This is a genomic window from Shewanella waksmanii (genome assembly GCF_043643685.1).
GTDB classification, from domain to species: Bacteria; Pseudomonadota; Gammaproteobacteria; order Enterobacterales; family Shewanellaceae; genus Shewanella; species Shewanella waksmanii_A.
Genome location: NZ_JBHZSN010000003.1, coordinates 279843 through 395185, shown reverse-complemented (window position 1 = coordinate 395185; position 115343 = coordinate 279843). Strand labels below are relative to the sequence as shown.

At 43.4% G+C, this 115343-nt stretch carries 102 protein-coding genes and 2 pseudogenes (1 of these 104 only partly in view); 71 read left to right on the top strand and 33 right to left on the bottom strand.

Going from position 1 to position 115343, the window contains the following annotated elements:
* Positions 1-887, top strand: partial view of an amino acid adenylation domain-containing protein gene (locus ACHUFW_RS06755; protein WP_394201658.1) — the 3' end only. The gene continues 8398 nt to the left of window position 1, outside the view; 887 of the gene's 9285 nt are visible here — the last part of the coding sequence; the start codon falls outside the window, past its left edge; the stop codon is at positions 885-887.
* A gap of 307 nt (positions 888-1194) precedes the next feature.
* The gene (locus ACHUFW_RS06750) at positions 1195-1485 is read left to right on the top strand and encodes a DUF3861 domain-containing protein (RefSeq protein WP_394201656.1); all 291 of its coding nucleotides are present in this window, start codon (positions 1195-1197) and stop codon (positions 1483-1485) included.
* A 12-nt stretch (positions 1486-1497) separates the two neighbouring features.
* Here ACHUFW_RS06750 and ACHUFW_RS06745 read toward each other — a convergent pair whose 3' ends face one another.
* The 4 genes from ACHUFW_RS06745 to ACHUFW_RS06730 form a co-directional block, all read right to left on the bottom strand.
* Positions 1498-4623 carry an efflux RND transporter permease subunit gene (locus ACHUFW_RS06745; RefSeq protein ID WP_394201654.1) on the bottom strand — a complete coding sequence of 1042 codons (3126 nt, stop codon included), beginning with the start codon at positions 4621-4623 and terminating at the stop codon, positions 1498-1500.
* Positions 4616-5776: an efflux RND transporter periplasmic adaptor subunit gene (locus ACHUFW_RS06740; RefSeq protein ID WP_394201652.1), complete on the bottom strand. Its 1161-nt coding sequence runs from the start codon at positions 5774-5776 to the stop codon at positions 4616-4618. Before ACHUFW_RS06740 ends, ACHUFW_RS06745 begins: the two co-directional genes overlap by 8 nt.
* 232 nt (positions 5777-6008) lie before the next feature.
* Positions 6009-7178, bottom strand: a complete 1170-nt coding sequence (locus ACHUFW_RS06735; protein WP_394201651.1) for an alkane 1-monooxygenase — start codon at positions 7176-7178, stop codon at positions 6009-6011.
* 498 nt (positions 7179-7676) lie between these two features.
* Positions 7677-8999 (bottom strand): ATP-binding protein, encoded by a 1323-nt coding sequence (locus tag ACHUFW_RS06730; protein ID WP_394201649.1) that lies wholly within the window; start codon positions 8997-8999, stop codon positions 7677-7679.
* Positions 9000-9603: 604 nt separating this feature from the next.
* Between ACHUFW_RS06730 and ACHUFW_RS06725 the strand changes: the two genes are divergently transcribed.
* The 4 genes from ACHUFW_RS06725 (at position 9604) to ACHUFW_RS06710 (ending at position 16048) form a co-directional block, all read left to right on the top strand.
* Entirely contained in the window at positions 9604-11208 is a 1605-nt protein-coding gene (locus tag ACHUFW_RS06725) for a type I restriction-modification system subunit M (protein ID WP_394201648.1), read from the top strand.
* A gap of 12 nt (positions 11209-11220) precedes the next feature.
* Positions 11221-12432: a restriction endonuclease subunit S gene (locus ACHUFW_RS06720; protein ID WP_394201646.1), complete on the top strand. Its 1212-nt coding sequence runs from the start codon at positions 11221-11223 to the stop codon at positions 12430-12432.
* Between the two features lie 168 nt (positions 12433-12600).
* The gene (locus ACHUFW_RS06715) at positions 12601-15582 is read left to right on the top strand and encodes a type I restriction endonuclease subunit R (protein WP_394201645.1); all 2982 of its coding nucleotides are present in this window, start codon (positions 12601-12603) and stop codon (positions 15580-15582) included.
* Between the two features lie 61 nt (positions 15583-15643).
* Complete coding sequence (locus ACHUFW_RS06710) at positions 15644-16048, top strand: hypothetical protein (protein WP_394201643.1); 405 nt, start codon at positions 15644-15646, stop codon at positions 16046-16048.
* A 451-nt stretch (positions 16049-16499) separates the two neighbouring features.
* Here the strand turns inward: ACHUFW_RS06710 and fis are convergent, their stop codons facing one another.
* The 3 genes from fis to prmA all read right to left on the bottom strand — a co-directional run bounded on the left by fis (position 16500) and on the right by prmA (position 18824).
* The gene (gene fis, locus ACHUFW_RS06705; protein ID WP_028774417.1) at positions 16500-16805 is read right to left on the bottom strand and encodes a DNA-binding transcriptional regulator Fis; all 306 of its coding nucleotides are present in this window, start codon (positions 16803-16805) and stop codon (positions 16500-16502) included.
* Positions 16806-16822: 17 nt separating this feature from the next.
* The gene (dusB, locus tag ACHUFW_RS06700; RefSeq protein WP_394201641.1) at positions 16823-17791 is read right to left on the bottom strand and encodes a tRNA dihydrouridine synthase DusB; all 969 of its coding nucleotides are present in this window, start codon (positions 17789-17791) and stop codon (positions 16823-16825) included.
* Between the two features lie 151 nt (positions 17792-17942).
* Complete coding sequence (gene prmA / locus ACHUFW_RS06695) at positions 17943-18824, bottom strand: 50S ribosomal protein L11 methyltransferase (RefSeq protein ID WP_394201640.1); 882 nt, start codon at positions 18822-18824, stop codon at positions 17943-17945.
* 502 nt (positions 18825-19326) lie between these two features.
* Here prmA and ACHUFW_RS06690 point away from each other — a divergent pair.
* The 4 genes from ACHUFW_RS06690 to ACHUFW_RS06675 all read left to right on the top strand — a co-directional run bounded on the left by ACHUFW_RS06690 (position 19327) and on the right by ACHUFW_RS06675 (position 23648).
* Positions 19327-20049, top strand: coding sequence for a fumarate reductase cytochrome b subunit (locus tag ACHUFW_RS06690; protein WP_394201638.1), 723 nt, complete (start codon positions 19327-19329; stop codon positions 20047-20049).
* A 151-nt stretch (positions 20050-20200) separates the two neighbouring features.
* Positions 20201-20872, top strand: coding sequence for a fumarate reductase cytochrome b subunit (locus tag ACHUFW_RS06685; RefSeq protein WP_394201637.1), 672 nt, complete (start codon positions 20201-20203; stop codon positions 20870-20872).
* A gap of 41 nt (positions 20873-20913) precedes the next feature.
* Entirely contained in the window at positions 20914-22920 is a 2007-nt protein-coding gene (locus tag ACHUFW_RS06680) for a fumarate reductase flavoprotein subunit (protein WP_394201635.1), read from the top strand.
* Positions 22917-23648, top strand: coding sequence for a fumarate reductase iron-sulfur subunit (locus ACHUFW_RS06675; protein ID WP_394201633.1), 732 nt, complete (start codon positions 22917-22919; stop codon positions 23646-23648). Before ACHUFW_RS06680 ends, ACHUFW_RS06675 begins: the two co-directional genes overlap by 4 nt.
* Before the next feature lie 105 nt (positions 23649-23753).
* Here ACHUFW_RS06675 and rho read toward each other — a convergent pair whose 3' ends face one another.
* Both rho and trxA read right to left on the bottom strand, forming a co-directional pair.
* Positions 23754-25019, bottom strand: coding sequence for a transcription termination factor Rho (gene rho, locus ACHUFW_RS06670; RefSeq protein ID WP_394201631.1), 1266 nt, complete (start codon positions 25017-25019; stop codon positions 23754-23756).
* 220 nt (positions 25020-25239) lie between these two features.
* On the bottom strand, positions 25240-25566 hold the full coding sequence (trxA, locus tag ACHUFW_RS06665) for a thioredoxin TrxA (RefSeq protein WP_394201629.1): 327 nt from the start codon (positions 25564-25566) through the stop codon (positions 25240-25242).
* A gap of 178 nt (positions 25567-25744) precedes the next feature.
* Between trxA and rhlB the strand changes: the two genes are divergently transcribed.
* The 4 genes from rhlB (at position 25745) to ACHUFW_RS06645 (ending at position 34352) form a co-directional block, all read left to right on the top strand.
* Positions 25745-27052 carry an ATP-dependent RNA helicase RhlB gene (gene rhlB, locus ACHUFW_RS06660; protein WP_394201627.1) on the top strand — a complete coding sequence of 436 codons (1308 nt, stop codon included), beginning with the start codon at positions 25745-25747 and terminating at the stop codon, positions 27050-27052.
* Positions 27053-27985, top strand: a complete 933-nt coding sequence (locus ACHUFW_RS06655) for a Ppx/GppA phosphatase family protein (protein WP_394201626.1) — start codon at positions 27053-27055, stop codon at positions 27983-27985.
* Positions 27986-28325: 340 nt separating this feature from the next.
* Positions 28326-31298: a TonB-dependent receptor gene (locus ACHUFW_RS06650; RefSeq protein WP_394201625.1), complete on the top strand. Its 2973-nt coding sequence runs from the start codon at positions 28326-28328 to the stop codon at positions 31296-31298.
* A gap of 366 nt (positions 31299-31664) precedes the next feature.
* Entirely contained in the window at positions 31665-34352 is a 2688-nt protein-coding gene (locus tag ACHUFW_RS06645) for a TonB-dependent receptor domain-containing protein (RefSeq protein ID WP_394201623.1), read from the top strand.
* Positions 34353-34419: 67 nt separating this feature from the next.
* On the opposite strand, the gene ACHUFW_RS06640 is transcribed toward ACHUFW_RS06645, so the two are convergent.
* From ACHUFW_RS06640 to ACHUFW_RS06585, 12 genes are all read right to left on the bottom strand, one after another.
* Complete coding sequence (locus ACHUFW_RS06640; protein WP_394201621.1) at positions 34420-34956, bottom strand: thioredoxin family protein; 537 nt, start codon at positions 34954-34956, stop codon at positions 34420-34422.
* Between the two features lie 239 nt (positions 34957-35195).
* Positions 35196-36212 (bottom strand): porphobilinogen synthase, encoded by a 1017-nt coding sequence (hemB, locus tag ACHUFW_RS06635; RefSeq protein WP_394201620.1) that lies wholly within the window; start codon positions 36210-36212, stop codon positions 35196-35198.
* A gap of 66 nt (positions 36213-36278) precedes the next feature.
* Positions 36279-38156 (bottom strand): sensor domain-containing diguanylate cyclase, encoded by a 1878-nt coding sequence (locus tag ACHUFW_RS06630; RefSeq protein ID WP_394201619.1) that lies wholly within the window; start codon positions 38154-38156, stop codon positions 36279-36281.
* Positions 38153-38947, bottom strand: coding sequence for a TatD family hydrolase (locus ACHUFW_RS06625; protein ID WP_394201618.1), 795 nt, complete (start codon positions 38945-38947; stop codon positions 38153-38155). The genes ACHUFW_RS06630 and ACHUFW_RS06625 overlap by 4 nt, the downstream gene beginning before the upstream one ends.
* Positions 38947-39462, bottom strand: coding sequence for a hypothetical protein (locus tag ACHUFW_RS06620; protein WP_394201616.1), 516 nt, complete (start codon positions 39460-39462; stop codon positions 38947-38949). The genes ACHUFW_RS06625 and ACHUFW_RS06620 overlap by 1 nt, the downstream gene beginning before the upstream one ends.
* 57 nt (positions 39463-39519) lie before the next feature.
* Complete coding sequence (tatC, locus tag ACHUFW_RS06615) at positions 39520-40272, bottom strand: twin-arginine translocase subunit TatC (protein WP_394201615.1); 753 nt, start codon at positions 40270-40272, stop codon at positions 39520-39522.
* A gap of 2 nt (positions 40273-40274) precedes the next feature.
* The gene (gene tatB, locus ACHUFW_RS06610; RefSeq protein ID WP_394201613.1) at positions 40275-40673 is read right to left on the bottom strand and encodes a Sec-independent protein translocase protein TatB; all 399 of its coding nucleotides are present in this window, start codon (positions 40671-40673) and stop codon (positions 40275-40277) included.
* Positions 40674-40679: 6 nt separating this feature from the next.
* Complete coding sequence (gene tatA, locus ACHUFW_RS06605; protein WP_394201612.1) at positions 40680-40910, bottom strand: Sec-independent protein translocase subunit TatA; 231 nt, start codon at positions 40908-40910, stop codon at positions 40680-40682.
* A gap of 61 nt (positions 40911-40971) precedes the next feature.
* A complete protein-coding gene (gene ubiB / locus ACHUFW_RS06600) occupies positions 40972-42621 on the bottom strand; it encodes a ubiquinone biosynthesis regulatory protein kinase UbiB (RefSeq protein WP_394201611.1) in 1650 nt (549 codons plus the stop codon).
* Between the two features lie 8 nt (positions 42622-42629).
* The gene (locus tag ACHUFW_RS06595; RefSeq protein ID WP_394201610.1) at positions 42630-43241 is read right to left on the bottom strand and encodes a ubiquinone biosynthesis accessory factor UbiJ; all 612 of its coding nucleotides are present in this window, start codon (positions 43239-43241) and stop codon (positions 42630-42632) included.
* Between the two features lie 25 nt (positions 43242-43266).
* The gene (gene ubiE, locus ACHUFW_RS06590) at positions 43267-44022 is read right to left on the bottom strand and encodes a bifunctional demethylmenaquinone methyltransferase/2-methoxy-6-polyprenyl-1,4-benzoquinol methylase UbiE (RefSeq protein ID WP_394201609.1); all 756 of its coding nucleotides are present in this window, start codon (positions 44020-44022) and stop codon (positions 43267-43269) included.
* Between the two features lie 211 nt (positions 44023-44233).
* Entirely contained in the window at positions 44234-45289 is a 1056-nt protein-coding gene (locus ACHUFW_RS06585; RefSeq protein WP_394201608.1) for a formimidoylglutamase, read from the bottom strand.
* A gap of 190 nt (positions 45290-45479) precedes the next feature.
* On the opposite strand from ACHUFW_RS06585, the gene ACHUFW_RS06580 reads away from it, so the two are divergent.
* Entirely contained in the window at positions 45480-47378 is a 1899-nt protein-coding gene (locus tag ACHUFW_RS06580) for a S9 family peptidase (protein WP_394201606.1), read from the top strand.
* Positions 47379-47516: 138 nt separating this feature from the next.
* Here ACHUFW_RS06580 and rraA read toward each other — a convergent pair whose 3' ends face one another.
* Positions 47517-48002: a ribonuclease E activity regulator RraA gene (gene rraA, locus ACHUFW_RS06575; RefSeq protein ID WP_394201604.1), complete on the bottom strand. Its 486-nt coding sequence runs from the start codon at positions 48000-48002 to the stop codon at positions 47517-47519.
* Between the two features lie 330 nt (positions 48003-48332).
* On the opposite strand from rraA, the gene ACHUFW_RS06570 reads away from it, so the two are divergent.
* From ACHUFW_RS06570 to ACHUFW_RS06550, 5 genes are all read left to right on the top strand, one after another.
* Positions 48333-48581 (top strand): uroporphyrinogen decarboxylase, encoded by a 249-nt coding sequence (locus ACHUFW_RS06570; protein ID WP_394201602.1) that lies wholly within the window; start codon positions 48333-48335, stop codon positions 48579-48581.
* Between the two features lie 93 nt (positions 48582-48674).
* The gene (locus ACHUFW_RS06565; RefSeq protein ID WP_394201600.1) at positions 48675-49202 is read left to right on the top strand and encodes a phosphatase PAP2 family protein; all 528 of its coding nucleotides are present in this window, start codon (positions 48675-48677) and stop codon (positions 49200-49202) included.
* A 13-nt stretch (positions 49203-49215) separates the two neighbouring features.
* Positions 49216-50268 carry an MJ1255/VC2487 family glycosyltransferase gene (locus tag ACHUFW_RS06560; RefSeq protein WP_394201599.1) on the top strand — a complete coding sequence of 351 codons (1053 nt, stop codon included), beginning with the start codon at positions 49216-49218 and terminating at the stop codon, positions 50266-50268.
* Between the two features lie 134 nt (positions 50269-50402).
* On the top strand, positions 50403-53582 hold the full coding sequence (locus ACHUFW_RS06555) for an HD domain-containing phosphohydrolase (RefSeq protein WP_394201597.1): 3180 nt from the start codon (positions 50403-50405) through the stop codon (positions 53580-53582).
* A 668-nt stretch (positions 53583-54250) separates the two neighbouring features.
* The gene (locus ACHUFW_RS06550) at positions 54251-54490 is read left to right on the top strand and encodes a hypothetical protein (protein ID WP_394201595.1); all 240 of its coding nucleotides are present in this window, start codon (positions 54251-54253) and stop codon (positions 54488-54490) included.
* A gap of 165 nt (positions 54491-54655) precedes the next feature.
* Here the strand turns inward: ACHUFW_RS06550 and ACHUFW_RS06545 are convergent, their stop codons facing one another.
* Positions 54656-56227 carry an amidase family protein gene (locus ACHUFW_RS06545; protein ID WP_394201594.1) on the bottom strand — a complete coding sequence of 524 codons (1572 nt, stop codon included), beginning with the start codon at positions 56225-56227 and terminating at the stop codon, positions 54656-54658.
* 1418 nt (positions 56228-57645) lie between these two features.
* Between ACHUFW_RS06545 and ACHUFW_RS06540 the strand changes: the two genes are divergently transcribed.
* The gene (locus tag ACHUFW_RS06540) at positions 57646-58596 is read left to right on the top strand and encodes a hypothetical protein (RefSeq protein WP_394201592.1); all 951 of its coding nucleotides are present in this window, start codon (positions 57646-57648) and stop codon (positions 58594-58596) included.
* Positions 58597-58907: 311 nt separating this feature from the next.
* Here the strand turns inward: ACHUFW_RS06540 and ACHUFW_RS06535 are convergent, their stop codons facing one another.
* Both ACHUFW_RS06535 and ACHUFW_RS06530 read right to left on the bottom strand, forming a co-directional pair.
* On the bottom strand, positions 58908-59273 hold the full coding sequence (locus ACHUFW_RS06535) for a hypothetical protein (RefSeq protein WP_394201590.1): 366 nt from the start codon (positions 59271-59273) through the stop codon (positions 58908-58910).
* An 8-nt stretch (positions 59274-59281) separates the two neighbouring features.
* On the bottom strand, positions 59282-59818 hold the full coding sequence (locus ACHUFW_RS06530) for a hypothetical protein (protein WP_394201588.1): 537 nt from the start codon (positions 59816-59818) through the stop codon (positions 59282-59284).
* Positions 59819-60280: 462 nt separating this feature from the next.
* Between ACHUFW_RS06530 and ACHUFW_RS06525 the strand changes: the two genes are divergently transcribed.
* The 5 genes from ACHUFW_RS06525 (at position 60281) to ACHUFW_RS06505 (ending at position 64196) form a co-directional block, all read left to right on the top strand.
* Positions 60281-61096, top strand: a complete 816-nt coding sequence (locus ACHUFW_RS06525; protein ID WP_394201586.1) for a PhzF family phenazine biosynthesis protein — start codon at positions 60281-60283, stop codon at positions 61094-61096.
* 30 nt (positions 61097-61126) lie between these two features.
* A complete protein-coding gene (locus ACHUFW_RS06520; RefSeq protein ID WP_394201584.1) occupies positions 61127-61342 on the top strand; it encodes a hypothetical protein in 216 nt (71 codons plus the stop codon).
* Positions 61343-61872: 530 nt separating this feature from the next.
* Complete coding sequence (locus ACHUFW_RS06515; RefSeq protein WP_394201582.1) at positions 61873-63270, top strand: ATP-binding protein; 1398 nt, start codon at positions 61873-61875, stop codon at positions 63268-63270.
* Complete coding sequence (locus ACHUFW_RS06510) at positions 63263-63913, top strand: HNH endonuclease (RefSeq protein ID WP_394201581.1); 651 nt, start codon at positions 63263-63265, stop codon at positions 63911-63913. The genes ACHUFW_RS06515 and ACHUFW_RS06510 overlap by 8 nt, the downstream gene beginning before the upstream one ends.
* Before the next feature lie 136 nt (positions 63914-64049).
* Positions 64050-64196, top strand: a complete 147-nt coding sequence (locus ACHUFW_RS06505; protein WP_394201579.1) for a hypothetical protein — start codon at positions 64050-64052, stop codon at positions 64194-64196.
* Positions 64197-64321: 125 nt separating this feature from the next.
* Here the strand turns inward: ACHUFW_RS06505 and ACHUFW_RS06500 are convergent, their stop codons facing one another.
* From ACHUFW_RS06500 to arfB, 5 genes are all read right to left on the bottom strand, one after another.
* Positions 64322-66286: a tetratricopeptide repeat protein gene (locus ACHUFW_RS06500; protein ID WP_394201577.1), complete on the bottom strand. Its 1965-nt coding sequence runs from the start codon at positions 66284-66286 to the stop codon at positions 64322-64324.
* Between the two features lie 63 nt (positions 66287-66349).
* Positions 66350-67720, bottom strand: a complete 1371-nt coding sequence (gene accC / locus ACHUFW_RS06495) for an acetyl-CoA carboxylase biotin carboxylase subunit (protein ID WP_394201575.1) — start codon at positions 67718-67720, stop codon at positions 66350-66352.
* Positions 67721-67731: 11 nt separating this feature from the next.
* Positions 67732-68208: an acetyl-CoA carboxylase biotin carboxyl carrier protein gene (gene accB, locus ACHUFW_RS06490; RefSeq protein WP_394201573.1), complete on the bottom strand. Its 477-nt coding sequence runs from the start codon at positions 68206-68208 to the stop codon at positions 67732-67734.
* 4 nt (positions 68209-68212) lie between these two features.
* Positions 68213-68677, bottom strand: a complete 465-nt coding sequence (gene aroQ, locus ACHUFW_RS06485; protein WP_394201571.1) for a type II 3-dehydroquinate dehydratase — start codon at positions 68675-68677, stop codon at positions 68213-68215.
* A 151-nt stretch (positions 68678-68828) separates the two neighbouring features.
* Positions 68829-69245 carry an alternative ribosome rescue aminoacyl-tRNA hydrolase ArfB gene (arfB, locus tag ACHUFW_RS06480; protein ID WP_394201570.1) on the bottom strand — a complete coding sequence of 139 codons (417 nt, stop codon included), beginning with the start codon at positions 69243-69245 and terminating at the stop codon, positions 68829-68831.
* Positions 69246-69334: 89 nt separating this feature from the next.
* Here arfB and ACHUFW_RS06475 point away from each other — a divergent pair, with 89 nt between their 5' ends.
* From ACHUFW_RS06475 to ACHUFW_RS06450, 6 genes are all read left to right on the top strand, one after another.
* Positions 69335-69691, top strand: coding sequence for a SpoIIAA family protein (locus ACHUFW_RS06475; protein WP_394201569.1), 357 nt, complete (start codon positions 69335-69337; stop codon positions 69689-69691).
* Between the two features lie 198 nt (positions 69692-69889).
* Positions 69890-70018: a DUF3012 domain-containing protein gene (locus ACHUFW_RS06470; protein ID WP_394201723.1), complete on the top strand. Its 129-nt coding sequence runs from the start codon at positions 69890-69892 to the stop codon at positions 70016-70018.
* Positions 70019-70347: 329 nt separating this feature from the next.
* Positions 70348-70782, top strand: coding sequence for a hypothetical protein (locus ACHUFW_RS06465; protein WP_394201567.1), 435 nt, complete (start codon positions 70348-70350; stop codon positions 70780-70782).
* A 323-nt stretch (positions 70783-71105) separates the two neighbouring features.
* On the top strand, positions 71106-72422 hold the full coding sequence (locus ACHUFW_RS06460; RefSeq protein ID WP_394201565.1) for a TolC family protein: 1317 nt from the start codon (positions 71106-71108) through the stop codon (positions 72420-72422).
* Positions 72423-72426: 4 nt separating this feature from the next.
* Entirely contained in the window at positions 72427-73635 is a 1209-nt protein-coding gene (locus ACHUFW_RS06455; protein ID WP_394201564.1) for an efflux RND transporter periplasmic adaptor subunit, read from the top strand.
* Positions 73636-73644: 9 nt separating this feature from the next.
* Entirely contained in the window at positions 73645-76830 is a 3186-nt protein-coding gene (locus ACHUFW_RS06450; protein ID WP_394201562.1) for an efflux RND transporter permease subunit, read from the top strand.
* A gap of 222 nt (positions 76831-77052) precedes the next feature.
* Here ACHUFW_RS06450 and ACHUFW_RS06445 read toward each other — a convergent pair whose 3' ends face one another.
* A complete protein-coding gene (locus tag ACHUFW_RS06445) occupies positions 77053-77547 on the bottom strand; it encodes a hypothetical protein (protein WP_394201560.1) in 495 nt (164 codons plus the stop codon).
* 18 nt (positions 77548-77565) lie between these two features.
* A complete protein-coding gene (locus ACHUFW_RS06440; protein ID WP_394201559.1) occupies positions 77566-78372 on the bottom strand; it encodes a cytochrome c3 family protein in 807 nt (268 codons plus the stop codon).
* Positions 78373-78952: 580 nt separating this feature from the next.
* On the opposite strand from ACHUFW_RS06440, the gene ACHUFW_RS06435 reads away from it, so the two are divergent.
* The 7 genes from ACHUFW_RS06435 to ACHUFW_RS06405 all read left to right on the top strand — a co-directional run bounded on the left by ACHUFW_RS06435 (position 78953) and on the right by ACHUFW_RS06405 (position 85069).
* Positions 78953-79702 carry a winged helix-turn-helix domain-containing protein gene (locus ACHUFW_RS06435; protein WP_394201557.1) on the top strand — a complete coding sequence of 250 codons (750 nt, stop codon included), beginning with the start codon at positions 78953-78955 and terminating at the stop codon, positions 79700-79702.
* Positions 79695-80219 (top strand): hypothetical protein, encoded by a 525-nt coding sequence (locus tag ACHUFW_RS06430; protein ID WP_394201555.1) that lies wholly within the window; start codon positions 79695-79697, stop codon positions 80217-80219. Before ACHUFW_RS06435 ends, ACHUFW_RS06430 begins: the two co-directional genes overlap by 8 nt.
* Before the next feature lie 244 nt (positions 80220-80463).
* A complete protein-coding gene (locus ACHUFW_RS06425) occupies positions 80464-81075 on the top strand; it encodes a protein-disulfide isomerase (RefSeq protein ID WP_394201553.1) in 612 nt (203 codons plus the stop codon).
* A gap of 669 nt (positions 81076-81744) precedes the next feature.
* Complete coding sequence (locus tag ACHUFW_RS06420; protein ID WP_394201552.1) at positions 81745-82926, top strand: hypothetical protein; 1182 nt, start codon at positions 81745-81747, stop codon at positions 82924-82926.
* Between the two features lie 753 nt (positions 82927-83679).
* A complete protein-coding gene (locus ACHUFW_RS06415) occupies positions 83680-83862 on the top strand; it encodes a hypothetical protein (protein WP_394201550.1) in 183 nt (60 codons plus the stop codon).
* A gap of 469 nt (positions 83863-84331) precedes the next feature.
* Positions 84332-84607 (top strand): transposase family protein, encoded by a 276-nt coding sequence (locus ACHUFW_RS06410; protein ID WP_394201721.1) that lies wholly within the window; start codon positions 84332-84334, stop codon positions 84605-84607.
* A gap of 111 nt (positions 84608-84718) precedes the next feature.
* On the top strand, positions 84719-85069 hold the full coding sequence (locus ACHUFW_RS06405) for an ISAs1 family transposase (RefSeq protein WP_394201720.1): 351 nt from the start codon (positions 84719-84721) through the stop codon (positions 85067-85069).
* Positions 85070-86039: 970 nt separating this feature from the next.
* On the opposite strand, the gene ACHUFW_RS06400 is transcribed toward ACHUFW_RS06405, so the two are convergent.
* Positions 86040-86774 (bottom strand): winged helix-turn-helix domain-containing protein, encoded by a 735-nt coding sequence (locus tag ACHUFW_RS06400; RefSeq protein WP_394201549.1) that lies wholly within the window; start codon positions 86772-86774, stop codon positions 86040-86042.
* A 615-nt stretch (positions 86775-87389) separates the two neighbouring features.
* Here ACHUFW_RS06400 and ACHUFW_RS06395 point away from each other — a divergent pair.
* The 32 genes and pseudogenes from ACHUFW_RS06395 to ACHUFW_RS06240 all read left to right on the top strand — a co-directional run.
* Positions 87390-87614, top strand: a pseudogene (locus tag ACHUFW_RS06395) (IS3 family transposase); the annotation flags it as partial.
* Between the two features lie 533 nt (positions 87615-88147).
* Positions 88148-88282 carry a hypothetical protein gene (locus ACHUFW_RS06390; protein ID WP_394201548.1) on the top strand — a complete coding sequence of 45 codons (135 nt, stop codon included), beginning with the start codon at positions 88148-88150 and terminating at the stop codon, positions 88280-88282.
* An 827-nt stretch (positions 88283-89109) separates the two neighbouring features.
* Positions 89110-89361, top strand: a complete 252-nt coding sequence (locus tag ACHUFW_RS06385; protein ID WP_394201546.1) for an EscI/YscI/HrpB family type III secretion system inner rod protein — start codon at positions 89110-89112, stop codon at positions 89359-89361.
* Positions 89358-89921, top strand: a complete 564-nt coding sequence (locus ACHUFW_RS06380; RefSeq protein WP_394201544.1) for a type III secretion protein — start codon at positions 89358-89360, stop codon at positions 89919-89921. Before ACHUFW_RS06385 ends, ACHUFW_RS06380 begins: the two co-directional genes overlap by 4 nt.
* A 543-nt stretch (positions 89922-90464) precedes the next feature.
* Positions 90465-90947 carry a CDC27 family protein gene (locus ACHUFW_RS06375; RefSeq protein ID WP_394201543.1) on the top strand — a complete coding sequence of 161 codons (483 nt, stop codon included), beginning with the start codon at positions 90465-90467 and terminating at the stop codon, positions 90945-90947.
* A gap of 135 nt (positions 90948-91082) precedes the next feature.
* Positions 91083-92129, top strand: a complete 1047-nt coding sequence (locus ACHUFW_RS06370; RefSeq protein WP_394201541.1) for a VspD — start codon at positions 91083-91085, stop codon at positions 92127-92129.
* A gap of 10 nt (positions 92130-92139) precedes the next feature.
* Entirely contained in the window at positions 92140-92937 is a 798-nt protein-coding gene (locus tag ACHUFW_RS06365) for a type III secretion system protein (protein WP_394201539.1), read from the top strand.
* 38 nt (positions 92938-92975) lie between these two features.
* Positions 92976-93491, top strand: coding sequence for a hypothetical protein (locus tag ACHUFW_RS06360; RefSeq protein WP_394201537.1), 516 nt, complete (start codon positions 92976-92978; stop codon positions 93489-93491).
* The gene (locus ACHUFW_RS06355) at positions 93491-93910 is read left to right on the top strand and encodes a hypothetical protein (RefSeq protein ID WP_394201535.1); all 420 of its coding nucleotides are present in this window, start codon (positions 93491-93493) and stop codon (positions 93908-93910) included. Before ACHUFW_RS06360 ends, ACHUFW_RS06355 begins: the two co-directional genes overlap by 1 nt.
* 4 nt (positions 93911-93914) lie before the next feature.
* Positions 93915-94484, top strand: coding sequence for a hypothetical protein (locus tag ACHUFW_RS06350; protein WP_394201533.1), 570 nt, complete (start codon positions 93915-93917; stop codon positions 94482-94484).
* Positions 94485-94787, top strand: coding sequence for a hypothetical protein (locus tag ACHUFW_RS06345; RefSeq protein ID WP_394201531.1), 303 nt, complete (start codon positions 94485-94487; stop codon positions 94785-94787). It begins immediately after the preceding gene.
* A 3-nt stretch (positions 94788-94790) separates the two neighbouring features.
* Positions 94791-97925, top strand: coding sequence for a hypothetical protein (locus tag ACHUFW_RS06340; protein ID WP_394201530.1), 3135 nt, complete (start codon positions 94791-94793; stop codon positions 97923-97925).
* Between the two features lie 269 nt (positions 97926-98194).
* Positions 98195-98434 (top strand): annotated as a pseudogene (locus ACHUFW_RS06335) (IS256 family transposase); the annotation flags it as partial.
* A gap of 260 nt (positions 98435-98694) precedes the next feature.
* Positions 98695-99306, top strand: coding sequence for a hypothetical protein (locus ACHUFW_RS06330; RefSeq protein ID WP_394201528.1), 612 nt, complete (start codon positions 98695-98697; stop codon positions 99304-99306).
* Complete coding sequence (locus tag ACHUFW_RS06325; RefSeq protein ID WP_394201526.1) at positions 99293-101197, top strand: FHIPEP family type III secretion protein; 1905 nt, start codon at positions 99293-99295, stop codon at positions 101195-101197. The genes ACHUFW_RS06330 and ACHUFW_RS06325 overlap by 14 nt, the downstream gene beginning before the upstream one ends.
* Positions 101198-101202: 5 nt before the next feature.
* Positions 101203-102237 (top strand): EscU/YscU/HrcU family type III secretion system export apparatus switch protein, encoded by a 1035-nt coding sequence (locus ACHUFW_RS06320; protein ID WP_394201525.1) that lies wholly within the window; start codon positions 101203-101205, stop codon positions 102235-102237.
* Between the two features lie 13 nt (positions 102238-102250).
* On the top strand, positions 102251-103054 hold the full coding sequence (locus ACHUFW_RS06315; RefSeq protein ID WP_394201523.1) for an OmpA family protein: 804 nt from the start codon (positions 102251-102253) through the stop codon (positions 103052-103054).
* Positions 103047-103439: a hypothetical protein gene (locus ACHUFW_RS06310; protein ID WP_394201521.1), complete on the top strand. Its 393-nt coding sequence runs from the start codon at positions 103047-103049 to the stop codon at positions 103437-103439. The genes ACHUFW_RS06315 and ACHUFW_RS06310 overlap by 8 nt, the downstream gene beginning before the upstream one ends.
* Positions 103426-104433 carry a hypothetical protein gene (locus tag ACHUFW_RS06305; protein ID WP_394201520.1) on the top strand — a complete coding sequence of 336 codons (1008 nt, stop codon included), beginning with the start codon at positions 103426-103428 and terminating at the stop codon, positions 104431-104433. The genes ACHUFW_RS06310 and ACHUFW_RS06305 overlap by 14 nt, the downstream gene beginning before the upstream one ends.
* 10 nt (positions 104434-104443) lie before the next feature.
* Positions 104444-105079, top strand: a complete 636-nt coding sequence (locus tag ACHUFW_RS06300) for a hypothetical protein (protein WP_394201518.1) — start codon at positions 104444-104446, stop codon at positions 105077-105079.
* A gap of 3 nt (positions 105080-105082) precedes the next feature.
* Entirely contained in the window at positions 105083-105295 is a 213-nt protein-coding gene (locus ACHUFW_RS06295; RefSeq protein ID WP_394201516.1) for a FliM/FliN family flagellar motor switch protein, read from the top strand.
* 240 nt (positions 105296-105535) lie between these two features.
* Positions 105536-106096 (top strand): winged helix-turn-helix domain-containing protein, encoded by a 561-nt coding sequence (locus ACHUFW_RS06290; protein WP_394201514.1) that lies wholly within the window; start codon positions 105536-105538, stop codon positions 106094-106096.
* A gap of 882 nt (positions 106097-106978) precedes the next feature.
* On the top strand, positions 106979-107707 hold the full coding sequence (locus ACHUFW_RS06285; RefSeq protein ID WP_394201512.1) for a hypothetical protein: 729 nt from the start codon (positions 106979-106981) through the stop codon (positions 107705-107707).
* Between the two features lie 77 nt (positions 107708-107784).
* Positions 107785-108909: a hypothetical protein gene (locus ACHUFW_RS06280; RefSeq protein WP_394201510.1), complete on the top strand. Its 1125-nt coding sequence runs from the start codon at positions 107785-107787 to the stop codon at positions 108907-108909.
* 750 nt (positions 108910-109659) lie between these two features.
* Complete coding sequence (locus ACHUFW_RS06275) at positions 109660-109938, top strand: hypothetical protein (protein ID WP_394201509.1); 279 nt, start codon at positions 109660-109662, stop codon at positions 109936-109938.
* Between the two features lie 73 nt (positions 109939-110011).
* Positions 110012-110710, top strand: coding sequence for an EscR/YscR/HrcR family type III secretion system export apparatus protein (locus tag ACHUFW_RS06270; protein WP_394201508.1), 699 nt, complete (start codon positions 110012-110014; stop codon positions 110708-110710).
* Between the two features lie 13 nt (positions 110711-110723).
* Positions 110724-111383 (top strand): type III secretion system apparatus protein VscT2, encoded by a 660-nt coding sequence (locus tag ACHUFW_RS06265; protein WP_394201506.1) that lies wholly within the window; start codon positions 110724-110726, stop codon positions 111381-111383.
* A gap of 10 nt (positions 111384-111393) precedes the next feature.
* Positions 111394-111648 carry a hypothetical protein gene (locus ACHUFW_RS06260; RefSeq protein ID WP_394201505.1) on the top strand — a complete coding sequence of 85 codons (255 nt, stop codon included), beginning with the start codon at positions 111394-111396 and terminating at the stop codon, positions 111646-111648.
* On the top strand, positions 111638-113122 hold the full coding sequence (locus tag ACHUFW_RS06255) for a secretin (RefSeq protein ID WP_394201503.1): 1485 nt from the start codon (positions 111638-111640) through the stop codon (positions 113120-113122). The genes ACHUFW_RS06260 and ACHUFW_RS06255 overlap by 11 nt, the downstream gene beginning before the upstream one ends.
* Positions 113122-114384, top strand: coding sequence for a type III secretion system ATPase VscN2 (vscN2, locus tag ACHUFW_RS06250; RefSeq protein ID WP_394201501.1), 1263 nt, complete (start codon positions 113122-113124; stop codon positions 114382-114384). Before ACHUFW_RS06255 ends, vscN2 begins: the two co-directional genes overlap by 1 nt.
* On the top strand, positions 114338-114730 hold the full coding sequence (locus ACHUFW_RS06245; protein WP_394201500.1) for a coiled-coil domain-containing protein: 393 nt from the start codon (positions 114338-114340) through the stop codon (positions 114728-114730). The genes vscN2 and ACHUFW_RS06245 overlap by 47 nt, the downstream gene beginning before the upstream one ends.
* Positions 114723-115343 (top strand): hypothetical protein (locus ACHUFW_RS06240; RefSeq protein ID WP_394201498.1); only part of this gene is annotated, 621 nt, incomplete at its 3' end. The genes ACHUFW_RS06245 and ACHUFW_RS06240, both read left to right, overlap by 8 nt.

The following is a 115343-nucleotide window of genomic DNA, read 5'->3' as shown; positions in this document are numbered from 1 at the left end:
TTTATTTCAATCGATATTTTAGTGTTGACCGTGTGATCCCACTATTAAACAACCTTATTGGTCTTAGTCGGTTGGAGGGGGTGACTAATACCCTGCAACAGATGCACATTGAAAACCCTAAAAATGTATCGGTTAGACGGCTTCAGGGGCGACAAGCACTCATGATGGGGAACGAAAGTTTAGCAGAGGAAATTTGGCGTGATGTTTTTTTATTGCACCCGTTTGAGCCAAATACATTAGTTATGTGGTCTAGGCTCTTAAATGCTCAAGGTAGAGCTGAAGAAGCTTTACGGGTTTGTGATAGTGCGATAAATACGCAACCTGAACAGGCACAATATTACTTAGCAAAAGGGTTGTTGTTAAGGGGATTAAAACAAACTGAGGAAGCCTTATTAGCCTACAAAAACTTAGTGAGATTACAGCCGGATAATGTGGCAGGATATGTTGCTATCGCTGATTTATTTTGTGAGATGAAAAAGCCTGAACAAGGTTTGAAGAGCATCAATGTTGCTGTACAAAGTGGCGTAGTCAATCCCCAAGTTTTTCGCGCTAAAGGGAGTTGTTTAATCGCTTTATTGAGGATTGAAGAGGCAAAAGAAGAGTTTGGCAATGGGTTGGATATTTCTCGAAATATGGTTGGTTGTTGGTTGGGATTAGTCGATGCATGCATAATGGAGGGTGCCCATACTGAAGCTTTGAGGTATTTGCATAAAGGGCTAGAGTATAATCCTAAGCATCCTCAATTATTGTTTAGATTAGGTGAACAACTTCTCCGTAGAGAGAATAAGTTCGAAGAAGCAATAAACTGTTTTAATTTAGTTTTAGAGGCGAACCCATATCACAAGGTTGCTAAACAGCGAATGAATGAAGCTAAGAGTAAGCTTTAATGTTCTAGGGATTATATTTTTCTAGGGGAAGTATGTAGGTTTTGAGTTGATTTTTAAATTGCCTACTACTTCCTTTTGCTAGCTCTAGCGACAGCCTAAGACGTAAATATACTTAATCGAGAGTGTTTGGAGTGATAAGGTTTTCCTCAAACCTTAATTAATTAGGAAGTTTTACCATTTTCTTGATGGTGAAGCTCAAGTCCTGTCTTGTTGCGCCTAACCACAAAAGATCACCTAGTGAGTCATTGAAGTGGTTTCAGCAATCGGTTGCAGAAACCAAATTTACAAAGTCATACTCGGAGTTGCCATGTCTATTAAACATTATCGTATTACCATTGAAACAGTTGATAGTGAAACTCAGCGTCAAATGCAGTTTGACTTCCAAGACAGAGAAGATGTGTTTAAGGTCGTTGAAAACCTGCAACAAGGCAGTGGATTAGCATCACTGCACGCCATGCGGGTTGGTTTAGCATTGCGCTTACTTGGTCCGGTAATGATGGAGCAGCGTAAACATCCGCTTTTCGCAGAATTCATGCCGCACTTTAAAACGTTCATGCAGCAGTTAAAAACCACTGTCAAACAGGCGATAAAGTCTTAACCGCAACACTTACTAAGTCACTGCTTGCTTCAATACCTTTGCAGGTTGACTGCGCGTCGTCTTATCTGCAGCGCGCAAATATTGCTCGACTACTAAGAATAAGGCTGGCGCCAGCAGTAAAATTGTTGCCATTGAAAACACGGTGCCGAAGGTGAGGCTAATCGCCATCGGGATTAAATATTGCGCTTGTGTTGAAGTTTCAAATAGCATTGGCGCCAAGCCAATAGCCGTGGTTAATGCGGTGATCAATACCGGCCTAAAGCGGCGGATGCTACTGGCTATTATTGCGGCTTTTAAATCCATTGTTGAAGTCAATTGCTGCACATCTTTCAACAGTACAAAGGTGCCGTTAATCACTAAGCCTGATAGGGCAATCATGCCAAACAGGCTCATGACACTTAATGGCTTATTGAGCAATATATGGCCCAATAGCGCCGCGGCAATGCAGGCTGGAATAACGCTCAATACAGCGATAGCACGGCCGACACTGCGAAAATAGATGGCTAAAAAGCTAAAGACCAAGAACAGGGCGGTGGCGATACCGACGACTAGCTGACCATTGACTTGGCGCTCTGCTCTGGCTTCGCCGCCAAGCTCTGCGCTGACTTGGGGAAACTGCTGGCTAAGTTGCGGTAATATGCGTCCGCTAATGGCATCAATAATCAAACTGATATTGGCTTGATCACGCAATAGACTGGCACTGACTTCTACCTGCTCTATGCCATCTTGGCGGTGGATTTGCGTCGCGCTTTTACTTGGCACTAACTCAGCGATTTGCCCTAACAATACTTTACCAGCTTGCGGTGTTTCGACTAACAGCTTGGATATATCACTGGCTTGATGGCGCAGCTGTGGGTCCCCAAGCACACGAATCTTCAGCTCTTGCCCCTGCTGGATTTGTCGCTGTACTTCGTGGCCATAAAAATAATTGCGCAGCAAAAGGCCTAAGCTATCGCTATCAAAACCCAAGGCAACCCCACGTTGATTAAGGGTCACATTGTATTGCCAAAGGGCATCGATTAAGTCGCTATCGATATCGGTCACGCCCGTTAAGCGAGTCAGTTGCTGCATTAAATAATCATTGGCTTGTCGTAATGCGTTGCTGTCACGGCTACTGAGCTCGATGGATAATGCCTTACCGCCACCAGGGCCGACTTCATAGTCAAAAAATAGTGACTTGATGCCTGCCAGTTGGCCGATTTCTGCTCGCCAAGCGGCGACAAACTGCTTCGCGGTGTAGTTTCTTTCAGTGTCAGCGACAATCTGAAAGGTACTGGACGCTGAACTACCACTGACTTCGGTTAGCGTGTGCTTATAGCTGTTTGGGCTGTTAAGTTGTACCAAAGCGCGATGGCCCGCGGCCGTGACTTTTTGCATAACCTGTTGTTGGTGATGGTAAGGGGTGCCCGCAGGAAACTCTATTTCAGCATCGATGCGCGTGGACTCAATTTTTGGCACAAAGCCGCTGTCTAGTCGGCCTGAGCTGACATAGCTGAAGATCACCATCGACATAGCAAAGAATAAGGCGATGACTATTGCGGGCTGTTTCAGACTGACCGTGAGAAACGGCTTGAAATAGTTATCTCTGATGTGGGCGAAGCCATTAAAGCTGCGCTGTTGTAGGCCCGCTAAATAGTGACTGCTGGTGGGACGATCCAGATGACGCAGATGATAGGGTAATATCAGCAGTGCTTCGATGAGTGACACAGCAAAAATAGCAAATATTAGCAGCGTCATCGGCTGATACATGACTCCTAGTTCACCTGGGACAAACATTAACGGTAAAAAAGCAATGATGTTGGTGGCTACTGAAAAGCACACTGGCAGTACCATCTCGCCAGCGCCTTGAGTGAGTGCGTCGCGGGCAGGTAAGCCATCTTGGATTTTTTGGTAAATATTGTCGGCGACAATGACCGCATCATCGACCAAAATACCTAAGGTAATAATGAAGGCGAACAGCGTCACCATATTTAGCGGGATACTGAGTATCGGCATCACTGCCATTGCCCCAACTATCGCAATGGGTATCCCCATGCAGACCCAAAATGCCAAGCGCATATCTAACAGCAGTGACAGTACCAAAATCACCAATAGCATACCGATAACGCCATTGTTGAGCAGCAAGCTGATACGGGTCACGAAAGATTGTGATTGATCTTCCAAGCTAATCAGCTCAACACCAGCGGGTAGGGGCTGATATTGAGCCATAAATTGCTCGACTTGTTGGCTGAGAGCGATTGGCTTGCTACGGCGATGCTGATAAATCACCAACATAATACCGGGGGCGTCATTTATCATTAGAGGCTGCTTGGGCTGTGTGTAGCCAAAACGCACTTTGGCCACATCGGCTAACACCACTTGGTTTCCGCTTGCCTGGCTTAACAGCACCAGTTGTTCAAATTGTGCGATTTGCTGTTTGCGGCCGCGAGTGGAAATCACAATATTTCCGGCGTGAGTGCTAACCTCTCCGGCAGAGACATCTGATACCGATTGCGCCACAATGCGGGTGATGTCGGTCATTGAGATCGGGTACTGGTTTAGCTTTGATTGGCTTATTTCGATTAGTAACTCCGGCTCGGGTAGCGCTTCAATGGCGACCTTAGCGACATCCACTTCAGCTAACAAGGCTTGTTTTATTTGTTGTGCTGTTTGGCGCAAGACTAATGGCGAGACCTCACCGCTTAAGCCATATTCAATCAGCGGTTCTAGCTCCTCTACAACAGCCACCTGCAGCGGCTCCATCATGGCCGGAAAACTGTTAATCGTGGCCAACTGATTATTGACTTCGGTCAGCACACTATAGGCATTGGCATTGTCATCGAGTGTCAGCACGATGTCTGCGCTATCCTGTTCAATTGTTGCTGACAGTCTGTCGATTTGCGGATGCTCTTTGAGGCTATGCTCAATCGGTTCAACAATGCTTTGACTGATCTCACTGGGATCGGCACCGGGATAACTGGCATTAATGGCGATTTCATTAACGCGAAATGATGGTGACGTTTGCTGCTCAATTTGTGCAAATTGATAGTAGCCACAAAGCAGAATGGCCAGCGTGAGCAGGTTGGTTGCAATGGGATTGTGAATCATCCATGCAATCAATTTATATGACAAGCTATTGCCGTTGACCTGATTACTCACTGAAAGCCTCCACGATATTCACTGCTAGCCCGTCTGAAGCTTGGTGCATACGATGATTAACGATACGGACTGGTTGAGCAAAGGGGTTAGCAATAATCGCTTGCTCATGGTCTTGAAATAGGATCTTAACAGGCTGTGATAGCAGCGTATTTTGCTGAGTAACTTGCCATATTTTGTCATGATCAATCGCGGCTAATGGTAGCGTGAGTGTATTGTCGATGCTCTGCAGTGCCATGCTGGCTTCAACATAATCACCGATGATGAGCTTAGCTTGTTTTGGCTGTGGATTTTGATACTCAACAAACAGCTTTTGCTGCTGAGTCAGCGGGTCGATGGCCGGCAGGATCTCACTAATATGAGCTGTTAACGTTTGTTCGGTGTCGGGCTGATATAGGCTGACCACTTGACCGACATCGACTTGGTTTACCAAGGCCCGCGGTAAAAATAGCGCGACGCGGACTGTTGCTAAACTGGTGAGTTGTGCGATTGGTGAGCCCTGAGTGAGGTAGTCGCCTTGTTTTACCAAGGCTTTGGTGACCACAAAATCTTGCGGGCTGATCAATTGACTGCGTTGAAGATCGTTGTCGATAAGCTTAACGGCACTTTGAGCAATACGCACTTGCGACTTAGCCTGACTAAGCTGAGGTTTACGCAGCAATAATGCGTGATCGAGTTGCCACTCTTGTTCATTAAAGTCCTGCTGCATCATTTTATAATCAACTTCAGCGATACGCTGCTCACCTAACTCTAAGGCCAGTTGGGCGGTGGCAATGGCTAATTCGGCTTGTCGGCTTACTTTTAACGCTTGTAGATCTCGCTGATCCTGGCGAAATATCAGTTGCCCTTGAGGGATGAAGCCGCCTTCAATTAAATCATTTGCAAGATACTGCAAATGACCGTCCATTTGTGCGCTGACTGTTAACGTGTGGCGAGGTTCGACGTGGCCAAAGTTAGTATATTGGGGCTGATATGTGCTGGGCTGTGGCGCCATAACCGCGACATTCATGCGTTGCTTCGGCTGTGGGTTTTCCTGAGCACTCGGGGCAAACAGGGTCAGACCTAGAGCAATACTACTCGCAATCGCGAGGATAATGACAACATGCAGTTTAGGCGAGAGGCCAATAAGTCCTTGGCCCGTGGTGTGTGACGACATAACAGTAACCTTACCCATCTCCCAGCGGGAAACATCCATAAATAACCTGAGTGAGAAGCTAGGTTAATCAAGGTGGTGTGAATGGAATGTCAATGTCATGGCCAATATCGTGAATATCAGTGCGGTGAATATCAGTTCGCCACAGCGGCTTAAACAGGTCGCTTAGATGGGTCGCTTAGATGGGCTGCCTAGACTCGTCGCTAAGTGGTGAGCTTGATAGCAGTGTTAATCGCTAGCTCAGCTGGTACTTTGCAATGAGCTGCTGACGTTTTTCATCCAACATATTGATTTTGTTAATATCGTAATCAGTCACTGCAAGCAGCCGTTTATCCATGATGCGAAACCACAGCCAAGGCAGGTAGGCAATCACATACATGCCAAAATAACCACTCGGTAAGGTGGGTAAGTTGTCAAAGTGGCGCAGTGATTGGTAACTACGAGTGGCATTGGCATGGTGATCAGAGTGACGCTGTAAGTGAAACAATGCCCAGTTGGAGAAGATGTGATTACTGTTCCAGCTGTGATGCGGCTGGGGCCGCTCATAGCGTCCGTTAGCCAGTTTTTGTCTCAGTAAGCCGTAATGCTCAATATAGTTTGCAGAAGTTAATTGCCACATGGACCAGAAGGCGCAGATGCACAAATAGGGGATGACCACTGGCCCCAACCAAACTACCAAGCCGATAAACAATGAAAGCGTCAGTAACATGGCCTGTAGAAATTGATTATCTAGGCTCAGTGCCGAGCGTCCGGCTTTATTAAGGCGTGTTTTTTCTATTAGATGCGCCCGCTTAATGGCGCCGGGCAATTCTCTTAATGCAAATCGATAGATGGTTTCGCCCATTTTTGCTGAGGCTGGATCTTCAGGGGTGGCGACATGTTTATGGTGGCCACGATTATGTTCAATAAAAAAGTGACCATAGGCCGCGGGCGCGAGCACTAACTTAGTTAGCCAAATATCAATCTTTTTGCGTTTATGCCCCAATTCATGGCCGATGTTTAGCCCGTGGCCGCCAATGCTGCCGGCTAATAACGCCACTGCTAAATAACCTGAATAACTTAAAGAGTGGTTGGCAACAAACCAAGCACAGTAGATAAAGGTGGCTAACACCACTGGGACATTCAGCCGAATAATTCTGGAATAGAAGGGGTCAGCTTCAAGGGCGGCAATGACGGATTCTGGTGGATTGCTGCTGTCTTCTCCCATCAGATAATCGATTAAAGGAAACAGGCTATACACCACAATAAAAAATAGCCATAAAAACACTTCCTGCTGGTAGCTTTGGTAGAGCAGGGGACCCGCGACAGCGATACTGGGAATTAATAGCGAAAACCACCAAAAGTGACGCTTCTTATCCACGTAGGTGGTGCCGTCGGCAGCAGTGAATATACCGGCTTTGTTCATTTGTCCTCCAAAGCTGAAGTCAGTAGGGCGTATTGATCTTTCGCGGTTAAATTTTGTTCGAGCTACAAGCATTTTAATCGCGACGAGCGGTTTGACGCCTAGCATGCTAAGCAAAATACCGCTCAACAAAGAGTAAAACGTTTGTAGCCGAACCCTACGGGCAGCGTTTGTGGCTTTTTCTACATCGTTATCGGCTTATCAAGTAGGGGCTACATATCAAAGCCTCTGCTTTGTATCAATAACCCACAAACTGCTGCAAAAATCAGCTCGAAAGATCAACACGCCCTATTGCCAGTGATGATTATTTGTACATACTGATATTGAGTTAAGCACACTATATCAAGAAGATAAACCGACTAGATAAATCGACTTGATAAACCGACAAGATAAATAGTGCAGGGCCGATACAGCAAAACGGTAAGCAGGCATTGAGGTTTTGCCTTGTTAGGCTGGTGGCTAACATGGTGCCATAATTACAATTTGGCTGTACTCTAAGGGCTAGCTTTTTAAGTGATCTGTTATAGCAAACTCAGTGAAGTAAAGCGGAATAACTAAGTTGACTTTTTCAGTAGCAGGCGAGCCCTGAGTCCCAGTTAACTTAATGGTTTTATGTGGCTGACACTTGCTGATATAAGACTCTAAAGACTTGGCTCTGGTGCGCTTACCGCTTTTAACTTCAATAGGCACTATGCGGCCTTCATCATCAGCGATAATAAACTCTATTTCAGCCCGTGCATCCCCCCATGAATGGGTTGGGTCGATACCTTGTGCAGCAAACTCTTGTTGAACAAAGTTTTCAGCCACATAGCCCTTGTACTCATAGCCCTGCTGCTTAATCTCTTTGTAGCTCACGCCTAGCATATGGTTAAGCAAGCCAACGTCAAACATAAACAGTTTGACCATATTGTCTTTTTTATAGGCAGCTAACGGACTTTTAGCCGTGCCTTCAATGGGGTAGTTTTTTAATATTAAGCGGCATTTATCTAACCAAGTAATCGCACTTTCTAATTCACCATAGCGAGATTTTCGCTCATGAACGCCTTTAAATTTAAAGCGTTTTACGGACTCGTCTATTACAGCTGATAACTGCGAAGGTACATTATTAAATACAGCCTCGATTAACCCAGCATCAACTTTGCCTGAATACTTACCAAAGTCTCGTTGATAGCCTGAAATCAAATCTGCTTGGATATTTGCCACCGCAGCCACACGCTTCAAAATACTGTCGTTAGCCATCGCAAACCAAGTGCTAACCGCCTCAGGCATACCGCCTGTAAAATAATAATCGGTGAGTTTGTCAAATAGCCTAGTGTGGGCGGCTGATGTGTTAGCTTGTGCGTTAAAGGCGTTAATCAGTGGTGTTTCATTAGAGGCAATTAAGAACTCCTGAAAGGTCAGCGGGCGTAGATTGTGCTGCTCGACTTTACCAACAGGAAAGCTGGCTAATAATCCGATATTGGAGCCACTCGCTGCAACAAACATATGTGGGGCTTTTTCTGCAAAATATTTTAGCGCGGTAACGGCGCGAGGGCACTCCCCAATCTCGTCTAAAATCAGCAAGTGGGTTGCTGGATTGAATATTTCACCCGTCAGTAACTCAATATTGGTAATAATATCGCTAGGGCTGAGTGATTCAGCAAAAGCATCAGCCATCTCGGGCGACTCAAGAAAGTCAATGCGCAACACCTGCTCAAAGGTTTCACCTAGCAGGGTTTGCAGTAGATAAGTCTTACCTGTTTGACGAGCACCATCAATCAATAATGGCTTACGCTCACTTTTGTCTTTCCACTGTAGTAGCTTGTCGAGTAGTAACCTTTGCATGACTATGATTCCAACATCAAACTGTACACCTATTACACTTTAATGCGCATTAAAATGCAATATACTACACTTTTGTGCGCGTTTAAGTGTGGGTTTTTAACTTTTTTGCACTGTTAAGGCGCAAATTTGCTGGTGGTCATGACTATCAGCGCGTAGTTAGGCCTTCAATGCTAATCGCCCATGCAGCTAAAAGACCACACTCATGTTGCTAATAGACCACATTGTAGTGCACTGATGCGCAGTCATAGCAAATAACCTCATTAGTCTCAAAATCAACAAAAGAGGCTAAAGATAAAGTTTCGCTATGGGCGCTGAGTTGCCGACAAAACGTATAGAATCTTGGTTAACTAACGAGTGTCTAGTGGCTGTTAATTCAATCTTCATCATAGGTTTCTTTTGGCTGACAGCCCGAGAGCAGAATAAAGTCGTTTATCAATGGGGAATACGACTTTTCAGCCAAATAACGCCATACAATAATCATAGATACCAGCTAATTAGTTGTTTTTGATCTAGTAATGATTGATCAGTAAGCACAATGTGTATAATCGAGCTAATTGAAGACGGATACCCCCTATTAACGATAATAGCGGCATAGAGAGAAACCATGGTTCAACAACACCAACAAGAACTTCAAAAACAGCTTTGGAACATTGCCAACACATTACGTGGCAATATGTCAGCAGACGACTTCCGTGACTACATTCTGGGGCTTATCTTCTACAAGTACCTATCAGACAAGCTAAACCGCTACTGTGATGAGTTGCTTGCCGAAGATGGCATTACCTTTGTTAGTGTTGGCGTTGGTGCTGCTGATGATAAAGAGCTAATCAATGACCTTCGTGAAGAGTGTGTCGAGAACCTTGGTTACTTTATTGCGCCTAAACAGCTTTTCTCTAGTCTAGCGGGGCGTGGTAAGAAACAAGAGTTCATTATCGATGAGCTTGATCGCACTCTTGCTGATATTGAACAATCCACCACAGCGGCAGACTCTGCCGATGACTTCAATGGTTTGTTTGAAGAGTTAGACCTTAACTCAAGCAAATTAGGTAAAAACCCAGACGCACGCAATAAGCTAATCAGTCAGGTTTTGGTTCACCTAGAAAACATCGACTTCCACTTAGAAAATACCGAGATTGATTTACTGGGTGATGCCTACGAATACCTTATCGGTCAGTTTGCCTCTGGTGCAGGTAAGAAAGCAGGCGAGTTCTATACCCCTCAACAAGTATCTAAAATCCTTGCTAAGTTGGTTAGCCTAGATGGCAACGTAAAGTCCGTATACGACCCTACCTGTGGTTCAGGTTCATTGCTACTGCGTGTTGCTCGTGAAGTCGGTAGCCCTGATTTGTCTGCAAGTGGAAGCCTTGAATTCTGTGGTCAGGAGCAAAATCCGAGCACCTATAACCTCGCTCGTATGAACATGCTGATGCACGGTGTGCGCTACGATAAGTTCGATATCAAAAACGACGACACCCTAGAGCACCCAATGCACCTAGAGCAACGTTTTGATGCGGTAGTAGCTAACCCTCCGTTTTCAGCGAACTGGAGTGCTAACGAACTGCACTTAAACAGTGAACGCTTTGCTGACTACGGCAAGCTTGCCCCTAAATCGAAAGCTGATTTTGCTTTTGTGCTTCACATGATCCACCAATTGAATGAAACGGGCACATTAGCGGTGGTTGTCCCTCACGGCATCCTGTTCCGTGGTGCGGCAGAAGGTCACATCCGTAAGCACCTTATCGAGAAAAAGAACTACCTAGATGCTGTGATTGGCTTACCTGCGGGTATCTTCTTCGGTACAGGTATCCCGACTTGTATCTTGGTGTTTAAGAAGAACCGCAAAAACGATGATAACGTGCTGTTCATCGATGCATCTAACCACTTCGAAAAAGGCAAAGCGCAAAACTTTATGCGTAATGAAGACGTTGAGCGCATTGTTGAGGCTTACAGTAAGCGTGAACAGCTTGAGCCAGAAAAAGCCGATAAGTTTGCTCATGTTGCCAAGCTGTCTGAGATTGAAGAGAACGACTACAACCTTAACATCCCTCGTTACGTTGATACCTTTGAAGAAGAAGAGCCTGTTGATTTAGATGCGGTAGCGTTCGACCTTGCAGAGCTAGAAATGAAGATGCACTCGGTGGATGCTGATATTGCTGACTTCTGCTCTCAGCTCAACATCAAAGCACCCTTTCTTTCAGGTAAAGAGTAAGGTAGGTATGTTATGACAGAACAAGTGAATGTACCGAAGCTAAGGTTTGAAGAGTTTTCTGAGAATTGGCAAGCAATTGAGCTAGGCGAATTGATGACCTTTAAAAATGGTATCAATGCATCAAAAGAGCAATACGGACGTGGTGTTAAATTTATTAACGTAATGGATATCATTGAGAATGACTATATCACTTATGATCGAATAGTTGGCTCTGTTGATGTAGAAGACAAAGAGTTTGAAAAGAACATCGTTGAATATGGCGATATCCTGTTCCAAAGAAGCTCTGAGACTAGAGAAGAAGTGGGACAGGCTAACGTTTATTTGGATAAAAAGAACGTTGCTACATTTGGCGGTTTTGTTATTCGAGGAAAAAAGGTTGGCAACTTTGACTCTGTTTGCATGAACTACCTTTTGAAAACGAATAAAGCTCGCAAAGAAGTTACTACTAAGAGTGGTGGCAGCACTCGTTATAACGTCGGTCAAGCAACACTATCAGCCGTCAATATTGACCTACCTCCTTGTATTCCAGAGCAACAAAAAATCGCCTCTTTCTTGTCAAAGGTCGATGAGAAGATCGCACTACTCACCGAGAAGAAAGACAAGCTCGCCGAGTACAAGAAAGGTGTGATGCAGCAGTTGTTCAATGGTAAGTGGCAAGAGCAAGACGGGCTGCTAACTTTTATCCCGCCGACACTACGTTTTAAAGCGGATGACGGTAGCGAGTTTCCTGATTGGGAAGAGAAGAAGTTGGGTGACCTAGCTAATTCTATCAAGTCAGGAAAGTCCAAAGCTTTTGATGAAGGAACCATTGAGCTATGGGGATCAACTGGCAAAATCGGATTCACGGATAAGGTATCGCATAATGGCCACTTCATACTTGTGGCAAGGGTTGGTGCTAATGCAGGTAAATTAAATGAAGTTCAAGGTCAATTTGGAGTTTCAGATAATACGTTGGTCATTGATGTAAAACCAGAACACCACCTTCGTTTCATAAAGTCATCATTGCTTAAGTTTGATTTAAATCGTCTAATTTTTGGGTCAGGTCAACCACTAATAACTGGCGGAGATTTAAAAGCTCACAAGATGGTAGTTCCTACCTTTGATGAACAAACCAAAATTGCTAACTTCTTATCTGCAATCGATAACAAGATTGATCTCACCAATTCCGAACTTGAAAAAGCCAAAGAGTGGAAGAAGGGGTTGTTACAGCAAATGTTCGTTTAATTTAACTGCGCGATTGGAACGATTACGGCGTTAGCTGCGTTTATTCGCCCTCATCACATAGCGAACTATGCTCAGAGGGCCTCATAAACTTGCCGCCTTGTACTCGTCCCAATCGCTTTGTTAAATGCTGCGGAAATAACGTCAGTTGGATTTATAAATAGAAGAATTATGAGCACACAATCAGAAGCACAACTCGAAAAAGAGCTAATCGACCAGCTTGTCGCTGCCGATTTCAAACTTGTCGATATTGGTAATGCAGAGGCGCTAAAAGCGAACCTCAAAACTCAGCTTGAGAAAGCCAATGGCGTAACGCTAACCGAGCGTGAATTTGAAAGTGTGCTCATAAAGCTAGAAAAGGGCAACATCTTCGATAAATCCAAACGCTTGAAAGGCAAAGTGGATGTCACTCGTGAAGACGGCACCACCGATTACCTGACTCTGTTATTTGATGATGCCAGCAAGAACCACTTCCAAGTGACCAACCAGATCACCATTCAAGGGACATACGAGAACCGCTACGACGTGACTATCTTAGTGAATGGCTTACCGCTGATTCAAATTGAACTCAAACGTCGAGGCATTGAGCTAGCGGAAGCATTCAATCAGATTAAGCGCTACGACAAACATACCTATGGTGCGCAAGGTGGGTTGTTCAACTATGTACAGTTGTTCGTTATCTCTAATGGCGTCAACACCAAATACTTCTCTAATAATCGTGAGCTTTCATTTAAGCAGACTTTCCACTGGACGGATGTTGAAAATAACAAGATTAACTCACTGCCTCAATTTGCGGATTCTTTCTTAAATCAACCGCACCTGACTAAGATGCTCAGTCGTTACATAGTACAGAACGAGTCAGGTAAGTTCTTGATGGTGCTTCGCCCTTACCAGTTCTATGCGGTGGAAGCGATCGTTAATCAGGTTAAAACCAACAATAACCACGGTTACATTTGGCACACCACAGGCAGTGGTAAGACACTGACTAGCTTCAAAACTGCTCAGATCCTCTCTACGCTTGAAGATGTGGATAGAGTGGTATTCGTGGTCGACCGTAAAGACCTCGATTATCAAACAGCCAAAGAGTTTGATGCTTTTTTAAGAGGCAGTGTCGACAGCACAGGTGATACTAAAAGCCTTCTGAATCAGTTCCTCGGTTCACGACCACTTCCACCAAAGAACATGGCGAAGAAAGCGCTAAACACCAAAGACAGCTGTGCCAACGGCGGTGAAGAGCTGCCACAAGTCGCAGAGTATGCGCCTATCTACAGTAATAAAGTTAATCGGATCAACAAGCTAACCATCACCACGATTCAAAAACTTAATAACCTGATCACTAAACCTCGTTTCAAGGGGCAGGTTGAACACCTTCGCCAAGAGCGAGTGGTTTTTATCTTTGATGAATGCCACCGCAGCCAATTTGGCGAAACGCATCAAAACATCGTCGACTTCTTCGAAAAAGCACAGCTATTTGGTTTTACGGGGACACCAATCTTTGCGGACAATGCGACCGCTAAAAAAGTGGAAGGTAAAGGGGCTAATGCATCTAAAAGCAGGAAACGAACCACCAAAGATCTGTTTGGTGAGCGTCTTCATAGCTATGTGATTGTTGATGCGATCAAAGATGACAACGTGCTTCCATTTGCTATTGAGTATTACGGTAAGCTGAAGCATAAAAACGATGGCATGGATGTCGATGTAAGTAGTATCGATGTCGCCGAGTTTTTTAGCTCTCCAAAGCGTATTAAACAAGTATGTGAGCACATCATTGGTATCCACGGTCATAAGACCAAACGCAAGTTTAACGCCATGCTGTGTGTTGCGAGTGTGCCTGATCTCATCACTTATTACGACACCTTCAAAGCACTCAAAGAAGAGGGCAAACACAAGCTCAATATCGGCACCATCTTTAGCTATGGCGTAAATGAGGAAGAAGAGTTCGAAGGCGAAGCCGATGCAAAAGGCTTAACGGAAGCTAATGCACAAGTTCTTGGTAACAATAAGCTGCATAGTCGAGACAAGCTAGATGCTTACATCGAAGACTATAATCAGCAGTTTGGTACAAGCTACTCAACTCAAGATACCGACAGTTTCTACAACTACTACAAGGATCTATCGAACCGCACCAAGAACGGCGAAGTGGATATCTTGCTCGTAGTTAACATGTTCCTCACGGGGTTTGACGCTCCCGGTTTGAATACCATCTATGTCGATAAAAACCTTAAATATCATGGTTTGGTGCAAGCCTTCTCCCGTACTAACCGCCTAAATGGCACGGTGAAGTCGCATGGTAATGTTATGTGTTACCGCAACCTTAAGCCACAGGCGGACGAAGCATTTACCCTGTTCTCAAATAAACAGCCAATCGAGTTTATTGAAGTTCCAGACCTTAACGGCTTGACCGAGGACTTTGCTAAAGCACTTGAAGCGTTGAAAGCAATTGCTCCTGACGTGCAAAGTGTCGATGACTTGCCTGACGAAGACATGCAAGCAGGCTTTATTAAGCAGTTCCGCATCTTGATGCGCTTGAAGAACCAGCTAGAGACATTTAGCGATTTCGACATTGAAACGCTTGGTATGTCGGAGCAAGAATTCGTTGACTACGCCTCTAAATACAGCGATTTAGCCCGTGAACTCAAGAAAGGTCCCGGTGAAAAAGAGTCCATCCTGGCAGACATCGACTTTGAGTTGGAGCTACTCCAGCGGGATGAAGTTAACGTTGGCTACATTCGTCACCTCTTGATGACAATGTTCGAAGAATCTTGTGACGAAGCGAAAGAGAAGAAGCGCCAAGTTATCGCTAACTTACTTGCGACTGAACCGACATTGCACAGTAAGCGTTCTCTCATCGAAGATTTTATCGAGAAGAGTATGCAAGGCTTAGTGCAAGGTGCTGAGTTTGATGAGTACATCGAAGAGCAGAAGCAAAAAGAGCTTAATCAAATTGCCGCTGAAGAAAAGCTAGATACTGATAAATTTAGTGAAATGATCACTAGCATTGAAAATGGTTTGAATGTGGATGGCTTGAAGTCAGATGACATTGCTCAACTTACTACTGAAAAAATGACCTTCAGAACTCGACGTACGATTTTGCCGAGGATTACTGAAAGGCTTAAAGCATTCACTGAGACGTTTATTAGTGGCTTTCACTAGATGGCTAAGCTGTTATGGGATAAGCATCTAACTTTAAGTTTGTTTGAGCAGGGGATAAACAATGCAAGTTCAATTTTCCAATTTAGCAGAGTTATTTCAAGCCGTCTTAGCTGATGACGTTTCCTTTGATAATGAAGAAAGTGCTAGAGACTGTATTAATGCTATTGCTGAAAAGTGCGCAGTTGATGCTGAAGTCACTTTGCAATTGCTATGGGGTAGCTGTGTGGCTGAAGACATAGCAGCGGTACTATACGAGAAGTTCTTTTATGAAGGTTATGACATTGATTGGTATGATCTATTGCGCTTCGACTTTGATATTGATGATCTTGCGTTAACGTTAATGGATGAAGGTGCAATATCCATGCATTATTCACCTAAAGAAGTCACTAATTTTGTCGAAAGCACCATTGCATCTTGGTCTAATAATGCCGAAAGGTTCTGCTTAGGTGCATTAGAAGCTCGTTAGAATCACTAAGCAATTTTATAACTGCGAACCTATCATGGTTTAAACATTTGTCATAATCGCAAAACTGTAACTTGCCGTAAGTGAGTTTCACCCTTTTGTAAATGCTATGGGCTGGTGGCTTGATTGAGGAGTGGTCACTTGATGTTATCCAGCTGTTTGTGGTCATCAAGCTTATACAGAAAGCCACCTAAATTAATGAAATACTTTTGGTTGTGTTATGGGGAAGCTGAGCAATAGTGCATGGAATAAATAGCTAGGCTGTATGATAGCTACTAACTATTAGTGATTAAGCTCCTGTGAACTCAATAGCGCCATCGGCATGATTTAAATAGGAGTGACCTATGAAGCTTGCAACGAAGCTGATAGGGCGAAATATGGACGATATGTAAAGCAAAACGGGCTTGCCATTGCTGGCAAGCCCGTTTCAATACACCATGTTAAGAATTGCTTCTTAGTTCATGCCGTACTTTTTCAATTTTTTACGCAGAGTACCGCGGTTGATACCTAACATGTTTGCTGCGCGAGTTTGGTTACCGCGAGTGTGTTGCATGATGATATCTAGTAGAGGTGCTTCAACTTCACTTAACACCATTTCATAGACTTCTTCAGCTTCCTGACCGTCCATTTGAGCGAAAAAGTTGGTTACTGCACGCTTAACTGCGTCGCGAAGTAACTGAGGCTTAATAGTGCCGTTAGCGGTCTCAATTTTGCCTACGGTAAGCTGATGAGCTTCTGGTTGAGTTGTCTGATCAAACATTCGTATTCTGCTCTTTATTAATTCTTTACTAATTCATCAAAATAACGTTCCAAAATGGAACATTGTTCTTCTACAGTTTCCAGCCGATTAAATTCAGCGCGTAATGGTCGCTGTACATCTTGGTCCAGATACCATCCAACATGCTTTCTGGCGATTCGGATACCCTTATACTCGCCATACAATGCATATAAGTTTTTGAGGTGTTCAAGCATCACTTGACGCTTTTCAGTCACTTCAATGGGCGCTAGCTTATTACCTGTTTCCAAGTAATGTTGGATCTCTCGGAAAATCCAAGGCCTTCCCTGGGCGCCTCGACCTATCATGATGGCATCGGCACCAGTATATTCCAGCACAAACTGTGCTTTCTCTGGGGTGCAAATATCACCGTTAGCAACAACAGGTATCGAGACATGTTGTTTAATCGCTTTAATCGTGTCGTACTCAGCATGACCTTTGTACATGCACTGTCTTGTTCGGCCATGAACGGCGAGCGAGGCAATGCCACAATCTTCAGCAATTTGGGCGATCTGAACACCATTTCTGTGTTCTGGAGCCCACCCGGTGCGAATCTTCAACGTAACGGGAACCTCTACTGCTGCGACCACAGCCCGTAGAATCGCTTCTACTTGTACGGGGTCTTGCAATAGGGCAGAACCTGCCAGTTTCTTATTCACTTTTTTTGCGGGACAGCCCATATTGATATCAATGATGTGAGCTCCCTGTTGTACGTTGACAACAGCGGCTTGCGCCATTAATTCAGGATCTGAACCTGCAATTTGTACAGAGCGTATCCCATCCTCACCAGCATGAGCCATGCGTTGGCGGCTTTTATCGGTATCCCAAACATCAGGATTCGACGAAAGCATCTCTGATACGGCTAAAGCTGCGCCATAGCGTAAGCAAAGATTTCGAAAGGGCTGGTCCGTGACGCCTGCCATGGGAGCCACGATCAGCTGATTTTTCAGTTGATAGGGTCCTATCTGCATTTATCAGTACACCTTGCGCTATAAAGGGGCGCTATAGTACGCCTTTTTCAAGCCCGTGAAAAGGTCAATAAATGACCTGAGAGCAACTTTTTTGCTTGACTTTTGGCTTGTGAGAAGTAACAGGCAGCCTAGATGCTGCCTGCTAATAGCGCTATTTGCGGGTACCTGTCAAGCGGCTCCAGTCGTCTTTGTGAGCAGGCTCGTCCATATTAAACCACTGTGCATAATGCGCAGAAATCTCTTCGGCTTGCTCTTTGAGTAGGCCTGATAAAGCCAGTAAGCCACCTGGTGCAACTTTTTCTGCAATCAGTGGCGCCAGCTCTCTCAGTGGGCCGGCTAAGATATTAGCGACCAGCACTTCTGCTTGCAGGTTTTCAGGTTGATCTTCGGGTAGGTAGAGTGCCAGTTTATCGGCGACATCATTACGCTCAGCATTGGCTTTTGAGGCTTCAATGGCTTGGAAGTCAATATCGATACCGGTTACATGAGCGGCACCTAACTTTAGGGCAGCTACAGCTAAAATGCCGGAGCCACAACCAAAGTCGATCACTTGTTTACCCTCTAGCGACAAACTATCAAGCCATTCAAGACACAGGGCTGTGGTTGGGTGGGTGCCGGTACCGAATGCTAAACCTGGGTCTAACATGACATTGACCGCGTTGGCATCAGGGACTTCACGCCAGCTTGGGCAGATCCAAAGGCGACGACCAAATTGAATTGGGTGGAAGTTATCCATCCATTCTCTTTCCCAGTCTTTGTCTTCGACCTGTTCAATCTTGTGGCTAAAGTCTTCACCTAAATAAGGCAGCTGCTTAAGCATGTTAACCACAGGTGTTAAGTCGTAATCGGCATCAAATAATGCCGTCAGCACCGTGTGATTCCACAGCGGTGTTTCACCTAAATTCGGTTCATAAATCGGCGTGTCTTTGCCATCTTCGTAGGTGATCGATAGTGAGCCTAACTCCATCAGCATGTCACTTAGCGTGTCAGCATGTTGGTTATCGGTATCGATTTTTAGTTGGATCCAAGCCATGAAAGCAATCTCTCGTATTCAATAATGGCGCTATTGTAATACCAAAAGCCTTAAATAGCTGCAATTTGCTCACCTGCTGTGAGCATGGTGGTAATGTTGGGTATCGCTGTGCTTAGGTTTATTTGCCCTAAAACTGATGGTGACTCAGACCCTATTATTGTTTCAGATACTGTTTCAGCGATTGCTTTTGATGATCTAGGGTCACTTTACTGTGTGATCGGCATTTTGCTTTTATTACGACTTTTAAGTGTTTCTCACTTTTAAATTAACAACTTAACAACAATGTTGTGCTTGATTATTTTGTTTGAAAGTAATCGCTAAGTAACTGATTATTTATGGTAAAAAGGTTTTACCTTTGTTTTGATGCGGGGGTGTTGTTTGTGATCGGCTTCAAATAGTACCAAGTTAAGCAGTGAGCTTGCTCACGCTTTGTTGGTGTGTAAATAGGCAGATGAAAATAGGCTGATATGGTGTAGATCCCGATATTAGACGCATTGAAACCATGAACGTTAAAAGCTTGCTATCTCACCACAATCACTATGCTTCATTAGGCAGCCCTTGGTCAGCGAAAGCGGACAAAGTACAAAGTATCACAGGTGTCATGCTTGGGTGCTTTTTATTAGCTCACCTGCACTTTGAGTCAAGCATTCTACTGGGTAAAGAAGCGTTTTATCATGTTGTCCAGTTCCTTGAAGGTGGCATGTTCAGCAGTACCGGTCATGGCTTCCCGATTGTCACCAAAGTGTTTTCTATTTTTATTATGGCGGTGGTCATCATTCATGCGGCGGTGGCGTTGCGACGCTTTCCTGCGCAGTTGGGACAATGGCGCGCATTAAGACGCCATATGCATGGTATCAACCATAAAGATAGCCATGCTTGGTTCTGGCAACTTGTCACTGGTTTCATTCTGTTCTTCTTAGCACCGGTGCATATTTTTACCATGATCACTAACCCTGAGATTGGCCCGTATTTGTCAGCCGAGCGTGTTTATCATGCCAATGCTTGGTTGTTGTATATCCTGTTACTTCCTGCCGTGGTCATTCACGCCATGATTGGGCTTTATCGTGTCGCAGTTAAATGGGGCTTGACTCGGAATCGAGCAGGCCTGCGTAAAGTGGCCAAATTCCTGATTGTATATCTGATGGTGATCGGCTTATTGAGCCTAGTGTCGTATATCTTTATTGGTCAAGATTTGACACTACCTGTCACCCCTTATCGACCTTAAATGATTTCGCTAAGGTTAAATTAGCGATATTTGATTTAACGTGAGAGCTTTTGATCTGTCTCACGGAAATTGTTGAATATGTGAGCGACATTAGTCATTGAGTTGTACTTGAGCAGCTCAATCACTGTCTCAACCCTAGAAGGGAGGGGTTATGTCGCTGACAAAGAAAATCAATTATTTCGGTGGATGGCTGGATGTTAGTCAGAGTGTCTCAGGTGTGGTTTTGGCACTCTTTTTATGGACCCACTTAGTGCTGGTGGCGTCGATTTTGTTTGGTGCAGAGGCGATGACATTTGTCGCTAAGACCATGGAGCTTAGTTTCTTAAGTGCTGATGGTCATGGCTACCCTTGGGTTGTCTCTGTAATTGCGGTGGTGGTTGGGGTCATAACCCTAGTACACGTGTTGGCCGCGGTACATAAATTGCCATTGAATCTGCAACAGCAGCGTGCGCTACGTCAGCAGATGCAAGTGATAGCACACAGTGATACTCGGCTGTGGGTATGGCAGGCGGCCACCGGTGTGGGCATTTTGTTATTGCTGCCATTACACCTGTGGTTAATCGGTAGTGCCCCAGAGACCATAGGCCCAGTTGGCAGTGCCGATCGCATATGGAACGACGGCGTGTGGATGATTTACCTGCCTTTGCTGTTATGTGTTGAGCTCCATGCAGCTATTGGCGTCTATCGAGTCTTAATTAAATGGGGCTCAGGTACTGCGGTAAATCGTCGCCATCGAATTAGAAAGATAAAAACGATAGTGAGCTTTGTGTTTGTGTTGGTGGGCTTAGCGTCATTGCTGGCTTTTTTACCGCACGCCACATGAATTAATAGAGACAAGTGATTTATTCCTCGAAAGGAGCAAGCGTGAAACTGATATATACCGATTCGCTAGTTGTCGGTGCTGGGTTGGCCGGTTTAAGAGTTGCCATAGCCTCAAAAGAGAGAGGGCTCGACACCGTTGTGCTTTCACTTATTCCTGCAAAGCGCTCGCATTCAGCGGCGGCACAGGGTGGGATGCAGGCCAGTTTGGGTAATACGGTCAAAGGTATGGGGGATGACGAAGATGTGCATTTCCAAGATACCGTTAAAGGCTCAGATTGGGGATGCGATCAGGACGTTGCACGTATGTTTGCTCATTGTGCGCCCAAAGCGGTTCGTGAATTAGCGAACTGGGGAGTGCCTTGGACCCGCGTGACTAAAGGTCCACGTCAGGTGGTGGTTAACGCGGAAAAAGTGACCATTGAGGAAGCAGAACAAGCCCATGGTTTGATCAATGCACGCGATTTCGGTGGTACCAAGAAGTGGCGTACCTGCTATACCGCTGATGGCACTGGCCATTCACTGTTATATGCAGTGGATAACAAAGCCATTGAGATGGACATCCCGGTGCACGAGCGCGTAGAAGCATTGGCGTTGATCCATGATGGTAAGCGCTGCCACGGTGTCGTCGCACGTTGTATGATCACTGGCGAGCTCAGAGCTTATATCGCTAAGTCGACTACTATCGCAACGGGTGGCTATGGGCGCATCTATGAAGTATCAACCAATGCCATTATCTGTGAAGGTGTTGGTCAAGCCTTGGCGTTAGAAACCGGTGTGGCTAAGTTGGGGAACATGGAAGCGGTACAGTTCCACCCAACCGCAATTGTGCCAGTGGGGATTTTGACTACCGAAGGTTGCCGTGGTGATGGTGGCTTGTTACGTGATAAAGATGGTCATCGTTTCATGCCCGATTATGAGCCAGAAAAGAAAGAGTTGGCCTCTCGTGATGTGGTATCACGTCGTATGACAGAGCATATGCGCAAAGGTAAAGGCGTTGATAGCCCATATGGACCGCATTTATGGCTCGATATCACCTTACTAGGTCGTAAGCATGTTGAGACTAATTTGCGTGAAGTTAAAGAGATCTGTGAAAACTTCTTGGGTATCGACCCCGCAAAAGAGTGGATTCCGGTTAGACCTACCCAGCACTACTCTATGGGCGGTATTCGTACCGATAAAACTGGACAAAGCCCACACCTCAAAGGCCTATTTAGTGTCGGTGAAGCGGCTTGTTGGGATATGCATGGATTTAACCGCTTAGGCGGCAACTCGCTGGCTGAAACTGTTGTTGGCGGCATGATTATCGGTAAATATGTTGCCGACTTCTGTGAGAAAGAAACCTTAGAGATTGATACCGGTTTAGCCGAGAAGTTTGTTGCTAAAGTGCGCGCTGAAATCGACGGTTTGATTGAAGGTGATGGCACAGAATCAGCATTTGAAATTAAGCAGCAGATGCAGCGCATCATGATGGATTATGTGGGCATTTTCCGTAATGGTCCAGAGTTACAAAAAGCCATTGATGAGCTACAAGCATTGCTTAAGCGCTCGCGCAATCTTGGCCTTAAATGTAAGAAGCGCCATGCTAACCCTGAGCTGGTTGAAGCATTGCGAGTCACCCGGATGCTAAAAGTGGCATTAACTGTGGCATGTGGTGCTGAAGCACGTACAGAGAGCCGTGGTGCTCATGCACGTGAAGATTACCCTCAACGTAATGATCAAGAGTGGCTAAATCGCACCTTGACTAGCTGGCCTAATGAAGATGCATTAGCCCCAAGCATCAGTTATGAGCAGCTAGATGTGATGAAGATGGAGCTACCGCCAGGGTACCGTGGTTACGGCATCGATAATGCCATTGCGCATCCTGATACTGAGCGACGTGAGCAGCAGATTGCTGAGATTTTGAGTCAGTTGCCAGCAGATGCCGACAGACATCAAAAACAGCAAGCATTGATGCCGTTTGAATTACCAGAATCGTTAGTTGCAAAAAATGAGCGTTTAGCCGATGTGTTAGCGCAGCAAGAAAGTCAGCTTGGAGAGCAGAGCAAATGAGCCAGGGCCGTACGTTAACATTCAATATCTTTCGCTATGACCCGCAAGAGGCTGGTGATAAGCCTAAGATGGTCAAGTACCAGCTGGAAGAAGCCCCAGGCATGACAGTGTTTATTGCCCTCAATATGCTTCGTGAGCAACAAGATTCCTCTTTGCAGTTTGATTTTGTTTGTCGAGCTGGTATTTGTGGCAGTTGTGCCATGGTGATTAATGGTATGCCAACCTTGGCTTGCCGCACGTTGACCAGCAAATACGCCAATGGTGAGATCACCTTGATGCCGCTGCCAGGCTTTGAGTTGATTGGCGACTTGTCAGTAAATACCGGTAAGTTCATGCGTGAAATTGCCGAGCGCTTGAAGCTGTGGTTGCATCCTAATGAACAAGATAGTGATATTCATCGTTTAGAAGCACCTATGTCTCCTGAGGAGGCGGCTAAGCTGTATGAGCTAGAGCGCTGTGTAGAATGCGGTGTGTGCGTATCAGCTTGCGCCACAAAGCAAATGCGTGACACCTTCGTTGGTGCTGTTGGTTTGATGAAAATCGCTCGCTTTGAACTAGATAGTCGTGACCAACGTAGTGCAGAAGATTTCTACCATGTTATTGGTAACCAAGATGGTGTCTTTGGCTGTATGACCTTATTAGGTTGTCAGGATAACTGTCCGAAAGACTTACCCCACATGCAGCAAATCGCTTATTTGCGCCGAAAAATGGCAGTCACTTTGGTTTAAGCTAATTTGGGTTAAAACAATGCCTGCGCTGAGCAGGCATTTTTATTACGTAAAAGAAAAAGGCCACTGCAAGCAGTGGCCTTTTGATATTTGAATCAATATTGTTTAGCTCTTAGCGCGTTTCATCGCAGTAAAGAACTCATCATTGGTTTTGGTCATCGCCAGTTTGTCGATGAGGAATTCCATACCGCTAACCTCATCCATAGGATTGAGGATCTTACGCAGGATCCACATCTTCTGTAGCTCATCTGGCGTGGTCAGTTTCTCTTCGCGACGAGTGCCTGAGCGGTTAAAGTCGATGGCTGGGAATACACGCTTTTCGGCCGCTTTACGAGACAGGTGCAGTTCTTGGTTACCGGTACCTTTAAATTCTTCGTAAATTACTTCATCCATTTTCGAGCCAGTATCAACTAGCGCAGTCGCGATAATGGTTAAGCTACCGCCGTTTTCAATGTTACGTGCAGCACCAAAGAAACGCTTAGGACGGTGCAGGGCATTGGCATCAACACCACCAGTCAATACCTTGCCTGATGATGGGATAACGGTGTTATAGGCGCGGGCTAAACGGGTGATTGAGTCAAGTAGGATAACCACGTCTTTTTTGTGCTCAACCAAACGTTTGGCTTTTTCGATAACCATCTCAGCAACTTGTACGTGACGGCTTGCTGGCTCATCAAAGGTTGAAGCAATAACTTCACCTTTTACCATACGTTGCATTTCGGTGACTTCTTCAGGACGCTCATCAATGAGCAGTACCATAAGAACAACTTCTGGGTTGTTGTAAGTAATGCTTTGCGCCATGTTTTGTAGCAACAGCGTTTTACCGGCTTTTGGCGGCGCTACGATAAGGCCACGTTGACCTTTACCAATTGGTGAGCATAGGTCAAGAATTCGTGAAGTAATATCTTCTGTTGAACCATTACCACGCTCCATACGCAGACGGTCTTCAGCGTGGAGTGGGGTTAAGTTTTCAAAGAGGATTTTGGTACGAGAATTTTCAGGCTTGTCGAAGTTGACTTCGTTGACTTTTAGCAGGGCAAAATAACGTTCGCCATCTTTAGGTGGGCGGATTTTGCCAAAAATGGTATCACCGGTGCGCATGTTGAAGCGGCGAATTTGGCTTGGTGATACATAAATGTCATCAGGACCAGCAAGGTATGAACCATCGGCACTACGTAAGAAACCGAAACCATCTTGGAGAATCTCCAATACGCCGCCGCCAAAGATATCTTCGCCGCTTTTGGCGTGGGCTTTCAAGATGGCGAAAATGATGTCCTGCTTGCGAGCGCGGGCCATATTGTCGATTTTCATCTCTTGGGCTAGGGTCACTAGGTCTGAAATCGACTTGTCTTTTAATTCTGATAAATTCATCGTGGTGGGTCTTGTTTATGCGAGATAAAGCTATCGCCGAATAATAGGATAAAGTGTGTTTAGGATATTAATCGGATAGCGAGACGTGGGTTAATAACATTAATTTGGTTATTAAAGTAGCACTAACAGCGCGAGGCGTCTAGAAATTTAGTAAGCCCCGACACAATTTATTGGTAAAGCTGTGTCGGGAATCACTTTGTATTACGCTTTTAAGCGTATTTTACAGTTGAGCGTCGATAAACTCTTTAAGTTGAGTTTTTGATAACGCGCCAACTTTAGTGCCAGCAAGTTCACCTTTTTTGAAAATAAGCAAAGTTGGGATGCCACGTACGCCATATTTAGCTGGTGAAGCATTGTGTTGATCCACGTTTAGCTTAGCGATTTTCACCTTGCCTTCATATTCTTCTGCCACATCGTCTAGGATTGGGGCGATCATCTTACAAGGGCCGCACCACTCTGCCCAGAAATCCACGACTACAGGTATTTCAGAATTAATGACATCGCTTTCAAAGCTGTCATCGCTCAAGGTTATAATTTTATCGCTCATGATGTTCTCCAGTTAGGTTGCCATTGCTGGTTTGTTATTGGCTTAACCTGTATATTGGGTCTGAAATTCGCTTTTCAAGACTTTATTTTAAGTAAGCAGTTTTCAGTACAGTTTTTAATAGTCGTTATTTCAAACGATTGAGTTCCTTATTGCAACCCTAACTGGTATGCTGGCGCCTATGAGCGAAACACATTTATCAAATCAGAAGTTTGCCGACTTTTCTCTACACCCAGAGATAAAAACAGCACTTAATGAGAGCGGTTTTGAATTTTGTACACCAATTCAAGCGCTTTCCCTCCCTATTTTATTGGAAAAGAAAGACATTGCTGGTCAAGCCCAAACGGGAACCGGCAAAACTTTAGCTTTTCTAGTCGCGACATTTAACCACCTGTTGAGCACGCCGGTGCCTGAAGGGCGTCAGCTTAATCAACCCCGCGCTATTGTGATGGCGCCGACCCGTGAACTTGCTATTCAGATTGCTAAAGATGCGAAGTCATTAGCTAAACATAGTGGCTTGAAAGTGGGGGTTGTCTACGGTGGTGAAAGCTATGAAGTTCAGCGTAAAGTGCTGGACCAAGGCGTTGATGTCCTTATTGGTACCACAGGCCGTATTATCGATTATGTTCGCCAAGGCGTCATCAATCTCAACATGATTCAAGCCGTGGTATTAGATGAAGCGGATCGTATGTTCGATTTAGGCTTCATTAAAGATATTCGCTTCTTGTTTAGACGCATGCCTGATGCTAAGTCGCGTCTTAATATGCTGTTTTCAGCCACCTTGTCGATGAAGGTGCAAGAGCTGGCCTATGATCATATGAATGAACCTGAAAAGGTTGAGATCGCGCCAGATGAGAAGACATCTAAGAATATTAAAGAAGAGATCTTTTATCCTTCAATGGATGACAAGATGCGTCTTCTGCTGACCTTGATTGAAGAAGATTGGCCAGAAAAGGCGATTGTTTTCTCTAATACTAAGCACAGCTGTGAAAACCTATGGTCTTGGCTTGAGGGTGATGGTCACCGTGTCGGGCTACTGACTGGTGATGTGCCACAAAAGAAACGAATTCGTATTCTAGATCAGTTCACTAAAGGTGAGCTTGATATTCTTGTGGCGACCGATGTTGCCGCACGTGGCCTACATATCTCTGATGTATCCCATGTTTATAACTATGACCTACCAGATGACTGTGAAGATTATGTTCACCGTATCGGTCGTACTGGGCGTGCGGGTCAAAAAGGGGTATCAGTGAGTTTTGCTTGCGAAGAGTACGCACTGAATTTGCCAGCAATTGAAGAGTATATTCAGCATTCTATTCCTGTTACCGATTATGACAGAGAAGCGCTGCTGGATGATATTCCACCGCCAATTCGCATACATCGTAAGCACAATCCACGTCCTCAAGGTCGTTCGGGCGGTTCTCGTCCACCGCAGGGTAACCGTAATGCCCGTCCAAGACGTCATGACAGGACTCGCAGACATAGCTAAATGATAGACACGCAGGCAATGCCGCGCTATGCGGCAATTACATTGGGCTCAAACAGCTTTAACATGTTAGTGGCACACACAGTTGGTGGTAAGCCAACTGTGGTGGCTAAATACAAGCGAAAAGTGCGTTTGGCGCAAGGTATTGGCGACGATGGTGTGCTCAGTGATGAGGCATTTGAACGCGGTATTGACTGTTTGACTATGTTTGCACAAATGCTCGATAAAGAAGCGGTAGACCGCCAGCATGTGGCAGTGATTGCAACTGCGACTTTGCGTAATATCTCTAATGCACAAGCATTTAAAGACGCGGCGTTACCGATCTTACAGCAGCCTATTGAAGTTATTAGCGGCATGCGAGAAGCGGAACTTATCTACCAAGGCATGGCAGCAACGACCGCAGGCAGTGGTCGTCGTTTGGTGATTGATATTGGTGGTGCTAGCACTGAGTTCATTGTTGGTGATGGCAATAAGGTGTTGTTTAAACAGAGCCTGCCTATTGGCTGTGTCACGTTTAACAGTCAATTTTTCAATGAATTTCCATTTCAAGTACTGGATTTTGAAGCGGCAAATACCCAGGTGAAAACCACGCTAGGGGAGTATGCTGATGAATTACGTCGACTTGGCTGGCATGGTGTTGTTGGGGCATCAGGCAGCGTACAAGCAGTCACTGAACTGCTGAACCACCGAGGCCAGAACACCAGTATTACTGCTGAGGTATTACAACATTTACAACTGGAAATATTATCGCAAGATGATGCTTCTATGTTGGGCATTGATGGTATACATCCTGAACGAGCACCAACCTTCGCAGCAGGTGTTGCGATACTGCAAGCGTTATTTTCCCTGCTAAATATCGACAAACTTAACCTCTCTGGCGGTGCGCTACGCGAAGGTGTACTGCAAATTTTGGCTGACCGAGTTCAGCATAATTAACCAGCTATTTTGATTACCTAACGACTTAATTTTAGCTAACAAGTCAATTTCATACTGAGTAAGTGAAATTAATTTTTTGCTATTTTGCCGACCTTCTCCTTACAAAACTAGATTTATTAGTTCTTATTTAACAATACCTTGTCTTTAATTTTTGTGCCCAATTCAACTACTACAGAATAGATGATGCTAAACCTTGCTGAATATTTCTAGATATTGCAGATTGTATAAAATATATGATCAATGTTATGGTTTTGTTGCATTTGGCTATTTGTTACTCATTTACTCAAAAAATAATTCTAGCCAAGTGGGTTAAAAATCATTTATCGGGAGAGAAGGAACTATGTCTGGACGTAACGCAATAAAGCGATTTACCCCCAGTTTAGCGGCAATAGCTGTAGGTTCAGTATTAATGTTGTCTGCACCTGCGGCGCTTGCCGCCGATGGCTTAGGGATCATTAAGGGACACATCACCAATCAAGCGGGTAGTGATGTGGGTAATGCTAAGGTCATTATCAAGCATGAATCAAAAGGGATAGTAAAGGAGACCACAACTGGCGCCAATGGTAGCTTTTCGCTCAAAGGTCTCCCAATTGGTAATTACACTATCACCATTGTTAAAGATGGATTCTATCAGGTACAGGAGCAACACGTTGCCATTGCAGTGGGTAATGCGTTGACCTTCGATGTGACACTTGATCCAGAAAACAGTGACGTGGAGCGAATTTCGGTCACAGGTGCCCGTATCAGTCGTGTCGACACCTCCAGTACGACCACATCACAGGTTATTTCGATTGAGGAGCTAAATCAGTTGCCAGTCGAGCTTGATTCAACCTCTATTGCGCTATTAAGCCCAGGCGCTATTGCCGGTGATAATGGTTTTGGTGGCGTGGCTATTGGTGGCTCATCAGTTGCTGAGAATGGATACTACTTAAATGGTTTGAACATTACCGACCTGCGTAAAGGGATGGGTGATATTGACCTACCATGGGAGGCGATTGCTCAGACCGAGGTGCAAACAGGTGGTGTGTCGGCGGAATATGGCCGTTTCATTGGTGGTGTTGTCAACTTAGTGTCAAAGTCTGGCGATAATGAATGGAAATTTGGTGCCAAGGCGGAGATAGCGCCGGACTCCCTTGCGGAATCTAGTCTGCGTATGAAGGATGACGGTAGCATCGAAGAGTTATCTGACGCCTATTGGCAGGAGACAGAATATAACCTTTGGGCTTCTGGTGCGTTGATTGAGGATAAGCTGTTTTTCTATGGTCTTTGGAATCCCTTTGAAGAGGATGTGACCAGTTATGGAGAAAATCAGCTAACCGAGAAAGAGTGGAAAACTAACCGTTGGTTCACCAAAGTGGATTGGTTTATCCATGAAGATCATTCACTAGGTGTTATGGCGTTCAGTAATGAAGGTGATTATGCTGACACCGAGTACCACCGTAACGATGATGGCAGTCGTGGCGACGCTATCGGCTCAACAGAAACTACCTATGGTGGCATGGGCTGGAATGCACAATATATTGGTTACTTGACCGATGATATCACGCTGTCAGCCATGTATGGTGAGATCACCCAATCGACCAAGGATAACTCTGGTACATTAGACCAGTCGACCTACTATGATAGTCGTTCTGGCAGTTGGGAGCGTCTTGGTGACTGGGTTGGTTGGGGCTCTTCAGAAACAGAAGATAAACGCATCACTTATCGTATCGATCTTGATTGGGTGATTGGCGATCATACTCTACGTGCTGGCTATGATTATGAGCGCTTGGAGATTGCTGATTTCTATACTCCCCATGGTGAAGGCTGGTATGAGTACTATGCCGCAGGGCCTGATAATGCTTATGGCTTGGCCGAAGGCACTGAATATGCCGATTTGCGTATCTGGGGCAAGGCAAGTGAAACCGAAAATGTGCATACCGCATTATATATATCAGATACCTGGATGGTGACGGATACTGTGACTATCAATGCTGGTGTACGCTACAGCGAGTTTAGTAATACCACAGGATCGGGTGATAAATATGTTGATCTCGATGGGCAGTTTGCCCCCCGTCTAGGTGCAACATGGGATGTATTAGGTGATGGATCGAGTAAAGTCTATGCATCATATGGCCGCTACTTCCAGCCCGTCTCTCCAAATACCAACCTACGTATGGCCTCTGCTGCCTATGACTCCCATATCGTGAGTCACCTTGAAGGGGTTAACGCCGATGGCTCACCGATTCTAGGTGATGAGATTGCACGTCGGGTTGTGGCAGATGGTACGGTACCCGATGCCGACCAGCTGTTTAATAACAAAGCCGGCTCGATGTATTCCGATGAGTTTGCTTTAGGTTATCAGCAGCAGTTAACCGATGACTGGGCAGTTGGGATCCGAGGTGTATATCGCGACCTGAAGCAGTCAATTGAGGATGTCTCCTTTAACTATGGCATGAACCAGTGGATCAAGGACAATTATGATTCCTCATGGCATGCGGCTAATGGGGAAACCAGTGCCGAAGACTACTTCGTCGGCGGCTGGTTCCCAACTTTGACTAACCCTGGCATAGGTACCGAAATTTACTATGATGTCGACGGTGACGGTGTCAAGGAGACGGTCAATGTAAGCTCTGAGCAGATGGGCTTCCCACAAGCTAGCCGAACCTATAAAGCGATTGAGCTAAGTTTTAGCGGTAATGTGACGGAGGACTTTAGCATAAACGGCTCCTATACCTGGTCTAAGAGTGAGGGGAATACAGAAGGCTTAGTTCGCTCTGATAACGAGCAGGCTGATCCGGGTTGGACCACCTCATTTGATTATCCTGAGCTGATGGATAACGGAGATGGCTATCTGCCGAATGACCGCCGCCATAGTTTTAAGCTATATGGTGTGTATAACATTACCGATGATTGGAGTGTTGGCTTTAACTCCTATGTTCAGTCGGGCCGCCCAATCAATGCTTTTGGTATCCATCCAGAAGATCAGGGCTATTGTGTTGTAGCGATTGCTATCGACGGTACCTGTTACGGACGTGAGTGGTATGGCGCTTCCTCCTTCTATGCCGATGGTGAAGCGGCGCCTCGTGGCAGTATGGGACGGACCGACTGGGTCTATAACATCGATCTGAATATGTCCTATACCATGGATTTCAACGAAGCGGGTCGCCTCAACTTCAAGCTCAACGTTTATAACCTGTTTAACTTCGACGGTATTACCGGGGTAGATGAGCAGTATGAGCATGACAGTGGAGCCAAGAATATTCGTTATGGCTATCCCGATAGCTTCCAAACGCCGCGTTATGTTCGTGCCTCAGTACGTTACGATTTCTAAGGTGTGTTAAACCGTATTAGGGCCGCATCTGCGGCCCTTTTTATTTGCCTTTGTAACATTTTTTACATTTCGCATCACTTTCTTTTTAACTGAGTGGTTATGCGTAACCATCGTTTTGGATGGTTTTTATCCGCTGGCTTTTAGCGTTTATTTATAAAAGTTTTTTCTATCTCCCTGTTTTTTCATTATTGCATAGATAATCGCTTATAGCGGAATAATACGCATAGCGACTCATAAATGGTATATTGCATACAAAATAAAGTATGTGATATAAACGTTATCAACTTGTGTGAACCATGTGTTTTTTAACTGCTGTAGCCATGTGATTCACCGTTATAACAAAAAGCATATATTTGGGAGATCACCATGAAATTTAATCGAGTTGCCAAGCTAGTTAGCTTAGCGTGCGGTGGGGCAATGGCCTTTACTGCACCGGTTTCTGCTGCCGATGAAGGCGCAGACACCGTTGAGCGTATTTCTATTACCGGATCACGCATCAAGCGTGTTGATATGGAAGGTGCGTCACCTGTGACCACTATTACCGCTGAGGATATGGCGTCAGCGGGTTTTTCTACTGTAGGTGAAGCACTACGTGCATCGACACTCAACTCTTTTGGTTCTTATGGTGGTACGTCAAATAACAGTTGGTCATCTCAAGCAACGATTCAGCTAAAAGGTGCAGACCCTAGCCATACATTGACCTTGCTAGATGGCAAGCGTATGGCAAAATCACCTGTCCTAGGTGGTGGCGCGACTAACATTAACACCATTCCTACCGCTGCCATTGAGCGTATCGAAATCCTATCTGATGGTGCGTCGGCAATTTATGGTACCGATGCGATTGCAGGTGTAATTAACATTATTCTGAAGAAAGATTTTCAGGGTGTTGAATTTAAAGTACGTGCTGAAGAGCCGGATGCAGAAGGTGGCGGAGACAATCACTCTGCATCGTTTACTGGTGGTTTAAGCTCAGATATGGGTAACTTAGTGTTTACTCTTGAGCACTTCAAAAAGACAGGTATCTTATTCTCAGACCGTCCCTATACCGCAGCGCATGTGAAAGATGGTCAAGACCCGAGTGATTTCCGTAGCTGGATTGGTTTGAGCCAAACAGGTCGTACTCTTGATATGGGGCCTAACGGCGGATGGTTATACACTACGCCTTACACCAATGATCTGGACTGTAGTGAAGTTTATGGCGAAAACTTTATCGGCCCATTAACTGACAGTAAGTATCCAGGTGATACATCATGTTCGTTTGACTATACCAAAGCCGCTTATAACGATGTTGACCAAGAGCGTACATCGACATTGCTGAACTACTCTTACAACATTAACGATGATATTGAGTTAACTGCGCGCGCTTACTGGGCGTCGAATGTGACTACTGATGTTTCTGCACCTGTGCCTGGTTACATCGTGTTCGATGAGGCTATGCCTGCTTACACCACAGCTGACGGACTAGATTTACGCGCTGTGCCTGAGGGTGGCGCCATGCTATTCCGCTTCAATACCGCAGGTAACCGTGTTCGTGAGAGTACCGATAATATCTATGATTTCTTAATTGGTTTAGATGGTACAACAGATAACTTTGATTGGAATGTCTCAGCATCATATAACACTTATGATGTGTTTAAGTGGGGTACTGGCTACCAGCTAAAAGGGGCAACAACTGACTTAGTTGGTTCATGGAATGATGACACCAATAGCTTTGAAGGTTGGGACCCACGTGATCCAAACTCTGAACTACCAGGTGGTGCAACCGCAAACTCAGATGCCAAACTGACCAGCAGTACGTTTGAAATCGACGGTGGTATCAGCATGGAGTTATTTGAACTTGCTGGTGGTGCAACAGGTCTGTATTTCGGTGCTTCGTACCGTGAAGAGAAGCTAGATTCTGAAGTCGATGCACTTGATGAAGCAGGCTTGATTGTTGGTGGTAGTGGTGGTGCTGGCGGTAGCGGCGACCGTGATGTGGCTGCAGTATTCATGGAAATGGCATTCCCAGTCCTTGATAACTTAGAAGTTAACCTTGCAGCGCGCTATGATGATTACTCAGATTTTGGTGGTACATTCAACCCACAAGTCTCTGTGCGTTATAACGTATTAGAGCCGCTATTGCTTCGTGCTTCTTGGGGAACGGGTTTCCGTGCACCAACACTTGAGCAGTTAAATCAATCTACAAGTGTAGGTTATAACGACGTCACTAACTACATGAAATGCTATGAAGATGGCTTAGGTATTGATGGTTGTTCAATTGAAGATAACGTGCCAGTTTCGATAGACCGTAACGAAAACTTAGGCCCAGAAGAGTCAGAAAGTTATAACTTCGGTGTGGTTTGGGATATTACTGACAACTTCAACATGACAGTTGATTACTGGTCATTGGAAACTGAAGGTCTTATTAGTTCATTGATTAATAGTGAGCTAACTTACACTCAGGCTAAGCTTTGGGAAGCGGCTGATGCTGCAGGTCAACCTCGTCCAGATATTAGTACGGTATATCCGGGAACTTCTATCACCCAAAATGGTATCGGTAAACTAACAGCGATGACCAATGTACTACAGAACGTTGGTTTAAGTGAGCGTGAAGGTATTGATGCTAAATTTGCGGCGACGTTTGAAACTGATGTGGGTGAATTTAAACTTGGTTTAGCTTGGTCACATTACCTGAAGTATACCGACTCTATGCCACAAGGTGGTGTGCAAACTGTGTCACGTAACTGGGCTGGTACTGAAGATTACCCAGATGATCGCGTTAACTTTACCGCGAACTACTTAGTCGGTGATCATAGTCTTTACTATCAAGCGGACTACATTGATTCTCAGTCTACAACGGATAAGAATGATGACGGTTCAAGTTACTCAATTGATTCAGTGGTTTACCACACCTTGAGCTACTCGTATAGCATGCCTTGGAACAACATTATCTCTGCAGGTATTAACAACCTGACAGATGAAGAACCGAGCTTCCAAGCTAATGGTGATTATAACCGTTCAATCTATGACACCATTGGCCGTTCATATTGGGTATCGTTTACCCAGGCATTCTAATAGGTGTTTGTTGATTTAGAATCAAAAAAGGCACTCTAATGAGTGCCTTTTTAATTTCTTGAATCGATTAGTTAAGTATTTTAGCTAAGTCGATTTCTAACGAAGTTTCTGGGCGCTCAACAATGCGACCGATCTCTTCACCTTGTTGCTTAACGATGAAAGTAGGGATGCGGGTAAATTCGTATTTTGCTGCTAAGCCTTCAGGATCGGCTTTTTGACGATCAACACCGATGTAGGTGACGGTGATGTTGGGATTATTAATCTCTTCCATTATACGCATAAAGCGTGGTGTTTCACGATGGCAGTCAGGGCACCATGTGCCAATGATCACCACAATTTCAGTGGGTTCTTTTAGGTTTTTCAGCGGGGTAATCGCAGCGGTATCAACTTGATATTCTTCATAGCCTGCTGTCATTTCTTCGACTTCGGCCATCATGGTTTTGGTGTCAACTAAACCGGTTAAAATCACTTCCTGTTTCTCCTCACTGCATGTTGCCATAAAACCACCGTTTTCATCTTCAAATGCGCAACCGCTGCTCGCTAACGCATGGCTACTAAACATAAGTGCGGTGGTGGCAATAAGTGCTTTGATATTGTTGGTCATGATACTACCTCAAGTCGCAGGAATTTAGCTAGATATTGTCTATGAGCATTATCTAATGAGCACCGCAGAGGTGAAAGGGGCTTAGGCGGAGGATGTTAGCTTGATCACTGACCAATTGATTAATTAGCTATATGGCTCACAGAAAAAAATCCATGATTAATCTTGGTTTAAGCTGTGAGCAAAAATTTTTTGGTATAAAAAGCCTCCGACAATGGAGGCTTGTTATTTTTAGTGGTTAATTACTTTGCTTGTTCTTCTTGCAGCCATTGCGCTGCGCGTTTGGCGAAGTAAGTCAGAATGCCATCGGCACCGGCACGTTTGAAACACAGTAGTGACTCCATAACGATGGCTTTTTCTGCTAGCCAGCCATTTTCAATGGCGGCCATATGCATGGCATATTCACCGCTGACTTGATAGGCAAAAGTGGGCACTGCAAGTTCAGTTTTCACTCGGTGGACAATATCAAGGTAAGGCATACCTGGTTTAACCATCACCATGTCTGCTCCTTCTTGAATATCTAGCGCGACTTCATGTAATGCTTCATCACTGTTTGCAGGATCCATCTGGTAGCTATGTTTGTTGCCACCTTTTAGGTTACCTGCAGAACCGACCGCGTCTCTAAATGGGCCATAATAGTTCGATGAATACTTAGCCGAATAAGCCATAATTTGCGTGTTGACATGACCGGCTTCTTCTAGCGCTTGGCGAATGGCACCAATACGGCCGTCCATCATATCGGATGGTGCGACAATATCAGCACCCGCTTCAGCATGAGACAGTGCCTGTTTAACTAGGATTTCAGTGGTGATGTCATTGAGGATATAGCCATCGTCATCAATGATGCCGTCTTGGCCATGGGTCGTAAACGGATCCAGTGCGACATCGGTCATCACGCCCAATTCAGGAAATGCTTCTTTAAGTGCACGTACGGCACGTTGTGCTAGTGCATCAGCGTTATAAGCTTCCTCTGCCATGAGGGATTTTTTCTCTGCAGGGGTCACAGGAAATAGCGCAATCAGTGGGATACCTAACTTAACCAGCTCTTCCGCTTCTTTGAGCAGCAAGTCAATTGAATAACGCTCAACCCCAGGCATAGAGGCGACTTGCTCAGTACGGTTATTTCCCTCAAGTACAAACATTGGGTAGATGAGGTCGTTAACCGATAATTGATTTTCAGCCATGAGGCGACGGCTAAACTCATGTTTACGCATGCGGCGCATTCTGCGCTGTGGGAAAGCACTGGTGATGATATTCACATTTGACTCCTGCAATTTCCCTGTGTGGCATGGTGATCACCTTGTACCACACAGTTGGGTTGTGTTTTATTCTACTTCAGACCGAAATAATACCACTTTGTTCCGGCCTTCATTTTTAGCTTGATATAGCGCTTTATCTGCATGATCAAGGAGTAGCTGAGTATGGGCTTCATCCTCAACAACTTCAGCACAGACACCGATGCTAACGGTGAGTGAGATAGACTGATTATCCCAAGCTAATGGCTGTTCATTGATCGCTTCACGTATTGATTCAGCGACTTGAACTGCACCTTCTTGTGCTGTATTAGGTAAGATGATAGCAAACTCTTCACCACCAAAACGTGACACCAGATCCGCTGGGCGTTTTAATTTTGCTTTTAATGCTTTTGCTATCAACCTCAAACACTGATCGCCTGCCAAATGGCCGTGATTGTCATTAATTGACTTAAAGCGGTCGATATCGAGCATGAGTATGGCCATGGGGGTCTGTTGTCGTCGACTCAAACGGCCCTCTGCGAGCAAGCGTTTATCAAATGCAGCGCGATTTTTGACACCGGTTAGGCTGTCGATGGTGGTCTGCTCAGTCAGCTTTTGGTTGGCTTCATTGAGCTCTCGCAAGGCAATTTCGAGTTCCAGTGTTCTTTCTTGCACCATCTGCTCAAGCTTTTCATTGGACTGGGCTTCCATTCGCAGTGATTCTTCACGGGTAAGGCGCAAACTCTCTGCTTGCTTCAATGCTTCTTGTTGAATGCGCATTTTGGCTTTACGCTCATCGTTGTAGCGAATCGCGAGGATGGCGGCCATAAAGATAATTTCAAAACTAAGACCCATCATCAGTGGTGTTTGGTGGGCAATGGGCAGATGAATTAGTCCCAAATACATCGCTGCAGTGGTGAAGGAGCCAATAAGCAATCCAAACCAAGCTAGCGTGAACAGTTTAGCTAGCTTATGGCCTTTAAAACTCTGTATTACGGCTATAGCCATCAGTAGCACTGTGGCAATCAGTACCGTGCTGATGTAGCTAATCAAAGCCACACTGTAGTCAATAAATGGTGTGACTAAGACCATCAATGCTGCAATGGCCGCTCCCATACGGCAGATCCGCAGTAATTTCACGCCATGGTATTTGAGCTGCAGCACTTTTTCGGTAAACAATAATGCGAACATGATGGTTAATGGAATGAGCATCGGTAACATCAATTGCTGCATATAGGGCCAATCTGGCCAAATAAACCGAAACGCAAATCCATGCAAGCTTGCAACTAACAACGTGGCACTGAGCACATAGCCAGAATAGTAGCTATAGCTGAAAGAGCCGGTGGTGATCGCGATGAATAAGCTGAACAAGCCAATAGCAGTTAATGCTCCGAGTTGAAAACCATGGTAAAGCGATTGCGCTTCTGTGCGCTTGGCTAGCTCATTGGGGCTGTAGAGGTTTAGCGGTAAATCTGCACTTCCTTTGGTTTCTATTCGAATATAAAAGTTGTGCATCTGATCTGGCAGAAGCTCGAAAGGATAAAGAAAGCTGTTGTTGATAATTGGCCGCTGTGCAAACGGTAAGGTATCGCCCATGGTCAAATCGGTGACCAACTTTCCATCGACAAAATGGTGTAGCTCTATTAAATCAATATGAGGATTACCGATTGAAACAAAGCGTCTTAGCTTTTCAGACGTTGGGTTATAAAGAGTAAATTTAACCCAAAATGGTGGCATGCCGACTTTATTATTGACCTCAGGCGCGAGCTTTTGCCAGCGGCTAGAGCTTAAGCGCGTAATTTGGTTAATGGTGTGGCTGTCGGTGTCTTCTGTGAAATAGACCCAGTCAGACAGATTTAATCCGCGCTGACCGTTTTCTTGAATGGCCAAAACAGCTTCTGCACGTACGCTCTGCGTAGCGCAAAGTAAAAACGTCACGGTGAATAACAGCCAGCTTTTGAATGTCATTGTTTTAACCCAAAAAAGGCTAGGCTATTTTGATAAACTTGATCTGCAAATAATGCAGTGGGTTGTGCCCTAAGTTTTGCCACATAATCAACAATATAGGGCAAGTATTGTGGTTCATTTTTATTTGACTTAGGTTTAGGTCGCATGCTTCTAGGCAGTAAGTAAGGGCTGTCTGTTTCTATTAGTATACGATCATTTGGAATATCTGGGACGATTTGCGCAAGTTCTGTTCCGCGCCGCTCATCACACACCCAGCCGGTCACACCAATATACAAATCTTGCTCGATATACTTAAGCAGTGCCTCTCGGTGACCGGTAAAGCAATGTAATAGCGCTTTGGGTAGGTGAGGGCGGTATTCACTGAGGATGGCAATAAAATCTTGGTGCGCATCACGTTCATGCATCAGCACTGGCATATTTAGCTCACAAGCCAGTTCGAGTTGTTTGGCAAATGCATGACGCTGCTGCGGCCGCGGCGAATAATCGCGATTGTAATCAAGGCCACACTCGCCAATAGCCTTAACTTGCTGAGTAAGCGCCAGTGTCCGAATAGCCTCTGATGACTGCTCATCCCACTCTTTAGCATGGTGAGGATGAATTCCTGCGGTGGTGTACAATTGATTTGGATAGCAGAGACAGACTTGCTGAGCCTGTTGGCTCTCATCGATATTGCTACCAATGACGATAAGCGGCGATACATGGTGCAGTAACGCCCGGTTAATTACACCATCAAGATCTTTTTCAAGGGTGCTGCCAATGAGATTGACAGCGATATCCATGTATTGCGGCATTACTTGATACGTTTGACTTTCATAGTGGCATTTTTATGTTCAACACCTAAAAAGTATGAGCCAAAAGAGCCTTTTTTAATGGTGACCTGTTCGCCAGCTTTTAACTTATAACGTTTGCTGTCAGATTGTTTCCAAACCTGGCCATTTTCAAAAGTGACTTTAAGTGCGCCATAAGGGTCTTTGGCAACGCTTTTGATAACCAGCTGGATCTGTTCTACTTCCTCTGAGTTGGCTTTTTTTACATTACCAAAGCTCTCTTCTGCGCTGACTGTGGCCACTACAGGCGTTGAAGTTTGGACTGTAGATTGTGTGGTTACAGCTGATGTGGCTTGGTTATAAGATTGCGGTGACTGAGCGATGTTAGCTGCCAAATTATCATAACAAATCAGTCTATCTAACTTGTCATTGAGCTGGGCGCATTTGGCTAAGTCTTGCTCAAGCCCTGCGTGGGCTTGAGCAACAAGAAGTGATGATGCAGCGATACAAAATAGACGCAATGGCTTAACTAAGCGCATAAAAAAGTTCCTTTTATTTTATTATTTGAGCGCCAATTGAATCTCTACATAATGAGGTTATTGGTCAGGAATATCCTGTTGCTCTTCGTTTTCATCGTCCTTTTTACTGTAGAAACGAGCAGCAATCAATCCCCCTTCAAATAATATCAACATGGGCACGGCTAACATTGTTTGCGAAATGATATCTGGTGGAGTCAACATCATACCAACAACGAAGGCACCAACAATGATGTAAGGACGCTTAGCCTTGAGGTCTTCCGGTGTGGTAACTCCCGCCCAACACAGTAATATCACTGCAATAGGGATTTCAAAAGCAAGACCAAATGCGAAAAACAGTTTTAGTACAAAGCTTAAATAGCTGCTGATATCGGTGGCGACTTCGACCCCATCTGGTGCGACGCTGGTGAAGAAACCAAATACCACTGGGAATACGATGTAGTAGGTAAAAGCGATACCGAGATAAAACAGTAATGTGCTACTGGCAAGCAGAGGCATCATCAAACGTTTTTCATGTTTATATAGGCCCGGTGCGATAAACGACCAGATTTGATATAGCACGTAGGGGATGGCAATAAAGAATGCCAATACTAATGTCAGTTTAAACGGAGCAAAAAACGGCGCCGCAACATCGGTTGCGATCATGCTGCTGGTTTCAGGCAGAGCCTGCATTAGCGGCGTGGCCATATAGTGATAGATGTCATTTGCCCAATAGACAAGACAGATAAAAACAAAAAGCACACTTCCTATTGCTCTAAGCAAACGATTGCGGAGCTCTAGCAAGTGGCTAATTAATGGCTGCTGTTGCGACATAATTACCCGTTAGGTTTATCAGAGTTAGCGCTCTGTTTCGTTGGCGCGGCCTGAGCGGGTTGAGAGTCGTCACTGGCTTTTTTGTCGCCATTGGCTACGTCTTCGACCTGATAGGGGCGATTCACAGATTGAGCTGCTTCTTTTAATTGATCGATTGAATCCTGTAACTCAGGAGAAAGATTTTTGAGTCCTTGACTCTCAGCCTTTTTTAAATCTGAGTGCAGTTGCTCGATTTTAAGCTCCTGCTCAAGCTCATCTTTTACCGAGTTCGCCATGCGTTTCATGGCGCGGATCCAGCCCGTAATTGAGCGCACTGCAACCGGTAGTCTTTCAGGGCCAAGTACGACTAGCCCCAAAATACCGATCAACAGTAGCTCCATAAAGCCGATACCGTCGAACATAAGGGGTTACGCCTGTTCTTTATCCTTGGACTCAGTTTTTTTCTGCTCTGTTTGAGCAGTTTTCTCTGCGCTAGTGTCTTCGATAGCTTTTTTCTCTTCATCAGAAGACATGGCATTCTTAAAACCTTTAACCGCGCCGCCTAGGTCACCACCTAGAGAGCGTAACTTCTTTGTTCCAAAAAGTAATACTACGATTAAAGCAATAATCAGAAGTTGCCAAATACTAATGCCACCCATGAAACGATCCTCATTAATTTGATACTGGTCCTATTATGAACCTTTGGTTATTTAGTGCTAGCTAAAATTTGCGATTCTTTGGCCTAGATCTCCATCCGAGCATCCACAGAACGACTCCAAGACCACCTGCGCCATAAGAGGCCACTAGTGTAACTTGTTGGCTAAACAAAATAGTGGCGCAGATCACTAAAACAGCTGATGTGAGCAAAAGGTAGTTACTTTTATGCGCTTTTTGCTGTTGTTTAAGATATCGATCAAGCAATTGGTTTTGTGAATTGATGAAATTTTTACCAACCTTAAGGTTGTCGTACACCAACTCAGGGATTTCCGGTAATTTGTCGGCCCAATACGGCAGTTCTTTTTTGATTTTACCTGCCATCGCTTTCGGACCGACTTGCTCGGCCATCCATTGTTCTAAAAATGGTTTAGCGGTTTGCCACAGGTCGAGCTGCGGATATAGCTGACGACCTAGACCTTCAATGTATAGCAAGGTTTTTTCAAGTAACACCAACTGGGGTTGTACCACCATGTCAAACCGTCTAGCGGTTCTAAACAGCTCAAGTAGCACGTGACCAAAGGAGATTTCATCCAGCGGCTTGTTAAACATTGGCTCACAGACCACTTTTACGGCTTGTTCAAATGCGCCGACATCGGTATCTGGCGAGACCCAACCTGATTCAATATAGAGTTGCGCGATTCGGCGATAATCTCGATTGAAAAATGCCAAAAAGTTCTCGGCAAGATAACGTTTATCTTCTTCGGTAAGCGTACCCATGATGCCGCAATCAAGGCCGATGTAATATGGGTCATTGGGATGTTCGCGACTGACAAAAATATTGCCGGGATGCATGTCGGCATGGAAGAAGTTATCTCTAAATACTTGGGTAAAGAATAACTCTACACCACGCTCAGCCAGCAGTTTCAAGTTAGTACCTTGAGCTTCAAGCGCTGCCCGATCAGAGACCGGAATACCTTCTACTCGCTCCATCACGATTAAGCGGGTAAAACATAAATCTTCGTACATATAGGGGATGTATAACGCCCCTGAGTCAATAAAGTTATTGCGCAGCTTGATGGCGTTCAACGCTTCCAGTTTTAGATTAAGCTCGCCTTCAATGGTGGTGCGATAGTCTTCAACCACTTCTGCAGGACGTAATCGGTTGCCTTGGCCAAGTAGCATTTCTAAAAAGTCCGCCGCTTGGGACATCAACTGCAGATCGGCGTGGACTTTCTCTTCGACATTAGGGCGCAATACTTTAAGTACAACGGCTTTGCCGTTCGATTTGAGCGTTGCTGTGTGCACCTGTGAAATTGACGCGGAAGCTAATGGCACATCATCAAAGTCTTCGAAATAAGTATCGATATCGGTGCCGAGCTCTGCCTCAATCATACTGCGTGCAATCGCGGTATCAAATGGTGGCACTCGGTCTTGAAGCATCGCCAACTCTTCAGCCCATTCATCGCTAAGGAGATCGCGGCGGGTGGATAGCATCTGTCCAAACTTAATATAGACAGGCCCAAGCTCTTGCATTGCCAGCTTGAGTCGTTCGCCGCCGACTTTGTCTTTATGTTTGTTACTTAGCCAGAAAAAACAGCCGCGCAGAAGTTTGAAGTACCAAGGTTTGAGCTTTGAAGGAATAATGTCGTCTAAGCCATATTGAAGCGCTATTTTGACGACCTGATAAGCACGCTTGATACTAGTGGTGGGCATGGCGAGTATTATGTCCTATTCGTTAACCTTAGTATTCGTTGTTCTATGGCATCGACATCTGCCACAAGCTCATCGATTCTATCATCTAAATGGATAAATTCGAGCTTATGAGGTGCAAGACCATACTCTTCGGTTGTTAATTGGCCGACATGGTCGCGACTTTTAAGCAACACTTTGATGAGGCCTTGCTTTGCTTGCATCAAGCCTTGCTGCAACATATGCGTGGGCGCATCACCAAGATATTTGGACAAAGGTTCTGCAAAGTCAATGTCAACGTTCTGCATAAAGTGACTGAAGGTTTGCAATAAATTGAGATCGCCTTCCAGCCGCAGTTTATCTTGCTTGATCAATTCGGTGAGGTTATCACCTTCAGTGAGCTGATACAGGGTGGTGAGGTCGGCATAAACCGTGGTGGTCACGTCACCTTGATATTGGCTGTAGACTTGGATTTTCTTAGAAAAAATAAGGTAGATTGGCCAGTCCAATTGACTCAGCTGCAAGCAAAGGACTTTGCCATGAAGCGTATGCAGCTTGGCATAGGCTTCATGGGATTGGGTTAATACTTTATCGAGTGCGGTTTCGATGGCGCCGCAGATAAACAGAGATATATCGCGTTTCATAGATAACCCAATCGTGACGCTCAATTTAGAACTTGTAGCCTTTATGCAATGCGACAATACCATCAGTCATATTGGTGTAGTCAACTTGTTCGAAGCCAGCTTCTTCCATCATGCCCTTTAATGTTTCTTGATCAGGGTGCATACGGATAGATTCTGCCAAATACTCATAGCTGTCGGCATCTTGGGTGATAAGTGAGCCCATTTTTGGCAGTACTTTAAAGCTGTACATGTCATACACTTTGCGCATGACTTCGTGTTGAGGCTTAGAGAATTCTAGAATCAGCAGTTTGCCACCAGGCTTGAGTACCCGAAGCATTGAGCGGATAGCCGCATCTTTATCAGTGACGTTACGCAAGCCAAATGCGATGGTGATAATGTCGAAATGGTTGTCAGGAAACGGCAGCGCCTCAGCGTTAGCTTGCACGTAGTTAACGTTGCCAACCACGCCTTTGTTACGTAGCTTTTCTCTGCCAACTTTCAACATAGAGTCATTGATGTCAGCTAAAATTACTTCGCCTTTCGGCCCGACTAAATGCGAAAACTTAGCGGTTAAATCACCTGTACCACCGGCAAGGTCCAGCACCTTCATGCCTGGGCGAGCGCCAGCGCTTTCGATGGTAAAGCGTTTCCATATACGGTGAATACCAAATGACATCACGTCATTCATAATGTCGTATTTTGCAGCGACAGAATGAAATACGTCAGCAACCAGATCGGCTTTCTGCTCAGTGTCGACAGTTTTATAACCAAAATGCGTACTGTTTTGTGGACCCTCAGACATCTATGTATTCCTGTATATGGCAAATGTAGCAGCGAGTGTATGTGATTGATACAATCGACTGAATCTCTTGTCGGTCACATTGTGATCGAAGTTAATAAAATGCTTAACTAGATTGAAAAAATGCGGCTTTGCGCAGAGTTTCAAAATTTTGGACTGCGCATTACATCATAGAAACGTGATAAAGCCAATCTCGTTAATCGAGAACTGTTGTTTAGCCTAAATATTGGCAGGCTTGTCTGCCTTGAATGTAGGCATAAATCAACTCGCTCATACTTTGCCCGACTTCTTTATACCCTGCTTCAACTCCCGCCACATGGCATTTCGGCGCTGCTTCGGCAAGGTGTAAGTAATGGGCACTGGTTTCATTGGCTACCCGATAGACGTACCGCAGTGCATCCATCAGCGGGATGCCAGCAGCAGTGGATGCACTACTTGGCATCTTACTGATGGCATCGACATCCAGCTCAATCGCCACAGGTAACTGAGTGCTGTTAAGTTTGCCAACGACCTCATCTATTGCATGGTTTAAACTGACTTCTTGTCTAATCCAAATTGACTGCAATGAGTGCCAACTTCCCCCAAATGCTTCAAGCTGAGCAAAAGTGGCTTCACTATTTTTCAGCTCATGCAGCCCAAGTACATGATAGAAACCTAGTGCTCCTGAGGCGGCAGCATAACTAAAACCATTACCACTATGACGACCTTCCCGTGGACGAAAGTCAGAGTGGGGATCGAGGTTAACCGCCGCAACTTTCTTACCACAGGCTTGTTTTGCTGCCGTCAGCAGTCCGTAAGCATTATTATGACCGCCGCCAATGATGATGGGCTCTAATCCGGCCTCAAAAACCGGCGTTACCGCATTGATCACTAGCTCATCTAGTTTCTCTACTTCATTACGTAAACTGGCAGTGGTTAGATCACTCTCACTGGCAATTGCAGTGGTGTCTAACTGCCCGGCTACAAGAAGTTGCTCGCCGCTAAGAAAGCGATTGGATTGCAAATTGAGTAACTGTGCCATGGTGGCATTAAAGGCGTCATCAGCGCCACCACGACCTAAGTTGGCTCTGGGGCCGATATCCTCGCCAATACCAATAATGACAAATCGTACCCCCTGATTTTTAGCCTGTTGTAGCTCAGCGACATATTGGTCTGCTGTCGAGATTGGATCTGCAAAAGCTTGCAAGGTTTGTCCAAGTTTTTGCTCTCCGGCTCTTGGACTGAGTAGCGTCGTAATTTCAGTGTCGGTAAAGGGCAAAAATAGTGGCATAAGTACTCTGTTTTCTTATTAGCATTAGTGGGCATATTGTGACTTATAGCACTATGGCCATGCAATTCATTTAAAGTTTGGCGCTAAAAACTAATCTATTTTGCTGTAATTACTATGTTTTTTATTCTGGTAACTTTTTAATCATGTTATTATTAGCGCTTCATTGGAAGAACAATAATAAGAGGAAAGGATGCACCGATTTTTTGCATTGCTGTTGTTAGTCACTGGCTTAAGCGTCAACGCTAAGCCGCTCCCCGTCGAAGCTTTTGGTTTATTGCCCCAGTCTGAGCAAGTTAAATTATCTCCAAGCGGAAATAAATTTGCTTTTATACTTCATAATGAAGGTAATAGTTACCTCGGTGTAAAGGCTGTGGGTAAGCAGGGAGTCGATTATGTGGTATCGACTGACAATCAAAAATTTAAGATGGATTGGTATGTTTGGGCCAATGACGAAACCTTATTGGTTAGCTCTAATTATCCGATTGATAGGCGAGGAATGAAATATTCTGAGTCACGATTATTAAAGGTCGATCTTAATGAGCCCAGTGATATTCGTTCAGTACTTAAATTAAGAGAACGCGAACATCGTCCCCAATTCCAAGACACTATTGTTGATATTTTGCCGGATGAGCCAGATTACATTTTGATGGCGCTTGATCTTAAGGTGGCAAACCAGCCTGATGTTTACAAAGTGAATTTGAATTCCAGACTTAAACGTAAGCTGATTCAAAAAGGCCGCAGTGGTATTCACAGCTGGCTGACAGATCAACAACATAGACTCAGACTCGGTTATGGTATCGACGACACCAAAGTGTTTTTTCGTCTCTATGATATCGATAACAAGGAGTGGCGTAGAATCTGGGAATATGAATTATTTGATAACCCAGATATTACCCCGCTAGGCTTTGGTGTTGACCCTAATACCTTGTATATTCGCTCGCTGCATAATGGCCGCTACGCCATCTTTACCGTTGACTTGGCTAAGGCCGATTTACCGCGAAAATTGGTTTATGCCGATGACAATTATGATGTTGAAGGCGCGTTGATTTATTCGAAGGTTAGCAAAGATGTTATTGGTGTTCACCATGGTGAAGCCGCTAACGGTAAAGTGTTTTTTGATGAAAAATATGCACGCTTTCAAAAGGCCTTAAATAAGGCGATTCCCGATGCTTACAACAATATCATGAGCTTAAGTGCTGATGAAAATCGTTATATCCTGTATACCAGTAATCCTACATCACCAGGCACCTATTACTTAGGTGACCGCAAAGCGAAAGGTCTCGATTACATTCTTGATGAATATCCATTGTTAGTTGAGCAACCGCTGTCAGATAAGCAAAAAGTGGTGTTTAAGGCCCGAGATGGTCTTGAGCTCGAAGCCTACGTCACGCTGCCGCCGAGCAATGTTGAAGCGAAAAAGTCAGCATTGGTGATTCCCCATGGTGGCCCGATGGTGAGAAACTACGGCGGCTTTGATTGGTTCAGTCAGTTCTTCGCCAGTCGCGGTTATACTGTGATTGAACCTAACTTTCGTGGCTCATCGGGTTATGGTTTTGAGTTTGAAATGGCATCGATTCAGCAGTGGGGCGGGGCGATGCAGCACGACCTTGCTGATGCGGCATTCTGGCTAGCAGAGCATTACCCCATTGATAAAGATAAGATCTGTATTCTTGGGGCGAGTTACGGTGGCTATGCCGCCATGCAAGCAGCGGTGACCCAACAACAACCGTTTAAATGTGCAGCCAGCTTTGCAGGGGTGTCCGATTTGGAGCATATTGTGCGTAAAGCGCGCAGATTCACTAATTACGAAGTGGTTAAAAAGCAGTTAGGCGATGACTCTGATAAATTAGAACAGCAATCCCCGATTAACTTCGCTAAGCAAGTCAATATTCCTATGCTGTTAATTCATGGCGATAAAGATAGAATCGTGGATGTTTACCATAGCCGTGAAATGTTTGATGAGCTTAGTGATTATGACAAAGAGGTTGAATACCTCGAGCTTGAAAATGGCAATCACTATTTAGAAATAGAGCAAAATCGAATGGCCACCTTGAAAGCGTTTGAAGCGTTTTTGAGTAAACACTTATAAGCCAAAAACGTAGCTAAATAGTAGACACAGCTAAACAGTAGACACAGCTAAGCCGGCAAAGAGTGTTCGGCTGACAAACAAAAAAAGGATGACAAGGGGCAATCCCATGGTCATCCTTTTTTGATTAAAGCTATGATATTAATCGATATCTAACGGTTCTTGCGACAGGATAATGCCGGTGTTGTCTGCATAGACATAGTCGAGTGGTAGGAAGGTCACGCCACCAAAGTTAACCGGAATTTCCAACTCACCAATACCATGGCCATCCGCGCCAACGGGAATAGAGGCGAGCGCCTGAATGCCAATATCGCAATCTTCAAGGGCATCCACATCACGAACAGTACCGTAAACGATGATACCTTCCCAGTTATTATTGACTGCTAATTCTGCTAGGGATGCATCAATTAAAGCACGGCGCAAAGAACCCCCACCATCAATGAGCAGAACACGTCCCTCACCATCTTGCTCAAGCACATCAGCAATCAGTCCGTTATCTTCGTGACATTTGATTGTGCTAATCGAACCACCAAAAGAGCAACAACCACCGAAATTACTGAACATAGGTTCAACCACATCGACTGAATCTAAATTGTCGTCGCAAAGTTGTGAGGTGTTGTATTCCATAAGTCATACTCCTATTGAAAGGCAATCTACTGAGATTTCGCAGTATTTCTCTAATACCTGCCAGTATATAAGCGTTTAATAAAAAGAAAAGTGTTATCAATCACGCTATCGCTTATCTGCTGCTTGTTTCCGCTGTATGTTGTTAACTTTTACCTATTGGTGTTTAAATGGGCAAAAAACATGATTCAGGTCATTAAATCACGTATTTTAATTACAACTTAGTTGTTCATTTGTTAGAATGGTTACAGTCTTGAATTAACTTACTCGCTTTAGGGGCACGGATCCCCCAGTTAGCTTAAGGATGGCAGAGGGCCTCGAAAAAGGTGCCTTATGGAAGCTTCAACGATTGAACTTATTGGTTATTCAGCATCAGTGATGGTGGCGATATCATTAATGATGAAAGATATCATCTGGTTACGCTGCTTAAACTTCACCGGATGTACATTATTTGTTATCTACGGCGTGTACATTTCAGCCTGGCCTGTCGCAGGTATGAATGCCTTCGTAGCCTGTATCAATGTTTACCATCTCATTAAGCTTTATCGCGAGCGCTCAGCCAAAGCCGTCGCTACGGCATAACCTGTGTCATAAAACTTTAGGCTGGCTGTCACCGAGGCGTCACGGTCACTTTTTAGGCTCTCAACTGTTAATAATATTAGTTGAGAGCCTTTTATGTTTGAGTCTGTCGCCAAAATTGATAGACACTTATATTGTCAGATCACCCGAGCAGGGTTGCAATATCAGTTGCGCCCCATCGCGAAGCGATTGTCGGCATCGGGAGATGGGCCTCTTTATCTATACTGCAGCACCTTGTTATTGATGGTTAGCTACCATGGAGAGGTGTTTTTTAGCTTAGCGTTATTGGCTTTTCTGCTGGAACTTCCGCTGTACTTCTTGCTTAAAAATAGCATCAGACGCGTGCGGCCTTGCCACTCTGTTTTGGTGGGCATCTCTGCTCATGCGGAGTTTGAACCGTCGGATAAATTTAGTCTGCCTTCCGGTCATACCGGCGCTGCGTTTGTGATGGCGACAGCAGTATTCGTTGTTTACCCCGATTGGAGTTTGCTGGCCTTTGTTTGGGCCAGTGCCATTGGCGTGTCGCGGATCATTTTAGGGGTGCATTACCCACTCGATATTATTGCAGGCGCGCTACTGGGTAGCTGTAGCGTGTACTTTGCCATTCCCTTTTTAGCCTTATAGTAGGATCTTAATTATGCGGATATTGTACGGTGTGCAAGGGACTGGCAATGGTCACCTTAGCCGCGCTAGAGTCATGGCAAAAGCGTTAAAGAAATATCATGTGAATGTCGATTTCTTCTTTTCTGGTCGTCAGGCTTCGCAGTTTTTTGATATGCAATGTTTTGGTGATTATACCGTGCAGTCTGGATTGACGTTCGTGACTCACCACGGCCGAGTTAGCGTGCCGCAAACGGCGATGCAAAATTCACTACTGGGTTTGATGCAGGACGTACGTCGTTTGGATTTGAGTGACTATGATTTAGTATTGAATGACTTTGAGCCAGTAACAGCATGGGCGGCCAAACGCCAAGGGATCCCATCTATTGGGGTTAGCCATCAGGCGGCGCTGAAGTTTGATGTGCCCAAAGTGGGTGATAATTGGTTTAATGATATGTTGCTTAACTATTTTGCCCCAGTGGATATTGCTTTAGGTTGTCACTGGCACCACTTTGGCTTTCCTATATTGCCGCCGTTTGTCGAAGTCGATTCGAGTGTTAGTCACTGCCTGCATAAAATCATCGTTTATTTACCCTTTGAAGCCGCCGATGACATTATCGAGTTCCTGTCGCCATTCGATGATTACCAATTTGCCGTATTCCATGGCAGTAGACCCAGCAAAGCGATCCCCCCCCATGTTCAATGGTCAGGGTTTAATCGTGAGGGTTTTAAGCAAAAGCTTGCCCAATGTGGTGGGGTGATCAGTAGTGCGGGGTTCGAGCTAGCCAGTGAAGCTCTCACTTTAGGGAAAAAGTTGTTAGTGAAGCCTTTGCATGGCCAGTTTGAACAGCTTTCTAATGTTGCCGCCTTAGAGTTGCTTGGCGCGGCTGACAGTATGACAAGTCTTGATGGGCAAGCATTACGCCGCTGGCTCAAATCGCCAATGCCTGCTCCAATCGCTTATCCGCAAGTGGGCGATGCGTTGGTGCCTTGGCTATTAGCCGGGCGCTGGCATGATAGCCAAGAGTTATGCGATAGCCTGTGGGGGCAAATGGATTTACCCGAAAGTTGGCGTAAGAAAAGTCCGTAGTGGGTCGTGCTGATAACAAGTTAAAAAATCAACCTCGCCAGTAGGTTATCTTGGTCGCCGCTAAATTGACCAAATGTTATTCTTCCAATAGACTGATATCTTTCAAGTATTCGCTTGAACTATAAGGAGATAGCATGGGCTCGCAGGGCAACGGCAAGCGGAAACGGTTTACCATTCGGTTTACCGTGGTGGGGATATTTGTATTGGCGACGGTGGTGACTGCCGCAATAGCGATTGGATTACAATATTTCTTTTCTCACAAAATGGCCACCGAGTCGGCGCTGAAACACTATAAACAAGCAGCCGACAGCACCAGTCAGTACATCGCTCAAATCGACATTCAAGCCAACAATGTGGCAAAGTTACTCGCCAGCGTCGACAATCTCGTGGTAGAGGGGGAATTCAACCCAGACGCCTATGATACTTTTGCCGAAGTCATGCTGATTAACCCGCTGTTTTATGCCATCTATATTGGATTATCCAATGGCGATTTTCACGAGTTAATTAACTTAGATGCTCATCCTGTTGTGCGCTCGCAATTACAAGCTTCCCATCTTGATCGCTGGGTAGTGATCAGTGTTAGTGAACAAAACGGTGAACGCATTCAGCGTTACCAGTACTTTGATGCTGAATTTAACCAGCGAACAAGTCATCAGCGTGTGACCGAATATGACTCGCGATTACGACCTTGGTTTAGCCAAGCTGAGCGGCATCAAGTCAATAAAACTGAGCCTTATTTGTTTCAGAATTTACAGGCGCCCGGGCAAACTTACTCGATAAAATTGCCTGAATCCGGCGCCGTATTAGCGGTTGATATCGCCTTATCCACCTTAAGTGATTATCTGATCTCTCAAGGGGACCAAAGTGAAAGAGAAAGTTACCTGTACAAACCAACTGGCGAGCTGATTGCCGCTAATAGGCAGCCGCAGCTGAATGCGGTATTACCGTCCAGTGAGCCACTTAAGTTGTCCGCAGAGCAGCAGGCGTTAGTAGCCAGTGCAGGTGAATTAATGGTGTCGAATGAGAACGACTGGGCACCCATTGATTTCACTATTTCAGGCGAGCCTCAGGGCTACAGTATTGATTTACTTAAAATGATTGCCGAGATGACAGGGCTGCAGTTTCGCTTTGTTAATGGCTATACCTGGAATGAGCTGGTAGATAGTTACATGCTGGAAGAGCTCGATATGCTGCATTCGATAATGTTAACTGACAAGAATGAAAGCTTAGGCGAGTTTAGTCAGCCCTTTTTAAATCTTCATTATGCGGTGGTTACCGTAGCTAATCAGCCTGACGTGACCCATCTATCGCAATTAAATGGCAAACAACTGGCGATTCCTCGGGGCTGGTCAGTGATTCAAGTGATTAAGCAAGCCTTTCCTGAGATTGAGATCGTTGAGATGGACTCAACTCAAGCAATATTGATTGCCGTTGAAAGCGGGCAGGTATTTGCTGCGTTGGATAACAGTATTATTTTGCACTATACCGCGCAAAGTTACTTTATCAATAACTTGAAATACCACGAGCGCATCAGCTTTGGTGACGCTGATGTACCGACGGGGCTCTACATGGTGATGCAGGGCAAGAATACCCCGCTGATCCCCATCATTAATGCTGCACTTGCCAATATTAATGAGCAACAACGTAAGGTGCTGGCCGACAAATGGTTTGCCAAAGGTGAGCAAAATAGCTTTAAACCTCAAGGCACCGTGCCCTATGCCGAACTAATTGCGATAGCAGACGATCCAACTCAACAAAACCAGTTGTTACCTATTGAGCTCAATGGTGTGGCGAGTTTCGTTTATGTCACCTCTTTTGGCGCAGAGCAAAATGGTGATAAGTATGCGGTGGTGGTACCTGCTGAGACCTTATTTGCCTCCAGTAATGACAAAATTAGTACGTCGATACTTATCACGATAGGTTGCCTGTTTGTGGTTATGCCAATCTCTTGGCTATTTGCTTCGCCGATCATTCGGCCGATTAAGGCATTAGCGCTGGAAAACGAAAAAATTAAGCATCGTCGTTATCGAAGCGTTGAGCATATTGAAACCAATATTGCCGAAATTGATGAGTTAGCGGGATCGATGGTGGCCATGTCGTCATCGATTGAGCAGTACGAGGCGGACCAAAAAGAGTTGATGGAAGCTTTTATTCGTTTAATTGCCCAAGCTATTGATGATAAGTCGCCCTACACCGCAGGTCATTGTAATCGTGTACCTGAGCTCGGCTTAATGTTAGTGCAAGCAGCGTCTAATAGTGAAGCAGCGCCGTTTAAAGACTTTAAAATCAGCTGTGAAGATGAGCAGCGCGAGTTTCGCATCGCCGCTTGGTTACATGACTGCGGCAAGATCACCACCCCTGAACATATTGTTGATAAAGGCAGTAAGCTTGAGGCCATCTACAATCGAATCCACGAGGTGAGAATGCGCTTTGAGGTGTTAAGGCGTGATGCCTACATTGACTACCTAGAGCAAGTGGCTGCATCGCCCACTGAAGAAGCCACGCTCAAACAGAAATTACAGCAACGCTATCAGCAATTAACAGAGGACTTTGAGTTTATCGCCAATGCCAATGTTGGCGGTGAGTTTATGAGCCAAGCACACATCGATAAGCTGCATCAATTGGCGCAGCAAACTTGGCAACGACATTTTGATGATAGATTAGGTTTATCACCGGTTGAGGAGCTACGTTACTCACAGGGCGATGTCACTTTACCGGTGACAGAGTCGCTGCTAAGCAACAAGCCAGAGCATATTATTAAGCGTGATTTCCCGGTTGAGTTTGATGAAAAGTTTGGCATCAAAATGACCATTCCTGAGCATCTCTATAACCAAGGCGAGTTGCATAATTTGGCGATATCGCGGGGAACATTAACGGCTGAAGATCGCTTTAAAATTAACGAACACATCACCAGTACCATCAAAATGCTGGAAAACTTACCGTTTCCGCCTGAGCTTGCGCGCGTTCCGCGTTATGCATCTACCCACCATGAGACATTAAAAGGCACTGGTTATCCGCGTAAACTGTCGGCTGAAGATTTATCGGTGCCAGAGCGTGTATTGGTGGTGGCTGATATTTTTGAAGCGCTAACGGCCGCTGATAGACCTTATAAAAAGGCCAAACCGATCAGTGTCGCGGTGGATATTTTGCATAAGATGGCACTCGATCAGCATCTTGATATGGACCTATTCAAGCTGTTTTTAACCAGTGGTATTTATCTTGAGTATGCCCATAAATTCCTCGATGCCAAGCAAATTGATCATGTGGACATCGACAAGTATTTGCAGCCAGAACCTGAGGTTAAAATTGCATAAGTGGTTTTATCGTTTGGTATGGTTTGCTGGTGGCCTGCATGGGTCACTATTGCCTGCAGCAAGGTTTTGCCGCCAGTTGGGGTTATCCACAGTCTGTAGAATTTCGCTTCCAGCGGGGGGTGTGCAGGTACTACTTCGGGACGCCTATTTGTTTTCAAGAGAATCCATCCATGGCCGCTTAACGAAAACATCTGATGTGAAGGGATTCACAAATGCCGCGGTGACATGGATGTCAAAGAGCGGCCATGCTGTCGATACCCTCAGCCGCACCTGCACTGGATGATTAACTTTCTTCGATTGAACTTTTGTACGTAACCATGAGCCAGTTCAAACAGAGCTAAGTAGCTTCGACATAGGGAGCGGCTTTCTAATGAATTAAGCTTATTCTGACTCAATAATTTTCCTTCATTAGGAATAATTGCCTGCGGCAGGCTTGTGTGCAGATACTGCTTCGGGACGCCTATTTGTTTTCAAAAGAATCCATCCATGGCCGCTTAGTGAATACATCTGATGTGAAGGGATTCACAAATGCCGCGGTGACATGGATGTCAAAGAGCGGCCATGCTGTCGAAAGCCTCAGCCGCACCTGCACTGGGTTACTTGTCTCTTCGATTTAGCTTCATTTGCCATTCAAGACTTATTGCCTAGTACGGTGGATTAATCATAGTTTGATAGGCGTAGCAGGAATTTGGTGCCTCCCGGGGGATGTATTAGAAGGTGGTGGCCTTCATTGGTCACTATTGCCTGCAGCCGGCTTATGTGCAGATGCTATATCGGGGCGCTACAAGCACATCCCTGTGCGCTCGACGACTGCATCTGATGTGAAAGGATTCCCAAATGCCGCGGTGACATGGATGTCAAAGAGCGGCCATGCCACCAACGCCCTCAGTCGCATCTACACTGGATGATTAACTTTCTTCGATTGAACTTTTGTACGTAACAATGAGCCAGTTCAAACAGAGCTAAGTAGCTTCGACATTGGGAGCGGCTTTCTAATGAACTAAGCTTACTCTGACTCAATAATTTTCCTTCGATTTAGCCTGTGCTCTATAGATAGTCCATTTTAGGTCGAGTCAGTTGCTCGAAGTCGGGCTCTTGGAACTATAGGTTATGTCCAGTGCTGCTTTTGATAAAACCTTGTCTATGGCGCTTGTGGCGGCGATGGCCTCTATACCTTTTTTAGGTGCCGCTAGCACTGACAAGCCAATGGGTAAGCCATAGGCTTTGCCAACGGGCAAGGTAATGTGGGCCGAGCCCGAAATGGCTGAATAACTGCTTACGCTGCCTTGAAAATGGTCACCATTGATCACATCGGTTTTCCAAGCCGGCGATAGCGTGGGGGAAATTAACACATCTAGGTCGTGCTCAGTGTATAGCGTAGTTAATACTTGGCTGGCGGTATCTCGATAGCGTGTTTTGGCCGCAAGGTAGTCGGCTGCTTGGGCTTCGAGGTCAATGGCTTGTGCTTGTTGCAGTATATCTTGACCAAAATAGGGCATAGTTTGCTGTGCATGTTGACGGTTAAAGGTGATTAGCTGCTCAAGGCTTTTTACTCTTACTTGGCTTGGGGTCTGGCTCAAATATTGATTTAAGTCGCGCTTAAATTCGTAAAGCAGGATGAAAAACTCATCTTGGAACATTTGGCCTATCTGTTGTGCCATCGATTCCGGCAAAGTGACTGCGATGATGTTAGCGCCAGCTTGTTGTAACTGCTGTTGCTGTAGGCCAAAGAGCTTGTGAGTCATTGGGGTAAACTGCTGACTATTTAACGCGCCGATCCGCAAATTTTTAATCGCTGTGGGCTCGATGTGTTGCTGGTAGCTTTGGTAGGACGCAGACTCTGGATTTTGGCTGGCACTATCATGTTGATCATAGCCGGCTATTACCGCCATCACAGTGAGTGCATCTTGTAAGTTATTCGCCATCGGTCCCACCGTATCTTGACTGTGGGCAAGGGGCACAACACCGCTACGTGAGATTAACCCCATTGGCGGCTTGATGGCGTAAACCCCATTGGCAGAAGCAGGGCAGGTGATAGAACCATCGGTTTCCGTCCCAAGACTTACTGGAGCTAAATCTAGTGCGACTGCGACAGCAGAGCCAGAACTTGAACCACAGGGGTTACGAGTAGGATCTATTGCATTATGGGTTTGCCCGCCAACTGAACTCCAGCCCGACGATGCTTTTGATGAGCGAAAGTTAGCCCATTCACTCAAGTTGGTTTTGCCTAAAATAACCGCTCCAGCTGCGCGCAATTTAGCCACGACAAAAGCATCATCTGTGGCGAGGTTTTGCTGCAATGCTAAAGATCCAGCCGTGGTGGGCACAGCCGTTGCCGCGATATTGTCTTTTAGCAACACAGGAATGCCATGCAAGGCACCAAGCCACTTACCTTGTTTGAATGCATTATCTAAGGTTTTAGCTTGTGCTAGGGCAGTGGGGTCGATGGCAATTACTGCATTGTAGTCAGGGTTTAGCGCATTGATTTTGGCAATATAACCCGCAACGGTTTGCTCTACCGTCGCCTCACCGCTGCGGTAGGCTTGATGAAGCTCATCAATCGAAGTATTTGCGAAACTTGGTAGAGATAAGCTCAATAAGCCAAGTAGTATCAGGTAACGTTTGACTAAACGGGTCACAGACATGATCAATCCTCGAGTACTTTTTTATCTACTCTATGCAGTTATTGAATAAAAATTAACTCTCAGTGACTATTTAATCGCCCAGGGTGATGTTCTGAACTTGTCAGCTATCTGTGACAGTTAACTCTTCATGGCTGAGGCGGCCGCCAACCTCTTATTTAAAGCCGTTTTGCGACACTTAGTTTGGTTTTTATTGATGTAAATAAAATGTTGCAGGCGTAAATTAGGCGAGGTTTTTCACCTTTATGTTGTGGTTATCCGTGGGGTGACAGGGCTTCGCCTCCAGTTGTGGGTATCCATGGGCTGATGGATCTAGCAGGAGTTCGCCTCCGGCGGGGTTATATGCGAACTCACTTATGACTCGCCGTGAATACATCCATGTAGGCTTCGCGGTGACATCTGATGTGAAGGGATTCACAAATGCCGTGGTGGCAGGGATGCCAAGGAACGGCCTGTCACCGAGAGTCAACGTGCGTTCACACCGGATTAATTGTTTCTTCGATTTAACCTTTGTGCGTAGTTCTGAGCAAGTTTAAACAGAAGGAAGAGAGCTTTGAAATGCGGAATATTTTCTCGATAGCTTGAGTTTCCTCAGATCTAATAATTCTCCTTCATTAGGAATTATTACCTGCAGCAGGCTTATGTGCAGATGCTGCTTCGGGACGCCTATTTGTTTTCAAGAGAATCCATCCATGCGCGCTCTGCGACAGCATCTGATGTGAAGGGATTCACAAATGCCGCGGTGACATGGATGTCAAAGAGCGGCCATGTTTTCGATACCCTCAGCCGCATCTACACTGGATGATTAACTTTCTTCGATTGAACTTTTGTACGTAATAATGAGTTAGCTTACACAGAGCTAAGTAGCTTCGACATTGGGAGTGGCTTTCTAATTAATTAAGCTTACTCTAACCCAATATTCGACCGTCATCACCCGATGACTTATAGGGAGTTTTCGCTTCCAGCGGGGTATGCGTGAACTCACTTATGACTCGGTGAATAGTCGCTATAGCGACTGAGCTTATGAACGAGAGGCAAGGATGCCGAACTGACCTTTATGCAGGGAAGTTGTTTGAATACATCCATGTAGGCTTCGCGGTGCCATCTGATGTGAAGGGATTCACAAATGCCGTGGTGGCAGGGATGCCAAGGAGCGGCCTGTCACCGAGAGTCAACGCGTGTTCACATTGGGTAAACGGTCTCTTCGATTGAACTTTTGTAGGTAGTTAATGAGTTGGTTTATAAAAAGCGAAGTGGTTCTGAAATCGGCAGTGTCTTTTCAATGAATTAAGTTTACTTTGGCCGAGTCATTCTCAACGGCTTAGTGATGATATTTTCACTTTTATGTTAAGATGATCGTCAGCGCTTAAGGCCTTATTTGTTCGATTCAACCCATCTTATTCCAAGGAAGAGGAGTGATCATGACCATGAAGTTATGGACTTATCGAAGACCCTTTCAATACCAAGGTAAAAATTATGAAGTGAAATATTCTTTTTCACTTAAAACATATACATCACAGCTCTTTTGCGATGGCACGCTTGTAGATAAGTGCACATATTCATTTGAGGATGACTTCAAAGTCATTACACACAAAATCCAATCGGGCGATCAGGCAAATTATCAAACGACAGGTATCACCGTTTCTGTTGGTTACTTCAGTTGGTTTAATGTGGGTATTGAAGTTAGAGATGGCAGTAAATTAGTTTATCAAAGTCACCCAGATAAAAATATCCACTATGCAACAGAAAAATTAAATAAATTAGGTGTTTATTCTAACTCTCCAGCGGCCAAAAATAACAGAGAGATTCAAAGTGAAAAGTGGAAAAAAAATAAGCATTCCATTATTGCCGATATAGCTTTAGGTGCAGTGTTTTTTGTGGTGGCAAAAATGACTGGAGATTTAACCATCGCGGCATTTACTGGAGTGGTTCTTGGGTTGTTGCTGGTGGTTATTCAACGTTTCGTTAAAGTTGACTTACTTGGTGGTTTTGCAGTTTTTGGCACAATAATGCTTTTGATTTCAGCAATTTTTTCCATAACCTTTCAAAGTGAATATTTAGTACAACTTAAGGGCACCTTTATGGGGGCGATTAGTGCAACGGTACTTATCCTTGACGGTGTATTTAATAAAGGTAGCTATTTTGGGAGTCGTTTTGAGCGTTATTTAAGTTCACCCATTCAACATAGGTACTTTGTTCTAGGTTTAGCATTGATTGGTCTATGTATGGCGGGCATCAACTTTAGTGTAGCAACCCAATTAACGGAAGAACAATGGCTTACTTATGACACTTTCCTTGAACCTTTTGTTTATTTTTCTATGTTTATGATTTTGGTCTGGAGGGCAGGGAAAAAAGCTAATTTAAAGCACTGAATAGGACTTAGGCGGTTTGGATTTTGCTTTTAAAAAGCAAGGTATTGTTGGGAGGTGGATGGATTATCAATGACCTGAGTGATGTGGTGGTTTTTCGTCTCTCGCGGTGACCTGGATGTCAAAGAGCGGCCATGTTTTCGATAGCCTCAGCGGCATCTACACTGGTTCAATTGTTTCTTATAGTTGATATTTTTTATTAAAAATCAGTTGCTTTTAAGAGGGGGTGGGGGGATATCATAATGCTTAACAAGGCTGCGACTTCTCCTGGCGGACTTCCTTGTTTCTGCCCTTGCCAGTATGAATGTCGTTATCTACCTCGTTTCGATGATATTAGTTAGATAAACCTTTATTGTGAAATAAACAATCATGAAGTTAACACTAAAGATAGCAATATTTTCATATAAAACTGGGGGCGCAAAGTCATTGAACATGATTGATAGCAGTTTAGCAAAGGCAATTCCCGCAGCTCCACCTAAGCATGAGAGATAAATCTTAGGCTGAGCGCGATAAAAATTTGCAGGTCTGAACTTTACAGTTATTAAAACTGCGATGATCAAGGCACCAATATTCAGCCCGACATCTTGCCTGTTAACGAGTAGTTCACTAATCAATATGCCCAGAAGAATTAGAGATAAATAACTTAAAGAAAATACAATTACTGCTTTAACATGATTCATCTGTAATCCTAATTTAAAACCTTTCTTCGTTCTAATTCATTGGCATACTTTTGAGTTTCACTGTAGGAAAACTCATGGATACCTATAAGCACTATGGATGCTAATAATACGGCTACATTTCCTGTCGATGCCCCTTGCTTAGCAATACTCCATACCGATCCGCCTATACCATAGGCTCCAGGATTTGCACCTAGTATGCTAGACCATCTGTTTAGTTGGTTATGAAAGGATAAAACTGCTTTTAACTCTGAGTTAGTTAATGACCACTCTGCCCATGGCGGGTTAATTAACGGATCTAAGCACTTAATGATAAGTTCATTTCTAAGCGGAGGGTGAGATAACTCATGGATCATTTTCATTACTAACAATTTATCTAAGCGATTTAGGTGTCGGTACAAAATGACGCCGCTCATGGTTAGTACAATCTTTTCTTTATTGCCAACTAGTTTATGAAAAGGTGTTTTTAATACTTTAGCGAGCTGCATCATCGCTTCAGATGGATTACTTGGTAACGAGTAACGTTCTTTTATGTTATTGGCATTCATCAATAGTTCCTTTTGATGGATAAGCGGTTAACTTAGCGCCGTTACGATGTCCATATCGTTAGATAAGCGGCCAGTAATGAGAAATAGTAAACCTATCATAGCGCCGTGCTGGGGAGGATGCATATAGAATCAATCGAGGAAAAATCAGACTTAGTCATGACATTGTGTATGCTTTGTGACTAATTATATGTACTAATTAATATGGGATGCTTTTGCCGTTGAAATTGCTTACGGCAAGCTGATGTGAGTGGGTTCACAAATGCCGTGGTGGCAGGGATGCCAAGGAGCGGCCTGTCACCGAGAGTCATCGCATGTTCACACTGGGTAAACGGTCTCTTCGATTGAACTTTTGTAGGTAGTAATGAACTAGTGTAAAGAGAGCTAAGTGGCTTTGTAATCGGCAGTGTCTTTTCAGAGAATTAAGTTTACTCTGGTTGGATTAACAATCTTTGGGGGAGGGCAATGGAGTTAGATATTTACCAAGTTGATTCATTTACAGATGAAGCATTCAAGGGTAACCCTGCTGGGGTGTGTATTACTCGCAGCGCCTTAAGTGAACCGCTGATGCTTGCCATCGCCGCTGAGATGGCGGTATCTGAAACAGCTTTTCTATCGCTTTCTGATATGAGGCTTAGGTGGTTTACGCCGCAAGCGGAGGTAAAGCTATGTGGTCACGGAACGCTTGCGGTTGCGCATATCCTTAAAGAAAACGGTCAGGTAACTACAGGTGAAACTGTCAGGTTTGAGACCTTGTCTGGTACCCTAACCGCACTCATTAACGAATCTACCGTTGAACTCGATTTTCCATCACCAGAGATCCAATTTGACGTGTCTCGATGTCAGCGGTTGTTGGATAATTTAGGCATCAAGTCACATCAAGTGGTGAGCTTTAGTCGCTTTGATTCTAAGGTTTTTATCGAAGTAGACAGTGAACAAACTTTGCTGAACCTCCAGCCAAACTTTGAGGCAATGAAGCAAGCAGAGGGGCGGGGAGTATTGGTTACGAGTAGATCAACGAGCAGTAGATTAGATTTCGTATCAAGGTATTTTGCACCTTGGGTCGGCGTAAATGAAGACCCTGTTACCGGCTCAGCACACTGCGCGTTAACGGTTTATTGGTCAGAAAAGTTGGGTAAGTTTACCCTACAAGGGTATCAAGCATCGGAGCGTGGTGGTTATGTGACTACCGAGCTTTTACCTAATGGGCGCACCAAATTAATCGGCTCAGCGGTGACCGTATTGAAAGGAGTAATGCCAATTTCTGTCGAAGATGATTAGGTTATCATCTCAGTTGTGGGTATCCATGGGGTGATGGGTTTTCGTCCGCCTCCAGTTGTGGGTATCCATGGGCTGATGGATTTAGCAGGATTTCTCTCGCCTCCAGTTGTGGGTACCCATGGGCTGATGGGTTTAGCAGGAGTTCTCTCGCCTCCAGCGGGGTGTGTATTAGAAGGTGGTAGCCTTCATTGGTCACTATTGCCTGCAGCAGGCTTATGTGCAGATGCTTTTTCGGCTCGCTGTTAACCCATCCATGGGCGCTCTGCGACAGCATCCATGCTGTCGAAGGCCTCAGCCGCATCTACACTGGATGATTAACTTTCTTCGATTGAACTTTTGTAGGTAGTAATAAACCAGTTTAAGAAGAGATAAGTGGTTTTGAAATCAGCAGTGGCTTTCTAATCAATTAAGTTCACTCTCACCCAATATTTGTCTGTCATCACCCGATGAGTGATAGGGAGTTTTCGCTTCCAGCGTGGTATGTGCGAACTCACTTATGACTCGCCGTGGATACATCCATGTAGGCTTCGCGGTGACGTCCTGTCACCGAGAGTCAACGCGTGTTCACACTGGGTAAACTATCTCTTCGATTGCACTGTGATACCGGGATTTGCGAGATGAAGATTAATGCAATTTTGATCCTTAATGAGCTATGGCCAATTTCTTGTGGCACGCCTTTTAACCAACTTTATCTATCAAATAATGTAGTAACTTCCTGATCCATATACGTATGATAGAATCGGACTTAAACTCGATGTAACACGTATGGTAGATAAATGGCGTTTAGAGCACGCAAAATTGGCAATACTTCTCTTTTTGAAGGAAAAAGTTCGGCTGAGAACGCCTTTACGTTGGTGATTGGTGACAACGGATGCGGCAAGACTCAACTTTTGCTGGATATCTGCAATTATTACCAAATGTTATATGGTGAGTTATTGAGGTCGAACTCTGCTGATATCAAGGTACTGCGTCGAGATTACTATAATCAAAACTTTAAATGGGATATTGTTGAGAAAGCTTTTGGCTATGAAATACCCCAAAAGCTGATTTGTGCGTCAACTAGCCAATTTGAAAAGTTTACTGAAGATTGGAAGTTAAATAATGATTTTGTACAAGGCGGATATTATGCCTACATTGGTTCAAAGCCTTTTATACCTGATCGCCTTCCTTCCACACGTATGGCATCAACAGCTTTAAACCAACTTCTTGCGAGGGATACCTATGATGATAGGAAAATACAATCTCTTCGCCAGTTTTTATTAAGCTTTGGGTTTGATGATGTTCTCAAAATTACTCTTGAGCCTATATTTTCCCTTGCCGAGCTGACTAAGGTTAAAAATGGGGATGATACAATTGCTCCTGAGACTCAAATAGCACTACGAAACGCATATAAGCATTATGATGTAACAGATATCAGTGAGTTAAATGTTCTAATGGAGCTTGTCATTGATGAACCAGAAGTTTTGCTCTGTTTCAGTGGTTCTGGCGTACTTCTGAAATATCTATGTACGGATAAGGAAATAGCATATTCCGCCAGAGAGCTTGCAGATTTACTCATGTCTGGTTTAGTCAGTGTGGCTGACATTGAAACAGTGAGAGGCCAAAGTCTCAGCAATAAAGGTTTATCAGCTTCAGCTAGAATACGCCCATTAGCTTCGAGAAGTTCGGGTGAACAATGCTTGTTCTTATTGTTTCTTGGGATCATATCATCTATTGATGATAACTCCTTGATTTTGATAGATGAGCCAGAAATTAGCCTACACCCATCATGGCAGCAAAGATTTGTGGAAATATTGAACAAATCTCTTCAAGCATATTCAGGATGCCACTTTATAATCGCAACTCACTCTCCACTTATTGTTTCAGATATTGCGATCAACAATTGTGAAATCTTAGATATGACAGAGCGAAGGCTAATGGACGCATCGGAACACCGTTTGCGTTCATCAGACTACTATCTTGCCAATCTTTTTCATAACCCTGGCCACAGCAATGAGTACCTCATCAAGACGGCTATTTACATATTCTCAAAAGTAAAAGCTGAAAAGAAGTTTGATGGAAATGATTTAAGAAATTTAAAGATGCTTAATGATTTTCTTCCTGTGTTACATAAGCATGATCCACTTATAGAGCTAATTGAAATGCTTAATGAGGTTTATCACAAATATGGCTGATATTGAGCAAGCGGTAGAGTTTTCTAAAGAACAGAAAAAACTGATTAAAGATATAGTTGAAGACGATAACTTTACTCACGATGACTGGAATAAAGCGGAGAAAAAGGATGAGTTACAAGCGCTAAGATCGCATATCCGTAAGCATTATAGAGATAAGCAGTTAGCAAAATGTTCATATTGCAAGAAAGATATCAGCGTGCAATCTGCGGCAAACTGTCAAGTTGAGCACATTGCACCAAAAGAAAAGTATAAGAAATACATGTTTCATCCAAAAAACTTATGCGTTGCATGTGCAGATTGCAATGCAATAAAGTGGAAGCACGATACCGTAAAATCAGTTAAAACGGGAGAGAGAAAGAAATATCCATCTTCGTCGGGTGCATTTTTGCTAGTGCATCCCCATTTCGATGTCTATACCGATCATATCGATATTTTCAGTGGCCGTTGGTATGTTGATAAAACTGCCAAAGGGCATTTTACTATTGGGCTGTGTAAGCTAAATCAACGCTCTCTTGAGTTCGGTTATTTCGAGCCTGATGAAATGATAGTTTTAGCTGAAGACCTGCGTGACGCGAAAGCTAAAGGCTCAAGCGCGCTAGTAGACCTAATTAAGGAACGCATGCGAAGGTTGCTTGATGAGTGAATGTTGTTGAGTAATTTTGAATTAACTTGTCAAAAAATTAATTTCTAACTTATTTAAAAATAATGTTTTTTAAAATCGCTTAATAACTAGCAAAAGCCTTGTTCGAAGAGATATGTAACTCAGTGTAGATGCGGCTGTGACCTTCCGTGAGATGGATGTCACGGCAGAGCCTCCATGGATGGATTCACGGCGAGTCACAGCAGAATCTGCACCTCCCTCGCCGGGTAGGCGAAACCCTGAAGCCGCCCATCAGGTTATGGGCAAACTCACCTCCGTTGGATAGGCGAAAACCTGCAACTACCCATCAGACCATGGGTAAAACTCACCCCCGTTGGGTAGGCGAAACCCTGCAGCCACCCCTTAAGCCATGGGTAACCACCATTGTATAACAGGCCAAAGCCTGCAAAATCACAAACTATCTTTCAGCACCTGCAACTCAGCGGTGGTTTCTGCTGATTTCATCCCTTGGTTTAAGTAACGTTTAGCTTCGCTAAGTTGCTGCTGCGAGAGCAGTAACTGTACCAATTCTACATAGGCTTTTTCATAGTCAGGGGCAATAGCAAGGGCGCGTTTCATTGTGTTAACCGCCTCAGCGTTTTGGTTTTGTGCCAGGTGAGCTTTGCCTAAAAATAGCCAAGCACTATGCATGTTCTCCCGTAACGCAAGGGCGTATTCAAACTGTGTTTGTGCTTCGCTATATTGCTGCTGGCTCATCAGCGCAACGCCTAAGTTATAGTTATTTTTAGGGTCATTGCCTAAGGTGATGGTGTGGCGAAGCACCTTTATTGCTTGCTGTGTTTGGCCACTGGCGAGCAGTGCAATTCCCAGTGAGGATAGGGTGGTAAATTGCGGGGCGTCGGGTTGATTTAAGATATGTTTGGCGGTGTTTATCGCCCCTTGATAACGCCCGAGTTTGACCTCTGCCTCTAGCAGATCAACGTAGGGGACAAAAGAGTTGACCGTGTTTTGGACCAGTATGGTTTTGAGTGAGTCAGTGGCGGCAGCATTGGCTTTGGTCCGCAGTACGGTAATAGCGCGAACTAACTTCGATTCAAGTTCACTAGGCATTTCACCAAAAGGCAGCAGGTTAACATCGGTAATGACAGGGTCCTGTTTGCTGGTAGGCGCAACCAGTGCAGCTTGGTCGAAAGGGCCTCTGGCAATTTTATGGTCGGTCATGGTCACTTCAACCACATCTTGAGTACGTCTGGTTGGCATGTGGCAGCTGACACAATCACTGCTGGCATTAATGGCTTTGTGCTCATTGAGTGCGGGGTGTTTGGTTTCGATGCGCTGGTGACATTGCTGGCAGGTTTGCGATACCTGGGCTCTAAATGCTTGTGGCTCAGGTTTGACATGGGGGTCGTGACAACTGATACAGGCCAGCTCTCCTTGGCTTTGCTGATAGCACTCACTTTGCCAAAATCGATAACCATGGTGATTGATTTCAAATTGACCGTGTTCAACTTTATCCTTGTTGGTGACTTCGACATGTTGTAGGTAGTCATTGAGTGATTCACCCGCTTTAAAGCTGTAGGTCGCCGCATCGAAGTCGCGTATGCCGACCATGCTCACCGCCGGTAGCATATGACATTGAAAGCACACTGAGTCCCGCTGCTGCGGGGGTAATTTTGTCGGATTGACGATATTGGCGTGAATCGTGGTAAGGGGTTTGGCTTGCAGCGCGGCGCGAATATGTTCAGCACCAGGGCCGTGGCATCGCTGGCAACCTGTTCCTTGCGGGAGCTGTGTAGGAAAATGATGCGCAGCAAACGGGGCATCGCTGCCCTCGGCGACATCTGGGTATGCGTTATGGCAAAACATACATTCACGTTTTACTTGGCGCTGTACACCAAAATGGTGCTTGGTTTCAAAACCCGGTGACATGCCCCATTGCTGGGTTTGCGCATACCAGCCAAGCGGTAGCATAAACAGTTCACCCGCTTCGTTTTGATACAAGTAACTACGAGCGCGATAACCTGAACCTAAAATCCAATCAATGTGGGTAGAAAAGTGATTGATTTTATTGCCTTGGTTATCTTTTTGATAGCGATGAAAGATGAGCTGTTGTTGCTGTTTGTCGATGCGGTAATAACGATCTGATGCCGTGTGATAGAACTCCTCCCCGAAGCGCTCCATTAATATGGCATCGCTTGGATGACTAAATGAGCGAGCCATGCCCACATCTTGGTAGCTGTTAAACAGTTTTGCGTGGCAGGTGGCGCAGGCTTGATTGTCAACGTAGTTCTTTGCCGCGCCGTCATAGGCGTGCACTGCAAGTTTAGCTAATGGATCGTCATCGAGGCTATTGGCATGACCCAAGCCAGTTAGCACAAATGATATCAGCAGCAGAACGTGGGCAAACAGGCGCAACGCTAAATCCTTTTATTATTCTATGTTAGCGACAGATATGGTTTCACATCCGCTTAACATGGGTCAAGTGTTGCCTGTTTGGGGCAAAAACTGTTGTTCTAAATAATGGATTGCTTGCGTACCTTCAATAAAGCCTTTGTCTGCCAATAGTGAGCGCAGTAGGGCTATGTTGGTATCGATGCCATCAATGTGGAGTTCTGCTAATGCTTGGCCCATTCTTGCTAGCGCCTGTTGGCGATTGTCACCGTAGGTAATGAGTTTACCTATCATGGCATCATAATGGTGTGGGATTTGATAGCCAGGATACAGATGGCTGTCCCAGCGCACCCCCATCCCGCCGGGAACGCATAGTTGCTTGATACGGCCGCAGCTAGGAACAAAGGTATGCGGGTGCTCGGCATTGATGCGACATTCAATGGCATGGCCTTGTAGTTGGACCTTCGATTGTTCAATGCTGAGCGGTTTTCCTGCTGCTATATCAATCTGCGCTTCGACTATATCCACCTGACTGATGAGCTCAGTGATTGGGTGCTCTACTTGTAGACGGGTATTCATTTCCATAAAGAAAAACTCGCCGTCTTGATAGAGAAACTCGATGGTGCCTGCGCCGCAGTATTCGATGGCTTGGCAGGCTTTGATAGCAAGTTCAGTCATTTGTTGCCGAACCACTGGACTGATACCAAGAGCGGGGGCTTCTTCGATCACTTTTTGTTGTTGGCGCTGCATTGAGCAGTCGCGATCGCCTAAGCAGATCACTTTGCCGTGGCTATCAGCTAGCATTTGCAGTTCTATATGGCGCGGCGCTGTCAGGTATTTTTCTAAATAAACGCCGTCATTGCCAAAGGCTTTGCCAGCTTCTGCGCGAGTCAATTCAATCGCTTGGCCAAGTGCTTGCGGATGATCAACGATGCGCATGCCTTTGCCACCGCCACCGGCGGTGGCTTTGATGATCACTGGGTAGCCTATCGATTCGGCAAGTTGCTGATTGGTTGTGAGGTCTTTTCCAAGTAAGCCGTTAGATCCGGGAATGGTCGGCACGCCAGCGGCCTGCATGGCTGCAATGGCACTGACTTTGTCGCCCATGGTACGGATAACGTGGTGACTTGGGCCGATAAACTGGTAGCCACATTGCACAACTTGCTCGGCAAAGTCGGCATTTTCCGCTAAAAAACCATATCCAGGGTGGATAGCATCGACCTTGTAGAGATCGGCGGCGGCTAAAATGGCCTGACTGTTCAAGTAGCTTAACTGGCTTGGGCCTTCCCCGATACATACCGACTGGGTGGCAAGCTTCACATGGAGCAAGTTCTTATCAGCGGTGGAGAAAACCGCGACAGTTTCGATATTAAGTTGATGGCAAGCCCGCAGGATCCGCAGTGCAATTTCACCACGGTTGGCTATTAGAATACGTTGAATCGCTGCTCGGCTATTCATTAATAATGGCTTTAATCAGGCGTGACAATCATTAAGGGTTGGTCAAATTCAACCCCATCACCACTTTGTAGCAGTATATCGGTGACAGTACCGGCATGTTTTGCCTGAATTTGATTCATCATTTTCATCGCTTCAATGATGCATAAGGTGTCACCGACATTGACATGGTCGCCCACTTTTACAATTGGTTCTGCATTTGGCTCAGGGGCGAGGTAGAAGGTTCCGACCATAGGTGAGACGATTAAGTTAGCATCATCAACACTCACCTGCTTCATCCCATTGCTTTGGACGCTAGCATCATTACTGGTCTGCGGATGTGCTTGATCTTCGCTGCTGTTGTTCCCTGTGGCATTTGCGTCTGCAACTCTAGGGGCACTATTGGGCTGGTTTTTAATTTTAATCGCACCTTCAGCCTCGGTGATTTCTAGCTCGGCGATGCCAGATTCAGTGACCAGCTCGATAAGCTTTTTTATTTTTCTTATATCCATGGCATTACCTTTGGGCTGTTAGTGTCGGCGTGGTCGCAAGCTTAGCCACTGCGCTATCAAGGGCGTAGTGATACCCTTTTGAACCAAGCCCGCATATGACCCCAATCGCTTTATCAGACAAGTAAGAGTGGTGCCGAAATGGCTCACGTGCATGCACGTTCGATAAATGCACTTCAATAAATGGAATGGCTACGCCAAGTAGCGCATCACGCAGTGCTACGCTGGTATGGGTGAATGCAGCAGGGTTGATAATCACAAAATCGGCGTCAGTGCCATGGATAGCATCAATCAGCATGTGTTCGGCATTAGACTGAATATGCTCTAGGGTGACCCCTTGCTGTTTGGCGCTCTGCTTAAGCTCAGTGACTATGTCATCTAAAGTTTGGTGACCATATACATCAGGCTCGCGTCGGCCCAGTAGATTCAAATTTGGGCCATTAACCAATAGTATTTTAGCCTGACTGCTCATTGTGCTTCCTTTTGAACGTGTAAGTTAGCTCTAGTGTTATCTCTAATGTACGTTATTTGCCAATAAATCACAGCCATTTCAAGCAGATTTTGATTGAATATCACCACAGCTTGAGTTTACTGCGCAATAACCGCTTTTGGCGAGTCAGTATTTAATATTTGGGCTTGCTTTGTCGCAACGCTTTGGTGGCACCGCGCTGCTTTTTTGCGTCCACGCGACGTTTTTGGCTACCTTTGGTGGGCTTAGTGGCAATACGCTTTTTTTGTACCTGTGCGACACTGGCAACCAGTTCGATAAATTGACTGAGTGCTGTTTGCCTATTGGCGTCTTGGCTGCGGCTGGCTTGGCATTTGATAATGATTTTGCCGCTTTTGGTGATGCGATGGTCTGCTTTGGCCAGTAAACCTTGTTGATAAAACTCCGGTAGCGAAGATTGGCGAATATCAAAAATCAGCTGGGCTGCGGTGGAAACCTTATTTAAATGTTGTCCGCCGGCACCACTAGAGCGAATAAATTGCCATTCAATTTCATTGTCAGCCAGTTGTACGCGATTAGTGATTTTTATCATGGTGTTCTATGTTGGTTTTAGTTTACTCTGTGTGACCTAAGGCCGATAACGCTGTTTGCGTTGCTGCGTGTTTTGTTAGGAGTTCAGCTATGTTATGTCAAATCGCCGATATTACCAAAGGCGTGCTGAGTTTATTTGCCAGTGGTCGTTTATCTACCGATGACTATGGTAAGCAGATAGTGCCGATTATGGAGCAGTACCGTCTAACTCATGGCAAAGTGTGTTTGTACATTGAGGCCGATGTACTGCTTGAAGGCTGGCAAAGTGACTCGCTTTCCGGTGTGGGTGAAGTACAATTACCTCCCTGTGATGCATTAGTGCTGGTGGGCGGGCCCGATTGGTTTGGTAATGCGGTACGGTTAATGGGGCCGTTTATGCAAGCTGAGGTCGCTTGGTATTCGCTTGATGATAAGCAGCTCGCCATCGATTGGATTAGTGCTAAGTGATACTTTGCTTGGGCTAAAGTGCTGTTATTATGCTGCGTGGATTGCAGCCTGGCATGTCCTTCAACAAAGTAAGCAGGGCAGGCTCAGTGCTAATAATTCGCGGTATTGTTGTTATATATTGATAAGGAAATAAATAGTATGTCAGGTTTATCTTCATTTGGCCGTCGATGCGCCATTTTGGTTTCAGGTTGTGTATTGATGCTAGGTCTTAGCGCGTGCGCGCCTGAAGTGGGCAGTGAGAAATGGTGCAAACAGATGAGTGAGAAGCCAAAGGGTGATTGGACCGCCAATGAAGCGGCTGATTACACTAAGCATTGTGTGTTTTAAGTCATTACATTAATAGTAAAAATGTCAGCTTAGGGCAGCGTTTGTGGCTTTTTTCTACACGGTCATCGGCTTAATACCAATCAAAGCCTTTGGCTTGTATAAAAGACCCACAAACTGCGGCAAAAATCTGCTCGAAAGATCAACACGCCCTAATCTCATGCTGGCATTTTTGCGAAAATTTTATTTGCCTAGGTTGAACTTACAATTACACTGTCAGTCTTAACATATAGCTGGCTGTTAACGGTAAGTGAGTCATTAACGGCAAATAATAAATTCGGCTCACATGAATTAGAGCCACAAATTGGGTATTGATTTAGGTAAGGTGTGATTTGAGTCATTTTGTTCGTCAGTTGTTCCATAAAGTGGCATTAGCGATGGTCGCGATAGTCGCACTGCAATTTGCAGGGGCGAACTTAGGCGCGCATCAGTTGCACTTAGGAACCCATGACGAAGAAGCGCAAAACCATCCGCATTTGCAATTTACCGCCCAAGTTGAAAGTTTGCAGCAATGTGTTGATTGTGTTTGTGATGGCAGTGAATTTGAAGCGCAGCATCAACAGCCACCTCATCAACACCTGATCAGTAAAGTTGAAACCAAATCCTTTGATCTTTGCCTCGACTGCCAGTGTCATGGTGGTCATCTAACGTTAATCTCTCAAGTCGTTGTAGTGCCTTCTGTGCCTGTTACTCAAGGCCATGGGAGCCTAGTCGAAGCATATTTTCCTCCTGAGCAACAGCCCGCTTATCGCCCTCCGATAGCGTAAATCCTAGCAAAACACCATCCACGCCTAAGGCGTTAGTGAGCTACGACCAACCCAATTAGAAATAGTCGTCGCTGACAGTGCCAGTTTTAAGGTGTGATATTTCATTGTGTATCCCGTTGATGCTGTCGCCGAATTTGGCAAGCTAAAACTGGGATGTGATACCAAGCATGATACAGAAGTTACTGCTTAGCGATGTTGCGGTCATGAAGGCTGTCTGCTGTTGGCAAGCGCTGTGCGTCGCGCCAAAACAGCCTACGTGATGCCCCTAATGTTTTGCAGCTAGGTAACTCTGTTGTTGATGGGTATCAGTGTTAGGATTTCAAATGAAACAGACACTTATTGCCAGCCTAATCTTAGGCACACTGCTGCCCGCTAGCGTGCCAGCAGTATTGGCTGCGCCACATATGCAGCCAACCACCTTGAGTGCATCTAGTCACGATGATGCCGGTTTTGCCAACTGGTTGCCGCAATTACTGCAACGTTTTGAGCAGTTACCCGAGGTAAAAGCACAACAAGCCCAGATCCAGCAAGCAAAGTTAGCGGTCAGCGCCGCCGATCAAGCGGTGTATAACCCAGAGCTGGGATTGAGTTATCAAAATGCCAGTGACGATACCTACTCATTAGATATTAGCCAAACCCTTGATTGGGGCGATAAACGCGGCATTGCCACCCGATATGCCGAGCTAGCAGCACAAATTCAACTGGCCGATATCCGTTTAGCTCGCAGTCAAAAACTGGCCGAGGTGTTATCGGCCTTGGTTGAGCAGTCGTTGCAAACTAAACAGCTTGCGTTTGCCCAAGGTCAAGTTGATGCCGCTAAGCAACAAGTTGCTATTGCTCAGCAACAGATGCAGGTGGGGGATTTATCCATGGCTGAGCTGCAAATGTTGCAGCTGGATCTTGCCAGTAAAGCTGCCGATTTTGCGATTGCCGAGCAAGCCGCTATTAGTGCAGACGCGCAAGTGATGATGATTTTTGGTCGTCAAGATGTGCCATTTAGTGACTTTATCCAGCAGCTTTCGGTGAGCGACTCCCTTGAACAAGTGGGCCCTGAAATTCCCGCGTTAACAAGTGCCTATCAGCAAGTGATGTTGAGCCGTTTGGCGGTTGAACAGGCCAAAGCCGAGGGCGCAGCAGACCCCACCATCAGCCTGAGTGCCGAACGTGAAGGCGATGAAAATAAGCTTGGGGTAGGCGTGTCTATTCCACTGCAATTACGTAACAGCCCAGAGCGGCAAGTGGCGGTGGTTAGCCAAGGTATTGCAATCGCGGAGCAGCGCTATTTGGTCAGTGAGCGAGTGATCACTCAAGGGTATCAGTTATTTTCGATGAGTTTGCCACGACTACAAGCTAGATATGATGATTGGTGTAAGTTGGTACTCACTTCCATGGCGGGCGCAGACCAAGCGATGGATCAGCAATGGCAGTCGGGGGACATCAGTACCAGTGACTATTTAACCGGTCAGCGCCAGCTTGCCAGTGGCTATTTGGCTGGCATATCGCTCGAATCGGCATTGTATAACAGTTGGTTAGATTGGATGGGGCAAAGCGGTCAGCTGGAGACGTTTTTGGTCTCACAACTTACCACGCAATCCGCGTCTTCTAATTCCCATTTCCAAGCCGTACAACAGGCGGAGTAACCCTATGAATTATTTAACAGCATCACTTTCACAACCTGATACTAATACTAATACTGAGACTAACACGACGTTATTTCGCGCAAGAAAAATCGCGCTAATCATCAGTGTAGCGATGACGGTAATGGCGCCTAATTGGGCCTTTGCAGGAGCGGATCATCAACAGGATGAAGTGGCAGAACAACATCAATCAGCAACCAATCAACAGCTTGAGTCCCATGGTATTTTGCTTACTGTTGAGCAGCAGCAACTTGCGGGCATCAAAGTGTCTCTGATATCGCAGCAAAGCTTTAATTTGCAAGCGGTGGCAACAGCGACATTGGTGGTCGATAGAGATAAAACCATGGCATTAGTGCCCCAATTAGATGTGCGGGTTGAGCAGCGCCATGTGGTACCGGGCCAAGAAGTGAAAGCAGGGCAGCCGTTATTGACCTTAGGCGGCGTCGCGGTTGCAAAGGCACAAGCAGATTTTATCAATGCGGCAGCAGAATGGGATAGAGTCAGCCGCATGAGCGAAAGTGCGGTGAGTGCCAGCCGGCGGCTGCAAGCGCAAGTCGATGCCGAACTAAAGCGCGCAGTGCTAGAAGCGATGAAGATGACGCCACAACAAATTGCTCAGCTTGCGACAGCGCCTGAGACCATTGGCCAATATCAGTTGCTGGCACCCATTAATGGCCGCGTGCAGCAAGATCAGGCCAAGCTTGGCCAAGTGATAGTGGCAGGTATGCCATTGATGCAATTGACCGATGAGTCGCACCTGTGGGTTGAAGCGCAGGTAACACCGACGCAATCTGAGTCGGTTAAAGTGGGGGGCAAAGCCTTAGTCGGTGTCAATGGCCGTTTACTTGAAGCCACTATTATTGGCCGTTCCCATGAGTTAGATAGCATCACCCGTACTGAGCAGATTTTAGTGAGTTTAGCAAACCCCGGTCATGTGATTCATGCTGGCCAGTTTGCTGAGCTGTATTTGCCCGATGAGAAACGAGGTGGGGTGATCTTGCCTGATGCGGCGTTAACGCGCAGTGCTGATGGCGATTGGCAGGTATTTATTCAAACCTCAGATGGCTATGAGGCCACAGAGGTGCAAGTGGTTGAGCGCCAGCGTGGCATGAACTTAGTTAGCGGTATTGCTGCCAATAGCCAAGTGGTCACCTCCGGGGCATTTCTCCTCGCGTCAGAGCAAGCTAAATCAGGCTTTGATATTCATAACCACTAGGGGCTCATCATGTTACACAAACTTATTGATCTTGGCCTGAAGCAGCGGTTACTGGTGCTATTGGGGTTAATTGGCGCGGTGATCGCCAGTGTCGTGATGCTACCAAGGCTTAATCTTGATGCGTTTCCCGACGTGACCAATGTGCAAGTCACCGTCAACACCGCAGCCGAAGGTTTGGCCGCTGAAGAAGTGGAGAAACTGATCAGCTATCCAGTGGAATCCGCAATGTACGCCTTGCCAGCGGTAAACGAAGTGCGCTCTTTATCGCGCACTGGGTTATCGATTGTGACTGTGGTGTTTGATGAAGGCACCGATATTTATTTTGCTAGGCAACAGGTATTTGAGCAGTTGCAAGCGGCAAGGGAGATGATTCCTGAAGGGGTCGGTGTGCCAGAAATTGGCCCTAATACCTCAGGGCTTGGGCAGATATATCAATATATTTTGCGTGCCACACCTGAATCTGGGGTCAATGCCGCTGAGCTGCGTAGCATCAATGATTACTTAGTGAAATTGATCATGATGCCGGTGGCAGGGGTGACCGATGTCTTGTCCTTTGGCGGTGAGGTACGCCAGTATCAGGTACAGATTGATCCTAATAAATTGCGCAGTTATGGCCTGTCTATGGCGCAAGTGACTGAGGCACTGGAAAGCAATAACCGCAACGCCGGTGGCTGGTTTATGGACCAAGGCCAAGAGCAACTGGTGGTGCGCGGTTATGGTTTATTGCCAGCCGGTGAAGCAGGACTGAGTGCCATTGGCCAGATCCCGCTCACCGAAGCCGGCGGCACCCCGGTGCGGGTAATTGATGTCGCCAACGTTGAGTATGGCAGTGAGATCCGTGTTGGTGCCGTCACCATGACACGTCGTGACACCAGTGGTGCGACTGAGCCGCTAGGTGAAGTCGTGGCTGGCGTGGTACTCAAACGCATGGGAGCGAATACCAAAGCCACCATTGATGATATTGATGCCAGAACTGCCATGATTGGGCAAGCTTTGCCAGAAGGCGTGTCATTTGAAGTGTTTTATGATCAAGCAGATTTAGTCAATCAGGCCGTGAACACAGTGCGTGATGCGCTATTGATGGCGTTTGTGTTTATTGTGGTGATTCTAGCGCTGTTTTTGGTCAATTTAAGGGCTACCTTGTTGGTGCTGTTGTCTATCCCTATCTCAATAGGGTTGGCGCTGATGGTGATGGCCTATTTTGGCATGTCTGCCAACTTGATGTCTTTAGGTGGTCTTGCTGTTGCCATTGGTATGCTGGTGGACGGCTCGGTGGTGATGGTGGAAAACATCTTTAAACACCTCACCCAGCCCGATAGACGTCATCTTGCTGATGCGCAAAGCCGCGCTGACGGAGAGTTAGACCCCCATCATAGCGAAGAAGATGCAGGCAGCAGTATTGCCATACGAGTCAAGTTGGCTGCCAAAGAAGTGTGCAGTCCGATTTTCTTTGCTACCGCGATCATCATAGTGGTGTTCGCGCCGCTCTTCGCGCTAGAAGGGGTTGAAGGAAAACTATTTCAGCCGATGGCTGTTAGCATTATTTTGGCGATGATATCAGCATTGCTGGTGGCATTGATTGCGGTGCCAGCCTTGGCAGTGCTGCTGTTTAAACGTGGCGTCAGGCTGAAGCAGAGCTGGTTATTAACCCCACTCGATAAGCTATACAGTAAATTGCTGGCTGGGGTGATGCAAAAGCCCAAAATGGTGATGTTGGCTGCCGCTACCCTGTTTGCCGCGGCAATGCTGATGCTGCCACGGTTAGGCACTGAGTTTGTGCCTGAGTTAGAGGAGGGCACCATTAACCTGCGGGTGACATTAGCGCCCACGGCAAGTTTAGGCACATCTTTGGATGTGGCACCGAAACTGGAGCAAATTTTGTTGACCTTGCCAGAGGTGGAGTATGCACTTAGCCGTATTGGTGCGCCGGAGCTTGGTGGTGACCCTGAGCCTGTGAGTAACATAGAGATCTACATTGGCTTAAAGCCAGTCAGCCAATGGCAAAGTGCTAGCAACCGTTTTGAGTTACAACGCTTGATGGAACAAAAGCTTAATGTGTTCCCTGGGTTACTGTTTACCTTTTCTCAGCCTATTGCTACTCGAGTGGACGAACTGCTCTCAGGGGTAAAAGCGCAGCTCGCGATTAAGATCTTTGGCCCAGACTTAGCGGTGTTGTCAGAACGTGGTCAGGTGTTGACTGACATTGTGGCGCAAATTCCAGGTGCGGTAGATGTATCACTTGAGCAGGTGAGTGGTGAAGCTCAGTTAGTGGTGCGCCCTAAACGTGATCAACTTGCACGCTATGGCATTAGCGTTGATCAGGTGATGAGCTTAGTCAGCCAAGGTGTCGGCGGGGTTAGTGCAGGCCAAGTGATTGATGGTAATGCCCGCTACGATATCAATGTACGCTTGGCCGAGCGTTACCGTAATGCGCCTGATGCCTTAGAAGATCTGTTGCTCAGTGGCGTCAGTGGTGCCACGGTGCGTTTAGGTGAAGTGGCAGAGGTCGTGATTGAGATGGCGCCGCCGAATATTCGCCGTGATGATGTCCAGCGCCGCGTGGTAGTGCAGGCCAATGTCGCGGGCCGTGATATGGGCTCGGTGGTTGAAGATATTTACGCTGCCGTGCCGCAAGCGCAATTGCCGCCGGGTTATACGGTGGTGGTGGGAGGCCAATATGAGAACCAGCAGCGAGCGCAGCAAAAACTGATGTTAGTGGTGCCAGTCTCTATTGGTTTGATTGCACTGTTGCTGTTCTTATCGTTTGGCTCCGTCAAACAAGTTGCCTTGATCATGGCCAATGTGCCGCTGGCATTAATTGGCGGGGTGGTCGCGCTGTTTGTTAGTGGTACTTACTTGTCAGTCCCAAGTTCCATCGGGTTTATTACCTTGTTTGGGGTGGCAGTACTTAATGGCGTGGTGTTGGTGGATGCGATTAATCAACGTCGCCAAGCCGGAGAGTCATTAGACGACAGTGTGTATTTAGGTAGCATAGGGCGTTTAAGACCTGTGCTGATGACCGCATTGACCTCGGCACTGGGTTTGATTCCTATTTTATTATCATCGGGCGTGGGTAGCGAAATTCAGCAGCCACTTGCAGTGGTGATTATTGGTGGATTATTTAGTTCAACCGCGCTGACGCTACTGGTACTGCCGACTTTGTATCGCTGGATGTACCGTGATAGCCGATCTTAGTAAAGGAAGGCTTAGTTAAGGAAAGATGAGTACGGTTTGTGACGTCAGTTGATAGTAGGCTGCGCGAATTTAGCGTGAAAAGCTAAAATCTGTTCCTAACCTACGGATTTTAGTGGCATTAATTGGCATCACATCTTTAGTACGCCCCGTGGTTTCTAAAAAGATCCCACGGGGCTTTTTGCTTATTACCTTAGTTTGCAGGCATTAAGGTAAAGCAAAGGGTTATAGCTCAATAAAACCAAGTGGATAATGCGCTTGTTCACCTTTTACTTCTACTGCGGCTTTATAGCGCACCACATCTTGTTGCCAATCTGTGCTGTCTAAAGTGAGCTGATAGATACCAGACTCAGTTTCATCAATCAATAGTTGGCACTCCTCAGTTTCAATACAGTTGTTTTGCTCAGCCTGGTGCCATGCGAGTTTATACTTGGTAGTCGATTGACCTTCTTTCGGGTAGCCCATAACAATCAGGTTAAATGCGCTAGCATCAGTGACCAACTTGTCATCATCGCCCAGTAACTGCAAAGTAACTTGACCTTTCTCAAGATCGCTCGCTGCTTGCATATTAACGCTTAGCGTCGTCGTGTCAGCAATACTGATGGTATCTTCAACCGGTGGTGGCACCGGGGTAGTGTTGTCATCGTCGTCTGAGCTGTTACAACCAAAAAGTAAAACAGAACCCAAGGCCACAGCGAGATAGCGTGTTGTTGGTTTCATAGTGAATCCTCCTACTAATTAGTGGCCGCCGTGGCAGGTGTCACATGACATGTTAGTTTTCACACTGGGTGCGAAGGTTGACTCAGCCGTGTGACAAGTTTGACAGCTTTCAACCGTGTCTGAGATTGGGTGATCGTTAACCGTTTCGCCATCCAGTGCTTTGTTTAGCATAGTGACCAATTCATAAACGATGGACGCAGAGAGTTGTTTACAGCGCATGCCTTTTTCACTGAAAGATTTGCCGTTCTCGCTCGCCCATAAGCTGATTGATGAGTGGCACATAATGGTGTTGGCAGTTGTTGGTGTGCCGACTTTTTCTTGAGTTTCAGTCATATCTGCGCCGATACCGCTGATAAACTCTGGTGTTTGAAGCGGCAGTGCTGCAGTTTCGTAATAACGCATAGTTTGGCTAAGCAATGCATTGGCTGGCTCGCCGTTGATTGATAGTAAGTTGACTAACATACCGGTAGCGTTAATGTTACCGCACACCGTGCCTTCACCTAAGATACCTGCATAACCATAATGCGCCATTGCAGTAGGTACTTGGGCAAATTTTTCCGCATCCACAGAGTTAGAAGCAGCTAAGCTTTTGATGATGCTATCAAAAACTTGATACATACAGCCGTTGGCCGTTTCGTAGGCCAATTTTGCCACTGTCATCGGGTCAAGCTTGGCGTAGGCTAAACGGGTTCCTACTTCGAGTTTCCATTCGCCTTCAGCTGCTGTGGCAGCCAATAAAGGGTTTGCAACCAAAACACTCCCTGCAGCAGCAGAAGAGACACCAATAATACGTGTAAGAGCTTGTCTTCTGTTTAGAGTTTTCATTGTCATCACATCCTAAAGTTAGTTATTACTTTTTTACCTACCGCTTAGTTGAAAGGTGACTTAAGTGCTCTAAATGGCCGGAGCAACGGCTGGAGTAACTTAAGTGTTTTCACTGCGATTTGGCTTGAGATAACAATGGCAGAGCTTTTGCTGCGCTGGTGCGACCTAGATCATAGTAATTTTGCTGTTGATTCATTAGATTTGTCGCATGCATTGGCTTGGTTACTTTATCTGTGAATGGCTACTTTATTGGTTGATAATCTTGTTGCATGGACTTAGTAACAGATGTAATACCAATTACAGGTTATTACGATGTGAATTACCCAATAAATTAGTTGATGAAAATCAATCTTTATTGAATTGCCGTGTTTTTTGCCAATGTATTTTGCCGAATGCAGCCGCTCGATGAGTGACACATATAGGGGATTGTGGCAAAAAGCGGTAATTAAAATTCCGGTTTTAAACTGTTAACTGAGCGTCACAATAGTGCAGATTAGTGCCTTAAAACGTGACTGGCTTGATGTTTGTCCCTTGTTAATTGACGTAAAATAATAGGGTATTTTCTTGTTGGGCATTTGATATGCGGTTAAAAATTTTTGAGTTTGATGTGGCCAATAGCCAGCTTTATAACAGTGAAACTCAAAGCCTATTGCACCTGACCCGCACAGAATGCCAAGTGCTAGAACAACTGGCACTGCATCCTAATCAAGTCATGTCTAAAGGCCAGTTAGCCTGTGCGGGATCGCAGCAGCCATTGATGAGCGAGTCCGCGGTGGCCAAAGCGGTATTTACCTTAAGGAAGTACTTTGGTGAGCAGCATGCTGATCTCATTGAAACATTGCCGCGCAAAGGTTATCGCCTCAATCTAGAAACCCCAAAAGCGGATTGGGTGATCCAAGCTCAAAAACGTAAACGCCAATTTATCGCCCTGGGTGTGGTGTGCACTATTGGCCTGATGGTATTAATTCTGGCGATGCACCAATACATCTGGTTTAAAAGTGCGCCTGCGCCCATCAAACACCATAAAGATATCGAGTTGGTAAATCACCATCGAGTGACAGTGACCTGGTTAGAGTCGCCCTCTATTCAACCCAGAGAGGGAAAATCCATCGAAACTAAAGTGATTGCCGCCTTGGGTCAGTGTCCAACGGTGACGTGGCAGCGAGTTTATTTGGCATTGTCCAATGATATGCAGGTATTGAATATCTCGCTAATGGGCAAAGGTACAAGTGGGCAATTACTGGTGCGAAATATTAAAACCAGTGATTTTAGCCTAAGTCCGCGGTTTATCACCCAAGATTGGTTAAGCGAGGTATCGCTCTGTGACTAAATCAACCCTAAAGAAAACCCTGTTGGTATTGCTATTGTTGGTAACGGCGGTGATTGTTTATCAACATGTCCGCGCCACTGAAGTTGATATTGTTCTGTCATGTCGGAATGAACTGGTAGCGACCAATCCCGCGACGCAACAGATTGAACATCATGCACTGATTGCAGATTTTGCCTTACAAAAGCGCTCAGCGAGTATCAGCTATCGATACTTCACCTCTGATGGTGTGCCGATTGCGACCTTGCATTTAACTGGCGGTATTCTTAGCGCCAATAAAGGCCAAGATGTCTATATTCTTAACTTAGTTAATAGTCAGTTAGTGCATCACAATGAGCAACTTGCACTACCGCAACATGCGGCCCATTTAACCGCTTTTGCTAACCGCAATATCAGTAAACAAGGGGTGCATAACCTCACTATCCAAATTGTTAGCCGCAATGAGCAGCAAAACACCGCGTTACTGTACTTTTTACCCAGCACCAACATATGTGCCTGCAGTTTAGTGACTATGAGTTAAGGGTAATGAGCTAACAGACTTGAGCTATGGGCAACAGCCATGAGCTAACAGCCTTGAGCTGAGGGTAACAGTCTTGAGTTAATGGCCTTGAGCTAAGCATATAGCGCCATGAACTAGGTGCCAGTATGTGTATTTGAGCCTATATAGCATCTGCTGTGTCGCCGTGCGGCAGGCGAGTTTAATTGAATAATTTTGGCAAACTGATTAGGATCGGCCAACCAGTTTGCCAATCGATGTAATTGTAATGACCCAAGCGCTTTATTTTATCTACGACTCCCACTGCCCATGGAGCTATGCTGCCACACCTTTGGTGAATGCTCTGCACCAGGCCTTCCCTAAAATGGCGATGAACTTTTTACATGCGGCGCATTTTGTCGGTAAAGACAGTGCAGGTGAGCAGCAGGTAAAGGCGGTGCAGCAAGTCAGTGATGTGGTATTTACCGATGCCCATATGCGCTATGTGAACAGCCCTAAAAGTTCGATAAAAACTGCTAACTTCATGAAATGGCTACAAAACAAACAGCCAGAGAAGCAAGTTGAAGTATTAAATGCTATTCAAGAGGCCCACTTTACCCAAGGTAACCCATTGGATAACAAGCATAACTTTAATGACATTATTGCTGAGTTTAAGTTGTCACCGTCTAATAAGGTCTTTAAAGATCAGTTAAGCCAAGATGCCGAACTGAGCTTAAATGATATTGCGGAAATTCAGCAGATGATCGGCACACATCACTTCCCCGTGTTAGTGATGACTCAAAATGATAACGCTATTTTTATCGACCACTCAAAATACCTATCAAACCCAAAAGCAGTTGTTGAGGCAGTGAATGAAGAGTTGGCGAACCTAAATGGATAATGAGTTTATCGATATATACCAGTATGTTAGCCATATATTTTAAAGGCTTTAGCTAATCAAATAGGTTGAATATCCTTTGAAATGCTTCATCATTTGTTAAATTGAACGCGTAAGGCGTTCTAACGTTACCGTTTCTGATGTTTCTACAAGTTGGCCGGCCAGTAACAGGTTCTCGTGGCCCGCATTCCCATCCTTGAGGACAGCATGTGTAATATGTTCGTCCATTCTCATCCATTGCACCTTGACAATAGGTTTGATTGGGCGCACATGGGTAGTTTTCATGTTTGTTCATGTAAAAAGTCCTTTGGCTTATTGGTTGCTGTTTATCTCTTATCTGTGTTGTCGTGCATATGATAGTTACTGCTGTGTGCGAAATCACGCCTTTACTATTTGCGCCCAGTTCTAGGTACATAGGATGCAAAGGTTAACTAGTGCTAAAGGGTGGACCATAAAAGTTGCATAGACTTGGTAATTTAAACGAATTTGATTGGATGTTTTTGGGGGGGCGGATTTTTCGCAATATTTCGGGATGTTTCATGACTGTGGGTGGGTACTATTGTGATAGTTTACTCGCCATAATATATGACTTGAGGAAGTATGGCTGATGTCGGGAGTTTGCACATACGAAATGTGTGCTTGCCTCAGGGGTAAACCTATAGGAGGTACACCATGTTAAGTTTAAGTAGTTTTACCAATCCATTAGTATCAAAGGTCACGTCTGATTCGCAAACGGGCTCCAATGAATTAGAACAAAATCTAGTTGAAAATACGGCAGAATCTGTTAGGAAGTTAAAGGAAATAGATTCGATGATTGTTTCTAATGACGCAAACGGAACAAGCCTAGAGTCATTACAGACAATAGCTAACAATCAGAAACAGGTAGTGCAAACGCAAACCATGTTGGTGGCAAGTTCAGAGCTTGCGATTGCGCAATCACTCATGGACGGTATCGGTGGTTATTCCATAAAGGTCGATACGGTTCAACGTTGGACCATCGGTTCGACGGCTGCATTTGGAGCTGCAGTGGAGGAAATGCTAAGTTCAATTTTAGCTAAGCCTTTAGAAGGGATTGAAAGCGAAAATTTGTTCCAGTTGGCGTTGTTGGATGCGTTAGGTAACCTTGAAGAATACGGGTTAGCAAATGATCGTGACTTCATTACTAAATCCGGGGCGATTCTTGAAAAAATAGGTAGCGGTAGCCATACAACATGGGATTATACTCCTTCAGGAATTCTCGATCTTATTGATGATGTCTGGTCAAAATTAAGTGATAATGGATTAGTACCATCGTCTAGTGTGGCTTCTAGAGCGATGTCTGCGCTTAGTGGCAATAATATAACGAATTCAGTTCCTACAATATTGTCAGATCAATTTTCCGATAGCGTGTATATGGATATTAACAGGGGAGGCTGGATTGTTGACGATCTTGATGATTTGAGCCCTATGGTTCGGATGGTCTTGCTCAGTGAAGCTATTGCAAGTCAAGCGATGACATTTGGTCAGGTAGACACGGTATTAAGTGGTAGTAAACAAGAAGTTGATGCTGTTATGAATGCCATTGCACAAAAGGATGCTATAAACTATTTATGGGACGAATGTGGAGCGTGGCAAGATAATATTCCCTCAAATACTGCTCCAAGCGGTATAACGGGGAGTATTGACTATGACGGCACGATTAGTGTTGCGTACCTCAACCAGCTTGGGGCTAGGTTTCCACCTAGGGAGTTAACTGCAGAAGAAGTTAGCGAGATCAACAATATTGGTGACCAAGTTAAAATTATTCAACAGACTTTAAAGTATTGGATTCAGTTATGCGTGGAAGAACAATTAGCTATTGCGCGTAACCTCTGATTTCATGTCTATTATATCCTAAACTTTTAATGGTGAGTTAAGTGTAAAAGTTTAAAGGTAGTATTTGGGAAAAGTATTAACAGTATAGCTAATGGCACAAGTCGTAACTTCCGACTATGCTTGGTTTGAGCATTTAACAAGGAGGTTGCATGCCAAGGCTTAGACGAACCCTCATTAGTCTAGAACTCTTATCAATAAGATTGCCTCACTATCACTGTAGCAGTTGAGTTTTCGATGCGCTGTTTTTTGAGTAATAGAGTGTGTGGTGACGACAAGTACACAGTTTAAAGCTACGACTATCGCCGTGGTTGGGTCGAAGCACAAAAATTGAAGCTTATTGAGGTGTTTGCCTTTGATATTGAACAAGTTAACGTTTGGTCAGATAGGGGGGCCGCATTGCAATGGCATAAACTGTTTTAAGGGTCTGAGTTAACAAATAAATTTGCAAAAGGAAAAGTGATAGAAGAGTAAGCAGCTCAGCTAAAAAATTTGATAGCGACTCATCACGCGCGTCTTTGCGATTTAAGTTGCTAACGCTTTATAAAGAGTTGCGCTGTCTTAATGAGCCTATCGCAAGGCAAGATAACCTAGAGGATAACAGCACATAGCATTTCTATTCAGTGCCTTCCATGGCGTTTAAAATGTTTCTGACAACATTGTTGGAGGAGGTGTTTAACCCCCTAGCGTTGCAAGCTGAAACAGCATTATTGGCCTGTATAGCATATGTCGAGCTTAATCCGATAAGGCCTAAAATTGGCGAGTACTCATGAGCAAGCGGACTTCACTAGTATCAAGCTTAGGGTAAAAGGAGCGCTCACTGGAGAGCAACCTAAACGTCTTTTATCCTTTATTAGTAATGAACGTGTCAACCAACCCAAAGCAATTACTTTCTCACTGCAAGATTATCTTGTTCAGGTTGATGGGCGGGTAGAGTGATGCAAGACGATAAACTCAATGCAAACTTGTTATGTTTCGGCTTATTACTGAGGCCCTGATAATAATCAGCGCCAAGAATTTCCCTGCACTGATCATGACTAAAAGTGCTTGGGCCATCTTTATCAACCAACTAAGATACATTGCTACCCTACAAGCGGTTGTTGAAGCGGTGAATAAAGAGTTGGTAAATCTAAATGGATAATGAGTTTATTAGAATGTGGCTGTATGTTAGTTGTCGACTTTTAATATTTTAGTTAATCAAATAGGTTGAATATCCGTTGAGATGCCTCATCATTTGTTAAATTGAATGCATAAGGTGTGTTAACGTTGTCACTGCCACTTTATCGACAAGTTGGCCGCCCTGTAAAAGGCTCTCGTGGGCTACTTCCCATTCTTCCGGGCAGCATGTGTAGTATGTCCAGGGTGAGGTTATAAACGTTTTTTGAGCATTTTAGGCATATTTGTCTGAATTGCGCTGCTGCGATCTTATACTCCATTTTGTGGCGTTCCCCAGAGCCTCGACGTTTTCCAACAGTATTTCTCAGGCATCAAAGATCATCGCCAGTCAGCAAAAATCACCCACCTGCTTTTTGATGTGTTCCTTCTCACTGTTTGTGCTGTTATTGCCGGATGTGAAAGCTGGGAAGAGATTGAGGACCTCGGTGAGTTTCGTCAGGATTGGCTCAAAGCGAAGAGGTTGTTCGAAAACAGTATTCCAGCGCACGATACGATTGCCCATCATTAGCTGATTAAAACCCGCGCAGCTACTGCAGTGCTTTGTTGAATGGATGAAAGATATATCGGCTCGTACTGATAACGAAGTTATTGCTATAGATGGAAAGGCTCTCAGGGCTTCATACCATCGCTAGGACAGACGCTCCACCATCCATATGGTCTGTGCTTTTGCCACACAATTGGTGTCGTGATTGGGCAACTCAAGACGGAAGAAAAGTCGAATGAGATCACCGCCATCCCCGATTTATTGAGCCTATTAGATATAGAAGGGTGTTTGATCAGCATTGACGCCATGGGCTGCCAGAAAGCTATAGCTCGGATCATTATCGACAAGAAAGCTGATTATTTTCTAGCGGTAAAGGTAAGCAGGAAACCTTACACAAGGCCATCAAGGCCGCGTTTGCTGACACGCTTCGCGAGACAGAGTTGGGAACTGCAGTTGCAGAAAAGGGACATGGGCGTATCGAAGTAAGGAAAAGCCACGTCATGCCAGCCTCCGAATTGGAAGCCGTGGCCACTGACTGGCCCAGCCTAGCTACCATTGGTGTGGTAGCTAATTAATGGCTAGAGAAAAGCGGGAAGGACTCACTCGATTACCGCTATTACATCTGCTCAGCAAATTTGACCGCGGAAGAGTTAGCTAAATCTGTAAGGCGTCATTGGGCTGTAGTAAACAAACTGGAATGGGTGTTGGATGCTAGTATGGACGAGGATGAATGTCTGGTATATCAGGGCATGCAGCCAGAACCTAGCCTGTATTTGTCATATCGCCCTAAATATGCTCAGGACGGAGAAGGCAAAGAAGGCAAGTGCTCGCGGAAAATGGCGCTTTGCTACCATGGACACTCGCTATTTAGGCCGGGTTTTGATAATAGGATGTAAGGCTTTGGAGAATAATTGACAATTTCGCCCTGGCAAAAAAGGGCGGATAATAAATTGTAGGGAGTATGGGGGTGTAGGAATTGTTGTTAACGAAAAGCTATTTATCTTCGCTTATAATACTTATTACATCCTTTAGGTCCTTGTAAAGGTAATACTTATGGTGCGGGGTCTCCAATTGTTTCAAATTACTGTACTGACGAATGATACAATCTTTATGTTCAAAGTACTTATCTTCGAAATGTTCTTTGGTTCTTGATAAATCATGTTTAGATCTGCTCATAGAAAAGTTCTCAAGTTCGAGTGTATAAGGGATGATTGATAATAATCCCCTTATATCCATATCTATGGAAAATAGCGATAGGCCCGGTGTGTATTCTCTTATACCCCTTATCTGTATATGATCATTGTTAACGGCTACCTTACCATAATCTATAAATCTATTATCTGAATCCTCAATGTAAATCGTTGTGAATCTTCCTTTGAAAAGCGTATCATTTGAAGTGAACAATTTGCTGCAAACAAATCCGCTCAATAGAGAGGCTATAAGGATTAAGTGTAATTTAATATTCATTGTTTATATGTTTGGCGTAAGAGTCTATAGCGGATTCAAAGGCTCGTGTTATATCTGGGGTGCTATTAGCACTTATATTGATAGGTGGAAAGTTTTTAGAGGTAAAGATGAAATTATAATTTTTATCAGATGCATCTATGTAGACATTGTTTGCTATATCTTTAAGAAGGTTCAAGTTTCTTGGTGTGTTAGGTTTTACATTTAAGTTTTCATTTAAAAAGCTAGCGGATATGACTAGTTCATCTTTCTTAAAGGGCTCTTCGTTATATATTTTTATTTTTTCTCTGTTATTTAAAAAATGAATACTGTCAAATATGGGGCGCTCTAAAGCAATTCCGAAAATAAAGCTTAAGATGATTAGGGGGAATTTATAAATAAACGAGTGTTGTAGGTTAAGCCTGCGGGATTTGCCGTAACTGATTGCATTGGATGGAATGGTGTAACCTGCTTTAGCTATTGTTTTGAGATATCGCTGATTCTTCCCATCATCCCCTAAAGCTGCTCTGATATTGGAAATTGATTGAGTTAAACTCGCTTTAGTAACAATTTTCCCTTCCCATGCTGTAGATACGAGAATATCACTAGAAACAATTTTCCCGTGATTCTCAATTAAAATCATTAGCACATGCCAGTCATAACCACCTAGTTTGATTTGATTTTTACCAAAAGAAACAAGCTTCTTATTAAGAACTATTTTTCTGTTGTTAATTGTTGGCTCGGACATGACGGGTGTTAACGTTATTTACAATTTACTAAGTAGGTCATTATTTTGACATGATTCCTTAGGTGAATCAATTTTATCAACCTTAGTGTAATCGTTACGTTAATTGTGTTTTGATTGGGTTTTATGTAGTGTCTTTTTTTGTGTTGCTCATGTTGCGACTGTGTTTTGTGGGTGGCATTCGTTTTAAAAGTGAATGCTGGGAGATTTATTGGTGATAAGGTAGTTTTAAATTGGTTTTTATTTTTTTAGTGTGTCGGCGAAGGTGGGTGTGTTTGTTTTTAGTGGCATGCAGAACCCGTGACTATATTTTTAAACGCCGGGGTGGGTAGGGCTGTGCTATATTTGTTGGTTTTTTTGTAATTGCATTGAATAGTTATTAGGTGGGAAGGCCCGGTCGGAATACCCTCGTATTGGTTTGTGTTAAAGCTTTTTTGGTATAAGAAATTTATGTGTTGTTATTTTAACTTATTACCTAGTGTGTGAAGTGTTACTTTTAATATTGGATCAATCCTCATAGTTCAGAGTGAGCTGCTTTATTAATAGAATATAGCCAAAATATTGAGGCGTAAAATGACTATGTGAGCAGATAGAGGTTAGGCGGCAGATTTTAAACAAGAAGCTGCGGCATTGGTAACCGCGCAAGGTTGCAGCGTACCAAAAGCAGCGTCTTTAGGCATCACGGATAAACTACTTTATAAATCGAAAGCTAAGTTTGAAGCTGAGCAATCTAGAGCCAACCTAAGTACAGACGAGCGAGCAGAGCTGTTAAGGGTACAAAAGGAAAATAAAGAGCTAAGGATGGAAAAAGAGATATTAAAAAAGGCCAGCACCCTCCTATAGAAGGAAGCCAAGTAACGATTTAAAATCGTTAAGAAGCTATCTTCGGTATTTCAAGTGAGTAGGCTTTGTTAAAGTTATTAAAATTAGTTGCTCGGCCTAATAGGCTTGGCTTGAGCGGCGCGCGAAAATCATTACAGCGGAGCATTTGTATATATATATCGAAGAGATAAGGTTATCTTCGAGAAAAGTAAGAACAGCTACAAGGGGGGCTACGAAAACGGTTATGTAAAGAGGGTGTTGTCCTCAGCGATTATAGCGTTAAAAAGTTAATAGCTAAGCCTGGTTTAGTTGTTACTCAACGAGTTGCTTACAAGGCATAGTAAAGCAAAGCGTAGTGATGCTTTGCCGATAACTTGTTGAATAAGAGACTTAACTCTTCTATGCCAAACCAAGTTTTGGCTGGTGATGTGACGTATCTATGAGTAGGCGAAGGCTGGATGTGCCTAGTCATTGTTGTGGGCTTATGTTCACGCCGTATCGTTGACTGGCATATCGACAAGAGGGGGGGGGCCGGCTGACTTAGCAAAAAAGCTATGATGAAGGCTTATATCTTGCGTCAGCCGCAAAAAGGTTTAGTGTTTCTAAGCGGTAGAGGCCCACAATATACCAGCAAGTATTATCGTAAACTGCTAGCAAACTATGGCATGACGGCAACTTCATCTGACTAATAGCGACCTATTGCCAGTAGAGTGTGAGCAAAGCTCCTTAAGGAAAGTGTCCAGATTTAGTTGCGCAGAGCAAAATTTTTGCGAGTTACTTCTTTAACCGATGGTTATAGTAAATTAAAGCATGCGAACTGTTTTACCTAGCTAATGGAACATCAAATTGTGATGCCTACAGTTTGAGATAATAAATACTCTTCACATTTTCGTCATTAGGTAAGATTTTGCTAAACCTAAGACGTAGTGCATTCTTAAGTTGTTTTATCAATAAAACAATGAGTCATTAATTGCAGAGGTTAAGTGTTGCTCTATGATTCCTTGGAAAGTTTTTCCACATATATAGCTCTGTCATCCTGCGATTATCTCTGAGTTATTGAAAGGGTTTTACTGCGCAAGTATTTATGTTTTTAACTAAACGTTTTTCTAGATTATTCCTATTTCAAGCCTGGTTATCTTTATAGATATTTTTCTCCAAAAAAACATTTCCTAAAACTTGTTTATTGTGTGGTTTTCACTTCTAAATTTGAGGTTTTAAATGGTGCGGGTGATTTTTTGTGGTGAATGATGATTCATAAATAGTCTGTTGATGTTTGGTGCGGCTTTGTTAACAATCTCAACAAGTCCATTACTAAATATTCGTATCTAGGTGGTGGCAAGCTTGTGTGAGCTTTATTGGAGCTTTGTGAGCAAGTGGGAGATTGGAATGTAGGGTGTAGTTATACTGAGTTACTGTTGCTCAAATTTCCGTGAATCGTACTTACCTTGTCAGCGATTGTGATTTTAAGCGTTCATGATTTTAGAAATGTTTTTAGTGTTTATATGGGACGAAAATAATGGTTACAGATAGTATTAATGGTGTCGCTAGAATGTCTGTTTTTGAAGAGACGTATAATAATATTGGTGAGGGGTTTCAAGAAATATACCAAGCGTTAGAAAAAATTAATGAGCGAGGGGGAGGGGTTTCGGTTCAGGATACGTTGGCTTTAAATCACGCGATATTCCAATATGGTATGTATCAAGAAGTTGTCACAAAATTGGCAACGAAGAGCGCTACAGCAGTCAATGACGTAATGAAGTCTCAATGAGAAAACTAACGCTTTTTTTAATTGTTTTAACTCTGTTTCTGAGTGGCTGTAAGAGCGATGGGTATATTCAGGTCGCGGTTTATCCTTCCGCTGACGTAGCCAATAAGGTAGTAAGTTTGCTAGGCCGTGGTGGGATGAGGTCGACAGTCGATGTGCACAAGGGGGAGTACACAGTACTTGTATCAGTCGAAGATGAGGTGAAAGCGAGAAACCTATTGACTGAGTACAATTTTTATTTCGTTACTGAGGACTTAAATGATTTATTAGAATCTAAATTCGCAAGTCTCAGCAAGCTTGAGGAGGTTAAAGGTAACTTGCTCGATAGTCGAGTTATCTACAACAAGCTTAGCTTGATACCAGGTGTGCTACGGTTGAGTGTCATTGTTACTGGTTCAAAATCGAAAAGAATTTCGGTACTGATAATTAGTTTGGATGAATTAGATGAGCATAAAAAGTCGAGTATAGACCAGTTTTTGAAAGGACTCGTTTCAAGTGGTGAGAATTATAGTGTCAGTTATTTAGTGGCTAAAATTGAAAATGAATCTCAGACGCAGGGGTGATGGTTGTCAAAGAGTTTATGAGCGATATATCTACTGGATATTTGCAAAGAACACAGTAAGTTCTGAAGTGTTTAGTACTTTTACTACGTTAGGTGAAAAAGAGATTCAGGAATATTTTCGAACAACAAGAGGTGAAGTTCGAACCCAAGTCGGCATTTTGGGGCAAGTAGTGAGGTGTCAACTATTTAAAAGAGATGTAAAGAGTCAATACTGGGTCAAGTCAGTACGCTTGGTAACTTCGAGGCAGCTTGCGTGGTCTAACTTGCTTGGTATACGGGGGGGGAGTACGCGTGTGCGTTATTTTTCTGATATCCGATTAGGACTTATGTTGTTGGCACTAGAAGAACCGAAGAAGGCCGTTGTTTGGGCGGTTAGGCTCGGAGTTAGTCCTGTAGAGAGTGAAATAACAAAATCTGTAAAAATTGAAGGTCGGTACATAAATAAAATACTTGGCTAATTTTATGAAATTGGACATTAGCAAAGAGTGCGATATTTGACAAGTGAACGTTGCAGCAATACTGGTAGTGAAAAGGCGTAAATTGGATGGCGAAGAATTTAAAGTTTGGTACGACAAGTGAAAATTTTTTTGATTTGTTAGTTGGTACTGAAGTGGAGAGTGAAATTGCTAACATCAGGGCAAAGAATAATATTGATGAAAGTCGAATTCTTTATATATATGATTTAGCTTGTGAGTTTTATCAGAATTATCAATTGAAAGAAGCAGAGATTTTATTTGCTGGTTATGCTGGGCTGAATCCGTATGACCACAGAGCAGTTGGTGGGTTAGCAGCTATATTGTTGTTAAAAGGTAAGCACGAAAAAGCTTTGGAAGTACTTAATGTTTTAAAAACATATCCAACAAATGACTTTGATGAGACGATTTTAAATATATCTCTTTGTCATTATAAGATGAAAGAGTACCAGCAAGCATCAGCGGCGTTGATGATTGTTAAAAGTAGCAGGTTGAATTCGTTTAATAAGGAAAGGTTTGATTATTTGTCGCGTCAGTTAAATCCATATTTATGATGTTTGCATTGTTGAATTAAGTCTGTTTAATAAGTGTTGTTTTTAAATGGGAGGGGGTGCCTTAATTGTTTATGGTTAAATAAAAATATGGGATCATTTAACAGGGCTTTGCGCCATTAAATAAAGGATAAAGCAATGAATATCACAGTTACTTCAACCAGCAACTTTAGTTATATCGAAAGTTTGGACAGTAGTAATCGAGACGTCAGTCAAGTGGGAAATGCTGGTGAAGATAAAAATCAAGGGCCTGCACAACCGTTGCCAGGTAATGCAATTGGACTCAGTGATCAACAACTTTGGCGTATTGTTACAGAGAGTATGAAACAGGCGGCAAATGCTATGGCTGGCACGGGTAAGGAATCAATGGAAGCCAAAAAGACGTTGATTCAGGTGCAGAAAGATTCGGTTATTGAAGACGCGGAAAAAAGAATTGCGGAGCTTAACGCTAAAAAAGAAGCGGAGAAGTCCAGTGGTATATGGGGCAAGATAGCTATGGCTTTTAGTATTTTAGCCGCGATTGTTGTTGCCCCTTTCGCACCTGTATTAGCTGCAGTTATGGTGGCGACAGTGGTTGCCTCGATTGTATTACCCAAAATTGCGGATGAAATAATGAAAGCGGCAGGTGTTCCCGAAGACACGCGAGGCTATGTTTCTACGGGGATCTCAATTGGGGTTGGAATCATTGGTGCAATCCTTAGTTTTAACCCTGGAAATATTGCATCTGCAGCTGGTAAGGCTGTGGCCGATGGCGCTGCAAAAGTCGCTGCGTTAGTTGAAAAAGCAACGAGTGCAATTACAGCGACTCGAGCATTTACGACAATATCGACTAAAATGCATAGCGCAATTGATAAAGTAATGAAGTTAATTGAACCGCTATTATCTAAACTGCAAAATCTAGCGGCTGGGGGGCAGGCCGTAACTGCTAAGATAGGCCAAGCCACAGCTGTAACCTCGAACGTCGCGTCAGTAGTTGGAACGGGCTATTCAGTCAAATCTGCAGATGTCATAAAGAATCTGGAGTTAGCAGAAGCTGAGCAAGAAGAATTCGCAACTCGAATTGAGCAAATTTTAATCATGCTAGAGCAGGCGATTAGATCATTGACTCAATCTATTGAGTCAATAGCTACAGCAAGTAAGCAGCATCGTGAATATACAGAGAAATCGATTTCAATAACATTGTAAGGGGCATGGAATGAGTGTAGGAATAACTGGTTCTGTTCAGCAGCCTGCTCTTGGGAGTTTGGGGCTAGAAGAAAAGAATACTGGGGTGTCGTTAGATACAAAGACTTGGCAAAATTATGATAAATCACTAAAAGCGACTGACTCAGGTTCGGTTTCGATGAGTGATTTACTGGCGTTGATTGCAAAAATTATCCAGTCTTCGCAAGAGCTTCGTACGCAGCTAATGAAAAGTAGAATTGATAGGGCTATGGCAACAATGGAAGTTGCTTCTCTTTTAGCTACAGAGAAAAAAAATGACGCTACACTTCGATTTGGTATAACGCTGGCTTCTTCCGTAGTAAATATGGGGTTGACTACGTTAGCGACGGTAAGAGTTGGTCAAACAGCTACATTAAAAGATAAGCATTTGGCTAGGCAAGCAGATATTGATGCTGGCGATGTAAAGCTATTGAGAACAAAAAACCTTGAAACCGGTGAGGTTACTGAGGCTAAAGGTCCACCGAAAGTATCTGATTTGTCACAAGAACAAATTGATAGCTATTCTCATGACCTGCAACAAAAGCGGACGGCTAAATATAATTCTGTTTCGCAGATGGCAACGATGGCTGACGGTATGGTTGGTAATACAAATGAGATGCAACATGCTGTTAATGTCAGCGAACAGGAGCAAATGCAGGCAGATAAGGATTTAAAAACTAAACTGGATGCTGAAGTCGACCAGTACATTGCCACATTAACAAATGAAGCTCTAAAGTTGAACGAAATACTTGGCGGAATTGCAGGGGCAAGTTTGGCCACTTACAGATAAATGTGGAGGCAGAGCGAATATATTTCGCTCTGAAATTTATGCGTATATTAAGTACTGTAACCTCAAACCCGCGTTTAGAAAAAGTTCCGGAAGTCAATCGAAGCAAGCGTGTACAGAATGAGAATATTAAGACTCGCCGTGTAAAAGATGTTAAGAAGGCCGATAAGAAGTATAAAAAAACACATCGAGTATTTAGGGTACCTCGTAAATTCGATTTAAATAATAGACAGCTTGGGATTGCTCTTAAGCAATATCAATTAAGGGCGTTGCAGGATCCTAATGGGTTGGCAGGAACTGTAACTGCTAAAAAACAACCAACAGCCGTTGAAGAATGTGTTTGTAGTTCGTTACTTGCTTCATCTTATTTGTATCCCAAAGAGCTGGTCGAAGCATTGGAAGAATTTGTTGCAACAAATCAGATTAACCATAATGATGATGTGAAATTGAATAGTGAAGTATTGCAGCAAAGTGTTGCGTATGAGAATCGTATGGAAGTTTGCTTGTTCTTATTAGACTTGTGTCGCACCTATAAAAAAAGTGAGAGTCAAATATAATGAATAAGACACCAATTGTAGTGCCTGCTACCCATTTTAGTATAAAGGAACGGAAAGTTGACACCTATCAATTGTTGACTTCTAAATCTGAAAGGATTAGTTGGAACCTGCTATCTGATACGAACTTACATGTAGATAAGCAGGCGTTGATAAAATGGTTTTATATACTTGATGAATATTCGGATGAGGCAGTGAAAAAAATATTGGTGGAAGGTATACTTGAAAGTCAATTTAATAATATAACATTCATTTTTACGCTAGCTCAGATGGAAGATTTTGAGAAAAAAGCTACTCAAGATTTTTATCAGTTCTTATATGGTTTTATATCTGAAACTCCAAGCATTATAGAGGAGTTTGTTGATGAGGTTGATTTGAAAATGAGTAAAGATGTTTTAGCTTTATTGGCTAAAAAAAGGTGATTGGATGGATGGCGTAAAGTTTAACTTTCTACCTAAGTTTGAAATAAGTAATCAGATTAAAGATATTGTACAGCAAATTTCTGGAAAAAGATTTGTTAGCGATGGTGTTCGGATATCATTTTGCGAACTTGTCCCTCTTTCCAATTTAGTATCAGAATATATTGAGCTTAAAATAGTTAATCAAGGAATTAACGTTGATGTTTTGGTTAGCAAGCTAGAGGTTGAAAGGTTAGTAGGTTCACAATTAGATCTATTATCTTATGACTATATTGGTTATCTAATTTCAAGAACTTTAGGATTGAATGGTGTAAGTCTTGGTAACATGGGTAGTGATGTTGGTAAGTCGGATTTATTTTATATTCGTTGCGTTTTTTATGTTGGTGGATTTAATTTTGAAGGGGCACTTAAGATTAATGAATTCAGTATAGATTCAGATTATTTGCTAGCTTCTCAAAATACCCTTAGCGGTAGTACGTCTTTAAGCGTTGAGTTGGCTCCATTTTACACCGAGTTAACACCAAAAGAAATACAGGATTTAAATTCTGGTGAACTGGTTATGGTATACGAGAAGTAGATGATGTTATCTCGAAGATTAAACCCTGTAGAGCAATTTTTATTAAATTTGGAAAATAGCGAAAAAAGAATCTTCGAACATTGTCCTGAAAACTTGTTATTGCCGATAATACCATTTTTTCAGTTAGTAGAAGTGATTAATTTAATTGAAGTGTTAGGTGTTGTTGGAGAGTACGAGGCTACTAGTAAAGGAGTTTTTGTTCGTGTCGACGGTTATTTAACTTTGTCAGTTGCTGACCAGGATTTTAATTTAGAAGGCGTTAGACTGTTTTGTAAACGCTTATGTGATTCTATGAGGTATTAAGATATGCCAACTTCACTATCTTCCGCAAGTAATTCAGCCACTTTACCCAGAGTTAAGGGGGATTTACTAAAACGGGACAATGCACGAGCCGCTGAAATTCGTAAAATGACTAACGTTAAAGTAGGTGAAAGTGTGTTGACTAGACGCAATTCAGATAGTCCCCTTTTGCGCAGGGATTCACCATTACGGTGGCCAACACAAGTTGACCCAATGCAAAGTCCACTAACATCCAGTCAATCCAGTCAGGATCTGGTAGCTGACTATCCATTGCAAGGTTCACTAACAAGCAGTCTGCATCTGGTAGCTGACAGGATGTTAGATGACGATCCAACTAGTCCAAATCGAGCTAGTGGGGCTGTAGATCTTAACGATATAAGCCTTGTTGTATCCGGTGAATCCGCTGAATCCGGTGAATTCAGTGAAGCACAGGCGGAAAAACAGAGTAGGGGCAAAGAGCACAATGCTCCAAGAGATCCCAAAAGTGGGGGCTTAACCCAAGGCGGAGTGTTGCCTAGTGATTCAACGTTGGTGTCGGCACAACGTGGTAAGGACTTGCGCGACCAAGCGGCAAGAGAACTCACGAGAAATGCTCACACAGAAGTTGAGGTTGCCTATGACAAAGGCGGTGATGCCAAAAGTAGTGCGCGGGGGCCACAAAGTGCTGATGGTTTAAATAAAGGCAAGTTGGAGTCTGGTAGGGCGGTGTCGATGATGTCATTAGGCGCTGATAACTCTTCGGTGGCGTCATTTGACAGTGATATCGCTTCGCTGGCGTCATTAGACTGTGATGACGCTGCTGATTCCCAGTTTGGGTCTCATTTTGATGCGGAAATTGATTCAGGCGTTACATCTCCTAAGAGAAAGTTAACTTCTGAAGAAACTACGGAAGGCATCAGTAACTCTAAGAAAGAAAAGGCTCCAAGAGAATCCAAAAGTGGGGGCTTAACCCAAGGCGGAGTGAAGCCTAGTGATTCAACGTTGGTGTCGGCACAAAGTGGTAAGGACTTGCGCGACCAAGTGGCAAGAGAACTCACGAGAAATGCTCACATAGAAGTTGAGGTTGACGTTGACAATGATGACGCTAATTCCCAGTTTGGATCTCAATTTGATGCGAGAATTGATTCAGACGCTACATCTCCTAAGAAAAAGTTAACTTCTGAAGGTGCGAGTAACTCTAAGAAAGAAAAAATTACCGCTAAAAGGGGGTCTAATAGGGTAGACAATAAGACCAAAGCTAAGTGGCATTTTGGACTTGCTACTGCAGTTGGTCTCACGGGTGCGGCGTTAGCGCCTTTTACAGGGGGGCTAAGTTTGTTGCCGACCGTATTTGTTGTCATGTTTGGGAACTCTGCCGCTGTTGCTGCGTATGGGGGGTCTGAATTTGTTCTTAATGGTGGCGCGCAAACGAAAACACCTGAAAAACAAGAAGATTCTAGTAATGGAGTCTCAGCCTCAACTGCTGAAGAACCAGAAGAGACCCAGCAGCGCTTATTAAATATGGGTCTCATACCCATGTTAGAAGGAAAAGGAGCGGTCTTCAACAATTGTTTTAACACTACCAATTATAGTAATTGTAATAACACAATAGGCAAAGATAACACAACAGGCAAAGGTAGATGGTTTGTGTTTTTTGAAGATAGTGACGACGCTTTAGAGCCTTCAGTAAATGATGATATGCCTGATTTTAGCGATGGCAACGGAACGATTGGTGTTAAGGTGCCTTCCAAGAGCGAGCTGCTTCAAGAAATCGAATCATTAAAGACAAGGCTAAATAATACAGAAGATGAGGAATTAATCAGGTTGAAAAAACGCTTAGATGAAAACTCAAAGAGTATTAAGAACGTTGTTAATGTAACTTTTGGTTCTGGTAAAGAAGGCCTTGCAGTATTAGAGCTAAGTGGAGACCAAGAAAGAGAAAAATCATCAGAAGTTAGTCAAGGTGACCAAGTAGATATGTCTGTTGGTATTACTAATGACATTGAAGTAAACGCCCGCAACGGTAGTAGTCAAGGTAGGGGCGCGGTGAAGCGAACGATTGACGGAGGGGCGCAAACTGGGCCCAGCATTGACGGGGGGACGCAAACTGAGTCCAGTATTGACGGAGGGGCGCAAACTGAGTCCGGCATTGACGGGGGGACGCAAACTGAGTCCAGTATTGACGGAGGGACGCAAACTGAAGTGCCCAGCATTGACGGAGGGACGCAAACTGAGTCCGGCATTGACGGAGGGGCGCAAACTGGGCCCAGCATTGACGGGGGGACGCAAACTGAGTCCGGCATTGACGGGGGGACGCAAACTGAGTCCGGCATTGACGGAGGGACGCAAACTGAAGTGCCCAGCATTGACGGAGGGACGCAAACTGAAGTGCCCAGCATTGACGGAGGGACGCAAACTGAGTCCGGCATTGACGGAGGGACGCAAACTGAGTCCGGCATTGACGGAGGGACGCAAACTGAAGTGCCTAGCATTGACGGAGGGGCGCAAACTGAAGTGCCCAGCATTGACGGAGGGACGCAAACTGAAGCGTTCAACAGGGTTGAAGTAGAGACGCAACCTAAAACCATCGTAGACGTAAGCGTGCGACCGAGACCGACATTAAAGAGAGATACCAAAGAAATAGGTCGTGAGTTTAAAGTTGAAGCTAAGGTTTCAGAAAATGGTAAGCACATTCAGTACTATACACCTAAGGACTTCCTGCAACCAAATAAAGGAATGTCACTTGGTAGTCCGAGGCTAATCCCTGAAGATTTAAGAGGTAGAGATAAAAGGGGTTCAGCAGAATTTAAGGAATGGCAAGAGAAGGATAGTAAAGAGAGTTGGTTGGCGTTGAATAATCGACCAGACATTAAGAAGTATTACGAGAATAAGGCAGCAGCTAAGAAGGTAACAAGGTGGAGCGTACCAAGTCCTCAATCAAGAGTCATTTTAACTGGCGGAAATGGTCAAGGGACGAATCACGAACGGGGCGTCCGTCGTAATGTAAGCCTAAGGGAGGCTGATTTCAAATCGTTAGAGGCAAATAATGATCCTAGTTTTAAAGAGGTGGTGCAAGGGACTGTTAGAGGTGGGTCTAAACTCTTTGGTCGTGGAATTGTAGCAGCTCCAGTGGTGAGAGAAAGTCTTGCAATAAAGCAATAAGCTTATGCTGGTGTGAAGATGCTTAGTCCTGGCTAAGTCTCTTCACCTAGGTTAATGATTGTTTTTGTGTGGCTGAAAGCATTTGAATATTATAAGAATAGGCTGTCATACAACAATAAAATCTACTTTTCCCCTCTTTTCTTAACCGATTTCCTACTTAGGTGGGCGGGAGGTGTTTCAGGTTTATCTTGCTACCAGATTGACGATTTTAAGGGGAGTGCTTAGAAATTTGTGTCATTTCAGTGATATGTATAAAACAGAAATGACGCATGACCAAAGACTTCGACTTAGAATAAGCCCGTTAAAGCGCTTAAGTCAGGGCAAGCTCTAACAGGTAAAGACGGTTTTCCTACTGCTCATTAAATAGAACTGCGAAGCTGCCTTTTTGGCAGGGCTTGAACAACATCTGAAAGGTGATGACCAGCCCAACCGTAAGAATGGCGCTAGCCAAAAAAATCATTAAGTCTTCTGTGGGCGCTTTTGAATTGGATACCCTAAGGGGGGGGGCAATGCTGCACATTACTATTTAATTAAATGGATTAAAAACTACGGCTAGCTCCATAACACATCAAAGTACTCTAGCGTCAACGTCGCCAAATCTGGTGTTTAACCCTATTCATCTATTTTCATAATAAATCCTCACTCCTAACTTTTGGGGTTAAGTACTGCCAGCTTAGTGAGGATGTTTTATCACATTTATTCCGTTGTAAATCTTAAGGTTGCTCCTGTAGGTTTGTTTGCACAAGGATGCTTAATTTGGTGGCGTATTGTGTTTATAACACTATTGAGTGGCGGAGTTAACGATGTGCCGACGATTATCACGAAAAGGTCGCCTGAATCAAATGTGATTAAGAGGTCGCAGCTTGCAGAATATCCGGATGCTTTGACTTTGGTTGAAGGTTTGAAAGTAGATATTGATAACTACGAAATTGAATTGCGATCCAGGATTGAATCGATAGTCGAAAACAAAGAAAGAGAATTGAATCAGAGATTAGAGAGTATTTTATTAGAAGCAGAAAATCAGGCTAAAAAAATCGAGTCTGAGTGGCTTAGGTTTGCAGAATCAAAATATAGAGAAATTGTCTCAAAACAAAAAAAAGAGTTTTCTGAAATAGAAAAAAAATTAAAAAAAGACATACTTGAAAGATTGATTGATAATTTGTCTGATTTTCAATTTGATGAAAAAATGATTAATTGTCTTACAGAAAATTTCAACTGCTTATATGATGATGCCGCTCGTCATGAAGACGTCCAGGTCTCATACAGAAATGGCAGTACGTTTTTGACTGTGGAAGACAATAATTCGGTAATAGAATTAGACACTAAAAGTGTGGTTGATAATTTTGTGAATTGTATAAAAGAATATAGTGAAGACCAATAAAGTGAGTACAGTTTTTTCTAAACTAAGAGTTGGAAACTTTTTTAACCCAAGCAGTGTAATAATTGCTCTCACGTTACCAATAATAATTTTAATAACGCTTCCAGGTCCAGTTATTGATGTGTTGATATTGGTAAGTTTTGTAAGTACTGCATTTCTATTGGTGATCACTCTAGATAATGACCAGCCAATAAAGATGACGTTTTTGCCAACTATGGTTCTTTTGCTTACTACCTATCGATTATTGTTATCGATAGCTACAACTAGGAATATTATTGCGAATGAAGACGTTGGAACTGTAATCGAAACTGTTGGTCAGTTTGTGATGAATGATAATTTGATCTCCGGAATGCTCATTTTTATCATTATTACGATTGTTCAATTTTTAGTCGTGACCAAAGGTGGAGAACGAGTTGCGGAAGTGGGGGCGAGGTTTTCCCTAGATGCAATGCCCGGTAGACAGATGAGTATAGATGGAGATTTAAAGAGTGGATATATTTCGGCTGATAAAGCGCAAGCGCTTAGAGCTGAGTTAAATACTGAAAATCGACTTTTTGGCTCGTTAGATGGTGCTATGAAATTCGTTAAGGGCGATTCAATTGCAGGAATCTTAATTAGTTTAGTAAACCTTTTTGGCGGAATTTACGTTGGTGTCAATCATTTCGGATTGTCTTTGAATGAAAGTTTAAATAAGTTCTCAATATTAACAATAGGCGATGGCCTAGTTTCGCAAATTCCTAGTTTATTACTATCTATCGCTTGTGGTGTTTACCTAACCAGAATTAAGGGTGAAGAATCCAATTCATTTATAGGTCAGTTAGGTGAACAAGTAAGTGGTTTTTGGAAAAGCTTAGTTGTAATAGCATTCGTTATACTTTGCCTTGGTGTTTTAAAGTCTGAATTGATTTATGTTGCGATTTCAATATTCATTATATGCATCAGCATTGCATTTTTACTATGGCGTAAAAACAACTATGAAAAGAGTGATAATGTTGAATTGGTATCAGGGGAAGGTTTATATAAAACACTTAAATTTATTATTAAGGATGCTAACCACAAAAAAACAATAATGGCAACGTTGGATGAGCTCGAGGACAAGTTGTGGGGGCAGAACCTTGGCATGCCTGATATAAAGATTGATGAGAAGTTGAAGTGTGATTTAGAAATTTACATCTCTAACATACTTATTTTTAGATATCTTTATGAGGAAGAAAATAAAGGCAATCTGATTGAAGTCTTGGATGATGATTTTTTCATTGAAGAAAATCGGTGTGTAAGTGTGGAACTTATTATTTCTTACTTCATCAATAAGTGTCTTATTGATAAATATAACCTCCAATACACTGATAACATTGTTGACGGTTTGAATAATCAAAGTGAAGCCATGAAAAAAGAGGTTGAGGCTGCTTTGGGATTGAATAGAGTTCATGATGTGATAAAGGAAATGCTAGTTTTTGAAGAGTTTTATTTGGAAAAGGTTACTTTTTTTGAATCCTTAATTTATTGGTCTAGAATAGAGGGTGAGCCTAAAAATTGGCTGCTACGAATAAGGTCTAAAGCCAAATATGAGATAACATCTAGATTAATTGATTCGAAAGGTAAAATATACGTTGCATTATTAAGTCCCGAGGCTACAGAGCTAATTCAACTATATGTTACTGGCCAAAATGAAAATATTGATGCATTGATAGAGTTACAGAATAAACTGCGTTCTGAATTGAAGAGGCTAACGCTTCTATTTAGGTGTAAGCCAGTTGTTGTTGTAAATGAAACCGAATTAAACTTTGTCAAATCGTTTTTCCAGCATGTTGCATCAACGATTTCTGTGTGCGGTCAAGCAGACATAGTAGATAAATCTCGTATCGCGGCCACTGAAGAAATAAAAGTGAATTAGTAGTTATGTCCGAAGAATCGACTGAACCCAAAAAATATCCTGCTTCAGAGAAAAAACTAAAGGATTTGAAAAAAAAAGGACAGTTTCCAAGAACTGAACTAGTTGAACCAACAATAGAGCTTTTTGTGTTTTCTTTTATCTTTACTATATTTTTGTATGTGGTTTTTACAGATGTAGGATATTGGATTGAAGTCTTATTGTATTTAGATAATGAAGCAGGAGTAAAAGAAATCATGGCAGGTTTTTATTTCTTCTTTCTGTTGTTATTTTTAATAAAGTTTGCCGGTTTTATTTTTAATAGTGTAGTTATAAATAAAGCTGTTTATAGCTTTGAAGAGCTTGGTTTTAAAATCGAAAAGATAAGCCCGGTAACAGGGTTTAAAAACATATTTGGGATGCAGGCCCTTTCTAAATCTTTACGCAAGGTAATAGAGGTTGTGCTCTTGGTTGTCTTGGCTAAATATGTTTTTGACCTTTTGGGGAACAAAATTTCGGAATTGATTCAAGTAAATAATATAACCTATTTCACATATATGCTTATAGTGTATATAGGGGTGGCTAGTTCATTTTTCATCATCTACGGATTAGTCATTGGTTGTATTGATTATGTGATAGAACGCTATCATTTCCTTCATAAAAACCGTATGACATTTACTGAATTAAAGAATGAAATGAAGGAAACAGAAGGATCTGAAGAGATCAAAGGAGAGAGAAAAAGACAAATGAAAGCGGTGATGGAGGAAGTACCGAAAGTTAAAGGCAGAACGCCTACTTTTGCCTTAGCTAATCCCACTCACATTCTAATTCCAATTTGTTTTGATGAAAGGATAGATAAACTTCCTGTTGTGTTAAAAATTTGCACTGATTTTCAAGCGCTTGAACAGAGACAGGCTTTATTGGAAGCTAAGATACCTGTTATCGAACATAAGCCATTAGCTAGAGCTTTTTATAGAAAAATGAGTGTTGGTAACGATTTTATTCCCAAAGAATTTTATAAAGAAGTTGCGTTTATTTTATTGGAGTTGAAAAAAAATGGTTAAGGTTATACTTATCGTGTTATTCGGTATTAATTTTCTATTTTTTGTAGTTGGATGTTCAAATTTTAATAAACATGGTTCTTTCCTTTGGGATAACTTGTGGGAGGAAGATATAAATAATATGGTGATCGCAAGTGTGGAAAATCCTTCAAATTTTCAATATTGGGTTAAAGATGGGCCGCGTTATATTGCAGGGGCAAGTGACCAATATGCTTGTGTAGAAATTAAAGATGGAACTAACAAACATTATTTTAGCTTTTTTAATATCAGTTCCTATAGCACTAAACCAGTGGAAAGTTGTAGTGGTAATTATTGGAGTGGAAGTTTTACTGAAGAGGAAATAAATCATAAACGAGAAGGTGGTCGGCAACGCATTGAAAATGATGAAATGATGAGTAAATTTACAAAAGAAGCTAGGGAGTCGATAGGAAGACTATCTTCGCCTGACGGAAAGGTTGAAATATGTAAATGCCTTAGAAACATAGAATGCGTTAAGTTTAATTTTGTTGGTCTATTTGAAGTAAATAGTTATAAAATCTCGGAGCCAAACTTAGCTTTGTTAAATGAACTCGTTCGAATAATAAATACGTACCCAGTGAGCAGTATTGTTGTTTACGGTATTGCTGACTCTAGTGGCGACTACAGCAAAAATAAAGTGCTAGCAAAAAATAGGGCAGAGATAGTAAGTGAATATCTTAATCAACACCTTGATAGGGCGGTATTAGTCACGTTTAGAGGAAGCGTAGAAAATAAGCTGAGTACGGCCGTAAAAAGGCAGTCACAGCGACGGTTCGAAGTCGGGGTTTTTTTTCATGAGTAATTCAAAGTATCAATTATTAATGGCTGAGTTTACAGAAATTGCAACGGGTAGGGAATTGAAGATATCCGAATCCGAGACCGTCACATGCAAATTTAAACACGAGGATTGTATTATAGAAGACGGTGCAAGAATATCATGTGATAACGCGATAGTGATAATGATAGAGCTTCAAGACAGAAGCTTGAAAGCTGATTTGTTAGGTCTAAATGGTCATTTTGATGTTACTGCTGATGGATATATAGCAAAACTTCAATCTGGAAAATATTATTATATTAGAATAGTTTATAATATTGAACACCCACTTTTTTTGTTATCAAAGATGAACGAATCTGTTGAGATTGTAACTAATATAAAAAAGTACGTCGACAAATATGTGGTTGATTGAATTTTTTAACGGTCCTTTAAAGGGCGTAGTGTTACCTATTGAGGCAGGATTGATTCTGTCTGGAAATGAAATTTGCTTGAAAAGCGATAATTCCCTTTATTTGGTAGAATTAGCTTCTAATCAAAGTGAGTGGCTGTTTACAATCAAGAATGACCAGGTAGTTGTTGCGGGCTTTAGTCAAAAAAAGAAGGAAAAGTGCTTAAAAAGTGGCTTTATTTACGAGAGTCAAGGCGTTTCGTTTTTTGTGTACAAGCAGGGCGAGTATAAATGTCTTGAATTAACTTATTTTTTCTACAGGTTTAAATTTGGAATCATTGTCTTATTATTGATTAATTTGGTGATGTTATCAGTGGGCGCGGTTTCATTCGTCAACTATCAAGAAAGAAGTGTTTCAAATTATATTGATAAGCTTAGTGGTGGTTTTATTGAGGATGGGCGGTTAAAGGTATATGACGCCGCTTTGCTTGATGAATTACCTAGTGGGTGGAAGAGTTTTGTTGAAGTTGTGGATATAGGCGAACTATTGGTTTTAAAGAACCCTTTGGTAGAAATTGTATCGGATTATTCAAATAATAAATTATCGGCTGATGTTGTAGAGACCAATACGTATAATATTTTAAAAGTTGATACATTAGAAAGGGATAACGATATTATGGCAGCCTTTGGTAAATACGGGGTTATATTTGAGAGACAGGGTGGTAAATGGCTTGTTGATAATAAGGTTAAGGCAGAATATGCGCTTAAGGAAAGTGCTTTGAGTTGGGCTATCCCGGACGTGCAAGCTAAGGGTTTAGCGACAACTTATATATCTAAAGAGCAGTTTAAATATTCTTTGTTTTATTCATCGGAAGGCGTTAAATATCTTTATGATAGGAACCGAAAGTATTGGGTTGGTAGTGATGTTCCAGGGTTAGGGGTTATTGTTTCAATTTCAAAAGAAAAAGTAATCTTTGATGAGGGTGGTAGAGCTAATATTTATATTTTTGACAAGTGAGGCTATCAAAATGAGTATAACAAGTGTTAATCCAATTGATGGAAGCAATAGTAATAGTGCAGGTCTTGATAACAGTGCTATTGTTAAAAAGGCATTAAACTCCGGGGTGGCGCCCATTTTAAAAGCCTTCTCAGAAACAGATGAAGGCAAAAAAGTAATAATGAGAAATAGCTTTAGAGATCCATTGGATATCATTAAGCTATTACTAGCTAAATACACTGAAACGCAAAGTAACATCGCTAAAAATGAAGCAGATGATATTGCTATGGTGTCTGCGGGGATTTCTGAGGTTAATAAGCTTTGGTCAAATTTAATGACTGATGCAATGAAGTCTGTCAAACCTGGTGATGTGGGTAAAACTGTTAATATAAGCACATTAAGCAGCTATTCCCAAGTAGATAAAGTTTTGAAAGACAAATTGGGTTTACCAAATGGTATAAAAGAATTACTTAGTGGTAATGTGAATGCGAATTATGACCAGCTGCAATCAATGCAAGCGACGGTAACAGCCCACTGCGACACTGTTCAAGTTGATGTCAATTCACAACAACAAGAATTCAAAAATACAATGACTGCGATTAATTCAGCAAAAGAAGAAAGGGCAAATCTTAGTGCGTTCATTATACAACTGAGTTCATTGAGGTAGTTTATGCGAGTAGTTATTGATGTTGTTATTGCAAACTGCACCATGACATTAGAGGAGTTGAATAATTTACATCAAAATCAACTAAAAGAGTTGACTGACTTTAATCAATCGGAGGTTTTATTGAAAAGTGGTAATCAGCTAATTGCAACAGGTCTTTTAGTTAAGGCCGATGACCAGCTCTATGTATCCGTAGATCAAGTAAACGATATGAAGTAGTTCGTCAAGTCTTTGTCGATGACAGGCGGTTATTACTGCCTGTTTTTTTGATTTTTTATAATTTTGTACATTAATTAGGCAGTCTTTTAACTGTTTAATTAGTTTTTTTTTATCCCCGAGCTGTGTTTTTTTGTGTGTTATGTTGCATCCTTATGTAGTTGGTACTCATAATGAAAAATCATTACTAATAAAAAATCATTACTAATAATAAATATACTAAGCAGCTTGAAGGAGGTAGTTTTGGCTCGAGTTTATATTTTAGGCAAGCAAGTAATATTTGATGTACTTAAACGTCAGATTTGTAGTGGTGAATATGTTGTTTCGATTGGAGGGCGAGAAGCTGCAATACTAAGCATGCTATGTGAGCAAGAAAACATAGTTGTTAGTAAGGACGATATTCAGGAAAAAGTGTGGGGAAATGTGTGTGTTAGTGAAACATCATTAACAAAAGCAATTTCTAATTTAAGAAAGTCCTTACAACAGTTTAATGATTTGTATTGTGAAATAAAAACGATTCCTAAAGAAGGCTATTCTTTGGTATTTGATGAGGGGAGTGGAGGTTCTTATAGGGCTAATGAGCCTATTCCGCTAGAGGTGACAAAAGTTGAGACGAGTAAAAAGGAACCATTGAGAATAGGGTTTAAAACAGAAGAGCAAGAGAAGAGAAAGCTTGAATACCCTGTCAAGTTCAGTGTATCAACAGATGTTGGGATGGTAGTGATTTGTATAAGCATAACTATAATTATTTCATTCTTAACTTCAGCCGTTTATATTCTTCTCGATTCAATGCTAAGTAAATAGAAAGTTGTTTACAATTAATGATCAAGATGGGCACCTACTCTTAAAATTGATATACGGCTTAGTGTATTAAAATAAAAGGTGCCCTAAAAACCAATGTGTATAGATCTAATATGTATTCTACCGAGGTAGTATGTGTTTATTAATGTCTTCCTAATGAAATGTTGCGAGTAACACTTTCACCATTATGGTTTTATTGAATTTTTGTCGCTTGAACTACTTTTTCGGTTTATTAAGTTTGGGTTAAAGCATATAGACTTAAGGCTTTATAGTTGTTGATTCTAATGATATTAAACTTAAGCGTTAACTGTTCGTATACTTATACGGAGTGGCTGGTTGTGAGAATTAGTAAGGTTAGGTAGGTATTTTTGATGGTTAATTTTCATTTCTCCCTTGTGTAAAAATGTGCTTTTTTACAAAATAATTTTAAGCAGGTGAAACAAATTCAAAGGAAGGGTTGAAATATAGCCTAAGTGTTTGGTGGAAGTATATGGCTAGGTTGGTTCTATTGTAATTAAATTATGAATCAAATAGTAGTTAAACCGCTTAACCGTATCGGTTAGTGACGGCTACGTTAAGGTTAGCCATTGGCGTTAAAAATGCTTTTTTAGGTTTAACGCTTATTCATTGTATGTCTCTATACTTATCATGCACCCTTTTTGAAAGTGTCAGGCTCTGTTACGACGAGCCTTTAACGAAGTAATGTTAGTCCCTCTTGTTTAGTCTAGTCTGGGGGGGGTAAGATTTTTGCATTATTTGTCAACTTAAATCCAACCTCTGCTTCAGAATTTTGTGTTAGTTTTTAGCTTGGGCTTCATTCAGTTGCGGCCCACCAGTAATTTATGGGTGGTTATTTGGCATATATAAAACGAGGAATTAAAGCGCATGGGACCTCTAAGTGGAATTACTTCGAGTGCTAGATTATTAAAGTCGGCGGAATGCGAACTTAATAAGCAGCTTAAGAAAGCAAAAGAAGAATTTAAACAGGATATTGTTGCAATAAGAAAGAATAAGAGCGGTGCAAAAGACTTCGCAAAAAAATTAAAGCTTAGTAATCCAAACGCTCTTGCACGCCCAGGCGCTCTTAAACAAGCGCCGATTGGGTTTATAAATGCAACTATAAAAGCATTTTCGGAGTTTAGGCAACAGGCAGATCGTATACTAGTAGGTGGTTTAACTGCGAAGGAATATCAGCTTTTCACCAAATTGACGTCACAAGCGGAAAGGATGGAGGCGCCAGTCATTCGCTGTACTATAGAGGCGAATGAGTTAACTAATCAGCGGATGCTTCAAAGTCGGGTACTGCCGCCGCTGCCGATAAAAGAACGGCCACTGCCGCTGACGCCGCCCCAGGAACGGCCACTGCCGCCGACGCCGACATCAACATCAACATCAACATCAACATCAACATCAACATCAACATTAACATCAACATCAACATCAACATCAACATTAACAACTCAAGGGGATGCAGAGTTTTATGGGAATACTGAGTATTATGGGTATACCGAGATAAATGATGATGGGCTGCTAGATAGTGAATTCGAAAACGAAGGCCTTCCCAGACTGAACGGTGAAGATGATGTTATTGCGCGATTTAATCCGAAAGATTAGTTTACTCGGGCAGCGCGAGCTCTTTGGTTTAACGGAATCATGTGTTAGGTGTGAAAATAAATATATGAGGTGTAACTATGTTCCCAAATACAGGAAATAAAACTAGTACAGTTAATGCAGCAAAAGATTGCAATTTTACAACAGCTGAAATGCGATATATAGACAAGCTACCTGTTGAATCGTTAAAGCAGTTTGTTGAAGATCCTAAAGCCCAATGGGGCACTCGTTTGATGCAGGCAAATCTCTCCCCTGATCGAGTGCTTAGGGATTGGGCTGCGAGTAAGTTAACGATATATAAAGATTATTTGGCTAAGCTTAAGAGTGGCACCCCTACAGCGCAAACTGAATCTTCAGCGGCGAGCGCAGCTAAGTGCATGGGTGGAGTTTTTAATCCAAACAAGCCCAGTGACAAATTATATGCTAACCCCGTCTATGAAGGTTTCAAGGGGGCAGCGGCTCGCGCTCATAGCCCATTAAGTGCGGGGGGGCGGAATGCCGTCGATGAAGAGAGTGTATATGAAAATATCCCTGCCGACGATAAAGGGAGAGTATATGAAAATGTCAATATCCCTGCCGACGATAAAGGGAGAGTATATGAAAATGTCAATATCCCTGCCGTCGATAAAGAGAGAGTATATGGAAATGTCAATATCCCTGCCGTCGATAAAGAGAGAGTATATGGAAATGTCAATATCCCTGCCGACGATAAAGAGAGTGTATATGTAAATGCCCCTCCTGTGCCACAAAAAACTGGTCCTGTTTATGTTGAACTTGATTTTCAAAAGGTTTCTAAAGACGTTAGCGCAGCAAGCAAGCACAAAGCAGAGAGTTCAATGTCTGCAGAGGACGAAATGTATGCGGACAATACAATGTATGCGGAGATAGCTCATGGCCAAATAGGTCAGGCCCCAGAACCGGTTTACCAAAATTATCAGCGTGACACTACTTATCAAAATGTAGGGGTAATGGTAAAAAAAGACGGTGCCTCGCCAAGCGTTAAGCCAACTCCTCCTACTCTTACTTCTACAGGTGAGACTTTTAGGCCAACTGCTGCCCCTAGGGCGCCTAAGACAACTCTTACTCCTACAGGTGAGACTTCTAAAACTCCAACAACTCCTAAGCTAGAGGGGGGGGCGGCACAGATGAGTGAGCTTGAAAAAAAATTCGCGGAAATGAGGTTAAAACGGTCTGATAACTCGTAATTGTGAATTTGCGCTGCATCGTCATGTCAGTCCTAAAGTAGGTTGACGCTTTTACTAAGCCAGTTGGTACTTCCAATTGGCTTTTTCGTGTTCTTAATTTAGGGCTTCTTGCCCCGCTTAGGCTGATTTGATGCGCTTAGATTATACGAAGTAATGGTGTAGTCATAGGTAGATGTTTTGAGAGCAGCTATAAAGCGCCGTCAACTTAAGTTAAGGGTAATTGACAGTATATGCGTAAATAACTAAAAGTAAGCCATTTTGTGGTCTCAATTTATGCGGTTTGCGTGTGTTACCCATCTCTTTACCTCTGCCTTTTCATTGACTGATGATCTACTACGTCGTCTAACATAGTTTGAAGTTTGACAATTTATCAAAGAGTCCGATTTTGTTCACCCGGGGAAATGTGCGTCTGCCTGTTAATAAAGCGCAATAAGTTATTGTTTCCCTTGGGACGTGATGGTTTAGTTTGTTCGGTTCAGGAAGAATCTCTTTTTTTCATGCTTATTTCGTGAGCGTGCTAGACCGCTATGGCTTGAGCGCTTTATATGGTTGTTTTTTTCATGATTACTCACTGGTTATTGCGTGCAAAAAGGGGGTAGTTTTAACTCACCGAGCAGACGACAACCGTAATAGTTCAAATAAAAAATGGTTCGAAACTGGGGGGGGGCTTGCCAAAGGTGGCTAGATTTTTAGAGTCTATCCTGAAGGCAAAAATGAAGATTAAGCGTAATTGACGGAGGAAAAACAACTATGGCAGAACTTACAACTGGATATGTTAAAGGCGAAATGGGAGGCTTGATAGACAATGCTGATGATAAAGTATCAACGTTTATCGAGGACCATACAGGGGTTGTAGATGCTAATGGCAATTTTACTAAAGACGCGACTGGGACGCTTATATTAAGCGCGTCTCAATCTTTGACACTGCAACAACTTATGGCTGATCAAAGTATCACATCTCAGATGGCGACATCAGTGCTGAAATCTGTAAAAGACTCAGTGATGGCAGCAGCGAGAAATACTGGCTAGTTGTGATTGGCTGTGCTTGCTCATAGGTTTTTTGAATTAAAGGTGTAAAGGTGATTGGGGTGAAGAGCTAAAGATGCAGCCAATATTAAGTGTTGAAAACCCGCTAGCAGGGGCAAATTTAGTATTGCTACTAACACTGGTACTGCTGTCTTCTGTGTTCTTCATTTGTTTCTCCGGGTATATAAAGTACAACATCATCCTTAATATCATTAAAAATGCAATAGGGACACAACAAATCCCCCCCAATATAGTGGTCAATTTACTAGCAGCCTTGATGGCACTTAACAGTGTTTGGCCTGATATATCCCCAGGGTTGGCTAGAATAGAACCGCTTTTTAAAAAGATGGGGGAGGGCGAATATCGTGAGGAATTGTTCAATTTAGCAGATAACGCTGCGGACGGTAAACAAAATGAAACGGTGACAATGTATCGACTTGTTACTTCAATGTTCGATTATTTTCCAGAAATGTTAGAGCGAGCAGAAAATAAGACAGAGAAGCTAACTGAATTGATTGATATTCCAGATTATATTGAGAATTCAAATAGCACATTAAAACATTTTCTATGCGCCATGGTATTAGACCTATATCAGGGTTTCGAATACGGATTGAAGCTATATCTAATATTTGTAAGTATTGACTTTTTAATAGCTGTAATTTTAAGCGGAGTCGGCATGACCATGTTGTCCCCTACGGTTATATCAATACCAGTAAAGCTAGCAGTTTTTTATTTTTCTGAAAGTTGGACGATATTGTTCAAACTAGCCGAGTAAGAAGGAATAAGTAGTGCTTTTGAACTGGGCTGTATTTGCAGCAGCATTCTTGTTTTTAAGTATTTATAACCCAACAAGACTGTATCTTGATCGGATAACTTCAATTGCAATTGCTTTATTTTGCTCTTTTTTTGTTACATATAATGAATTTGACCACGGTGATGATTGGCTTTTTGTCATTAAAGTTGTAATTTTTGCATTTTATGCGTCGGTTCCGTATTGGATTAGTAGTATGGTTGGTGCGGTAGTGCAACAATTACTATTGCTAAATGATCAGTCGGTTCAGGATAAGCGATTTACTGACGAGTCAGAAGCCTTGTCAAAAATGAGTTCAATACTATTTTTGGGATTCGCTTTGGAATATGGTGTTTTATTTGAACCTCTTCTAAATGTTTTTTATGTTGAACAGGTTAAACTCGAGAGGCTGAGTTTTGAGCGTTTATTTTACTACATCGTAGATAACCTAATTTTATTAGCGTTAGTATCGGCGAAATACATTATTGTTATTCTGTGTATAGCAATGGCTTGTGGTTTTTTAGACTTGTTTTTTAAAAAGGCTTCGCTTTCGATTTCGATATCGACGGACATGAAAACTTTGGCATTAGTGATATTGATAAACTTATGGTTTCTCAATGATATGTACTACGTTTTTAATTTGTTTGGATTAGGGTAAGGGTAAGGGTATGACAAATATTATTAATGCCGTAAGTATGATTCGTGGTTACCAAGCTGGTAACAGGGAAGAGAGTACTATCAAATTTGCTGACCTTATGAATGGAGTAACAAAGGATATAGATAAAGATCAAATCAAGAGCACTGGCGACAAGGTCGAATCCAATTTTGCAGATAAAGTTGTTGAGGAGTTTGTATTGGAAGAACTTGCAAAACAAATAAAGTTGAATAAAGAGCGATTAGAGGCAATATATCGTGAAGAGTAGAGTGGTATTTTTTTTATTTTTCTCTATTTACTTTGTTCCCAATTGTGTTGCTGATGTGTTGGTAAGTCAAAATGATATGTCAGTGGAGGAAGTGATTCTAGCAATAGGTAAAGACGCAAAATTGAAGGTTGTTGATGAACTCGAGAAAGATTTATCTAATCAAGTAGTAACTCAGGTGGTAGAGGGAGATGCTATTGAACTATTAACCCAACTTGCCAATATTTATAGCTTTGATTGGTATGTATACGGAGGAACATTAACTGTACAATCGGGTAAGAAGTTTATTAACTACGTATATAAACCAAAAAACATTCAGTCAGAACAGCTGCTAAATTACCTGAAGGACATGTTTACAGTAAGTGATTCTATAAGGATATCTTTAGTTGAGAAGGGGGAATTGATACTGTTGTCAGGTAGTGAGAGTTTTATAAGAGATGTTATAAGATACTCTGATGCGATCGATACAAATCATTTTTTGACTACAGGTAATAATTTGCAAATTGCACGAATAAATTTTGATTTTTTACCAGTTAATGATAGGCAAGTAGAATCTTATGACGGTACTGTGTTGTTTCCAGGAGCTAAGTCTCTAATATTAAATGCACTGAATAATATAGGTCAGTTTGATAATGTAAATGATAGTGATGTTTTACAAAAATCGTATCGACTAAAACTCAGTGAAGGTAACAAGCAACAATTAGAAGAAGATGAAGATACCTCTAAGGTTCAAGTTTTGCCTGAGTTCAATGCGCTTCTGATTAGAGGTACTCCAGAGGAAGTGGAGCTCGCTAAAAGAATTTCAAAACTAATCGATATTAAAAGTAGTTTAATTTTGTTCTCAGTTAGCGTCCAAGATATTGCTGTTGAGCGCACAGAGTTGCTTGGGTTATCTAATTCATGGTTAGGAGGTGGCATGCTTGGTGACATAGTTGTTCCACCTTTTACAACAACCTCCAGCTTTCTAAAAAACATTCAAGCACTTTATACTAATAATTTAGCTAGCAGTGTATATGAGACTAAGATTCTTGTGTTAGAAAATCATCAGGGATATTTTGGTAAGAAAGAATCTGTTACTTTGTCTTTGATATCTAATAAGGAAGTTTCTACCCAGATTGTTGAGGCTGAAAATAGTTTGAATATTACCGGCCGTATTCTGCCTTCAGGAGATGTTAGAGCTAAGCTTGGTTATAAAGAGGAATCTTTAGACGATACAGGTCAAAACAAGAACGAATCTGGAAGTGATATAAGTAAAGCACCAAAGGTTACTTCCCAATCACTTTTATCTGAAGTATATATTCGTCCAGGTGAAACGGTGATTTTGGGTGGGTTTAATAATACAGTTTCAGAAACCCAAGAGAGTGGTGTTCCTTTATTGTCTGATATACCTTTGCTTGGTGAAATATTTAAGACTAAGAAGGAAATAAAAAGAAAGTTTAAGCGTTATGTTGCGATATCTTTTGAGGTTGTGGAATAATGGTTAAATATTTTTTCAAAGTGCAAAAGACTTACTTGGATGTAGTCGTATGCAATGTAAATATAAATACATTCATGCGTCAAGAATGTATTATTCATGGATTGGGTGGTGAGCTCATAAGAGGTGAGGTTGTTAAGATATCTGAGGGGGTGGTCGAGATAAAGTTACTTCAGCCTGGAGCGATAGGAAAAGGTGCTTTAGTTGAATTTTTACCTAAACAGTTTAGTTTCCCTCTTAATTGCGAACAAATTCTCGGCAAGGTTATTAATTGTTATGGTGATACAATTTATGGCGAAAAATACCTAAGTAAAGAATATCAATATATTGACTTGCCAATTAGCGATAGACCTATCTCCCTTGATAAAAGGGCACCAATTCAAACTGTCTTCCCTACAAAACTAAAGATAATAGATAGTTTATTTACCGTGGGTATCGGTCAACGTATGGGCCTGTTTGCACCGGCTGGTGCAGGGAAAACAACAACTGTCGCAATTATGGCAAATCAAATGGATGCGGACGTTGTTATTTTTGCAATGATTGGTGAAAGAGCAAGAGAGGTAGTAGAGTTTCTCGAGGGTGATATTGGTGGTGAGGTTATTCAAAAATCAATAACAATAGTGTCTACATCAGAGGCAAACCCTCTAGAAAAGGTTCGCTCAGGATTGGTAGCCCTATCTATTGCACGTTATTTTATGATGCAGGGTAAAAGAGTTGTAATATATTTTGATTCCCTCACACGGTTCGCTAGAGCTCAGTCAATGTTGGATAACACTCCTATTGAGCGAAGCATTCCAAGTGGCGTTTCTTTATCTCTTTCAAGGTTGTTAGAGAGTTGTGGTAATTCCATACATGGTTCAGTTACAGGCTTTTTTACGGTACTTATTGAGCAAGAAATCGATGAAGATCCCATTGCTCACGAAGTTAAATCTCTTATTGATGGACATCTAGTGTATTCAACGTCAATAGCATCAACAGGCAGATATCCAGCAATTGATGTTTTAAAGAGTAAGAGTAGATTGCAAAATAAGGTCGTTGATAAAAGTCATGTTGAATTATCAGATAGGATTAAGGATTTGATTTTTAAATATCAAAGTGTGGAACTTTTAATTAGAGTTGGCGAGTATGAGAAGGGGAATGATTTGGATACTGACCTCGCGATCGAACGTTATCCCGCGATCATGGAGTTTTTAAAACAAGGTTACGAAGGGGTTGAGTATGAAGAAACCCTCGAGCAAATGGGTCGAATTTTGCCGTATAATTAAGATAGTTGATATACGTATCCAAAAAGTAGATAAAGCTATTATAAAAACCAAACGTAAAATAGTTAGTTTGAATCAGCTTGTTGAGGAAAAGTGGGGCGTAATAACGTTAAAGCAGCAAGAACTTTCGTTCCTTAAGATTCGTGACGAATATAATAGTTTAACTAGATTGTTTCAGCGGAGGGAATACATAAAGTCGTGTATTGAATCATTGGTTTTTGATGTGGCTGTCTTAAATAAAGACATTGAGAATGTAAATGTAGAGCTTGCTGAGTTAGTGAATTCAAAGCGAAAACTTGAAAAACGGAAAGAGGCTTTGGAAGAAGTAAAAGGTGGCAGCATTGAGTAAATATGTTACGTTTTATAAAAGCAGTATTGATGTTAAACCTTCAAATGGTGGTGATGAAGGAACCTGTTATTTCAAAAAGTATTTAGACAAAAAGCTCATTAAGCAACAGGAGATAAAAAAGTGTAGCGCATCCAAAGAAACTTCAGCGAATGACCAAAGTAGGAAGGGACAAAATTATCAAGGTACAAAAGAGGAAAGTGAAGGAGTTGGTTTACTCGATATTCATAGTGCAATCCTCGCAGCACAGGCGGCTTTGCGCTCATATGAGGCTAAAACCGGGGAGAACTTAGCTCAAAACATACAGGTTTCAAGGGGGCAGTCCAGTTCTAGCGCTATTTTAATTAATGATCATAGGGCGTTATCTATTTCTGTATTGGGGAGTAGCTCTGAATCGGTGAGTGAGGTCTCTCGTAGTTCAGAATTAAACTCGTTGAATGAGTGTAAAGTTAGCAAGGATTCTGTTGGGAGTTTTTCTGGCTTATCTATGAGTCATCAGGTGTTTGCTCTCCCCGGTAAAGATAACGGCTTACCCCGTAGCGAAATTAAGCAACAGGTAACGGTTAAAGCTGATTCGGCAGGTGCTAATACTGCTTTTGTTGCTCTAGATAAAGAT

Bases quoted from the DNA above. Each gene is read 5' to 3' on its own strand.
- ACHUFW_RS06750 (WP_394201656.1), top strand. From the start codon at position 1,195: ATGTCTATTAAACATTATCGTATTACCATTGAAACAGTTGATAGTGAA.
- ACHUFW_RS06740 (WP_394201652.1), bottom strand. From the start codon at position 5,776: ATGTCGTCACACACCACGGGCCAAGGACTTATTGGCCTCTCGCCTAAA.
- ACHUFW_RS06735 (WP_394201651.1), bottom strand. From the start codon at position 7,178: ATGAACAAAGCCGGTATATTCACTGCTGCCGACGGCACCACCTACGTG.
- ACHUFW_RS06730 (WP_394201649.1), bottom strand. From the start codon at position 8,999: ATGCAAAGGTTACTACTCGACAAGCTACTACAGTGGAAAGACAAAAGT.
- ACHUFW_RS06725 (WP_394201648.1), top strand. From the start codon at position 9,604: ATGGTTCAACAACACCAACAAGAACTTCAAAAACAGCTTTGGAACATT.
- ACHUFW_RS06720 (WP_394201646.1), top strand. From the start codon at position 11,221: ATGACAGAACAAGTGAATGTACCGAAGCTAAGGTTTGAAGAGTTTTCT.
- ACHUFW_RS06715 (WP_394201645.1), top strand. From the start codon at position 12,601: ATGAGCACACAATCAGAAGCACAACTCGAAAAAGAGCTAATCGACCAG.
- ACHUFW_RS06710 (WP_394201643.1), top strand. From the start codon at position 15,644: ATGCAAGTTCAATTTTCCAATTTAGCAGAGTTATTTCAAGCCGTCTTA.
- fis (WP_028774417.1), bottom strand. From the start codon at position 16,805: ATGTTTGATCAGACAACTCAACCAGAAGCTCATCAGCTTACCGTAGGC.
- dusB (WP_394201641.1), bottom strand. From the start codon at position 17,791: ATGCAGATAGGACCCTATCAACTGAAAAATCAGCTGATCGTGGCTCCC.
- prmA (WP_394201640.1), bottom strand. From the start codon at position 18,824: ATGGCTTGGATCCAACTAAAAATCGATACCGATAACCAACATGCTGAC.
- ACHUFW_RS06690 (WP_394201638.1), top strand. From the start codon at position 19,327: ATGAACGTTAAAAGCTTGCTATCTCACCACAATCACTATGCTTCATTA.
- ACHUFW_RS06685 (WP_394201637.1), top strand. From the start codon at position 20,201: ATGTCGCTGACAAAGAAAATCAATTATTTCGGTGGATGGCTGGATGTT.
- ACHUFW_RS06675 (WP_394201633.1), top strand. From the start codon at position 22,917: ATGAGCCAGGGCCGTACGTTAACATTCAATATCTTTCGCTATGACCCG.
- rho (WP_394201631.1), bottom strand. From the start codon at position 25,019: ATGAATTTATCAGAATTAAAAGACAAGTCGATTTCAGACCTAGTGACC.
- trxA (WP_394201629.1), bottom strand. From the start codon at position 25,566: ATGAGCGATAAAATTATAACCTTGAGCGATGACAGCTTTGAAAGCGAT.
- rhlB (WP_394201627.1), top strand. From the start codon at position 25,745: ATGAGCGAAACACATTTATCAAATCAGAAGTTTGCCGACTTTTCTCTA.
- ACHUFW_RS06655 (WP_394201626.1), top strand. From the start codon at position 27,053: ATGATAGACACGCAGGCAATGCCGCGCTATGCGGCAATTACATTGGGC.
- ACHUFW_RS06650 (WP_394201625.1), top strand. From the start codon at position 28,326: ATGTCTGGACGTAACGCAATAAAGCGATTTACCCCCAGTTTAGCGGCA.
- ACHUFW_RS06645 (WP_394201623.1), top strand. From the start codon at position 31,665: ATGAAATTTAATCGAGTTGCCAAGCTAGTTAGCTTAGCGTGCGGTGGG.
- ACHUFW_RS06640 (WP_394201621.1), bottom strand. From the start codon at position 34,956: ATGACCAACAATATCAAAGCACTTATTGCCACCACCGCACTTATGTTT.
- ACHUFW_RS06630 (WP_394201619.1), bottom strand. From the start codon at position 38,156: ATGACATTCAAAAGCTGGCTGTTATTCACCGTGACGTTTTTACTTTGC.
- ACHUFW_RS06625 (WP_394201618.1), bottom strand. From the start codon at position 38,947: ATGCCGCAATACATGGATATCGCTGTCAATCTCATTGGCAGCACCCTT.
- ACHUFW_RS06620 (WP_394201616.1), bottom strand. From the start codon at position 39,462: ATGCGCTTAGTTAAGCCATTGCGTCTATTTTGTATCGCTGCATCATCA.
- tatC (WP_394201615.1), bottom strand. From the start codon at position 40,272: ATGTCGCAACAGCAGCCATTAATTAGCCACTTGCTAGAGCTCCGCAAT.
- tatB (WP_394201613.1), bottom strand. From the start codon at position 40,673: ATGTTCGACGGTATCGGCTTTATGGAGCTACTGTTGATCGGTATTTTG.
- tatA (WP_394201612.1), bottom strand. From the start codon at position 40,910: ATGGGTGGCATTAGTATTTGGCAACTTCTGATTATTGCTTTAATCGTA.
- ubiB (WP_394201611.1), bottom strand. From the start codon at position 42,621: ATGCCCACCACTAGTATCAAGCGTGCTTATCAGGTCGTCAAAATAGCG.
- ACHUFW_RS06595 (WP_394201610.1), bottom strand. From the start codon at position 43,241: ATGAAACGCGATATATCTCTGTTTATCTGCGGCGCCATCGAAACCGCA.
- ubiE (WP_394201609.1), bottom strand. From the start codon at position 44,022: ATGTCTGAGGGTCCACAAAACAGTACGCATTTTGGTTATAAAACTGTC.
- ACHUFW_RS06585 (WP_394201608.1), bottom strand. From the start codon at position 45,289: ATGCCACTATTTTTGCCCTTTACCGACACTGAAATTACGACGCTACTC.
- ACHUFW_RS06580 (WP_394201606.1), top strand. From the start codon at position 45,480: ATGCACCGATTTTTTGCATTGCTGTTGTTAGTCACTGGCTTAAGCGTC.
- rraA (WP_394201604.1), bottom strand. From the start codon at position 48,002: ATGGAATACAACACCTCACAACTTTGCGACGACAATTTAGATTCAGTC.
- ACHUFW_RS06570 (WP_394201602.1), top strand. From the start codon at position 48,333: ATGGAAGCTTCAACGATTGAACTTATTGGTTATTCAGCATCAGTGATG.
- ACHUFW_RS06565 (WP_394201600.1), top strand. From the start codon at position 48,675: ATGTTTGAGTCTGTCGCCAAAATTGATAGACACTTATATTGTCAGATC.
- ACHUFW_RS06560 (WP_394201599.1), top strand. From the start codon at position 49,216: ATGCGGATATTGTACGGTGTGCAAGGGACTGGCAATGGTCACCTTAGC.
- ACHUFW_RS06555 (WP_394201597.1), top strand. From the start codon at position 50,403: ATGGGCTCGCAGGGCAACGGCAAGCGGAAACGGTTTACCATTCGGTTT.
- ACHUFW_RS06545 (WP_394201594.1), bottom strand. From the start codon at position 56,227: ATGTCTGTGACCCGTTTAGTCAAACGTTACCTGATACTACTTGGCTTA.
- ACHUFW_RS06540 (WP_394201592.1), top strand. From the start codon at position 57,646: ATGACCATGAAGTTATGGACTTATCGAAGACCCTTTCAATACCAAGGT.
- ACHUFW_RS06535 (WP_394201590.1), bottom strand. From the start codon at position 59,273: ATGAATCATGTTAAAGCAGTAATTGTATTTTCTTTAAGTTATTTATCT.
- ACHUFW_RS06530 (WP_394201588.1), bottom strand. From the start codon at position 59,818: ATGAATGCCAATAACATAAAAGAACGTTACTCGTTACCAAGTAATCCA.
- ACHUFW_RS06525 (WP_394201586.1), top strand. From the start codon at position 60,281: ATGGAGTTAGATATTTACCAAGTTGATTCATTTACAGATGAAGCATTC.
- ACHUFW_RS06515 (WP_394201582.1), top strand. From the start codon at position 61,873: ATGGCGTTTAGAGCACGCAAAATTGGCAATACTTCTCTTTTTGAAGGA.
- ACHUFW_RS06510 (WP_394201581.1), top strand. From the start codon at position 63,263: ATGGCTGATATTGAGCAAGCGGTAGAGTTTTCTAAAGAACAGAAAAAA.
- accC (WP_394201575.1), bottom strand. From the start codon at position 67,720: ATGAATAGCCGAGCAGCGATTCAACGTATTCTAATAGCCAACCGTGGT.
- accB (WP_394201573.1), bottom strand. From the start codon at position 68,208: ATGGATATAAGAAAAATAAAAAAGCTTATCGAGCTGGTCACTGAATCT.
- aroQ (WP_394201571.1), bottom strand. From the start codon at position 68,677: ATGAGCAGTCAGGCTAAAATACTATTGGTTAATGGCCCAAATTTGAAT.
- arfB (WP_394201570.1), bottom strand. From the start codon at position 69,245: ATGATAAAAATCACTAATCGCGTACAACTGGCTGACAATGAAATTGAA.
- ACHUFW_RS06475 (WP_394201569.1), top strand. From the start codon at position 69,335: ATGTTATGTCAAATCGCCGATATTACCAAAGGCGTGCTGAGTTTATTT.
- ACHUFW_RS06470 (WP_394201723.1), top strand. From the start codon at position 69,890: ATGCTAGGTCTTAGCGCGTGCGCGCCTGAAGTGGGCAGTGAGAAATGG.
- ACHUFW_RS06460 (WP_394201565.1), top strand. From the start codon at position 71,106: ATGAAACAGACACTTATTGCCAGCCTAATCTTAGGCACACTGCTGCCC.
- ACHUFW_RS06455 (WP_394201564.1), top strand. From the start codon at position 72,427: ATGAATTATTTAACAGCATCACTTTCACAACCTGATACTAATACTAAT.
- ACHUFW_RS06450 (WP_394201562.1), top strand. From the start codon at position 73,645: ATGTTACACAAACTTATTGATCTTGGCCTGAAGCAGCGGTTACTGGTG.
- ACHUFW_RS06445 (WP_394201560.1), bottom strand. From the start codon at position 77,547: ATGAAACCAACAACACGCTATCTCGCTGTGGCCTTGGGTTCTGTTTTA.
- ACHUFW_RS06440 (WP_394201559.1), bottom strand. From the start codon at position 78,372: ATGAAAACTCTAAACAGAAGACAAGCTCTTACACGTATTATTGGTGTC.
- ACHUFW_RS06435 (WP_394201557.1), top strand. From the start codon at position 78,953: ATGCGGTTAAAAATTTTTGAGTTTGATGTGGCCAATAGCCAGCTTTAT.
- ACHUFW_RS06425 (WP_394201553.1), top strand. From the start codon at position 80,464: ATGACCCAAGCGCTTTATTTTATCTACGACTCCCACTGCCCATGGAGC.
- ACHUFW_RS06420 (WP_394201552.1), top strand. From the start codon at position 81,745: ATGTTAAGTTTAAGTAGTTTTACCAATCCATTAGTATCAAAGGTCACG.
- ACHUFW_RS06400 (WP_394201549.1), bottom strand. From the start codon at position 86,774: ATGTCCGAGCCAACAATTAACAACAGAAAAATAGTTCTTAATAAGAAG.
- ACHUFW_RS06390 (WP_394201548.1), top strand. From the start codon at position 88,148: ATGATGAAGGCTTATATCTTGCGTCAGCCGCAAAAAGGTTTAGTGTTT.
- ACHUFW_RS06385 (WP_394201546.1), top strand. From the start codon at position 89,110: ATGGTTACAGATAGTATTAATGGTGTCGCTAGAATGTCTGTTTTTGAA.
- ACHUFW_RS06380 (WP_394201544.1), top strand. From the start codon at position 89,358: ATGAGAAAACTAACGCTTTTTTTAATTGTTTTAACTCTGTTTCTGAGT.
- ACHUFW_RS06375 (WP_394201543.1), top strand. From the start codon at position 90,465: ATGGCGAAGAATTTAAAGTTTGGTACGACAAGTGAAAATTTTTTTGAT.
- ACHUFW_RS06370 (WP_394201541.1), top strand. From the start codon at position 91,083: ATGAATATCACAGTTACTTCAACCAGCAACTTTAGTTATATCGAAAGT.
- ACHUFW_RS06365 (WP_394201539.1), top strand. From the start codon at position 92,140: ATGAGTGTAGGAATAACTGGTTCTGTTCAGCAGCCTGCTCTTGGGAGT.
- ACHUFW_RS06360 (WP_394201537.1), top strand. From the start codon at position 92,976: ATGCGTATATTAAGTACTGTAACCTCAAACCCGCGTTTAGAAAAAGTT.
- ACHUFW_RS06355 (WP_394201535.1), top strand. From the start codon at position 93,491: ATGAATAAGACACCAATTGTAGTGCCTGCTACCCATTTTAGTATAAAG.
- ACHUFW_RS06350 (WP_394201533.1), top strand. From the start codon at position 93,915: ATGGATGGCGTAAAGTTTAACTTTCTACCTAAGTTTGAAATAAGTAAT.
- ACHUFW_RS06345 (WP_394201531.1), top strand. From the start codon at position 94,485: ATGATGTTATCTCGAAGATTAAACCCTGTAGAGCAATTTTTATTAAAT.
- ACHUFW_RS06340 (WP_394201530.1), top strand. From the start codon at position 94,791: ATGCCAACTTCACTATCTTCCGCAAGTAATTCAGCCACTTTACCCAGA.
- ACHUFW_RS06320 (WP_394201525.1), top strand. From the start codon at position 101,203: ATGTCCGAAGAATCGACTGAACCCAAAAAATATCCTGCTTCAGAGAAA.
- ACHUFW_RS06310 (WP_394201521.1), top strand. From the start codon at position 103,047: ATGAGTAATTCAAAGTATCAATTATTAATGGCTGAGTTTACAGAAATT.
- ACHUFW_RS06305 (WP_394201520.1), top strand. From the start codon at position 103,426: ATGTGGTTGATTGAATTTTTTAACGGTCCTTTAAAGGGCGTAGTGTTA.
- ACHUFW_RS06300 (WP_394201518.1), top strand. From the start codon at position 104,444: ATGAGTATAACAAGTGTTAATCCAATTGATGGAAGCAATAGTAATAGT.
- ACHUFW_RS06295 (WP_394201516.1), top strand. From the start codon at position 105,083: ATGCGAGTAGTTATTGATGTTGTTATTGCAAACTGCACCATGACATTA.
- ACHUFW_RS06285 (WP_394201512.1), top strand. From the start codon at position 106,979: ATGGGACCTCTAAGTGGAATTACTTCGAGTGCTAGATTATTAAAGTCG.
- ACHUFW_RS06280 (WP_394201510.1), top strand. From the start codon at position 107,785: ATGTTCCCAAATACAGGAAATAAAACTAGTACAGTTAATGCAGCAAAA.
- ACHUFW_RS06275 (WP_394201509.1), top strand. From the start codon at position 109,660: ATGGCAGAACTTACAACTGGATATGTTAAAGGCGAAATGGGAGGCTTG.
- ACHUFW_RS06270 (WP_394201508.1), top strand. From the start codon at position 110,012: ATGCAGCCAATATTAAGTGTTGAAAACCCGCTAGCAGGGGCAAATTTA.
- ACHUFW_RS06260 (WP_394201505.1), top strand. From the start codon at position 111,394: ATGACAAATATTATTAATGCCGTAAGTATGATTCGTGGTTACCAAGCT.
- vscN2 (WP_394201501.1), top strand. From the start codon at position 113,122: ATGGTTAAATATTTTTTCAAAGTGCAAAAGACTTACTTGGATGTAGTC.
- ACHUFW_RS06245 (WP_394201500.1), top strand. From the start codon at position 114,338: ATGAAGAAACCCTCGAGCAAATGGGTCGAATTTTGCCGTATAATTAAG.